This is a genomic window from Nonomuraea ferruginea (assembly GCF_039540635.1).
GTDB lineage: Bacteria > Actinomycetota > Actinomycetes > Streptosporangiales > Streptosporangiaceae > Nonomuraea > Nonomuraea ferruginea.
This window is the reverse complement of the sequence record NZ_BAABFD010000014.1, coordinates 112752-227301: the sequence shown is the minus strand read 5'-3', so window position 1 is coordinate 227301 and position 114550 is coordinate 112752. Positions and strand designations below refer to the sequence as shown.

The 114550-nt window shown below is 72.3% G+C and carries 106 protein-coding genes (1 of these 106 running past the window's edge); 50 read left to right on the top strand and 56 right to left on the bottom strand.

From position 1 onward, the window contains the following. The 4 genes from ABD999_RS26430 to ABD999_RS26415 all read left to right on the top strand — a co-directional run. Positions 1-480: the end of an urease accessory UreF family protein gene (locus ABD999_RS26430; RefSeq protein ID WP_271277785.1), read on the top strand. 570 nt of this gene lie to the left of the window's left edge; the window shows 480 of its 1050 coding nt (coding positions 571-1050); its start codon lies off the left edge, out of view; its stop codon occupies positions 478-480. 16 nt (positions 481-496) lie between these two features. Next, a complete protein-coding gene (ureG, locus tag ABD999_RS26425) occupies positions 497-1159 on the top strand; it encodes an urease accessory protein UreG (RefSeq protein WP_148033440.1) in 663 nt (220 codons plus the stop codon). Positions 1160-1499: 340 nt separating this feature from the next. Further along, entirely contained in the window at positions 1500-2237 is a 738-nt protein-coding gene (locus ABD999_RS26420; protein ID WP_271277786.1) for an urease accessory protein UreD, read from the top strand. Between the two features lie 278 nt (positions 2238-2515). Then, a complete protein-coding gene (locus tag ABD999_RS26415) occupies positions 2516-2965 on the top strand; it encodes a hypothetical protein (RefSeq protein WP_271277787.1) in 450 nt (149 codons plus the stop codon). Positions 2966-2984: 19 nt separating this feature from the next. Here the strand turns inward: ABD999_RS26415 and ABD999_RS26410 are convergent, their stop codons facing one another. Next, positions 2985-3431 carry a hypothetical protein gene (locus ABD999_RS26410; RefSeq protein ID WP_219549195.1) on the bottom strand — a complete coding sequence of 149 codons (447 nt, stop codon included), beginning with the start codon at positions 3429-3431 and terminating at the stop codon, positions 2985-2987. A gap of 117 nt (positions 3432-3548) precedes the next feature. Between ABD999_RS26410 and ABD999_RS26405 the strand changes: the two genes are divergently transcribed. The 4 genes from ABD999_RS26405 to ABD999_RS26390 all read left to right on the top strand — a co-directional run bounded on the left by ABD999_RS26405 (position 3549) and on the right by ABD999_RS26390 (position 8258). Beyond that, a complete protein-coding gene (locus ABD999_RS26405) occupies positions 3549-4520 on the top strand; it encodes a VOC family protein (protein ID WP_271277788.1) in 972 nt (323 codons plus the stop codon). A 30-nt stretch (positions 4521-4550) separates the two neighbouring features. After that, entirely contained in the window at positions 4551-6104 is a 1554-nt protein-coding gene (locus tag ABD999_RS26400) for a class I adenylate-forming enzyme family protein (RefSeq protein ID WP_271277789.1), read from the top strand. 105 nt (positions 6105-6209) lie between these two features. Then, a complete protein-coding gene (locus tag ABD999_RS26395; protein ID WP_271277790.1) occupies positions 6210-7445 on the top strand; it encodes a DUF4437 domain-containing protein in 1236 nt (411 codons plus the stop codon). Positions 7446-7523: 78 nt separating this feature from the next. After that, positions 7524-8258 carry a hypothetical protein gene (locus tag ABD999_RS26390; protein ID WP_271277791.1) on the top strand — a complete coding sequence of 245 codons (735 nt, stop codon included), beginning with the start codon at positions 7524-7526 and terminating at the stop codon, positions 8256-8258. A gap of 73 nt (positions 8259-8331) precedes the next feature. On the opposite strand, the gene ABD999_RS26385 is transcribed toward ABD999_RS26390, so the two are convergent. From ABD999_RS26385 to ABD999_RS26360, 6 genes are all read right to left on the bottom strand, one after another. Next, the gene (locus ABD999_RS26385) at positions 8332-9066 is read right to left on the bottom strand and encodes an ABC transporter ATP-binding protein (RefSeq protein ID WP_271280143.1); all 735 of its coding nucleotides are present in this window, start codon (positions 9064-9066) and stop codon (positions 8332-8334) included. Continuing rightward, positions 9063-10943, bottom strand: a complete 1881-nt coding sequence (locus ABD999_RS26380) for a branched-chain amino acid ABC transporter ATP-binding protein/permease (protein WP_271280144.1) — start codon at positions 10941-10943, stop codon at positions 9063-9065. The genes ABD999_RS26385 and ABD999_RS26380 overlap by 4 nt, the downstream gene beginning before the upstream one ends. After that, positions 10943-11812 carry a branched-chain amino acid ABC transporter permease gene (locus tag ABD999_RS26375; protein ID WP_219549186.1) on the bottom strand — a complete coding sequence of 290 codons (870 nt, stop codon included), beginning with the start codon at positions 11810-11812 and terminating at the stop codon, positions 10943-10945. Before ABD999_RS26375 ends, ABD999_RS26380 begins: the two co-directional genes overlap by 1 nt. A gap of 141 nt (positions 11813-11953) precedes the next feature. Then, on the bottom strand, positions 11954-13387 hold the full coding sequence (locus ABD999_RS26370; RefSeq protein ID WP_271280145.1) for a dihydroorotase: 1434 nt from the start codon (positions 13385-13387) through the stop codon (positions 11954-11956). A 30-nt stretch (positions 13388-13417) separates the two neighbouring features. Further along, positions 13418-14248: an IclR family transcriptional regulator gene (locus tag ABD999_RS26365; protein ID WP_148033450.1), complete on the bottom strand. Its 831-nt coding sequence runs from the start codon at positions 14246-14248 to the stop codon at positions 13418-13420. Between the two features lie 29 nt (positions 14249-14277). Beyond that, on the bottom strand, positions 14278-14628 hold the full coding sequence (locus tag ABD999_RS26360) for a ferredoxin reductase domain-containing protein (RefSeq protein ID WP_148033451.1): 351 nt from the start codon (positions 14626-14628) through the stop codon (positions 14278-14280). A gap of 192 nt (positions 14629-14820) precedes the next feature. Between ABD999_RS26360 and ABD999_RS26355 the strand changes: the two genes are divergently transcribed. From ABD999_RS26355 to ABD999_RS26345, 3 genes are read left to right on the top strand one after another with little or no spacing between them, the layout of a single operon-like run. Beyond that, a complete protein-coding gene (locus ABD999_RS26355) occupies positions 14821-16077 on the top strand; it encodes a CaiB/BaiF CoA transferase family protein (protein WP_261808753.1) in 1257 nt (418 codons plus the stop codon). Beyond that, positions 16077-16901: a cyclase family protein gene (locus ABD999_RS26350; protein WP_148033452.1), complete on the top strand. Its 825-nt coding sequence runs from the start codon at positions 16077-16079 to the stop codon at positions 16899-16901. The genes ABD999_RS26355 and ABD999_RS26350 overlap by 1 nt, the downstream gene beginning before the upstream one ends. Continuing rightward, positions 16898-18313, top strand: a complete 1416-nt coding sequence (locus tag ABD999_RS26345) for an MmgE/PrpD family protein (protein WP_271280146.1) — start codon at positions 16898-16900, stop codon at positions 18311-18313. The genes ABD999_RS26350 and ABD999_RS26345 overlap by 4 nt, the downstream gene beginning before the upstream one ends. A 63-nt stretch (positions 18314-18376) precedes the next feature. Here the strand turns inward: ABD999_RS26345 and ABD999_RS26340 are convergent, their stop codons facing one another. The 14 genes from ABD999_RS26340 to ABD999_RS26275 all read right to left on the bottom strand — a co-directional run bounded on the left by ABD999_RS26340 (position 18377) and on the right by ABD999_RS26275 (position 30239). Then, the gene (locus ABD999_RS26340; RefSeq protein WP_271280281.1) at positions 18377-18955 is read right to left on the bottom strand and encodes a cupin domain-containing protein; all 579 of its coding nucleotides are present in this window, start codon (positions 18953-18955) and stop codon (positions 18377-18379) included. Further along, positions 18955-19419 carry a DUF3598 family protein gene (locus ABD999_RS26335; protein ID WP_271280280.1) on the bottom strand — a complete coding sequence of 155 codons (465 nt, stop codon included), beginning with the start codon at positions 19417-19419 and terminating at the stop codon, positions 18955-18957. Before ABD999_RS26335 ends, ABD999_RS26340 begins: the two co-directional genes overlap by 1 nt. Next, complete coding sequence (locus ABD999_RS26330; RefSeq protein ID WP_271280279.1) at positions 19416-20240, bottom strand: HpcH/HpaI aldolase/citrate lyase family protein; 825 nt, start codon at positions 20238-20240, stop codon at positions 19416-19418. The genes ABD999_RS26335 and ABD999_RS26330 overlap by 4 nt, the downstream gene beginning before the upstream one ends. Positions 20241-20245: 5 nt before the next feature. Further along, complete coding sequence (locus ABD999_RS26325) at positions 20246-21406, bottom strand: acyl-CoA dehydrogenase family protein (protein WP_271280278.1); 1161 nt, start codon at positions 21404-21406, stop codon at positions 20246-20248. 2 nt (positions 21407-21408) lie between these two features. Further along, positions 21409-21807, bottom strand: coding sequence for a Zn-ribbon domain-containing OB-fold protein (locus ABD999_RS26320; RefSeq protein WP_271280277.1), 399 nt, complete (start codon positions 21805-21807; stop codon positions 21409-21411). Beyond that, on the bottom strand, positions 21804-22949 hold the full coding sequence (locus tag ABD999_RS26315) for an acetyl-CoA acetyltransferase (RefSeq protein ID WP_271280276.1): 1146 nt from the start codon (positions 22947-22949) through the stop codon (positions 21804-21806). Before ABD999_RS26315 ends, ABD999_RS26320 begins: the two co-directional genes overlap by 4 nt. Further along, the gene (locus tag ABD999_RS26310) at positions 22946-23371 is read right to left on the bottom strand and encodes a MaoC/PaaZ C-terminal domain-containing protein (RefSeq protein ID WP_271280275.1); all 426 of its coding nucleotides are present in this window, start codon (positions 23369-23371) and stop codon (positions 22946-22948) included. Before ABD999_RS26310 ends, ABD999_RS26315 begins: the two co-directional genes overlap by 4 nt. Further along, a complete protein-coding gene (locus tag ABD999_RS26305) occupies positions 23368-23868 on the bottom strand; it encodes an FAS1-like dehydratase domain-containing protein (RefSeq protein ID WP_271280274.1) in 501 nt (166 codons plus the stop codon). Before ABD999_RS26305 ends, ABD999_RS26310 begins: the two co-directional genes overlap by 4 nt. After that, positions 23865-25031, bottom strand: coding sequence for a RidA family protein (locus ABD999_RS26300; protein WP_271280273.1), 1167 nt, complete (start codon positions 25029-25031; stop codon positions 23865-23867). The genes ABD999_RS26305 and ABD999_RS26300 overlap by 4 nt, the downstream gene beginning before the upstream one ends. After that, complete coding sequence (locus tag ABD999_RS26295; RefSeq protein WP_345482931.1) at positions 25028-26554, bottom strand: MmgE/PrpD family protein; 1527 nt, start codon at positions 26552-26554, stop codon at positions 25028-25030. Before ABD999_RS26295 ends, ABD999_RS26300 begins: the two co-directional genes overlap by 4 nt. Further along, complete coding sequence (locus tag ABD999_RS26290; RefSeq protein ID WP_271279313.1) at positions 26551-27837, bottom strand: CaiB/BaiF CoA transferase family protein; 1287 nt, start codon at positions 27835-27837, stop codon at positions 26551-26553. Before ABD999_RS26290 ends, ABD999_RS26295 begins: the two co-directional genes overlap by 4 nt. Next, positions 27834-28880: an LLM class flavin-dependent oxidoreductase gene (locus ABD999_RS26285; protein ID WP_148033463.1), complete on the bottom strand. Its 1047-nt coding sequence runs from the start codon at positions 28878-28880 to the stop codon at positions 27834-27836. The genes ABD999_RS26290 and ABD999_RS26285 overlap by 4 nt, the downstream gene beginning before the upstream one ends. Beyond that, on the bottom strand, positions 28881-29402 hold the full coding sequence (locus ABD999_RS26280) for a MaoC family dehydratase (protein ID WP_219549164.1): 522 nt from the start codon (positions 29400-29402) through the stop codon (positions 28881-28883). It lies immediately after the preceding gene. 99 nt (positions 29403-29501) lie between these two features. Beyond that, a complete protein-coding gene (locus tag ABD999_RS26275) occupies positions 29502-30239 on the bottom strand; it encodes a FadR/GntR family transcriptional regulator (protein WP_148033465.1) in 738 nt (245 codons plus the stop codon). 84 nt (positions 30240-30323) lie between these two features. Between ABD999_RS26275 and ABD999_RS26270 the strand changes: the two genes are divergently transcribed. The 5 genes from ABD999_RS26270 to ABD999_RS26250 are packed head-to-tail and all read left to right on the top strand — an operon-like array spanning position 30324 to position 34396. Then, positions 30324-31340, top strand: a complete 1017-nt coding sequence (locus ABD999_RS26270) for an MDR family NADP-dependent oxidoreductase (RefSeq protein ID WP_187281313.1) — start codon at positions 30324-30326, stop codon at positions 31338-31340. A 50-nt stretch (positions 31341-31390) separates the two neighbouring features. Then, complete coding sequence (locus ABD999_RS26265) at positions 31391-31828, top strand: YybH family protein (protein ID WP_148033467.1); 438 nt, start codon at positions 31391-31393, stop codon at positions 31826-31828. After that, positions 31825-32763: a VOC family protein gene (locus ABD999_RS26260; protein WP_148033468.1), complete on the top strand. Its 939-nt coding sequence runs from the start codon at positions 31825-31827 to the stop codon at positions 32761-32763. Before ABD999_RS26265 ends, ABD999_RS26260 begins: the two co-directional genes overlap by 4 nt. Beyond that, positions 32760-33692 carry a VOC family protein gene (locus ABD999_RS26255; protein ID WP_187281314.1) on the top strand — a complete coding sequence of 311 codons (933 nt, stop codon included), beginning with the start codon at positions 32760-32762 and terminating at the stop codon, positions 33690-33692. Before ABD999_RS26260 ends, ABD999_RS26255 begins: the two co-directional genes overlap by 4 nt. Then, entirely contained in the window at positions 33683-34396 is a 714-nt protein-coding gene (locus tag ABD999_RS26250) for an SDR family oxidoreductase (RefSeq protein ID WP_187281315.1), read from the top strand. Before ABD999_RS26255 ends, ABD999_RS26250 begins: the two co-directional genes overlap by 10 nt. Here ABD999_RS26250 and ABD999_RS26245 read toward each other — a convergent pair whose 3' ends face one another. The 7 genes from ABD999_RS26245 to ABD999_RS26215 form a co-directional block, all read right to left on the bottom strand. After that, complete coding sequence (locus tag ABD999_RS26245) at positions 34397-35080, bottom strand: DUF3108 domain-containing protein (RefSeq protein ID WP_271279314.1); 684 nt, start codon at positions 35078-35080, stop codon at positions 34397-34399. Positions 35081-35111: 31 nt separating this feature from the next. After that, positions 35112-36962 (bottom strand): alpha/beta hydrolase, encoded by a 1851-nt coding sequence (locus tag ABD999_RS26240; RefSeq protein WP_271279315.1) that lies wholly within the window; start codon positions 36960-36962, stop codon positions 35112-35114. Positions 36963-36966: 4 nt separating this feature from the next. Further along, entirely contained in the window at positions 36967-38196 is a 1230-nt protein-coding gene (locus ABD999_RS26235; RefSeq protein ID WP_271279316.1) for an ABC transporter substrate-binding protein, read from the bottom strand. Positions 38197-38231: 35 nt separating this feature from the next. Then, positions 38232-39464, bottom strand: a complete 1233-nt coding sequence (locus ABD999_RS26230) for an ABC transporter substrate-binding protein (RefSeq protein WP_271279317.1) — start codon at positions 39462-39464, stop codon at positions 38232-38234. A 111-nt stretch (positions 39465-39575) separates the two neighbouring features. Beyond that, positions 39576-40541, bottom strand: coding sequence for a VOC family protein (locus tag ABD999_RS26225; protein WP_271279318.1), 966 nt, complete (start codon positions 40539-40541; stop codon positions 39576-39578). After that, positions 40538-42124, bottom strand: coding sequence for an FAD-dependent oxidoreductase (locus ABD999_RS26220; protein ID WP_271279319.1), 1587 nt, complete (start codon positions 42122-42124; stop codon positions 40538-40540). The genes ABD999_RS26225 and ABD999_RS26220 overlap by 4 nt, the downstream gene beginning before the upstream one ends. After that, positions 42124-42942, bottom strand: a complete 819-nt coding sequence (locus ABD999_RS26215) for a VOC family protein (protein ID WP_271279320.1) — start codon at positions 42940-42942, stop codon at positions 42124-42126. The genes ABD999_RS26220 and ABD999_RS26215 overlap by 1 nt, the downstream gene beginning before the upstream one ends. A gap of 185 nt (positions 42943-43127) precedes the next feature. Between ABD999_RS26215 and ABD999_RS26210 the strand changes: the two genes are divergently transcribed. The 4 genes from ABD999_RS26210 to ABD999_RS26195 are packed head-to-tail and all read left to right on the top strand — an operon-like array spanning position 43128 to position 47528. Further along, a complete protein-coding gene (locus ABD999_RS26210) occupies positions 43128-44168 on the top strand; it encodes a nitrilase-related carbon-nitrogen hydrolase (protein ID WP_271279321.1) in 1041 nt (346 codons plus the stop codon). Positions 44169-44177: 9 nt separating this feature from the next. Continuing rightward, a complete protein-coding gene (locus ABD999_RS26205; protein WP_271279322.1) occupies positions 44178-45620 on the top strand; it encodes an aldehyde dehydrogenase family protein in 1443 nt (480 codons plus the stop codon). Next, positions 45617-46075 (top strand): DUF3598 family protein, encoded by a 459-nt coding sequence (locus tag ABD999_RS26200; protein ID WP_271279323.1) that lies wholly within the window; start codon positions 45617-45619, stop codon positions 46073-46075. The genes ABD999_RS26205 and ABD999_RS26200 overlap by 4 nt, the downstream gene beginning before the upstream one ends. A 28-nt stretch (positions 46076-46103) precedes the next feature. Continuing rightward, entirely contained in the window at positions 46104-47528 is a 1425-nt protein-coding gene (locus ABD999_RS26195; RefSeq protein WP_345482930.1) for an FAD-dependent oxidoreductase, read from the top strand. On the opposite strand, the gene era is transcribed toward ABD999_RS26195, so the two are convergent. The 8 genes from era to ABD999_RS26155 all read right to left on the bottom strand — a co-directional run bounded on the left by era (position 47519) and on the right by ABD999_RS26155 (position 53417). Then, positions 47519-48427: a GTPase Era gene (gene era / locus ABD999_RS26190; protein ID WP_271279859.1), complete on the bottom strand. Its 909-nt coding sequence runs from the start codon at positions 48425-48427 to the stop codon at positions 47519-47521. The genes ABD999_RS26195 and era overlap by 10 nt on opposite strands. A gap of 17 nt (positions 48428-48444) precedes the next feature. Further along, positions 48445-48921, bottom strand: coding sequence for an NUDIX domain-containing protein (locus tag ABD999_RS26185; RefSeq protein WP_271279860.1), 477 nt, complete (start codon positions 48919-48921; stop codon positions 48445-48447). A 2-nt stretch (positions 48922-48923) separates the two neighbouring features. Beyond that, complete coding sequence (locus ABD999_RS26180) at positions 48924-49244, bottom strand: cytidine deaminase (protein ID WP_148033482.1); 321 nt, start codon at positions 49242-49244, stop codon at positions 48924-48926. A 10-nt stretch (positions 49245-49254) separates the two neighbouring features. After that, positions 49255-49794, bottom strand: coding sequence for a hypothetical protein (locus tag ABD999_RS26175; RefSeq protein WP_148033483.1), 540 nt, complete (start codon positions 49792-49794; stop codon positions 49255-49257). A 391-nt stretch (positions 49795-50185) separates the two neighbouring features. Continuing rightward, positions 50186-51505 (bottom strand): hemolysin family protein, encoded by a 1320-nt coding sequence (locus ABD999_RS26170; protein ID WP_378525157.1) that lies wholly within the window; start codon positions 51503-51505, stop codon positions 50186-50188. Next, on the bottom strand, positions 51478-51954 hold the full coding sequence (ybeY, locus tag ABD999_RS26165; RefSeq protein ID WP_148033485.1) for an rRNA maturation RNase YbeY: 477 nt from the start codon (positions 51952-51954) through the stop codon (positions 51478-51480). The genes ABD999_RS26170 and ybeY overlap by 28 nt, the downstream gene beginning before the upstream one ends. Then, positions 51951-52979 carry a PhoH family protein gene (locus tag ABD999_RS26160; protein ID WP_148034833.1) on the bottom strand — a complete coding sequence of 343 codons (1029 nt, stop codon included), beginning with the start codon at positions 52977-52979 and terminating at the stop codon, positions 51951-51953. The genes ybeY and ABD999_RS26160 overlap by 4 nt, the downstream gene beginning before the upstream one ends. Before the next feature lie 93 nt (positions 52980-53072). After that, complete coding sequence (locus ABD999_RS26155; protein WP_271279861.1) at positions 53073-53417, bottom strand: histidine triad nucleotide-binding protein; 345 nt, start codon at positions 53415-53417, stop codon at positions 53073-53075. A gap of 302 nt (positions 53418-53719) precedes the next feature. Here ABD999_RS26155 and ABD999_RS26150 point away from each other — a divergent pair, with 302 nt between their 5' ends. Continuing rightward, a complete protein-coding gene (locus ABD999_RS26150; RefSeq protein WP_148034834.1) occupies positions 53720-54232 on the top strand; it encodes a SigE family RNA polymerase sigma factor in 513 nt (170 codons plus the stop codon). Further along, complete coding sequence (locus ABD999_RS26145; RefSeq protein ID WP_271279862.1) at positions 54229-54870, top strand: hypothetical protein; 642 nt, start codon at positions 54229-54231, stop codon at positions 54868-54870. Before ABD999_RS26150 ends, ABD999_RS26145 begins: the two co-directional genes overlap by 4 nt. A gap of 61 nt (positions 54871-54931) precedes the next feature. Here ABD999_RS26145 and ABD999_RS26140 read toward each other — a convergent pair whose 3' ends face one another. After that, a complete protein-coding gene (locus ABD999_RS26140; RefSeq protein WP_271279863.1) occupies positions 54932-55657 on the bottom strand; it encodes a 16S rRNA (uracil(1498)-N(3))-methyltransferase in 726 nt (241 codons plus the stop codon). Positions 55658-55824: 167 nt separating this feature from the next. Here ABD999_RS26140 and ABD999_RS26135 point away from each other — a divergent pair, with 167 nt between their 5' ends. Further along, entirely contained in the window at positions 55825-58563 is a 2739-nt protein-coding gene (locus ABD999_RS26135) for a sensor histidine kinase (RefSeq protein ID WP_271279864.1), read from the top strand. Positions 58564-58590: 27 nt separating this feature from the next. On the opposite strand, the gene dnaJ is transcribed toward ABD999_RS26135, so the two are convergent. Together dnaJ and hrcA are read right to left on the bottom strand one after the other, a co-directional pair. Then, positions 58591-59733: a molecular chaperone DnaJ gene (gene dnaJ, locus ABD999_RS26130; protein ID WP_148033490.1), complete on the bottom strand. Its 1143-nt coding sequence runs from the start codon at positions 59731-59733 to the stop codon at positions 58591-58593. Between the two features lie 11 nt (positions 59734-59744). Next, entirely contained in the window at positions 59745-60764 is a 1020-nt protein-coding gene (gene hrcA, locus ABD999_RS26125) for a heat-inducible transcriptional repressor HrcA (RefSeq protein ID WP_148033491.1), read from the bottom strand. Between the two features lie 446 nt (positions 60765-61210). Between hrcA and ABD999_RS26120 the strand changes: the two genes are divergently transcribed. Genes ABD999_RS26120 through ABD999_RS26110 form a run of 3 tightly spaced genes read left to right on the top strand, consistent with a single transcriptional unit; the run spans position 61211 to position 63266 of the window. Continuing rightward, positions 61211-61771 (top strand): hypothetical protein, encoded by a 561-nt coding sequence (locus tag ABD999_RS26120; protein ID WP_261808756.1) that lies wholly within the window; start codon positions 61211-61213, stop codon positions 61769-61771. A 17-nt stretch (positions 61772-61788) separates the two neighbouring features. Beyond that, complete coding sequence (locus ABD999_RS26115) at positions 61789-62598, top strand: DUF3097 domain-containing protein (protein ID WP_219544117.1); 810 nt, start codon at positions 61789-61791, stop codon at positions 62596-62598. Next, complete coding sequence (locus ABD999_RS26110; protein ID WP_271280100.1) at positions 62595-63266, top strand: DUF4870 domain-containing protein; 672 nt, start codon at positions 62595-62597, stop codon at positions 63264-63266. The genes ABD999_RS26115 and ABD999_RS26110 overlap by 4 nt, the downstream gene beginning before the upstream one ends. On the opposite strand, the gene hemW is transcribed toward ABD999_RS26110, so the two are convergent. Beyond that, positions 63259-64479: a radical SAM family heme chaperone HemW gene (gene hemW, locus ABD999_RS26105; protein ID WP_271280099.1), complete on the bottom strand. Its 1221-nt coding sequence runs from the start codon at positions 64477-64479 to the stop codon at positions 63259-63261. The two genes, ABD999_RS26110 and hemW, sit on opposite strands and share 8 nt — an antisense overlap. 99 nt (positions 64480-64578) lie before the next feature. Between hemW and ABD999_RS26100 the strand changes: the two genes are divergently transcribed. Beyond that, positions 64579-65829: a glycoside hydrolase family 18 protein gene (locus ABD999_RS26100; protein ID WP_271280098.1), complete on the top strand. Its 1251-nt coding sequence runs from the start codon at positions 64579-64581 to the stop codon at positions 65827-65829. Positions 65830-65889: 60 nt separating this feature from the next. On the opposite strand, the gene ABD999_RS26095 is transcribed toward ABD999_RS26100, so the two are convergent. Further along, positions 65890-66522 carry an MOSC domain-containing protein gene (locus ABD999_RS26095; protein WP_271280097.1) on the bottom strand — a complete coding sequence of 211 codons (633 nt, stop codon included), beginning with the start codon at positions 66520-66522 and terminating at the stop codon, positions 65890-65892. 75 nt (positions 66523-66597) lie between these two features. Next, positions 66598-66867 (bottom strand): hypothetical protein, encoded by a 270-nt coding sequence (locus ABD999_RS26090; protein WP_271280096.1) that lies wholly within the window; start codon positions 66865-66867, stop codon positions 66598-66600. A 378-nt stretch (positions 66868-67245) separates the two neighbouring features. Here ABD999_RS26090 and ABD999_RS26085 point away from each other — a divergent pair, with 378 nt between their 5' ends. From ABD999_RS26085 to ABD999_RS26070, 4 genes are all read left to right on the top strand, one after another. Continuing rightward, positions 67246-67947: a hypothetical protein gene (locus ABD999_RS26085; protein ID WP_271280095.1), complete on the top strand. Its 702-nt coding sequence runs from the start codon at positions 67246-67248 to the stop codon at positions 67945-67947. A 439-nt stretch (positions 67948-68386) separates the two neighbouring features. Further along, a complete protein-coding gene (locus ABD999_RS26080; RefSeq protein WP_333485748.1) occupies positions 68387-68698 on the top strand; it encodes an acyl-CoA thioesterase in 312 nt (103 codons plus the stop codon). 42 nt (positions 68699-68740) lie between these two features. Further along, positions 68741-69367 carry a heme ABC exporter ATP-binding protein CcmA gene (gene ccmA, locus ABD999_RS26075; RefSeq protein WP_271280093.1) on the top strand — a complete coding sequence of 209 codons (627 nt, stop codon included), beginning with the start codon at positions 68741-68743 and terminating at the stop codon, positions 69365-69367. 27 nt (positions 69368-69394) lie between these two features. Beyond that, the gene (locus tag ABD999_RS26070; RefSeq protein WP_345482928.1) at positions 69395-71158 is read left to right on the top strand and encodes a DUF6297 family protein; all 1764 of its coding nucleotides are present in this window, start codon (positions 69395-69397) and stop codon (positions 71156-71158) included. A gap of 168 nt (positions 71159-71326) precedes the next feature. Here ABD999_RS26070 and lepA read toward each other — a convergent pair whose 3' ends face one another. Continuing rightward, entirely contained in the window at positions 71327-73156 is a 1830-nt protein-coding gene (gene lepA / locus ABD999_RS26065; protein ID WP_271279644.1) for a translation elongation factor 4, read from the bottom strand. Between the two features lie 58 nt (positions 73157-73214). On the opposite strand from lepA, the gene ABD999_RS26060 reads away from it, so the two are divergent. From ABD999_RS26060 to ABD999_RS26025, 8 genes are all read left to right on the top strand, one after another. Beyond that, positions 73215-74201, top strand: a complete 987-nt coding sequence (locus tag ABD999_RS26060; RefSeq protein ID WP_246639583.1) for a glycoside hydrolase family 18 protein — start codon at positions 73215-73217, stop codon at positions 74199-74201. A 122-nt stretch (positions 74202-74323) separates the two neighbouring features. After that, positions 74324-74596, top strand: coding sequence for a 30S ribosomal protein S20 (gene rpsT, locus ABD999_RS26055; protein ID WP_148033503.1), 273 nt, complete (start codon positions 74324-74326; stop codon positions 74594-74596). Positions 74597-74802: 206 nt separating this feature from the next. After that, positions 74803-77889 carry an FtsX-like permease family protein gene (locus tag ABD999_RS26050; protein WP_271279643.1) on the top strand — a complete coding sequence of 1029 codons (3087 nt, stop codon included), beginning with the start codon at positions 74803-74805 and terminating at the stop codon, positions 77887-77889. Then, positions 77886-80477: an FtsX-like permease family protein gene (locus ABD999_RS26045; RefSeq protein ID WP_148033505.1), complete on the top strand. Its 2592-nt coding sequence runs from the start codon at positions 77886-77888 to the stop codon at positions 80475-80477. Before ABD999_RS26050 ends, ABD999_RS26045 begins: the two co-directional genes overlap by 4 nt. After that, positions 80474-81397: an ABC transporter ATP-binding protein gene (locus ABD999_RS26040; protein ID WP_148033506.1), complete on the top strand. Its 924-nt coding sequence runs from the start codon at positions 80474-80476 to the stop codon at positions 81395-81397. The genes ABD999_RS26045 and ABD999_RS26040 overlap by 4 nt, the downstream gene beginning before the upstream one ends. After that, positions 81387-82085: an ABC transporter ATP-binding protein gene (locus tag ABD999_RS26035; protein ID WP_148033507.1), complete on the top strand. Its 699-nt coding sequence runs from the start codon at positions 81387-81389 to the stop codon at positions 82083-82085. Before ABD999_RS26040 ends, ABD999_RS26035 begins: the two co-directional genes overlap by 11 nt. 72 nt (positions 82086-82157) lie before the next feature. Continuing rightward, positions 82158-83060 carry a hypothetical protein gene (locus tag ABD999_RS26030; protein ID WP_148033508.1) on the top strand — a complete coding sequence of 301 codons (903 nt, stop codon included), beginning with the start codon at positions 82158-82160 and terminating at the stop codon, positions 83058-83060. After that, positions 83057-84097, top strand: coding sequence for a hypothetical protein (locus ABD999_RS26025; RefSeq protein ID WP_271279642.1), 1041 nt, complete (start codon positions 83057-83059; stop codon positions 84095-84097). Before ABD999_RS26030 ends, ABD999_RS26025 begins: the two co-directional genes overlap by 4 nt. On the opposite strand, the gene holA is transcribed toward ABD999_RS26025, so the two are convergent. The 7 genes from holA to ABD999_RS25990 form a co-directional block, all read right to left on the bottom strand. After that, on the bottom strand, positions 84094-85077 hold the full coding sequence (gene holA / locus ABD999_RS26020; protein WP_271279641.1) for a DNA polymerase III subunit delta: 984 nt from the start codon (positions 85075-85077) through the stop codon (positions 84094-84096). The genes ABD999_RS26025 and holA overlap by 4 nt on opposite strands. A gap of 133 nt (positions 85078-85210) precedes the next feature. Next, on the bottom strand, positions 85211-87991 hold the full coding sequence (locus ABD999_RS26015) for a ComEC/Rec2 family competence protein (protein WP_345482925.1): 2781 nt from the start codon (positions 87989-87991) through the stop codon (positions 85211-85213). A gap of 659 nt (positions 87992-88650) precedes the next feature. Continuing rightward, positions 88651-89352: a ComEA family DNA-binding protein gene (locus ABD999_RS26010; RefSeq protein ID WP_271280507.1), complete on the bottom strand. Its 702-nt coding sequence runs from the start codon at positions 89350-89352 to the stop codon at positions 88651-88653. Between the two features lie 385 nt (positions 89353-89737). Beyond that, the gene (locus ABD999_RS26005) at positions 89738-90547 is read right to left on the bottom strand and encodes a DegV family protein (protein WP_345482924.1); all 810 of its coding nucleotides are present in this window, start codon (positions 90545-90547) and stop codon (positions 89738-89740) included. Positions 90548-90560: 13 nt separating this feature from the next. After that, positions 90561-91769 (bottom strand): imidazolonepropionase, encoded by a 1209-nt coding sequence (gene hutI, locus ABD999_RS26000; protein ID WP_345482923.1) that lies wholly within the window; start codon positions 91767-91769, stop codon positions 90561-90563. Positions 91770-92173: 404 nt separating this feature from the next. Next, positions 92174-93586, bottom strand: coding sequence for a GTPase HflX (hflX, locus tag ABD999_RS25995; RefSeq protein ID WP_148033513.1), 1413 nt, complete (start codon positions 93584-93586; stop codon positions 92174-92176). Positions 93587-93669: 83 nt separating this feature from the next. Further along, complete coding sequence (locus ABD999_RS25990) at positions 93670-94374, bottom strand: DUF4097 family beta strand repeat-containing protein (protein ID WP_148033514.1); 705 nt, start codon at positions 94372-94374, stop codon at positions 93670-93672. 146 nt (positions 94375-94520) lie between these two features. Here ABD999_RS25990 and aceB point away from each other — a divergent pair, with 146 nt between their 5' ends. From aceB to ABD999_RS25950, 8 genes are all read left to right on the top strand, one after another. Then, positions 94521-96098, top strand: coding sequence for a malate synthase A (gene aceB, locus ABD999_RS25985; RefSeq protein ID WP_271277933.1), 1578 nt, complete (start codon positions 94521-94523; stop codon positions 96096-96098). 50 nt (positions 96099-96148) lie between these two features. After that, on the top strand, positions 96149-97588 hold the full coding sequence (locus ABD999_RS25980) for an FAD-linked oxidase C-terminal domain-containing protein (protein ID WP_271277934.1): 1440 nt from the start codon (positions 96149-96151) through the stop codon (positions 97586-97588). Continuing rightward, positions 97588-98808, top strand: a complete 1221-nt coding sequence (locus ABD999_RS25975; RefSeq protein ID WP_271277935.1) for an FAD-binding oxidoreductase — start codon at positions 97588-97590, stop codon at positions 98806-98808. Before ABD999_RS25980 ends, ABD999_RS25975 begins: the two co-directional genes overlap by 1 nt. After that, entirely contained in the window at positions 98808-100010 is a 1203-nt protein-coding gene (locus ABD999_RS25970) for a (Fe-S)-binding protein (RefSeq protein WP_148033518.1), read from the top strand. The genes ABD999_RS25975 and ABD999_RS25970 overlap by 1 nt, the downstream gene beginning before the upstream one ends. 2 nt (positions 100011-100012) lie before the next feature. Beyond that, complete coding sequence (locus tag ABD999_RS25965) at positions 100013-100753, top strand: IclR family transcriptional regulator (RefSeq protein ID WP_148034838.1); 741 nt, start codon at positions 100013-100015, stop codon at positions 100751-100753. A gap of 71 nt (positions 100754-100824) precedes the next feature. Continuing rightward, complete coding sequence (locus ABD999_RS25960) at positions 100825-101562, top strand: IclR family transcriptional regulator (RefSeq protein WP_187281325.1); 738 nt, start codon at positions 100825-100827, stop codon at positions 101560-101562. Between the two features lie 3 nt (positions 101563-101565). Beyond that, a complete protein-coding gene (locus tag ABD999_RS25955) occupies positions 101566-101778 on the top strand; it encodes a DUF2277 domain-containing protein (RefSeq protein ID WP_219544141.1) in 213 nt (70 codons plus the stop codon). Positions 101779-101838: 60 nt separating this feature from the next. Continuing rightward, positions 101839-103752 carry a zinc metalloprotease gene (locus tag ABD999_RS25950; RefSeq protein WP_271277936.1) on the top strand — a complete coding sequence of 638 codons (1914 nt, stop codon included), beginning with the start codon at positions 101839-101841 and terminating at the stop codon, positions 103750-103752. On the opposite strand, the gene ABD999_RS25945 is transcribed toward ABD999_RS25950, so the two are convergent. After that, positions 103736-104170: a hypothetical protein gene (locus tag ABD999_RS25945; RefSeq protein WP_148033521.1), complete on the bottom strand. Its 435-nt coding sequence runs from the start codon at positions 104168-104170 to the stop codon at positions 103736-103738. The genes ABD999_RS25950 and ABD999_RS25945 overlap by 17 nt on opposite strands. 94 nt (positions 104171-104264) lie before the next feature. On the opposite strand from ABD999_RS25945, the gene ABD999_RS25940 reads away from it, so the two are divergent. The 3 genes from ABD999_RS25940 to ABD999_RS25930 are packed head-to-tail and all read left to right on the top strand — an operon-like array spanning position 104265 to position 106573. Then, a complete protein-coding gene (locus ABD999_RS25940) occupies positions 104265-104942 on the top strand; it encodes a response regulator transcription factor (protein ID WP_271277937.1) in 678 nt (225 codons plus the stop codon). Continuing rightward, a complete protein-coding gene (locus ABD999_RS25935; RefSeq protein WP_148033523.1) occupies positions 104939-106177 on the top strand; it encodes a sensor histidine kinase in 1239 nt (412 codons plus the stop codon). Before ABD999_RS25940 ends, ABD999_RS25935 begins: the two co-directional genes overlap by 4 nt. 36 nt (positions 106178-106213) lie before the next feature. Beyond that, complete coding sequence (locus tag ABD999_RS25930; RefSeq protein WP_148033524.1) at positions 106214-106573, top strand: PepSY domain-containing protein; 360 nt, start codon at positions 106214-106216, stop codon at positions 106571-106573. A 3-nt stretch (positions 106574-106576) separates the two neighbouring features. On the opposite strand, the gene ABD999_RS25925 is transcribed toward ABD999_RS25930, so the two are convergent. The 5 genes from ABD999_RS25925 to ABD999_RS25905 all read right to left on the bottom strand — a co-directional run bounded on the left by ABD999_RS25925 (position 106577) and on the right by ABD999_RS25905 (position 114515). Then, complete coding sequence (locus ABD999_RS25925; protein WP_271277938.1) at positions 106577-107227, bottom strand: HNH endonuclease family protein; 651 nt, start codon at positions 107225-107227, stop codon at positions 106577-106579. Between the two features lie 88 nt (positions 107228-107315). Beyond that, positions 107316-110663 (bottom strand): 2Fe-2S iron-sulfur cluster-binding protein, encoded by a 3348-nt coding sequence (locus ABD999_RS25920; RefSeq protein ID WP_271277939.1) that lies wholly within the window; start codon positions 110661-110663, stop codon positions 107316-107318. Next, a complete protein-coding gene (locus ABD999_RS25915) occupies positions 110660-110908 on the bottom strand; it encodes a sarcosine oxidase subunit delta (protein WP_271277940.1) in 249 nt (82 codons plus the stop codon). Before ABD999_RS25915 ends, ABD999_RS25920 begins: the two co-directional genes overlap by 4 nt. Further along, complete coding sequence (locus ABD999_RS25910) at positions 110908-112110, bottom strand: sarcosine oxidase subunit beta family protein (RefSeq protein ID WP_271277941.1); 1203 nt, start codon at positions 112108-112110, stop codon at positions 110908-110910. Before ABD999_RS25910 ends, ABD999_RS25915 begins: the two co-directional genes overlap by 1 nt. Then, entirely contained in the window at positions 112107-114515 is a 2409-nt protein-coding gene (locus ABD999_RS25905) for a GcvT family protein (RefSeq protein WP_271277942.1), read from the bottom strand. Before ABD999_RS25905 ends, ABD999_RS25910 begins: the two co-directional genes overlap by 4 nt. Positions 114516-114550: the final 35 nt, after the last annotated feature.

The following is a 114550-nucleotide window of genomic DNA, read 5'->3' as shown; positions in this document are numbered from 1 at the left end:
CCCAAGCCGAACGGGACCGCTCGTCACGAACCGGACGCGACGGGGACTCTCAAGCAGGCCGAGGCCGGGCTTCCTGAACCGCGCGGGATCGGAACTACCCAGCTTTCCAAGGCCGGGCTTCACGAGCGGGGCGGGATCGGGACTCCCGAGCCACCCGAGGCCGGGCTTCACGAGCCGGGCGGGATCGGGACTTTCCTGCCCTCCACGGCGGGGCTTCACGAACCCGGTCGGTTCGGGGCTGCTGAGGTGGACGGGGTGGGGGTCCCTGGGGTGGACGGGTGTGCGTCGATGTGCGCGCCTTCCGTGAGCGCCAGCCAGCCGGCGCGAGGAGGCTGTGGATGTTCCGAGCTGGCCGGATACTCCGCTGATCCGGGGGTGGAGGAGGGCGGATGGGCGGCGCTGGGGGCGCCGTCCGCGCCAGGACTGGACCTGCTGGCCGAGCGGCACGCGCACGCGACGGTCAGGCTTTTCGTCTCATAAGGAGGAACCCCGCGACATGGGCGCCAACCACGACGACCACCATCACGCCCCCGACGGCCACGGCAGGGCGCTGCGGCTCGGGGTCGGCGGTCCCGTCGGCAGCGGCAAGACGGCCCTGGTGGCCGCGCTGTGCCGGGCCCTCGGTCCGTCACTGCAGCTCGGCGTGGTGACCAACGACATCTACACCACGGAGGACGCCGACTTCCTGCGGAGGGCAGGCGTGCTCGACGAAGAGCGCATCGCCGCCGTCGAGACCGGCTGCTGCCCGCACACCGCCATCCGCGACGACATCGCCGCCAACCTGGACGCCGTGGAGACGCTCGAACACCGCTTCGGCCCGCTCGACCTGGTCATCGTGGAGAGCGGCGGTGACAACCTGACGGCGACGTTCAGCCGAGGGCTGGCCGACCGGCAGATCTTCGTCCTGGACGTGTCCGGCGGGGACAAGGTGCCGCGCAAGGGCGGTCCCGGCGTCACCGCGGCCGACCTGCTGGTGGTCAACAAGACGGACCTGGCCCCGATGGTGGGCGCGGACCTGGGCGTCATGGACCGGGACGCGGCGGCGGTGCGCGGCGGCAGGCCGGTGCTGTTCACCTCGGTCAGGCAGGAACCCGCCGTGGCCGAGGTGGCCGCCTGGGTGACGGACCAGGTCAAGTCCTGGCGCCACGAGTACGCCTGACATGCGCGCCAGAGCCGCCATCGCCACGACCCTGGCAGCCAGACCGTCCACCCACCGAGCCACACCGGAACCATCCCACGATCCAGCCTTCGGCTCGGCGGCGGAACCACCTCCTGACCAAACCACCTGCTCGGCCGCGGCGAGACCGTCCCACGACCAACCCACCCCGACAGCGAACCCATCCCACAACCGATTCAGCCTGACGGCGTTCGGAACACCCCACGACCGCCCCTCGACGGTAGTGGGTTCGTCCCACGGCCGAACTGCGGGATCGTACGGTGGGCGGGGCGGGCCGGTGGGGAGTAGGACCGTGATCTCGTTGTTGCGTTCCGATCCTCCGTTGACGTTGCGGCAGACCGGGGAGGCGGCCGTGCATCTGGTCTCCACGGCGGCCGGGCCTCTGGGGGGTGACGACCTGGCGCTCGATCTGGTCGTCGCGGCGGGTACCACGCTGGAGGTGGGGTCGGTGGCGAGCACGCTCGTCCTGCCGGGGCGGGGCGAGTCGTCGATGCTGATCACCGCCGTGGTGGGCGAGGGGGCGACGCTCCGGTTCACGCCGGAGCCGACCGTGCTGGCCACCGGGTGTTCCCATCGCATGTCCGTACGGCTCAAGCTCGCGCCGGGCGCGCGGGTGCTGTGGCGGGAGGAGATCATCTTTGGGCGGTACGGGGAGCGGCCGGGACGCTGCCATACCCGCTTCGACGCCACGGTCGGCGGGCGGCCGCTGCTGAGGCAGGAGTTCACCGTGGGAGAGGAGGCGCTGGACTCCTCCCCCGCCGTCTTCGGCGGCGCCGCCTGCGTGGGCACGACGCTCATCACGGGCCCGGCCGCCCCGCCGGAGGCCCTGGTGGCGGATGGCGTCGCCGTGCTGCCCCTGGCCGGGCCGGGCACGCTGGTGTCCGCGCTGGCCGCCGACGCGGTCGAACTGCGCGCCAGGCTGCGCTGGGGCGAGTCCACCGTGATCAACGGCCCACATCAGGATCAGGCCCCCGAGGAAGGCCGACCACGAAACATCAAAAGACACGACACCCCGGGAGGACCCACGAACACACCCGCCCACGACGCCCAACCGCGGTGACCTCACAAACAGGCCACACCCCAAGAAAGCCCGCCACAAGGACACCCGGGCACGATGCTCCGCAGAGAAGAGCAACCGCGAGCGCACCCGCCGGAGACCACCCGTAGAGACCCCCAAAAAGCCGACCACGAGCGACACCCGCCCGTGACGTCCCATGAGGGCCGGTTGTGGAGATGTTCCGGGGAAGCCCGGGAAGAGGGCGGTCGGGATGGTGCCTGACGGTGACGAGTGGGTGGCGGTGGATGGTGCGGGTGCCCGGTGCGGCTTATCGTGATCGTGTGGCCGAAGCCAGGGCGGGCAGCCGCGGCTACGCGGCGGGGATCACGCTGGCCGGGGCGGTGCTGGCGTTGTGCGCGGTGCTGCCGTGGTCGGGGGTGCGGGCCAGCAGCGCCATCATCGGCGGCGCGATCACCGGCGACACGCGCGGCATCGACGACCTGCTCGGCGTCTACGCCCTGCTCGCCGGGGTGGCGGCGATCGGCTGCGGCATCACCGGGATGCTGGCCCGGCCGAGGCTCGCGGCCGTGGCGGCGGTGCCGGGGGCGCTGGCGATGCTGGCGCTGGTGATGTTCGTGTCCTCCCCGCGCGGCCCGGCCGACCGGGTCTCGCTCGACGTGGGCGAGCTGCTCTCGGTCGAGCCGGTGATCCGCTACGGCTGGTACGCGGCGCTGGCGTCGGCGTTCGCGGTGGTCCTGCTGGCCGTCCTGACGCTGGTCCGCCGCGTGTGAAGCCGCGGGTGACGCCGGTTCAGGCGACCTTGGTCTCGGAGATGATCGTCCGCTTGACGAGGCGGTCGCCGTCCATCCAGTGCCAGGTGCGGCACTTGTGCCTGCCGTCGCGGGACAGCTGGATGAGCTCGTACAGGTAGTTGTCGGGGTCGTCCTTGTACGACCACGTCAGCACGATCGTCAGGTCGTCCACCTGGCTCATCTCGCCGGTGATCCGCTCGGTGTCGAAGTAGGCGATCTCGTTCTCCACGCGCCCGCCGAAGTCGAACACCTCCTGGCGGCCGTCGTCCCAGGTGTAGGTGTTGGTCTGGATGAAGCTGAACGAGCCGTCCTCGGGGATCCTGCAGTACAGGTGGGAGGCGTGCCGGTCGACGATCTTGCCATCGGCGTCGACGTGGATGTACTCCCCACGCCACTCTCCGAGGTGCTTGTCCATGATCGGCATTCCGGGAACTCCTGCGCGCATGATTCCTCCTGGTCACAGCGGCGGTTGACAGGTAGATGGCGGCGAGCTTAGCGTGACAACTAGCCAAAATGGAACACTGTTCCGCAAACAGGAACAGCCTCGCTCCCCGGAGGGCATGTGACCGAGAACGACCGAGAGCCACTGGTCGAGGGGATCACCGCCGCGATCGTCGGCGTCACCGACTTCGGCCCGCACCTCGAACTCTTCCGCGACGTGCTGGGCTACGAGGTGGCCGGCGAGGGCGTGGTGCCCGGGTCGGTCGCCGGCCCGCTGTGGGGGTCGGGCCCCGCGGACGTCGAGGTGATGGCGCTGGCCGCGGCCGGGGCCGGCACCGGGCGGATCCACCTGGTGCGCGTGCCGGAGCCGCTCGCCCCCGCACAGCCGCCGCACAACCTCGACGTCGGCCTGGTCGGCATCGACATGTACGCCCGCGACATCGAGGCCGCGCACGCGGGCTTCGCCGCCTCCGGCCGCGTCTGGACCACCGCGCCGACCACGTACGGCGTCAGCGTCGGGGACCGCGAGGTGCAGGTCACGCAGGGCGTCTGCCCGGCGCCGGACGGCACGGTCGTGGTGTTCGTGCAGCCGGCCGCGGTCCGCGGCACCGAGGCGTGGGCCGCCGACCCCGCGCGCCCCTACACCGAGCTGACCTCCGTCGTCTGCCACGTGCCCGACCCCGACTCCGAGGTCGCGTTCTGGGGCCCTGACGGCCTGGGCATGGCCGTCTGGTACGACGTGGTCTTCTCCGCCCCCGGCTTCGACGAGGTGGCCGGCCTGCCGCCGGGCACCGAGATGCGGCTGGCGTTCCTGGCCGGGGAGAAGACCGCCAGGATCGAGGTCACCAGCGCCGCCACCGAGCACCGCGTGGACCGGCGGGCCACCCAGCGCCCGGCCCGCTCGCTGGGCCACAGCGGCTGGTCGGTGCGGACCCGGGACCTGGAGGCCGCGCTGGAGAGCGTCCGCGCGACCGGCGGCACGGTGACGGCCTCCCCCGCCGAGACCGACGACCCGCTGCACGGGCGCGCCCTGGTGGCCGCCGCCGACACCCCGAACGGCATCGCCGTCACCCTCTGGCAGCCACGCGGCTGACCGTCCCCACTCCGACGTAAGGAAGAGACCATGCCCGTCCTCCGTGGAGGCGCCCCCCTGTCGATCGCGGGCGGGGTGCGCGAGTTCGCCCGCGCCACCCCCTCGGCGACCGCGGTGATCGACGGGGAACGCACCCTCACCTACGCCGCGCTCGACGAGCGCGCCAACCGCCTGGCGTGCGCGCTGCTGGCCCGGGGCCTGACGACCGGCGACCGGGTGGCGGTGCTGCTCGGCAACCGGCTGGAGTACCCCGAGATCGCCGCGGGCGTCGCCAAGGCGGGCCTGGTGATGGTGCCGCTGAACCCGAGGCTCACGGCGGGCGAGGCCCGCTACATCCTGGAGCACTCGGGCAGTCGCGCGATCGTCCTGGACGACGCCTGCGCCGCCACGGTGGGCGACGCGATCGAGGAGCTGCGGCTGACGGCGCTGTCCATCGACGGCGCGCAGGCCGGGCGGCCGTACGAGGAGGAGCTGGCCGCGGCCCGCGCGGCCGATCCCGGGGTGCGGGTGGACGAGCTCGACCCGTTCTGCATCACCTACACCTCCGGCACGACCGGGCGGCCCAAGGGCGTGGTGATCAGTCATCGCAGCCGGTCGCTCACGTTCTACTGCTCGGCACTGGAGTGGGGGCTGGGCGCCGGCCGGGTGTCGGTGGCGGTGGCCCCGATGTACCACGGGGCCGGGTTCGCCTTCGGGTACGCCCCGGTCTACACCGGCGGCACCGTCACCATGCTCCGCAAATGGGACCCGGAGGCGCTGCTGCACCTGGTGGAGCGGGACCGGGCGCGGTCGGTGTTCCTGGTGCCGACCCACGCGCAGATGCTCCGTACGATGGACGACGGCAAGCTCGCCGGCCACGACCTGAGCAGCCTCGACACGCTCTACTTCAACGCCGCCGCGCTGCCCTGGACGCTGAAGCAGTGGGTCATGGAGACGTTCCCCGCGTGCGGCGTGCACGAGCTGTACGGGTCCACGGAGGCCGGCATCGTGACCAACCTGCGCCCGGTGGACCAGCACCGCAAGCCGGGCTCGGTGGGCCACGCCTGGTACATGACGGAGCTGCGGGTGGTGGACCCGTCGGGTGCGCCGGCCAGCCCCGGCCAGCCGGGCGAGCTGTTCAGCCGCTCCCCCTTCCTGATGAACGGCTACCACGACGACCCGGCGGCCACCGCCGCGTGCACGACCGAGGACGGCTTCCTGACCTGCGGCGACATCGTCGTCCGGGACGAGGAGGGCTACGTGCACGTCGTGGACCGCAAGAAGGACATGATCATCTCGGGCGGCCTGAACGTCTACCCACGCGAGATCGAGGACGTGCTGGCCACGCACGGGGCGGTCGCCGAGGCGGCGGTCGTCGGTTCCCCGTCCGAGCGGTGGGGCGAGGAGGTCATGGCCTACGTCGTGCTGCGCCGCGGCGTCGAGGCCGCGCCCGAGAGCCTCTTCCCCGAGCTGGAGGCGCACTGCCGGACGGGCCTGGCGGGCTACAAGGTCCCCAGGCGGTGGCAGGTCGTCACCGAGCTGCCCAGGAACGCGGCCGGCAAGATCGTCAAGCGGGACCTGAAGGCGCAGGCGGGAGCCTCCTAGGCCCTTGACCCGCAATACATCAGACAATTACTCTCGAATCAACTGAAGAAACAACGTTTCGCATACCGGAACAATCGGCTTCACGGTCGGTGGAAGGACAACCAAGTGCGCCCGCATGTCGAGCTGATCCAAGAAGATGACTACGTCTGGCACGGCGCCGAGCTGGTCGGCGGGGAAGGACGGGCCAGCGAGCGACGCCTGTCGGTGGACGAGGAGGACGGCTCCTCGTCGCTGCGGGTCGACTTCCACACCGACTGGGGCCGCGGCCCGGGCATCCACCACGCCAACACCGAGTACTACGTGCTCGAAGGCTCGATGACGTACGGCGGCCGTCAGATCGGCAAGGGCGGATACGTGTACGCGCCGAAGGGCGTGCCGGCCGACGCGATCACGTTCGCCGAGGGCACCCGCATCCTGCACTACCGCGAGTACGGCGACGCCGGCTTCGACGCCGTCGACTCGCTCGCCGCCCCGCGCTGGGCGGACGCCCGCGAGGACGTCATCGTCATCGACAGCGACGCCATGCAGTGGGACGCGGTGCCGAACCCCGGCCCGATGCCCGGCCTGTTCATCAAGTATCTGCACGTCGACCCGGTGACCGGCTTCTACACCCGGCTGGTGCACGCCCAGGAGGGCTGGGCCGACCACCGCCTGGCCCACCACCCGTGCTACGAGGAGGCGTACACCACCCAGGGCCACATGGAGTACAACTTCGGCACCCTGGACCTCGGCACCTACTTCTTCCGCCCGGCGCGGGTCAAGCACGGCCACTTCACCTCGATGGAGGGCGGTGCGACCTGGCTGCTGCGCTCCGACGGCGAGCTGTTCAACTGGTACACCCAGAACGAGTGGGTGCGCTGGGGCGGCGAGGGCATCAACTACGGCCCCGGCGGCGGCGCCATGCGCTGGTCACAGTCCTCCCACGAGCTCGGCGGCGAGTCCCGGCGCAGCGACGAGGACATGGAGATGCTTCGGGCGTCGCTGGAGTACGCGCGCAGCCAGGGCGCCGACGAGGGCGACGTCGTGGAGCACGGCCTCGGCACCGACGCCAGCCTGATCGCCATCGCCAAGGCCCTCGACACCGCCCGGCTGCAGGGCGGCCACGGCGACCACGACCATGACCATGACCACAGTCATGACCACGACCACGGGGTCCCGGAGGCCGACTGGGGCGCGGCCCCGGCCGACCTGGAGCACCCCGACCAGCGCACCGACGAGCACGCGCACAACTGGGGCGCGGGCCGCGTCTGGAAGCAGGGCGACCCCATCCCCGCGCCGATCCTCTCCAGCCTGCCCGTGCGCAGCCGCTCGCGCGGCCGCTGGGACGGCGACGGCATGTAGTCACGCCTGACACCTCATGAATCACCGTGGCCGGGTCCCGAGGGGCCCGGCCACACGCACTCCTACGGAGACTCACTCATGATCCTCGCCGCGCCCATCGAACCGGTTCATGGGCTCAACGCCTACAGTTTGGCGATCTTCCTGCACATCGTCCTGTTCGTGTACTGGCTGGGCAGCGACATCGGCGTCTTCTACTCCAGCCGCTTCATCCTCAAGTCCGACCTGCCCACCCCGGCCCGGTCGGTGGCCGCCAAGATCATGCACGCGGTCGACATGGCGCCGCGCATCTGCCTGGTGCTGTTCCTGCCCAGCGGCGTGACGCTGATGGCGCTCGGGCCGTTCGCCGAGGACTACTTCCCCTGGTGGTTCGTCGTCCTCGTCTGGGTGGCCGCGCTGTGCTGGCTGGTGCTGGTCGTCTACGACTACACCAAGGGCGCCACCGCGCTCGGCCGGATCGTGCAGCGGCTCGACCTGGTCGTCCGGTACGGCCTGGTGGTCGTGCTGGTCGGCATCGGCTCGTACATGATGGTCGTGCCGGAGCCGTTCGGCGTCCAGACGAACCCGAAGTGGCTGGGCGCCAAGCTCGCCGCCTACGGGCTCTGCATCCTCGCCGGCGTGATGATCCGCTGGCGGCTGAAGCCGTTCGGGCCGGCGTTCGGCAAGCTGGTCGCCGAGGGTTCGACGCCGGAGGTCGAAGCCAGGATCCGCACGTCCGTGCAGACGTGCCTGCCGTACGTGTACGCGATCTGGTTCCTGGTGCTCCTGGCGGCCTTCCTCGGCGTCGTCAAGCCCGGCACCACCGCCTTCGGCTGACCGGGACCCGTACAGAACAGAACGTCCGGCACGGGCCTCGCTGGCCCGTGCCGGACGTTCGTCGTCGGGTGTGTCAGGCGGACTCTCGGAGCTGTCCCAGGTAGGCGGCCTGGACGCGGGGGTCGTCGCGCAGCTCGGCCGCGGTGCCCTCCAGCCCCACCGTCCCGTGGTCGAGAACGTAGCCGCGGTCGGCGAGCCGCAGCGCGGTGCTGGCCTGCTGCTCGACGAGCAGGATGGTGAGCCCGCGCTCCTCGTGCAGCCGCTTGAGATAGCCGAACAGCTCGATGACCTTCAGCGGCGCCAGCCCCAGCGACGGCTCGTCCAGCATGAGCAGGCGCGGGTCGCCCATCAGGGCGCGGGCGACCGCGAGCATCTGCGCCTCGCCGCCCGAGAGCGTGCCGGCGAGCTGGGTGCTCCGCTCGGCCAGCCGCGGGAACAGCTCCAGCATCTCCTCACGCCGCCGCTCGGTCTCGGCGCGCTTGCGCCGCACCGGGAAGGCGCCCAGGGTGAGGTTCTCCATGACGGTGTGCTCGGGGAAGATCTGCCGGCCCTCGGGCACGTGGCCGAGCCCGAGGGCGGGCCGCTTCCAGCCGGGCACCTTGGCCAGGTCCTTCCCGGCGAACGTGATCCGCCCCGCCACGAGCTTGAGCAGCCCGGAGACGCACTTCATGGTCGTGGTCTTGCCCGACCCGTTGGGGCCGAGCAGGACGACGAACTCGCCCTCGTCGACGTGCAGGTCGAGCCCGTCGAGGGCGCGCACGCCGCCGTAGGCGGCGCCCAGCCCCGACAGTTCCAGCAGTCTGCTCACGACTCGTCTCCCATGAGGTCCGGGCGGCCGAGATACGCCTCGAGGACCGCCGCCGAGTTGCGCACCCGTTCCGGGTTGCCCTGCTCGATCACCTTGCCGCTCTCCAGGACGGTGATCTCGTCGCAGAGGTTCATCACGAAGTCCACGTTGTGCTCGATCAGCACGACGGCCAGCCCACGCTCGCGCAGCGCCCGGCAGAGCCTGGCCAGGGCGTCCAGCTCGCCGGTCGTCAGGCCGGTGGCGGGCTCGTCCAGGATGAGCACCTTGGGCCGGCTGGCCACCGCGCGGACGACCTCCAGCAGGCGCTTCTGACCGTGCGAAAGGGACGAGGCGAGCCAGTCGGCGCGGGAGGCGAGCCCGGCGAAGGCCAGCAGCTCCAGCGCCTCCTTCCGCTCGACCTCGTCCTGGCGGCGGTAGGACGGCGAGCGGAGCACGGCGCCGAGCCAGCTGTAGGACTCGCGCGTCCGCATGCCGGTGAGCACGTTGTCGAGCACGCTGACCCGCTCGAACAGGTGCGGGACCTGGAAGACCCGGGTGACCCCGGCCCGCGCCACGCCGTGCGCGGTCGCGGCGGCCTCCTCGCCGAACACCTTCACGGTGCCGGCGTCGATCTTGTGATAGCGGGTCAGGCAGGACACCAGCGTGGACTTGCCGGACCCGTTGGGCCCGATGATGCCGTGCACGGTGCCGGGCATGATGCGCACGTCCACGCCGTCGAGCGCGTGCACGCCGCCGAAGTGCTTGACGATGCCGGTGCCTTCCAGCGCGGGCACGTCCGGCTGGGCGTCGCGCAGCTCGGGCACCACGTCGGGCACCTGTTCGGGCAGCTCCTCGTCCCTGGCCTCGGTCACCCGGTCGCGGCCGAAGCGCGAGTTCTTCCAGGTGCCGACGATGCCGCCGGGGATCAGCATCATGGCGGCCAGCAGCAGCAGGCCGAGGACGAGGGTGGTGTAGCGGGCCTGGTCCTTGATCAGCTCGACGATCAGGGCGATGAACCCGACGCCGATGATCGGCCCGGCCAGGGTGGCGCTGCCGCCGAGGAAGAGGCCGACGAAGAAGATGATGCCGTTGTCGAGCAGGCCGACGTCCGGGTTGATGAACCCGAGCTGCAGCGCGTACAGGGCTCCGGACAGGCCCGCCATGCCGCCGCAGATGCCGAACAGCAGGAGCTTGGCCCGGTTCGGCGAGATGCCCATGGCGGAGGCGGTGTCGGAGGACTCGCGCACGGCCATCGAGGCGCGGCCGACGCCGCTGCGCACGAGGTTGCGCTGCACGATGTAGGCCAGGACGAGGAAGCCCAGCACCACGTAATAGAAGACCTCCTTGGGCATGATCTCGCCTCCGGCAGCGGGCGCGATGCCGCTGATGCCGACGATGCCGCCGGTGACCGGCTCCCATTCGCGGCCGACCTCGACCACGATGAGGTTGGCGGCCAGGGTGATCATGCCGAAGTACAGGTACGTGGCCCGCAGGCTGACCGCCAGCACCATGAGGGCGATAACGGTACCGACGGCGGTCGAGGCCACGATGCCGAGCAGCCACGAGCCGCTCGCCTTGACCACGATGTAGCCGGTGGCGTAGCCGCCCGCCAGTTGCAGGCCGCTGTGGAGCATCGACAGCAGCCCGCCGTACCCCATGCACAGGTTGAGGGAGATCGTCAGGATCGCGCTGATGCCGGCCGAGGCGACCAGCCCGTTGTAGTACGAGGCGTTGTAGCTGTAGTAGTCGGTGATGTACGGCCAGGCGAGCAGCACGGCGACGGCCACGATCGTCAGCCCGGCCAGGGCCACGGTGCGCCATCGGTGGTAGCCCGCGGAGTCGAAGAAGGAGCCGCCGCGCCCGCCGGCGCGGGCGGGGGTCGTTTCCACCGTTGCCATCAGTGCGCCTCCATGGGCTTGCCGAAGAGTCCGGACGGGAAGATGACGAGGATCACGGCGAGGGCGGCGAAGACGGCGAAGTTGCCGATGGAGCCGCCGACCAGGCTGCGCACGATCGTGTCGAGCAGGCCGACGATCATGCCGCCGATGAGCGCGCCGCGGGGCGACCCGACGCCGCCGATGACCGCGGCGGTGAAGCCCTTGATGGTGAACACCAGGCCGGCCGCCGGGGCCACGAAGATCACGGGAGCGGCGAGCAGGCCGGCGACGGCGCTGATCACGGCCGCGATGACGAAGGAGAGCACCACGATGCGCTGCACGGGGATGCCCATCAGCACCGAGGTGTCGGAGCTGTGGGCGGTGGCCCGGATCGCCCTGCCGTAGGCGGAGCGGCGCAGGAACTGGTCGTAGAGCCCCATGACGGCCAGCGCGGCGACGATGGTCAGCAGTTCCTGCCACTGGATGGTCATCCCGGCGACCTCGAACCCGCCGGGGATGATCGGGCTGGGTCTCAGGGCGTCGACGTCGAAGTAGCCCAGGTTGAACACCGACTGGAAGATCAGCGCCGCGGCCAGCGTCGCGATGATCCAGGCGTTGCGCGATCCGGACAGCTTGATGGGCAGGGTGATCATGCGTTCCATGAGCACGCCCATGACGCAGGCCAGCACGATGGTCAGGCCGATCGCCGCGGCCCAGCCCAGCTTCTCCAGCGCGACGATCTGGTAGGCCACGGCGGCGCCGAGGATCAGCGCCTCGCCCTGAGCGAAGTTCATGATCCGGGTCGGCTGGAAGACGATCGCCAGGGCGAGTGCGACCAGGGCGTAGATGGAACCGGCGAACAGCCCATCGATGATGGCCTCGGGGCTCATCAGCACCGCTCCTCGGGGGTGTTACGGGTAGTGCCAGAGTCGTTCCACAAAACGAAACAGCGTTTCAACGGAAAAAGCTAGGGGTCGCCCAAGAACCCTGTCAATAGGTCTGATGTTTGAGCGACCCCTGGTCAACGCAGGTCAGTGGCGTGCGTAACGGCCGGTGGGCTCGCCGACGGTCTCGCCGTCGCGGAAGCGCACCTGCCCGCCGACGGCGGTCACGACGGGCCAGCCGGTGAGCTCGACCCCCTCGAACGGGGTGTGGTCCTGGCCCGACAGGCACACCTCGTTGGTGACCGGCTGCGCCAGCTCGGGGTCGACCACGGTCAGGTCGGCGTCGAAGCCGACCATGAGGCTGCCCTTGCGGCCCCACAGGTTGTAGGCGCGGGCCGGGTTGGCCGAGGCCAGCTCGGCGATCCTGGACAGCGACAGGCCGCGCTTGCGGTGCCCCTCGGAGAACAGCACCGGGTAGAGCAGGGCGGTGCCGCCGAAGCCGGGGCGGGCCGGCCAGAGCTGGTCGCCCTTCTCGGCCTCCATGCAGCAGGCGTGGTCGGAGGCCACCCAGTCGATGGTGCCCTCGGCCGCGTGCCGCCACAGCGCCTCGTTGTCGGCCTTGGTGCGGATGGGCGGGTTGACCTTGCCGCCGAGGCTGCCGGTCGCGTCCAGGGTGTCGTGGTCCAGGCACAGGTGGTGCAGGGTCGTCTCGGCGCGCAGGTCGCCGCCGAACGAGCGGCGGGCCAGCGCGACCGCGTCCACGGCCTCCGCGCTCGACAGGTGGAGCAGGTTGAGGTTGGTGCCGGTGTGCGAGGCCAGCGTGGTGGCCTCGCCGATGGCGACCCGCTCGGTCAGCGGCGGGCGGCCCTCGTGGTAGGCGCGCAGCGTCTGCGGGTCCCCGTCGGCCCGTACGCGGTCGATGAAGACCCGCATGAGCTCCGACTGCTCGCAGTGCAGCGACACCGAGAGCCGCTTGTCCGGGTTGGCCTTCTGGACCGCGGTGATCTGCTCCATCAGCAGGTAGAGGTGGCCCAGGTCGTACTCGTCGCCCATGGTGAAGGAGCGCGCGTCGCGGCTGTTGGCCGCCAGGTCGAACCCCTTGTAGAACATGTAGTACTTGAACGACGTGACCCCGTGCTCCTCCACCAGCATGGGGATCTCGGCGATCTGGTCCACCGTCATCGGCGCCAGGTGGAAGGCGTAGTCGGTCCAGGTGCGGCCCGCCACCGCGTTCAGCACCTCGGGGAAGATCTCCTTGTACGGTCCCGTACGGTCGAGGTAGTGAGAGCCGGTGCGGAAGTACGACAGCACCGTGGTGGCGCCGCCGACCAGCGAGGAGCGGGTCTCCTCGAAGGCGTCGAGCGCCAGGTCCCGGTAGATGCCGAGGTGGAAGTGGGCGTCGACGGCGCCGGGGAGCACCACCTTGCCGCGGGCGTCGACCACCTCATCGGCTTCGGCGGCCGGGATGTCGTCGGCCAGGGCGGCGACCTTGCCGTTGGATACCGCCAGGTCTGCGCGGATTTCGCCGTGGTACGGCAGGACGACGGTGCCACCCTTGACGAGAAGGTCGTATCGAGACATGGAGATGGCCGGGCCCGGGGGTACCGGCCGTCACCCCCTTTCGGATGCGTTCCAGCCCATCTGGGCGGACAGTCGTGCGGTTGATTCGAGAAGCCTCGCGACGCATTCCCCGACCTCGGCGCGGAAGCGCTCCACCGGCCCGCAGACGCTGACGACCGCCACCGGCCTGCCGTGGTGGTCGAGGATGGGCGCCGCCACGGAGGCCGCGCCGGACATGCGCTCGGAGAAGGACTGGGCGTAGCCGCCCTCGCGGATCGAGGCCAGCTCCCTGCGGAGCCGGGCCTTGTCGACGATGGTGTTGCCGGTCAGCGGCTCCAGCGCGCCGAGCGACAGGTAGTTCTCCATCTCCTCCTCGGTGAGGAAGGCGAGGAAGGCCTTGGACGAGGCGCCCGCGTGCAGCGGGTGGGCCACGCCGAGGTTCACGCTCATGATGACCTCGCGGGCCGGGGTCACCTGGTCTACGTATATCCGGTAGTTACCGGTGCGGATCGACAGGGTGGCCGTCTCGTCGGTGCGCTGGGAGAGCGTCACCAGCTCCGGCGCGGCGATCCGCCGCACGTCGATCCGGTCGAGATAGGCCAGGCCGAGCCGCATCGCGCCGACGCCGAGCGAGTAGCGCCGGGTCGACTGGTCCAGTTCGATCAGCCCGCGCACGCGCAGCGAGGCGAGGATCCGGTGCACGGCGGCCTTGGACATGCCCAGCGCCTCGGCGATCTCGGTCACGCCCAGTGTGTTCGAGGGGGTCTCGGCGAAGTGCATGAGCACGTCCGCGGCCCGCTCGACGGTGGCGATGGCCTGGCCGGAGTTCTCCCTCGCGGGCGCCTTCCCGCTGGTCGCGGTGCCGGCGTTCTTGGTCGGCATCTGTCCTCCAAGGAAACGATCAGAATCGGCTATCTACCTTGGCGGTGAAAACCGACGCGCGCAGGAAGATCGGTGACAATTCGCGTGTCCAGGAACTCCCACCACTCGTCCTGGCTGACCCGCTGGTTCTCCCAGCCGTCGTCCGCCTTGAGGGTGGACAGCGCCTTGCGGTACTCGCCCCAGGCCGCCTCGTCCTCGAAGGCCGCCCAGTTCTCCAGTGTGTAGACGTCGCCGACGGCGCTGTAGTACCAGCGGACCTCGCTGACCATCGGCAGATCCCGGTAGAACCAGCTTTCCCGGTCTTCCAGCCACTGCCAGAAGCCCTTCATGTCCTGCCGCGCCCGGGAACGCAGTTTCATCCGGTAGACGAGGTAGATCATTGCGAAGAGCTCCAGGTTGGCACTCAGGCGGGGTTGTTCCGCACACAGTAACGCTGTTTCAATATATTGGGAAGACCCGGTGCCGGACGCTGTCCTGCGGCGATTCGCGGCCCCGGGTTCCCGCCGCACCGTGCGGCGACGCGGGCACCGACTGGCCTGACGCACATCCAGCCATCTGAGGAGGCCGATTCCGTGGAGGCAGAGCAGATCGTCCCGAGGGACCGATCAGCGACCGACGACCAGCGCACCGCGCCGCCGGGTCCCCTGGCAGGCCTGGTGGTGGTCGACGCGGCCACCCTGTTCGCGGGCCCCCTGGCGGCGACGATCCTGGGCGACTACGGCGCCGACGTCGTCAAGGTCGAGCACCCCGACCGCGGCGACCCCTCCCGCACCCACGGCGCGAGCAAGGACGGGATCGGCCTGTGGTGGAAGATGCTCGGCCGCAACAAGCGGACCGTGACCGCCAACCTGGGGCGGCCCGAGGGCGCCGACCTGCTCAAACGGCTGCTCGCCCGGGCCGACGTGCTGATCGAGAACTTCCGTCCCGGCACCCTGGAGCGCTGGGGCCTGTCCCCTGACACGCTGCTGGAGCTCAACCCCCGGCTGGTGATCGCCCGGGTGACGGGCTTCGGGCAGCACGGCCCGTACTCCAGGAGGCCCGGGTTCGGCACCCTCGCCGAGTCGATGAGCGGCTTCGCCGCGGTCACCGGCGAGCCGGACGGGCCGCCGACGCTGCCGCCGTTCGGCCTGGCCGACGGCGTGGCGGCGCTGACCTGCGTGAGCGCCGTCACGATGGCGCTGCACCACCGCGACAGCCCCGGCGGCACCGGCCGCGGCCAGGTCGTCGACCTGGCCATCATCGAGCCGCTGGTCACCCTGCTCGGCCCGCAGCCCATGGTGTGGGACCAGCTCGGCCGGGTCCAGCCGCGCACCGGCAACCGCTCGGTCAACAACGCGCCGCGCAACACCTACCAGACCAGGGACGGCCGCTGGGTGGCGATCTCCACCTCGGCGAACTCCATCGCCGAGCGGGTCATGCGCCTGGTCGGGCACCCCGAGGTGATCGACGAGCCGTGGTTCGCCTCCGGGGCCGAGCGCGCGGAGCACGCCGACCTGCTCGACGCGTACGTCGGCGGCTGGATCGCCGAGCGCGACCTGGACGAGGTGGTGCGCGAGTTCGAGGCGGCCCAGGCGGCGGTCGCCCCCATCTACGACATCCGCGACGTGTTCGCGGACCCGCAGTACCAGGCCCTCGACACGATCACCACGGTCGACGACGAGGACCTCGGGCCGCTGCGGATGCAGAACGTGCTCTTCCGCCTCTCGGCGACGCCCGGCTCCATCCGCTGGAGCGGCCGCGCCAGGGGCGCCGACAACGACGACGTGTGGGGCGGGCTCGGCGTGAGCGCCGAGGATCTGGCCGCCCTGCGAGACAAGGGGATCGTGTGATGACCGAGACGAGCACGCTGCCGACGCTCTGGGAGCGCCTCGACGGTGCCAGGATCGTCGACCTCGCGCAGCCCATGCGAACGGGCATGCCGCAGTCACCGAGCCATCCGCGGTTCCGGATGGTCATCGAGCGCCGGCACGGCGACATGGTGCGCGAGGACGGCGGCTCGGCCGCCAACGAGGTGATCCTGACCGGCGGCCACGTGGGCACCCACGTCGACGCGCTCGGCCACGTCTCACAGGACGGCTACCTGTACGGCGGCGTCGAGGCCGCCGGGGTCCAGTCGCACCAGGGCCTGTCCCGGCTGGGCATCGACGCCTTCCCCCCGTACGTGGGACGCGGGGTGCTGCTCGACGTGGCCGCCCTGCACGGCGCCGACGTGCTCCCGCCCGGCTACGAGGTGACCCGCGCCGACCTGGAGGCCGCGCGGGACCGGGCCGGCGTGCGGATCCGGCCCGGCGACGCGGTGCTCATCGGCACCGGCTGGTCGCGTGAGTGGGACCGGCCCGGCCGGTTCATCGGCGAGGAGGGCGGCGTGCCGGGCCCCGGTCCGGACGCGGCCCGCTGGCTGGCCGAGCAGGGCGTGCGGGTGGCCGGCGGCGAGACCGTCGCCTTCGAGCAGATTCAGGCGGGCCGCGGCCACTCCGTGCTGCCCGTGCACCGGATCCTCCTGGTCGAGTCAGGGGTGAACATCGTGGAGACGATGCGGCTCACCGAGCTGCGGGAGCTGGGCGTGCCCGAGTTCCTGCTCGTGCTCAACCCGCTGCCGGTCGTCGGCGCCACCGGCGCACCGGTCCGGCCGCTCGCGGTGCTGGCGTCATGACGATCGTCTCCGCTCTCGCCGAGTTCGCCGCGGCCGCCCGTGACGGGCTGCCCGAGCCCGTCATGGCCGACGTCACGGGCCGGGTGCTCGACACGTTCGGCAACTGCCTGGCCGCCCAGGAGCTGACCGGCCCGCAGGAGCCGCACGAGGCGGTGCGGCGGCTGGCCGGGCGGTGGGGCGGCGCCGGCGAGTGCTCCGTGCTCGGCCACGCGCTCGCGCTGCCCGCCCCCTCGGCCGCCCTGGTCAACGGCACGCTCGCGCACGCGCTCGATTTCGACGACACCCACCTGCCGTCGGTGCTCCACCCGTCCGCCTCGGTCGTGCCCGCCGCGCTGGCGGTCGCGGAGTCGGTACGGGCGAGCGGCGCGGCCCTGTGCCAGGCCATCGCGGTCGGCGACGAGATCACCAACCGGCTCGGCATGGCCTCCTACCTGCCCGAACTGCGCAACTCGCTCTTCTTCGAGAAGGGCTGGCACGCCACCTCCATCTGCGGCACGGTCGGCGCGGCCGCCGCCTCGGCCCTGCTCATGGGGCTGGACGCAGCAGGCATCGCGGACGCCATGGGCATCGCCGCCAGCATGGGCGCCGGGGTCATCGAGGCCAACCGCACCGGCGGCACCGTCAAGCGCGTCCACTGCGGCTGGGCGGCGCACTCCGGCGTGGTGGCCGCCGCCATGGCGGCCGAAGGGGTGACCGGGCCGCCGACGGTCTTCGAAGGACGTTTCGGCTTCTTCCAGGCGTTCCTCGACGGGCGCTACGACGCCGAAGCGATCACCGCCGGGCTCGGGGAGGATTGGGAGCTGCTGCGCACGGTCTACAAGCCGTACCCGTCCAACCACTTCACCCACCCGGGCATCGACGCCGCACTCGCGCTGCGCGCCGAAGGGCTGCGTCCCGAGGACGTGGACGAGATCGAGCTCGGCGTGGCCGCGGCCCCGCTGCGCACGATCGGGGAGCCGTACGAGGAGAAGATCCGCCCGCGCACCCCGTACCACGCGAAGTTCTCCGGCCCCTACACCGTGGCCAGCGCGCTGGTCGGCGGCGGCGGGCTGGGCCTGCACCTGGACGACTTCACCGAGACAGCGTTCCGCGACGAGCGCCGGCTGGCGCTGGCCGCGCGGGTCCGGGTGGTGGCCGACGAGCAGTGCTCGGAGGAGTTCCCGCGGGCGTTCTCGGCCGTGCTGCGGGTGCGCACCCGCGACGGGCGGCGGCTGGAGCACCGCGTCCACAGCTCACGCGGCGGCCCCGAGCACCCGCTCAGCATCGACGAGCTGGAGCGCAAGTACGCCCTCAACGCCGCACGCGTCCTGTCCCCCGAGGCGGTCACGACCCTCGCCAAGGAGGTCCGCGGCCTGGCCACCCGCGCAGACGTCACGGGCCTCCTGGAACCCGCGCTGATGACGACCCCGTGAGCACCCGCGCAGGGTGGCGCCCACGCCACCCTGCGCGCCCGCGGTGGCCCCGCCTCCCGGGGGTCAGGCGGTGGGCCAGAAGCGGGTGAGGAGAGGGCCGGGGAGGTCCGGGACGCCGGAGCCGTACGTCCAGGTGCGGGCCGTGAGGGAGAGCACCTCCACCTCGCCGCCCGACACGAGATCCCGCGGCTCCGGGACGCCGGACGCGGAGCCGCGGGCGCGGATGACGTCGTCCTCCACCCGCAGCGCCTCGGCGACGGGCCCGTGGACCACCCGCGGCGCGGGCCCGTCCGGCAGGCCGTCCTTCCAGGCGGGCGGGCCGGAGAACCAGGCGACGGCCAGGCAGCCGCCGGGGCCCGCGACGCTCGCCGTACGGGGCGTGGACGGCGGGAGATAGGCGTAGGTCCCGGCGGGGAAGTCTGTGCCGCTGACCGAGATCAGGCCGTCCAGCACCACGAACTCCTCCGCGCACGGGTAGTGCCCGGTGTCCGGCCTGCTCCAGCCGGCGGGGAAGCGGACCAGCGACACCGACGCCTCGCCGGCCGCGTGCAACCGCACCAGCCGGACGGGTCCCGAGCTCGCGGGCATGACGACCTCCCGCCAGTCGAGGCCGGGACCGTCGAGGTCGACCACACGCGTCATCAGTGCCACACCTCCGCCGTCGCGCCGGGCACCCGGCGTTCCTCGATCACCGTGACGCCTTCGAGCCGGCCGTCACGGAAGCGCTGCCAGAGCCGCGCCTTGTAGTCGTCGTCCGCGAAGGTGATCAGCTCGACCACCTCGGTCCCCGGGTCGGCGGTCCACCGGTACGGGAACACCAGGAAGCGCCCCTCCACCAGCACCGCCCGCCCCTCGAACGACGGGTCGTCGAAGCGCAGCTCGCCGCTCTCGAAGCGGGCGCGGAAGTCCAGCACCTCGGGGTCGTGGCCGGGCCTCCGGTAGACGATCCGCTCGTACCAGCGGTCTCCCTCCAGACGGGTCTCCTGGCGCGACGCGTACGTGTCCCGCACCTCCCCCGCCGGGGACAGGTGCGTATAGCTGCCCTCCCAGACCCCGGTGACAGCGGCGAGCCGCTCCCGCAGCCCGCACGGAACGGCCGCGGTCATCGGGCCATGCCGAGGACGCGGCGGGCCTGGCGGACCACGGCCTCGTCGACCATCCGCCCGGCCGAGTCGAGCAGCACGCCCGACCCGCTCGCCTCGAACCGCTCGACCAGGTCCCTGGCCCAGGCGACCCGCTCGGCCGACGGGGTGAACACCTCGTTGACGACCGCGATCTGGGCCGGGTGGATGCAGGCGCGGCCCGCGTACCCGAGCCGGGCGATCGCCTCCGTGGACGCCCGCAGGGCATCGAGGTCGCGGAAGTCGGTGGACACCGGCCCGACCGGCGGGGAGATCCCCGCGGCGGCCGACGCGAACACGACCTGGGAACGGGCCCAGAGCAGCTCCCGCTCGTCCGGCCCGGTGGTGACGCCGGTGTCGGCGCGCAGGTCGGCCTCGCCCACCTGCAGACGGGCCACCCGGGGCCCGCGCGCGATCTCCAGCGCCTGGAAGATCGCCGAGGCGGACTCCAGCAGCGGCACCACCGGCACGCCGTCCGCGCCCAGCGCGGTGAGCAGGGTGTCGAGCTCGGCCAGCTCGGCGGCGCTCTCGACCTTGGCCACGACCAGCCCGGCCAGCGACGGCGCGGTGGCCACGGCGCGGACGTCCGCCTCGCGCAGCGGGCCGGGGTTCACCCGGACCCACAGCTCCACCGGCCCGGGATCGGTCTCCCGCAGCCAGCCGGCCACCGCCTCCCTGGCCGCGTCCTTGCCCGCGGGCGGGACGGCGTCCTCCAGGTCGACGATGAGCGCGTCCGCGCCCCTGCCGAGCGCCTTGCCCAGCTTGTCCGGCGCGTCGCCCGGCACGTACAGGTGGGATCGGGCCATGCCGCTCACCCGACCTTGACGTCGCCGCGCGACAGCGACCTGGCCACCACCGTGCGCAGCACGTCGTTGGTGCCCTCGCCGATGCTCATCAGCACCGAGTCACGGTAGAGCCGCTCGACCTCGTACTCGGTGGAGTAGCCGTACCCGCCGTGGACCTTGAGCGAGCTGATCGCCGACTCCAGCGCGACCTCCGAGCAGAAGATCTTCGCCATGCCGGTCTGCGCGTCCGCGCGGCCCTTCCTGACCTGGTCGGCGGCCCAGTACGCCATGAGCCTTGCCGCCTGCAGCGTGGTGGCCAGGGAGGCGAGCTGGATCTGCACGGCCTGGAAGTCGCCGATCGGCTGCCCGAACGCCCTGCGCTGGCGGGAGTAGGCCAGGGCCTCGTCGTAGGCGCGCTGGGCGATGCCGACGGAGCGGGCGGCGATGTTGACCCGGCCCCACTCCAGGGCGGACAGCGCCTGCTGCATGCCGCGCCCCTCGACCCCGCCGAGCAGGTTCGAGGCCGGGACGCGCACGTCGTCGAGCACGATCTCGCACGACTCGGTGCCCTTGTAGCCGAGCTTCGGGATGTCCTTGGTGACCTGGTAGCCGGGGGTGTCCGCCTCGACGAGCAGGACGCTCATGCCCTTGTGCGCGGGCGTGGTGGCCGGGTCGGTCTTGACGAGCACCGGCAGCGGGTCGGCGTAGCGGGCGTTGGTGATCCACGTCTTGGTGCCGCTGACCACGTAGTGGTCGCCCTCGCGCCGCGCGGTGGTGCGGATGCCCTGGAGGTCGGTGCCGGCGTCCGGCTCGGTCAGGCCGATGCCGGTGCGGCGCTCGCCGGTGGCCAGCCCGGGCAGGTAGCGCCGCTTCTGGTCGTCGGTGCCGTGCATGGCGATCATGCGGCAGGCCAGGGAGTGGCTGCCGAGGATGCCGGCCACGCCCATCCAGCCGCGCGAGATCTCCTCGAAGACCAGCGCGAACGACACCGGGTCCAGGTCGAGGCCGCCGTACTCCTCGGGGACGGTGATGCCGAACAGGCCCAGCTCCTTGAACCCGTCGACGATCTCCGTCGGGTACCGGCCGGAGTGCTCCCAGTCGCGCGCGACGGGCACGATCTCCTTGTCGACGAACGCGCGCAGCAGGGCGCGGAAGTCCCGCTGCTCCTCGTTCAGCTCGAAGTCCATGACTACCTCTCGTGCCTTTCAAAGGGGACGAACACCGGCAGGGCGCGCCCGTCGGGCAGCGGGCGCCAGTCCAGCCGGAGCGGGTCGCCGATCCCGACCGCGCCGGGCTCGTCGGTGACCACGTTGGACAGCAGCAGCACGCCTTCGGCCAGCCGCACCCTGGCGACGACGTACGGGGGCGTGAAGCCGGGCATCGCCCGCTGGACCACGGTGCAGGCGTCGACCGCGGCCTCGCCGGAGGCGTCGAGCCAGCCCAGGCCCTCGGTGGCGCCGCAGGCGGTGCAGAGCGCCCTGGGCGGGTGCTGGGCGTGCCCGCAGGAGCAGCGCTGCACGAGCAGCCGCCGTTCGCGGGTGGCCTCCCACCAGGGCAGGGTGACCTCGTCGGGTTCTGGCGCGTTCACCGGTCCACCCCCAGGAGGACGGTCGCGTGCGTGGACAGGATGCCGCCGGTGCCGTGGGCGAGCGCGACCTCCGCGCCGGGCACCTGCCGCTGGCCGCACTCGCCGCGCAGCTGGCGGACGGCCTCGACGAGCAGCAGCACCCCGTACTGGCCGGGGTGGCAGTACGACAGGCCGCCGCCCGAGGTGTCGAGCGGGAAGTCGCCGCCCGGGCGGATGCGCCCGCCGGCGATCCAGTCGAGCGCCTCGCCCCGGCCGCAGAACCCGAGCGCCTCCAGGGTGAGCACGACCGTGATGGTGAACGAGTCGTACACCTCGGCCACGTCCACGTCGGCCGGGGTGAGCCCGGCGCGGGCGAACGCGTCGCGGCCCGCCTCGACGGCGCCGGTCACGGTCAGGTCGTCGACGGCGGTCATCGACGTGTTCGTGGTGCGCTCGCCGTAGCCGAGCACGCGGACCGGCGGTCTGCGCAGGTCGCGGGCCCGCTCCAGCGAGGTGAGCACGATCGCGCCGCCGCCGTCGGTCACCAGGCAGCAGCCGGCCGAGGTGAGCGGCGTGGACACCATGGGCGCGGCGAGCACCTCGGCGGCGCTGAGCGGCCCGGCCCCGTGCCGGTAGGCGGCCGGGTTGAGCAGCGCCCACTCGCGGGCCGCGACCGCGACCTCGGCGAGCTGCTCGCGGGTGCCGCCGTAGCGGTGCAGGTACTGCTGGGCGGCCATGGCGTAGTACGAGATCGGGTACAGCGGCCCGTAGGGCGTCTCGAACTGCGCCTCGGGCGTGTGCGTCTCCACCACGCCGCCGAGCGACCTGGACCGCGCCGAGCGCTGGTTGGACGCGAACGAGACGACGACGGTGGAGCACTGGCCGGCCTCGATGGCCTGGACCGCGCGGGCGACGTACATCTCGAACGCCGACCCGCCCGCGAAGGTGGAGTCGGTCCAGGACGGGCGCAGCCCGAGATACTCGGCGAGCTGGGTGGCCGAGAACCGGGACACCCCGGTGGTGGCCACGCCGTCCACGTCGGCGAGGGTGAGCCCGGCGTCGGCCAGGGCCCTGGTCACCGCCTGGGCCTGCAGCCCGAGTATCGACCTGCCGGTGACGCCGAGGTCGCTCTCGGCGGCGCCGGCGATGGCGACGGCGGTCATGAGGCCTCCTCGCCGAGCACGATCTCGGCTCCGGCCGGCTCGACCGCCACCCGCTCCGGCAGGTCGCCGTCGATGATGAGCACCCGCTGCTCGACCTGGACGACGCCGCCCTCGACGGCGGTCACCCGGCCGACGCAGCGGACGGTCTCGCCGGCGAAGACGAGGTTCTTGAACCGGAAGTGCAGGCGGCGCACGAACGCGCGCGGCCCGAGCCAGTCCTGCACCTGCTCGGCCAGGAGCGCGCCGAACACCTGCCCGTCCACGACCGGCGCCGGCAGCCCGCGCGGCGCCAGGTAGTCGGGGTCGTAGTGGAGCCGGTGCCAGTCCCAGGTGGCCCCGGCGTAGGCGACCATGGCGCGCAGGTCGATGGTCCGCTCCAGCGGCGGCACCTCCGCGCCGGGTGTGACCCGTGGTGCTGTCACCGGTCCTCCTTCCGCGCGACGTAGATGATGGTCTCCTCGTTGGTGCAGAGCAGGTCGCCGTCCTGGTTGGTGTAGGTGGCGACGGAGGAGACGACGAGCATGTCCTGCCCGCCTGACGTGCGGCGCTCGGTCGCGCCCTCCAGCCGCCAGGTGGCGGTGATCACGTCGTCCGGGCGGACGTGCCGGTGGAAGGTGTACGTGTTGCCGCCGCGCACCTTCCTGCTGCCCGGGATGTCGATGTGCCAGTCGTGGCCCGCGTACCCGTCGGCGTCGGGCGGCACGTCGGCGTACTGGTTGGTCTCGCAGATCAGCGTCGGCGGCGCGACGACGCCCGGGAGCCCGTGCTCGCGGGCGTAGGCGTCGTCGGTGTAGAGCGGGTTGTCGTCGCCGACGGCCTTGGCGAAGTAGCGGATGGCGGCGCGGCCCAGCTCCTCCGGCGCGGTGTAGGTGACCTCCGTGCCGATCCTGGCGCGGAGTTCGTCGCTCAGCAGGCTCATGGCAGCACCGCCGTGGGGAAGACCTCCAGCAGGAACTCCGGCCGCAGCAGGCCGGCGCAGAGCGCGCCGGTGGAGGCCGGCCACGGCTCGCGCAGCCGCTCCTTGCGCACGCCCGCCACGCCCCGGTAGCCGGCCAGCCCGTCCGGGCAGACGAACTCGATCGTGGAGATCAGGTGCTCGGGCCCGGCCCCGGCGGCGGCCAGCACCTGCCCGATCGCGTCGTAGGTGACCTCGGCCTGGGCGACCACGTCGCCGGGGTGCAGGACCTCCTGCGTCTCCATGTCGAGCGAGGCGAAGCCGCTCATCCACAGCATGCCGCCGGCCTTGACGCCGGGCGTGTAGGTGAGCGTGTCGTAGCGGGACCAGCCGGGGTTGACGGCCTCCAGCGGGTGGCGCGAGGCGGTGACCTCCAGCGCGACGAGCACGCCAGGCCGGTGCAGCTCGCTCATCAGGATGCCGCCCGCGCCCGGGTAGACGCCCGCGCCGCCGAGCCGCTCCTTGCGCGCCCGGTGGGTGCGCCGGTAGACGTCGCGGGTGGCGGGGGTGCTGTAGTCGTACGTGGTCACGGCGGCGTCGAGCGACAGCCCGGCGCCGCGCAGCAGCCGGTCGGCCTTGTCCAGGCAGTAGGCGTACTGGCCGACCAGGTCGCCCTCGTGCACCACCGCGCCGTGCTCGTCGACGGGCAGCAGGGTCGGCAGGAACACGGCGCCGTCGGCCGTCTCGGCCACCCCGCCCTCGGAGACGGCCTTGGGCCCGCCGGGGCTCGCGTGCACCTCGATCTCGATGAACGCCGCCGGGCGCAGCAGCCGCTCGACGATCACCGTGCTGACGGCGGGCCGGTGCTCGCCGAAGACCTCCTGCCGGATGGCCTCGGCCTCCGGGTAGTGGTCGAGGCCGTGGACGGTGACGTTCTCGGTGATCTTGGTGACGTCCTGGAAGGTGAGTCCCGCGGCCTCCAGGATCCTCTCGATCTTCGCGTACGCGGTCCTGGTCTGGTCGGTCATGCCGCCCCTGACCACCATGCGGCCGCTCTCCGGGTCGTGCTCGCTGGCCGAGTGGCCGGACAGCCAGGCGTCGGCGCCGTGCGTGAGGCCGAGCGAGAAGGAGTACCCCTCGTAGCGGAACCAGGGGAAGTGGTCGGGACGGATGGCGTTGAGTGTCATGCGTTCTCCTCCGGGGCCGCGAGCCGGTCGGCGAGCGCGGCGATGGCGGTCAGGTCGGGCTCGGCGGCCAGCGCGCGGATCCGGCGGGCCAGCTCGTCCGCCTCCGGTGACGGCCCGCCCGCGTTGGCGGTGAACTTCGCGAGCAGCGCGGCCTCGCTCAGCGGGTTGCCCGGGCCACCGGCGCTGCTCGGCACCCTGCCCTCGACCTCCCGCCCGCCGGCCAGCCGCAACCGCACGTGGCCGGGCGCGTCGGCGGCGACGCCGGGGAACGGGGTGACCTCGGTTCGGACCCGGGCCGCGAGCGCGGCGACGTCGTGTCGGCGCAGCCTGCCGGGCTCGTACGTGCCGAGCGTCACCTCACCGTCCAGCAGCAGCGCGGCCACACTCCAGGGCAGCGAGAACTTCGCGTCGTACGGGGTGCGCGGCGCGACCTTGCGGTCGGCGGGCTCGCACACGATGGAGGCACTGTCCGGATGCACATACGCGATCACCTCGACCACCTCCTCACCGAGCCGGGCCGCGCGGGTTTCCCCGCCGGGCCGGTCCCCACGGGCCTCGTCGCCAGGCCGGGCCGCACGAGCCTCCTCACCAGGCCGCGGCGGGCGGGTCTCCCCGTCGTGCGAGGTCGTACGCGGCTGGGCGGTCTTGTCGCCCAGAGTTGCTTCGCGGAGGGCGTCGGCGGCGGCGTCCAGGGTGGCGTGCATGAGCTGGCAGGCCGGGTACGGCTTGACGGTGATGCGGGTGGTCTCCCACGTCTCGCCCAGGCCGTCGGTGATGCGGGCGATGTCCGCGGGGCGGGCGGCCAGGGCCGCGTAGAGGCCGTGCGGGCCCTCGATCACGGTGTCGGGACCGCTGGCGCCGGCCGCCGCGAGCCGGGCGGCCAGGATGCCGGACGCCGAGGCCAGGCCGGGGTGCAGCTGCTTGGTGGACGCGCCGGTCGACAGGAACTCCAGCAGGCCCCCCGCCTGACTGCCGGCGATGCCCAGCGCGTCCACGGCGGTGGCGGGGTCGAGGCGCATCAGCCGGGCCGCCACGACGGCGGCGGCCAGCACGCCGCACGCCATGGTGGCGTGCAGGCCGCGGGCGTGGAAGGCGTGCGGCGCGGCGGCGCCGAGCCGGCACACGGTCTCGTACCCGGCGATGGCGGCGGCGAGCGTCTCGGCGCCGCTCGCGCCGGTCTGCTCACCGACGGCGAGCGCGGCGGGCAGCACCGCGGCGGTCGCGTGCACCAGCCCGCCCGCGTGCGTGTCGTCGAAGTCGAGCGCGTGCACGAGCGTCCCGGTGGCCAGCGCCGCCGCCACCGCCGAACCGCGCCCCCCGGTCCCGGGAATCCCCGACTCGGGCGGCCCCCCGAGCCCGCGGGCGACGGCGATCGCGGGCGCCGCCGCCCCGGCCCGGCCGCCCGCGACGGCGGTGCCGAACCCGTCGAGCAGATGCCTGCACGCGGCCTCCCGCACCTCCTCGGGCGCGCCCGCCGGCCCGGGCCCGAGCGCCCAGGCCACGAGAGTACGCGCGACGGTCACGACCCCACCGCCCCCACACCCTCCGAAGCCCCACCACCGGAGGCAGCCGCCCCGCCGCCGGAAGCCGGCGTGGTGTCGCCGTCGGGAAGCGGGCCGAAGGCGCCGGCGTCGGTGAGGGTGCTGATCCGGGTGTCGTCGTAGCCGAGGAGGTCGCGGACGACGTGGCCGAAGTCCTCGTTGCGGCGGGGCGCGCGGCGGTAGGCGGGACGGTCGGCGCCGACCCGGACCGGGGAGGCGACCTGGCGGACGGTGCCCCAGTGCGGGTGCTCGGTCTCCACCAGGAGGTCGCGGGCGAGGGTGTGCTCCTCCTTCATGGCGGCGGGCACGTCGTTGATCGGGCCGCACGGGATGGAGGCGGCGTAGAGCGGCTTCAGCCACTCGTCGACCGTGCGCCGCCGGAAGATCTCCTCCAGCAGGGGCAGCAGCACGTCCTTGTTGCGCCGCCGGTCGGCGAAGGTGGCGAAGCGCGGGTCGCCGGCCCACTCGGGGTGACCGATCACCACGGCGAGCCGCTGCCAGAACTTCTCCTTGGCGCAGCCGACCACCAGCCACCCGTCGGCCGCCTCGAACGCCTGGAACGGCACCAGCGACGGGTGCGCCGAGTGACGGGTGCGCTCGGGGACGAACCCGGCGTTGAGGTGCCAGACCGCCGGGTAGGTCAGCAGCCCTATGGCGGTGTCGTACAGGCTGACGTCGCAGTCCATGCCGACCCCGTCCCTGCGGGCCGCGTGCAGGCCGGCCAGCAGCGAGATGGCCGCCACGAACCCGCCGGAGTAGTCGACCATCGAAAGGCCGGACTTGGTCGGCGGCCCCTCCGGGTCGCCGGTGAGGTCCATCCACCCGGCCAGGCCCTGGAGCACGTAGTCGTAGCCCGGCTCCTTGCTGCGCGGCCCGGTCATGCCGAAGCCGGTCAGCGAGCAGCACACGATGGCCGGGTTGAGGTGCTTGAGGTCGTCGTAGGTGATGCCGATCTTGGCCGGCACGTCGCCGCGCAGGTTGCTGTAGACGGCGTCGCTGACCTTGACGAGGTCCTCGAAGACCGCGCGGCCCTCCGGGCTGGACAGGTCCAGGGAGAGGCTGCGCTTGTTGCGGTTGAAGGTCTCGAAGAACAGCGAGTCCTCGCCCTCGGCGTACGGGGGCACGTAGCGGCCGACGTCGCCGCCGGCCCTCGGGTCCTCGATCTTGATCACCTCGGCGCCCAGGTCGGCCAGGTGCACGCTGCCGAACGGGCCCGCGCCGTACTGCTCGACGGCGATGATCCGGACGTCTTCCAGCGGTCTCACGCTCGTCCTCCCGTGATGTCGGCGATGAGGCGGATGATGGATCGCTGCGCCGCCCTGGTCTCGGCGGCCGGCAGGCCGTGCGTGGGCGGGGTCAGCTTGACGGAGCCGGCGAGGCCCTCGTAGGCGGCGATCCGCTCCCGTACCTCGTCGTGGGTGCCGGCGAGGGTGAGAGCGTCCACCATGCGGTCGGTCACCACGTCCCCGAGATGGTCGGCGCCGCGCCCGCCGCGGAAGGCCTCGATCACGGCCTCCTGCTCGGCGGCCAGGTCGTGGAAGGCGAAGAAGTCCGCGTAGCTGCGCACGCTCGCGTAGAAGCCGACCAGGCCGGCGGCGCGGCGGCGGGCCAGCTTCGGGTCGTCGTCGACCGAGCAGGCGGCGGAGACGACGAGGTCGAGGTCGCCGCGCCCCTTGCCGCGCTCATCGACGTGGGCCTTGGCGAGCCCGGCCTCGATCTCCGGCAGGATGCGCTCGGCCAGGTAGGAGGGCGAGCACAGCTCGTGGGAGATCCAGCCGTCGCCGATCTCGGCGGCGAGCCTGGTCATCGCCGGGCCGACGGCCGCCAGGTAGATCGGGATCCGGGTGCGGACGACCGGGAAGGGGCGCTGGTAGCCGACGATCCGCATCGGCTCGTGCTCGCCTTCGAGCACCATCGGCTCGCCGGTGCCGCAGTGCTCCCAGAAGTGGCGCAGGTAGCGGACGGTCTCGCGCAGGTGGCCGACCGGCTTGCCCCAGCGGGCGTTGTGCCAGTCCTCGTTGAGCCGCTTGACCCCGGAGCCGAGCCCGAGCACGAACCGGCCGCCGGACAGCTCGTCCAGGTCGAGCGCCTCCAGCGCGGTCACCATCGGGCTGCGGGTGAACGCCAGCGCGATCGCGGTGCCGACCCGGGCAGTGCCGGTGGCCTGGGCGAGCGCCGCGGCCGACACGGTCGCGCTGCGGTGCAGCTCGGGCACCCACACGACCTCCGCGCCCGCCTCCTCGGCGGCGCGGGCGGCGGCGGCCTGCTCCTCCAGGGTCTCGCCCCACGGGCCGTAGGTGATGCGCACTCAGTCCTCCAGGGCGAGCGGCTGTTCCGCTGTCGGGAACAGGCCCTCGATCTGCTCGGCGCCGCGCCGGTAGACGTAGAAGGTCCGCTTGAACGAGCAGACCTCCTTGCCGTCCTGGTTGAGCGTCCTGGTCTTCACGGTGACGATGCCGGCGTGCGGGCGGCTGCCCGACTCGCGCTTCTCCAGCACGATCGACTCGCTCCACAGCGTGTCGCCCGCGAACACCGGGTGGGTCATCCGGATGTCGGTCCAGCCCAGGTTGGCGAAGGCGTTCTGGGTGAGGTCGGTGACGCTCTGCCCGACGGCGATGGCCACCGTGAAGGTGGAGACCACGAGGGGCTTGCCGAACTCCGACTTCGCCGCGTACTCCGCGTTGAAGTGCATCTGGTTGGTGTTCATCGTGAGGAGCGTGAACCAGGTGTTGTCCGCCTCGGAGACGGTCCTGCCGAGTGGATGCTGATACACGTCCCCGACTTCGAAGTCCTCGAAGTACCGGCCCTGCCAGCCCGGTTTGACACTCATGACGTTTCCTCGCTCTGGCCTCACGCTGACAGCCAGAGCCTAAACGTCAGACCATTCGAGGGTCAAGGCGGTGTTCCGCTCTACGCAACGACGTTTCGTCTAGTCGCCGTTCTGGCGGCGCTCCCTGTCGATGCGCGTGTAGGTCTCGCGCAGATGCTCCAGATGCTCGCGCTGAGCCCTCTCGGCGGCCTCGCGGTCGCCGGACTCGACGGCCCCGAAGATCTCCCGGTGGTCGCGGTCGACCCGCTCGAAGAAGTCGGACGCCGCCTCGTCGCGGGCGAACCTGCTCTCCAGCACGCCGAACACGGGCGCGGTCACGGCGGTCAGCAGCGGGTTGCCCGCCGCGGCGAGCAGCACCTCGTGGAAGCCCCGGTTGGCGGCGAACCCGCGCCCCCGGTCGCGGCGCGGCTTGACCAGGGACCGCCGCAGGGCCTCCAGCTGCTCGGGGGACCTGCGCTCGGCGGCCAGCCCGGCGGCGGGCACCTCCAGCAGGCACCGGACCTCCAGCAGGTTGGCCACCGAGCCGGCGTCGGTGAACAGCGCGAAGCTGGAGCGCAGGTAGTGCTTGATGTGCTCGGGGTCGGGATGGACCACGAAACTGCCCCCGGCCACCCCCCTGCGGGTGACCAGCAGGCCCTCGCTGGAGAGGACGCGCAGCGCCTCGCGCACCGTGCTGCGGCTCACGCCGTACATGGCGCACAGCTCCGGCTCCACCGGGAGCCGGTCGCCGGGCTTCAACTGGCCGGCGAGAATCTGCTCCCTCAGCCGGCTCGCCAGGTCCTGGTACGCCGGAGCAGCGGCGCGGTCGGTCGGCACGGCCACAGCGTAACCCGCCATGCGGGATCACCACGACTCCGGATTCCCTCTAGCGAAACGGTGTTTCAACATGAAACCCTGATGCTCCACGTGAAGGGAGCCCCCATGACCAGCACCAGCCCACCCCCGGAGAGCGTGCGCAGGATCGTCCTGGCCCGCCGGCCGGAAGGAGTGCCCGCCGAGGAGGACTTCCGGCTGGAGACCGTGCCGGTGACCTCGCCCGGCCCCGGCGAGGTGCTGGTCCGGGCCGTCCACCTGTCGCTCGACCCGTGGGTCCGCGGCGCCATGACCGGCCGCAACCTGGGCCACCCGCCGATCCACCCGGGTGACCTGGTGCCCGGCAGGGCCGTCGCGCGGGTGGTGGGCACCGGCGAGTGGGTGGTGGCCGAGACCGGCTGGCAGGAGTACGCCACGGTGCCCGCGGAGTCGCTCCGTCCGGTCGCCGTGCCGCCCGGCGTCCCCCGTACGGCCGTGCTCGGGGCGCTCGGCACGCCCGGACTCACCGCGTACGCCGCGATCACCCGGCTGATCCGGCCGGCGGTCGGCGACACCGTCGTCGTCTCCTCGGCCACCGGAGCCGTCGGCGGCGTGGCCGGGCAGCTCGCCCGCCTCGCGGGCGCGCGCACGGTGGCGATCGTCGGCGGGCCGGCCAAGTGCGAGCTGGCCACGGACTTCTTCGGCTACGCGGCGGCCGTCGACCGGCATGACCCCGGCTGGGCCGACGCGCTCGCGGAGGCCTGCCCCGACGGCGTCGACGGCTACCTGCACATGGCGGGCGGCGAGGTGCTGCGCGGGGTGGCGGACCGGCTCGCCCCGCACGCCCGGGTGGCGCTCGCCGGCCTGCCCGACCACGCGAACGAGGCGGGCGAGACGGTCCTGCCCGCCGGGGCGGTCATGCGGGCGCGGGCGTCCGTGCACGGGCTGGTCGTGTACGACCACTTCGACCTGCGCCCGCGGTTCGCCGACCGGGTGGGGAAGCTGCTCACCGAGGGGCGGCTCCGCTTCCTGGAGGACGAGCACCACGGCCTGGAGTCCACGCCCGCCGCCTTCATCCGGCTCATGTCGGGCCTGAACACCGGCAAGGCCGTGGTGCACCTTGACCGGGATACATCAGACAATTAGGGTCTTCGAAACACCGTTCCGAGTAGCGGAATGATCGGGGAGGCGGATCCATGAGAACACCGGTCGGCACGGCGGAGGCCATGCTCACCTCCGTCATCGAGCGGCGGCTGGAGGGCGTCCTCGACACCTTCTCCCCCGCCGACGACGCGTACGTCTTCGTCGAGGGTCCCCGCTGGACCACGCACGGCGGCGACCGGATCAAGGCCGGCTGGGAGGCCTACTTCAAGGCGCCCATCCGGATCCACGGCTTCCGCTGGGTGGAGGGCCCGTTCTGCTGGGAGGCCGACACACTGGCCCAGGTCGCGGGCGTCATCGACTACGACATCGAGGGCGACGGCAAGCAGGGCAGGCTCCGGATGCGGATGACCTGGCTGGTGCGCCGCGAGGACGACACCTGGCGCATCGTGCACGAGCACGGCTCGCAGCCGCTGGCCGACCCCTACGGCGCCGGCGACTGGTGGCCGGAGGGCGAGAACCCGCTGCGATGAGCGACGTCCCGCTGGTGGAGGAGCTGGCCTGCGTCTGGATCGAGGTTCCCGGCCTCGACGCCACGGAGGAGCGCCTGCGGAGCGTCCTCGGTCTCGAATCCCGCGCGAGCGGCACACTCGCCGCGGAGGCCGGGCTCGGCGGATGGGCCGGGCGGCCGTGGGCGCTGCTGGGACCGCCCGGCTTCCCGTACGGGATGGTCTGCCTGGTCGAGGGCGAGGCGCGGCCGGTCACGCGGGCGCTGCCGCGCGGCTGGGACTCGGTGGAGCTGGTCGTCGAGGACGTCGACGCGGCCGCCGGGCGGCTGGCCGGCTGGCCCGGCGTCCGGCCCGTGGCCGAGCCGTTCACCACCGACCTGTCGGAGCTGGGCAGCAACGTGCACCGCTCCGGCGTGTGGCGGATGCCCTGGGGCACCCACCTGATCCTGACCACCGGCCTCACCGAGCCGCAGGGCCGCAGCTTCCCCAGCGCCCGCCGGGGCACCGGCCCGGTCTTCGAGGTGCACCTGCGCACCGACGACCACGACACGGCGCGGCGGCTGTACGGCGGGAGCCTCGGCATGCCCGCGCTGATGGCCGCCGACTTCACCGAAGGCCCGCTGCACCGCGCCTGGGGCATCCCCGGCGGCACCCCGGTCAGCATGAGCCTGCTCAAGAGCGGCCGCGAGGGCACCGGCCGGGGCGCGATCGAGCTGCAGGGCCACCCGGCCGCGAACCTCGACCCGGCAGGGCTGCCCGGCGGCACCGGCCTGGTCAGCTACGCCTGCGCCGACCTGGACGCGGCGCACGCCGCCGTGCTGGCGGGCGGGCACCGCGCCACCGACCCGGCCGTGCCGGGGACCGGGCCGCTGGCCGGGCGCCGGTCGTTCGTGGCGTACGGGTCCGAAGGAGAGCGGGTGCACCTCGTGGCGCACCGGGAGGAAGGGAACACCCCGTGATCAGCGAACTGCGGGTGACGACCGTCGCCGTGTCCGACCTGGATCGCTCCCGCGCCTTCTACGCGGACACCTTCGGGTACGTCCCGCACGCCGAGGCGGAGGTGCGCGGCCCCGCCGCCGAGGCCGCCTGGCAGATGCCGGCCGGGCTCACCGGCAGGGCCGTGGTCATGGGGCCGGAGGGGGCGACGACCGGGCTGCTGCGCCTGGTCCAGTTCGCCGCCCCCGGCCGCCCGTACTGGGGGGAGTACGCCCGCCCGCAGGACTACGGCCACTACGCGCTCAACATCAGGGTCGACGACCTCCACGCCGCCGTGGCACGGCTGGTGGCGGCGGGCGGCCGGCAGAAGTCGCAGCCGACCCGCTGGACCGTGATGGAGGACCTGTCCGCCTGGGACTCGCTCTCCTACGATCCGGACGGCGTCGTGCTCGACGTGTTCCAGCTGGAGCCGGGGCCGACCAGCCCGCTCGCCGGGTACGACGGCCGGCCGAGCGAGCTGCAGACCGTCGCGATCCACGTGAGCGACGCCCGCCGCGCCGCCGCGTTCTACACCGCGCTCGGCTACGAGGTGCTGTACGACAAGCTGATCGAGAACATGGAGTCGTTCTTCCGCCTGCCGCCGGGCACCGGGCTGCACAACATCAACCTGTTCATGCCGGGCGGCACGGTCAACGGCCGGGTGGAGATCGCCCAGTACGTCGGGTTCCCCGGCAGGCAGCAGCGCGACGCGGCCGTGCCGCCCAACCTGGGCATCCTGTCGGCCTCCCTGGAGACGGACGACCTGGCGGCCACGTCCGCGCTGGTCACGGGCCTCGGCGCGGAGCCCGTCTGCCCGCCCGTCGAGGTGGACCTGCCGCCGTACGGTTCCGCGCTCGTCCAGTCCTTCTTCGGGCCGGACGGCGAGGTCCTGGAGTTCTACCAGTGCGGGTGAGACGGGTCGCGCTGGTCACCGGCGCGGGAAGCGGGCTCGGCCGGGCCGTGGCCCTGGCCCTGGGCGCCGACGGCTACGCCGTGGTCTGCGCCGGGCGGCGGGCCGGTCGGGTGGCCGAGACGGCCGGGGAGATCCGGTCCGCGGGCGGCGAGGCCGTCGGCGTGCCGCTCGACGTGACCGTGACCGAGCGGGTGGACGCCGCGGTCGCCGGGGTGGTCGCCTCGTACGGGCGGCTCGACGTGCTGGTCAACAACGCGGGCGTCTTCCGCAAGGCCGAGATCGTGGACCTGGACGACGAGGCGTGGCGGGAGACCGTCGACGCGAACCTGACCGGCGCCTTCCTGTGCGCCCGCGCCGCCGCCCGGCAGATGACCGGCCAGGAGCCGGTGGCGGGCGAGCGCGGCCACATCGTCAACGTCAACTCCGGCGCGGGCCTGCGCGGCTACCCGACGGGGGCGGCGTACTCGGCCTCCAAGTTCGGCCTGCTCGGCCTGTCCGACACCCTCCGGCAGGAGCTGGCGGGCCGCCACGTGAAGGTGACCGACCTGGTGGTGGCGGCCATGGTCAAGAGCGAGCTGTCGAGCCGGGCCGATCCTGACCGGCTGGAGGCGTCCGTGGTGGGCGACCTGGTGCGCGACCTGCTCCGCCTGCGCGGCGCGGCCGTGGTCACCCGGCTCGACCTGGGACAGCTCCCGGCCTCCTGATCACCCGCCGTCGCGCAGCTCCACCAGCTCGTAGGAGGAGGACAGGCGGTCGGAGCGGAGGCGGATCAGCAGCCAGTCCCCGTCCGTGCTCGTCCACAGGTGTTCCTCGGCCCCGCCGTCGCTGGTCAGCAGGAAGTGCCGGGTGGGGAAGGTGCCGGCGGGCACGGTGATCGTCTCCTCGCCGACCAGGGTGGCGGTGAGGTCGCCCAGTTCGTCCGCGTACGGCCCGGTCGCCCCGTTGGGGCGGGGCGAGGAGCGGAACCCGCCCGTCAGCGGCTGCGGGCCGCCGGCGGCGAGGTCGTACGCAGGGACGATCCAGGCGTCGCAGCACACCGCGTGCGGCACGAAGAACGGCGGCGGCCCGGTCAGCGGGACCCGCTGCGACACCCTGCCCTCGTCCCTGAGCAGCAGCTCCGACTCCAGGGTGTCCTCGCCGAAGACGAACCATCCCTCGCCCAGGAACGCGCCGCCCACCCGGTGGCTGACGAAGGACCGCAGCGGCCGGAACCCGGCGGACGCGGTGTGCACGACGTCCCGCTCGATGTCCGTGTCGAACATGCGGCAGTGGGCGCGCAGCGTGCGGGTGCCGTCCTCGGCGGCGGTGAGCGTCCACTCCTCGCGGCCGCGCACCCCCACCCCGTCACCCACGTAATGGATCACTCCGTGCCGGTAGCGGCTGCTCACGGTGCACTCTCCTCTCGCGGACGCCGCCGGCTCACCCGGCCACGTCCTCCAGGGCTTTCAACAGGGAGGCGACGCCGCCCGTCCCGTCGTGGCCGGGCACCGCGCGCACGGCCCCGGCCGTGAACGGATCCCAGACCGGGTCGGCGGCGACCACCGGCACCGGCGGCTCGCCGGGCCACGCGGCGGCGTCCCTGAAGGCGGCGGCGTAGGTCCGCCAGGACCTTGCGAGGTCGAGCGTCCTGCCGTGCAGCTCGGCCAGGTCCGGCCGGCCGCCGGGCAGTTCGGGCAGGCCCGTCCCCAGCCCGCCGTCCCGCACCAGGTGCCAGGCCCGCAGCAGGTGCGTGCCGTGCTCGTCGGGCACCAGGTCAGGGGTGCGCGCGCGTGCTTCGCTCTCGGTCAGCACGGCCGGGTCAGGCAGTCCGCCCAGCGCCAGCGCCCGCACCCGCCCGTTGCCCAGCCGAGCGACAGCGACGGCCACCACCGCACCAGCTCCGATCCCATAGATATCAACGCCGTCGACCCCGAGCGCGTCGAGAGCGTCCCCGACAGCCAGAACGATCTCGTCACGCAGCCCGGATCCGGCTTCAGCGGCCAGGTAGGATCCGCCGGTCCCCGCCCGGCCGCCGCGCGGGCCTGATCCAGGCCCAGCCGCCAGATCCGAGCCACCAGTTCCCGGCAGATCATCGCGCGGGCCGGATCCAAGCCTGGCCGCCGGGCCTGACCCGCCGGTCCCCGGCAGGCCGTCGCGCGGGCCTGATCCGGGCCAGGCGGCCAGGTCCGAGTCGCCGGTTCCCGGGAGGTCGAGGGCGAAGGCCGGGCGGTGGCGGCCTACCTCGGCGAGCAGGTCCGTGACGGCTCGACCGGAGGCGGGGGCCGGGGGCAGGATCACCAACGGCCGCCCTGACCCGTCGGCCGGTCCGACCGCCCTTACGAGCAACTGCCCAAGCCGGGTCGGCACGTACCGACGGCTCACGCCTTCTACGCGCCCGACCGTACTGGGCGGGACCGCACCAGACGAGGCTGCGCGTGATGATCCCGCGCCGGATGGGGCCGCACAGGACGACGACGCAGCGCCGGTTGGTGCGTGGGATGTCGCGTGGGTGTGGATGCGGGACGCCAGTGCCGGGGTGCCGGAGGCGGAAGTTTCCAGCTGCAGCCGGTGTGCGGGAAGGCGTGCCAGGTGGGCGTGGAGGGGGTCGGCGGGGGATGCCAGGACGAGGGTGGGGACGGTCAGGCGGGCGAGCAGCGGGACCGGGTCGCAGGTGAAGGCCGCGCGGTAGGCCAGCGGGTAGTTCGCCCCCGCCTCCAGCAGCCCCGTGGTCACCTCGTGCAGGTACGAGGCCGGCGGCGGGACGGCGGTCAGCCGGGAGGCGGCGCGCTCGTCGTACCAGGGCCAGTACAGGAACATGTTCCGCACCTGGTGCCACGCCGCCACCAGATGGCCGCCGTCGCTCCGCGGCTCCACCGGCGGCAGGTAATGGGCGAGCTGGTCGGCCCGCTCCTCGGGAGTGGACACCCCGACCCCGTCGAGGACGAGCGAGACCACCAGCTCCGGCCGCGCGGCCGCGAGTGACAGGGCGATCTTGGCCCCCGTGTGCGTCCCGTACAGATGGACCCGTTCCAGCCCGAGCGCGGTCAGCGTCTCGCCGAGGGCCGCGCCGTAGCCGGCCATGTCCGGGTCCGGCGCCGGGAGCGGGTCGGAGCCGCCGTGCCCCGGCGTGTCGAGCGCGTACACCGTGAACGAGCGGGCCAGCTCGGCGGCCAGCTCGCGCAGCGGCCGCCAGTCGCCGGGAGAGGCGTGGAGAAGGACGACCGGCAGGCCGCGCCCGGCGCGGGCGTAGTGGACCTGCCGGCCGTTCACCGTGACGAAACGGCGCTCCATCCGGTCACTTGCCGATTTCGACCGTGTGCCAGCCGTCGGCGTCCTTCTTCCACTGGTAGACGTGGATGTCGTCGATGCCAAAGAACTCGTGCTTGTCCGGGCTGATGGAGTTGCCGGAAGGCGTCTCCTGGTCGGAGATCTCGATCGAGTCGAGCGTGGCCGCGACCTTGTCCGGGTCGATCGACTGGGCCTGCTCGGCGGCCTTGGCGTAGGCGAGCACGCAGTCCGCGGCGATCTCGGCCGCCTTGGGCGACTCGGCGCCGGTCTTCGGGCCGGTGTTCTTGCCGAACCGCTTCTCGATCTCCTCGATGTGCGTGCGGTAACCGGGCTTCCAGGTGTCGCGGCCTTCCTTGCCCGGGTACGGGTAGTAGGTGGCGCTGAAGATCGCGCCGTCCGCGGCGTCGCCGGCCGCCTCGACGAAGGAGATGTTGCGGGCGCCGGAGCCGCCGACGATGAGCCCCTTGTAGCCGGTCTCGCCGGCGGCGGCCATGGTCTTGGCGCCGCCGGCCGAGTTGGAGATCCAGATCGCGCCGGCGTCCTTGAGGTTCTCGACGTACGCGCGGTGCGACTGGTCGTCGTTGCGGGTCTCCTGGAAGCCCGCGAAGGTGAGCCCGGCGGCCTCGGCCTGCTTCTGGATCTCGGCCGCGGTGCCCTTGCCCGCGTCGTCCCCCTCGTACACGATGCCGACGGACGTGATGCCCTCGGCCTTCAGGTGCTCGACGATCTTCTGTACGTCCAGGGAGACGGGGTCCTGGGCCCGGTAGCCGTACTTGACCGAGGTGAAGTCGCCGGTGGCGACCATCGGCTGGCAGTTGATCTTCTTGGCGTTCTCCAGGACGGGCTTGGCGGCGTTGTAGAACGCCGACAGCGCCGGGCCGATCACCAGCCCCACGCTGTCGTCACCGGCGAACTCGTTGGCCGCCTGCACACCCTTGGCCGGGTCGAGCGCGGTGTCGCGGACGACCAGTTCGAGCTTGGCGCCGCCGACGCCACCCTCGGCGTTGAGCCGGTCGATCTCGACCCTGACCGAGTTCTCCATGGAGATGCCCGCGACGGCGAACGCGCCCGTCACCGGGCCGATGAGCCCGACCTTCACGACCGGCATGCCGGCGCTCCAGCCGCTGCCGGAGGCCGCCTGCTCGACTCCGGCTCGTTCTTCCTTGCTCGCGCAGGCGGTGAGCAGCAGGGTGGCGCTCGCCAGCGCCAGCAGCTTGCGACCAGTGGTGACCGTCATCACGGGGGTCTTCCTCTCAGGGGCTTTCAGGTGACTCAGGACTGAGGTGTGACGTCGGTGACGAACCAGCCGTCGGCGTCCTTGTCCCACTGGTAAACGTGAATGTCTTCCATGTGGTAGAACTCGTGGTCCGCCGGCTTGATCGTGTTGCCGGAGGCGGTCTCGGTGTCGGGGATGTTCAGCTGCTCCATGGCGGTGGCGAGCTTGTCCGCGTCGAGCGACTTGGCGCTCTCGGCCGCCGCGGCGAAGGCGACGATGCAGTCTCCGGCGATGGCCGTGCCCTTGGGCATCTTGGCCCCCGACTTCGGCCCCTCGACCACTCCGTACTTCTTCTCGACGGCTTCCACGTGGGCGCGGTAGCCGGGCTTCCAGGTGGCGCGGTCGCGGATGTTGAACTCTACGTTGCCCGCGGCGAAGACCGAGCCGACGGCCATGTCCTGGGCGGCGTCGAGGAAGGAGACGTTCTGCAGCCCTGAGGTGCCGGCCATCACGCCCTTGTAGCCCGACTCGGCAGCGGCGGCCATCGTCTTGGCGCCGCTGGCGTTGCTGGAGACGATGATCGCGCCGGCGTCCTTGAGCGCGTCGACGTAGGGCCGATGGGACTGGTCGTCGTTACGGGTCTCCTGGTAGCCCTTGTACTCGACGCCGTACTTGGGGCCGTACTCCTTGAGGTAACCGTCCATGGCCTTGCCGGTGTCGTCGGCCTCGTAGACCAGCCCGACCGAGCTGACGCCCTTGGCCTTGAGGTACTCCACCAGCTTCTCGACGCTCAGGTTGTTGGGGTCCTGCGAGCGGAAGCCGTACTTCAGCGAGCCGAAGTCGCCGGTGCCGACGCCCGGCTGGCAGTTGAGCTTGCTGTTGGTCTCGAAGATGTTCTTGGACGCGTTGTAGAAGGCCGACAGCGAGGGCCCGACCACGAAGTGCACCTGGCTGTCGCCGACCAGCTCGTTGCTGGCCTGCACCGCCTTGGCCGGGTCGAGCGCGGTGTCGCGGACGACGAGCTCCAGCTTGGCTCCCCCGACGCCGCCGGCCTCGTTGACGCGGTCCATCTCCACCCTGATGGAGTTCTCCTGGAGGATGCCCAGGATCGCGTACGCGCCGGTCATCGGGGCGATGAGCCCGATCTTTATGGTGTCGGCGCCCGCGCTCCAGCCGGCGTTTCCCGTTTCGCCGGCGGACTGGGCGCGCTCTTCCTTGCTCGCACAGCCGGTGAGCACCAGCGCGCTGACGGCAGCCGCAGAGATCCAGCGAAGTCCGGTCCCACGCATGTGCCACCTCCTTGTTCTCATGCCCCCGAGCCAGTAATTCCAATGTGCGGAACAGCGTTACACGGAGCCTAGAAATGCGGCTGTCCCGATGTCAACGGATACGTCTGATGTTTAACGATCCGAAACATGTCGCGGCTGCCACAGCTCCACGTGGACGCCGTTGGGCGTCTCCACCATGGCCAGCCGCGATGTGCCGTGCAGCGGTGTGGTCGCGGCGAACGGCCGGCATCGGACCCGCCCTCCGGCGCCGGCGGCGCGGGCCACGGCCTCATCCAGATCGTCCGTACGCGCGGACCAGGCGGTGTGCCCGAGCCCGCGAGCGGGCCGCTGAGCGGAACGCCGATCCACTCCGGGCCGGTCGGCCCGGATCATCTCGATACGGGTCGTGCCGCCGTCCGGGCCCGCCAGGAAAGCCAGCCTGAGCCGGGTGCCCGGCGGCAGGTCGGCCATCGTGTCCAGGCCCGGCGCGGCGAACGTCACGTCGTACCCGGCGGACATGCCGAGCGCGGCCCAGAAACGCAGCTCCGCCTCGAAGTCGGGCACGTGGCAGACCACGGAGGTCAGCTCCGTGTGCCGCCGTTCCGGGTCCGCCAGCCACGCGGCCGTGGGACGCGGGCCGGCCGGCTCGACGAACACCACGGGGACTCCGCCGGGCCCGAGGCAGTAACCCTCCACGACCTGGACGGTCCGCTCCCCCACGGGCACGTCGTACGCCTGCGGTGGGCTGATCCACGGATGGCCCGCCGCCCGCAGCCGCTCGTACGAGGCCGCGATGTCACGGGTGTAGAGGTTGATGCCGGCCACGCCCAGGTCCAGCGTGTGCGGGTGGACGGCGGGCGCCGCCGGGTCGTTCACCTTGAGCAGGTGGATGCGGCCGGTGGCGGCGCCCGCCGCGGCCAGCGAGCGCACCTCCACGTCGCCGGCGCCCTCTCCCCACAGCCGGTTCGCGTCGGCGGCCGCGACCACGCCCTCGGCCGCCACCGCGTACCCCAGCTCGCCGCAGTAGAAGTCCAGGTGCGGCCCGAAGTCGGCGACGCCGAGCACCGCCGCCGTGATGCTCCCGATCGGCTCGCTCATCGGCCCGCCCCCAGCCTGGCGCCCAGCTCGCGGCCGAGCGTCATCGCCGGTGTCACGCTCATGCCGCCGACGTAGTTGTCCCCGGCGAACACGTTGTTGCCGAGGATCTCCCCGACCGCGTAGAGCCCGGGGAGGGGTGCGCCGGATTCGGTCAGCACCTCCAGGTCCTCGTTCACGCGCAGCCCGTCGCGGCTGAGGATGGAGGCCCCGACCGTGGTGATCCCGTAGAACGGCGCCCGCTCGATCGGCGCCGGCAGCGTGGTGCGGCCGAAGTCGTCGTCGCGGCCGGCCCGCACCGCGGCGTTGTACCTCTCCACGGTGGCCGCCAGGCCCCCGGGCGCGACGCCGAGCTTCGCGGCCAGCTCCTCCAGGGTGTCGGCGACGGCGATCCACCGGCCGCGCTCCAGCTCGGCCAGCATCCGCTCGCGGGTCCAGTCGCCGGCGCCGTTGCGGATCAGCGGCTCGGCCGTCTCGGCGATCGCCCGGTCCCAGACGACGTGCATGGCGATCCGCGGCTGTTCCAGCAGCGCCCGCTCGCGGTGCTCCGGGCTGGTGCCGTCCTCCGCGACGAACCGCTCGCCGCGGTCGTTCACCCATATCTCGTACGGGGTCCGGTACGCGGGCGCGACCTCGATGAACGCCTCACGGTAGTCGACCGCGAAACCCTCCTGACCCGGGTCCGGGATCAGCCCCATCACGGGGATGAAGTAACCGTCGCGGCTCACCTGCGCGCCGAGCCCCATCGCCAGCTCCAGGCCGTCACCGGTGGCATGCGGCAGACAGCCGATCAGCGCACTCTCGCAGCCGTCCGGCAGAAAGCGATTACGCAGGCCGGGGTTGGCGTCATAGCCGCCGGTGGCCAGCACGACCGCGCCCCCGTGCGCGACGAGCTCACCGCCGGCACCGCCTACAGCGGTCGCGGCAGGCGCGCCGGGCGCGCCGGGCGCGGTGGTCGCGGTGGTCGCGCCGCCTGCGGTGGTCGCGGTGATGCCGGTGACGTGGCCGGCGGCGTCGACGATCGCGCCGGTGAGGCGGGTGTTCAGCAGCAGCCGTACGCGGCCGGCCTCGATCTGTTCTTCCAGCCGCCGCTTCAGCGGCTTCACCACCGACAGGCCGCTCTTGACGCCCCAGTACGTGCGCGGCACCGAGTACACCTCGTGCCCGTGCACCAGGCCAGGGGTGTCGGGATGGAAGTCGAAGCCCTGGCCGTCGAGCCAGTCGACGGTCTCGCCCTGCGCCTTGACCGACTTCCAGGCCAGCTTCTCGTCCACCTTGCCGTGGGAGAGGCGCAGTACGTCCTCGAAGTGGCGCTCGGGGCTGTCGTCGATGCCGCGCTCGCGCTGGCGGCGGGTCCCGGCCCCGCTGAACTCGCCGTTGGCGATGTGCAGCATCCCGCCGATCCGGTTCTGCTTCTCCAGCACCAGCACGCTCGCACCCGCGGCGGCGGCCTCGATGGCCGTGCACATCCCGGCCCCGCCCGCACCGATCACGATGACGTCGTAACGCCCCAGATCCTCGGCGTTCTCCGCACCGTTCGCGCCGGCGTTCCCCGCGCCGTTCGCGCCACCGTTCCCCGCGCTCATCACGCGCCTCCGGTCAGCTGGATCTCCAGCCCAGCGGGACCGCGCAGGAGCAGCTCGCCCAGCCGCTCGCCGCCGTGACGCTCCAGCTCCGCGGCCATGGCCACCGGGTCGTCCGCGGCGAACACCACCCGCCGCAGGCCGAGCGGCCGGTCCGACAGGTCGGCCGCGTCGACGCCGGTGAAGGACATGATCTCCAGTCGGGCCGGAGCCTGGTCGGCGGAGACCAGGAACGACAGCCGCAGGCTCGCGTCCGCCGGCATGCCGGTCATCCGGTCGAACGGCGGGCCGCTCATCTCCCCGTCGAACAGCACCTTGAGCCCGCCGCCCGCGGTGAAGAAGGCCAGCGCGGCGTCGTGGTCCCGCGGCACGATGACGGCGGTGTGCAGCTCGCCGTGCAGACGGCCGGGGTCGCGCTCCAGCGCGGGGCTGGGCCGGTGACCGGCGCCCGCCTGCGGCAGCGTCCACCACACGCCGTCCGCGCCCAGGGCCACGGCCTCGGTCAGGGACGCGGCTCCGTACGGGTAGGTCACGATCTCCCTGGACCTGCCGCCCGCCTCGTCGATCAGCCGGGTGGTGCGCGCCAGGTCACGCGAGTACATGCCGAGCAGGCGGGGGCCGACGTCCCAGAGCTGGGGGTCGGGCGCGTCCGCGCCGGGCACGAGGCGGATCCGGCCGGTGTCCACGCCCTCGACGCCGAGCAGCGCCTCCTTCCCGTCGTCCGCCAGCACGTCGAGCCCGAAGGCTCTGGCATGGAAGGCGGCCGACGCTCCGACATCCCTGCAGGCGATGACCGCCTCGACGATCGCTCCCAGCGACAAGCCGCACCTCCGCAGATCCAGACTGTTCCGTCCCTCGAAACGGTGTTTCAAACTAAGGCGGGATGTCGCTGACTGTCAATGATGTCGCAGGTTGGACGGTTCCCTCCTCTTGCGCGGCGCGCTTCCTATAGTCCAACCTGTAGAAACCAGAAACGCCGTTTCATGGAGTGGAACAGGAGCATCGGGTGTCCCAGGATCCGCCCGCGACCGCGTACCGTGCTGTCGCCCTGCAGACCGCCTGTCATGCCGTCAACCGCGCCGAGAGCGCGGCCGCCGCCCGCGACCAGATACGGGCCGCCGTCGACCGCGTGCACGAGCAGGTCACCGCGACCAAGCGGTTCGTCGGCCCCGGCGTGCGGCTGGTCGTCCTGCCGGAGTACCTGCTGACCGGCCACCCCATCGGGGAGCCGTTCCAGGAGTGGTGCGACCGCGCCGCCCTGGCGCCCGGTGGCCCCGAGTACGCCCGGCTCGCGGACGTCGCCAGGGACGCGGGCGTCTTCCTGTGCGTCAACGGCTACGAGACGGACGAGCACTTCCCGGGCGTCTACTTCCAGGCGTCGGTCGTCTTCGACCCGGCGGGCGATACCGTGCTCCGCTACCGGCGGCTCAACTCGATGTACGCCGTGACCCCGCACGACATCCTGGACCGCTACCTGGCCGTCTACGGCGAGGACGCGCTCTTCCCCGTCGCCAGGACCGAGATCGGCACGCTCGCCGCGATCGCCTCAGAGGAGATCCTCTTCCCCGAGGTGGCCCGCTGCCTGGCCATGCGCGGCGCCGAGGTGTTCCTGCACAGCTCGTCGGAGGTGTGCAGCGCGCTGCTCTCGCCGAAGAACGTGGCCAAGCTGGCCCGCGCCGTGGAGAACGGCGCGTACGTGGTCTCCGCCAACACCGGCGGCCTGTACGGCACCGGCATGCCCGCGGCCTCCGGCGACGGCGGCAGCCAGATCGTCGACCACCGCGGCCTCGTGCTGGCCAAGGCCGGTCAGGGCGAGACGATGGCCGCCAACGCGGAGATCGACCTGGCCGCGCTGCGCCGGGCCCGCAGGACCCCGGAGATGATGAACCTGCTCCCCCGCCAGCGGTTCGAGCTCTACGCGGCCAGCTACGCCCGCACCTCCTTCTACCCGCCCGACACGGTGCGGCCCGGCGAGACCGGGCGAGAGCACTTCGTGACCACCCAGCGTGCCGTCATCGAACGGCTGGCCGGCGACGGCCTCATCTGAGGAGGCGACATGCCCAGGGAGATCCACGTCCGGAACCCCCGCACCGGCACCCCGGACCACACCATCGTCGCCGCGGGCGACGACGAGATCATCGCCGCCGCGGGCGCGCTGCGCGCCCGCCAGAGCGCGTGGGCCGCCCAGCCGGTCGAGCGGCGCGCCGAGGCGCTGCGCGCGTTCGGCGACGCGGTCGCCCGGCACCGCGACGAGCTGGTCGCCCGGCTGGAGACCGACACGGGACGCCGCTGGGTCTCGCAGCTGGAGGTCGACTCGGTGCTGACCAGCATCGAGCGCACCTGCCGGTACGCCGAAGCCGCCTTCGCCCCGGAGGATCCGGCCCCCACCGCCGACCCCGACGTGCACGTCACCGGCGACCTGGTGCCGTACCCGGTCGTCGCGGTGATCTCGCCGTGGAACTTCCCGTTCCAGCTCGCTCTCATCGACGCGGTGCCCGCCCTGCTGGCCGGGTCGGCGGTGCTGCTGAAGCCGAGCGAGGTGACGCCGCGCTTCATCCCCGTGCTGCGCGCGTGCGTGGCCGAGGTCGAGGAGCTGGCGGGCGTCCTCACCGTGGTGGAGGGCGACGGCGCCACCGGCGCCACCATGGTCGCGGTGGCCGACGCGGTGTGCTTCACCGGCAGCGTGCGCACCGGCCGAGCGGTGGGCCGTGCGGCCGCCGAGCACTTCATCCCCGCCTTCCTTGAGCTGGGCGGCAAGGACCCGGCGATCGTCACCGCCTCGGCCGACCTGGACGCCGCCTCCTCCGCCATCCTGTGGGGCTCGACGATCAACTCCGGCCACTCCTGCATGTCCATCGAGCGGGTGTACGTGGACCACGCGGTGGTCGAGGAGTTCACCGAGGCGCTGGTGGCCAAGGCCGAACAGGTCGAGCTCGCGTACCCGGACATCGGCGACGGCCAGATCGGGCCGATCATCAGCGACGCCCAGGTGGACGTCATCCGCGAGCAGCTGGAGGAGGCCGTCGCCAAGGGCGCCGTGATCCGGACCGGCGGCACGATCCAGTATCTCGGCGGCGGCGCCTACCTGCGGCCCACCGTGCTGACCGGCGTCGACCACTCCATGCGGGTGATGCGCGAGGAGACGTTCGGCCCGATCATCCCGATCATGCCCTTCGACGGCGAGGACGAGGCCGTCACGCTCGCCAACGACACCGAGTTCGGGCTGAGCGCGGCCGTCTTCGCCGCCACCGCCGAACAGGCCGCGCCGGTCGCGCACCGGCTGGAGGCCGGCGCGGTCAGCGTCAACGACGTCTGCCTGACCGGCATGTTCCCCGAAGCGGAGAAGAACTCCTTCAAGTCGTCCGGGCTCGGCGCGTCCCGCATGGGGCCGCCGTCCGTGCGGCGCTTCCTCCGCCGCCGCGCCCTGCTCATGCGGGGCAGCGCCGGCATCCGCCCCTGGTACTACGACGGCACCCCCACCCAGACGGAGGAACGATGACCATCGCCGACATCCTGCGCGACATGTCCGGAGTGTGGGAGGGCACCTACACCGTGCTCGCCCCCGACGGCACCGTGCTGGAGCGCTACCCCAGCCGTCAGGAAGGCCGGATGGAAGGCACCGACTGGACCGAGAAGGTCGTCTACCTGCGCGAGGGCGCCGAACCGGCGGTGCGGCACTACCGCGCGATCGTCGACGGCGACTCGGTCCAGTTCGTCGACACCGAGATGTGGGGCACCACCGCCCGCGCCGGCGACCAGGCCATCGTGTTCACCTTCGGCTGGAACGACCGCCCGCAGGAGCGCATCGTCGAGATGTCGATGCCCACCGGCGACTATCGCACCCGCCTGTGGCAGCACTTCGAGGACGGCGCGCTGAGCCGCCTCACCGTCATCGAGGAGCGCCGCGTCCCCGGCGCCGAGCCCGAACGCTGGTACGTGCCGGCCGGCGCCTGACCGTACCCGAATCTCAGGAGAATCACTGGTGGAACTGGACTACGACCTCGTGGTGGTGGGCGCGGGCACCGCGGGCATCCCGTGCGCGGCGGAGGCCGCGCACGGCGGCGCCCGGGTGCTCCTGGTGGAGAAGGACCACCGCGTCGGCGGCACGCTGCACATCTCCGGCGGCCACATGGCGGCCGCGGGGACGCGGCGGCAGGCCGAGCGCGGCATCGCCGACTCCGTCGAGGCGCACCTGGCCGACATCCGCCGCATCAGCGGCGGCACCGTCCGCGAGGACCTCGTCCGCACCGTGGTGGAGAACGCCGCCGAGACCGTCGACTGGCTCGACGGTCTCGGCTTCCGCTTCGCGCCGGAGACGCCGCGCGTCATCTACGGGCACGAGCCGTACACGACCGCGCGCACCTACTACGGCGTGGACGAGGCGGTGTCGATCCTGGAGGTGTACGAGCGGGTGCTCGCCGACGCCACCGCCACCGGCCGCCTGGAGCTGTGGAAGAACGCCCCCGTGATCGAGCTGCTGACGGGCGGCGACGGCCGCGTCACCGGCGTCACCGTCCTGCGCGACGGCCAGGACGTACGGGTGAGCGCCCGCCACGTGGTGCTGGCCACCGGCGGGTTCGCCGCGGAGCCGGAGCTGTTCCTGGAGCTGGAGGGCGCGCCGCTGGTGTCGGCCGCCCACCCGACCTCCACCGGCGACGGCATCCTGCTGGCCAGGGAGCTCGACGCGGGCATCCAGGGCACCGGCTCGTTCCTGCCGAGCTTCGGCGGCCTGCCCCACCCCACCACCCCAGGCAAGGCCAACTGGTCCGACCGGCAGCTGCTCGTCGCCGCCGAGCGCCCGCCCGTCGAGATCTACGTGGACAGGACCGGGCGCCGCTGGGTGGCCGAGGACGAGCCGTCCATCGACACCAAGGAGCGCGCGCTCACCCGCATCCCGGACATGACGTTCTGGACCGTGTTCGACGACGCGATGCTGGAGTCGACCCGGTCGGGCCGCCCGCTCGTGGTCGGCTGGACGCCCGAGGAGCTGCGCGCCCAGGCCGGGGTGCGCGAGGGCGTGCACCGCGCCGCCACGCTGGAGGAGCTGGCCGCACAGACCGGCATCGACGCCGAAGGGCTGGTCGCCACCGCGGCCCGCTACAACGAGGCGGTGGCCGCCGGGTCCGACCCCGACTTCGGCCGCCTCCACCTGCCGCTGCCGCTGGCCGAGGCGCCCTTCTACGCGATCCGCAACCACGCCATCTCGCTGGTGACGTTCGCCGGGCTGGACATCGACGACGGCTTCAGAGTGCGCCGGGCCGACGGCGAGCCCATCACCGGCCTCTACGCCATCGGCGAGGTCATCGGCGCCGCCGCCACCTGCGGGCAGAGCTTCTGCTCCGGCATGCTCGTCACCCCAGCGATCACCTTCGGCCGGCTGCTCGGCCGCCGCCTGGCTCAGTCGTAGAAGCCGAGCCTGCGCAGCTGCTTGGGGTCGCGCTGCCAGTCCTTGGCCACGCTGATGCGCAGATCGAGGTAGACGCGGGTGCCGAGCAGCGCCTCGATCTGCTTGCGGGCGTTGGTGCCGACCTCGCGCAGCCGCTCGCCCTTGCGGCCGATGACGATGGCCTTCTGCGACGGCCGCTCGACGAACATGTGGGCGTAGATGTCGAGCAGGTCGTCGCGGTCGGCCCTGGGCAGCATCTCGTCGACCACGACCGCGATCGAGTGGGGCAGCTCGTCGCGCACGCCCTCCAGCGCCGCCTCCCGGATCAGCTCGCCGACCAGCACCTGCTCCGGCTCGTCGGTCAACCGGCCGTCCTCGTACAGCGGCGGCGACTCGGGCAGGTGGCGCACCAGCACGTCGGCCAGCACGTCGAGCTGCTCGCCCGACTGCGCCGACACCGGCACCACGTCGGCGAACTCCTCGATCTCCGACACCGCGAGCAACTGCTTGGCGATCTGCTCCTTGCTCGCCAGGTCGCACTTGGTGACCACGGCGATCACCGGCGTCTTCTTGACCGCCGCGAGCTTGCCCGCGATGAACCGGTCGCCCTTGCCGATCGGCTCGTTGGCCGGCACGCAGAACCCGATCACGTCGACCTCGGTCAGCGTCGACAGGACCAGGCTGTCGAGCCGCTCGCCGAGGAGGGTGCGCGGGCGGTGGAGCCCCGGCGTGTCGACGATGACGAGCTGCGCGTCGGGGCGGTGTACGATGCCCCTGATCACCCGCCTGGTCGTCTGCGGCTTCGACGAGGTGATCGCCACCTTCGTGCCGACCAGGGCGTTCATGAGCGTGGACTTGCCGACGTTCGGCCTCCCCACGAAGCAGGCGAATCCGGCGCGATGGCTGTCTGGCGAGGTCACATAGTGATTCTCGCCCATCAGGAGGCCTGCGCGCGCCACCAGGCGAACACCTCGGGCATCACCAGCGGTGTCCACGACGTCGTCGGCAGCCCGCCCAGCTCGTCCTCCCGGACCCACCTGGCTTCGCTGATCTCGTCGTCGTCGGGGGTGGGCGTGCCCGACACGAGCGCGCACCCGTACACCGCGATCATGTAAGCGCACTCGTGGCCGTTCGGATAGCGCACCCGGAACTCCGGCCCGCCGTAGACGCCGATCAGGCCGCGCACCCGCACGTGGATCCCGAGCTCCTCGCGCAGCTCGCGGCGCACGGCCGCCTCCGGGCGTTCGTCGGGGTCCACGGCGCCGCCCGGCGCCGCCCACAGGTCCACGTCGCCGTGGCGGGCCAGCAGCAGCCGGCCCTCGTCGTCGAACACGCAGCCGCAGACCGACGGCATCATCAGCAGGTCGGGCCCCAGCTTGGCGCGCACCTCCGCGAGGTAGGGCGACATCGGCATGCTCAGCCCCGCAGCGCGCCGTCGGGGCCGGCCACCAGGATGGCCGTCACGCCCAGCTCCGCCGCCACGGCCCGGTCGTCGTCGGACGGCCCGTCGCCGCCGGTGACCAGCGCCACCGCCTCCAGCGAGCGGGCGCCGCTCGAGACCGCCGTCGCCACCGCCACCTGCACGGCGGACAGCCGCAGCGCCGCCAGCGTCACGTCGGTGGCCGCGTACGTGCGGCCGGTCTCGTCGCGCACGGCCGCGCCCTCGGCGGAGCCGTTGCGGGCCCGCGACGCCCGCGCCAAAGTAATGATCTTGCTGTCTTCAGGATCGAGTGTCACGAGGACAAGGTTAGGGGCTGGCCATCCGCATCACGGCGTCGAGGAGCTGACGGGTGCGCTGCGGCTCCACCTCGGCCATGCTCGTGTGCACCAGCGAGACCAGCATGTCCCCCGAACGGGCCAGCACCACGTCCAGCGCGTACGGGTAGCCGTTCAGCCGGCCGCGCAGCTCGCCCGACACCGCCTCGTCCCCCACGTCCGCCACCGGCACCAGCGTGGCAGTCAGGTGGGTGCCGCCTTTGGCACGCACCTCCCGGCACGCCCTCAGCGACCCCGCCAGCGCGGCCATGTGCTCGTCGGCCGCACCGGCGTACCTGGCCAGCCCCACCCCGACCTGCTCGCCCAGCTCGTCGCCCTGGTAGCTGGCCGCGGCCTGCGCGGTCAGCCCCCGCTCCGGCGCCCGGCCACCGGCCGCGTCGAGCACGGCCCGGCAGTTGCGGTCGGCCGGCGTGAACGGCGCCCGCCACGCCTGCTCCGAGCGCGGTGAGAAACCGTCGGGCAGCCGTGGCTCCTTGCTGAGGATCTCCTTCATGTGGGCAAGCGCGCGCACGTCGAGCCCCTCTGTGCCTCCGCAGGCCGCAAGAGCGCCGGCCAGGAGCCCACAGACGATGATCCGGGTTCCGCGTTTCATGATTCCCCCCGGTGCCCAGCCTCCCCGAGCAGCGAAAACGGCAATCCACCGGAGTTACCAATAAACGATCAAACGCTAAAAGGGTGCCCTCGCCCGGTTATCCGGACGAGAGCACCCTTTACGCCGAACAACGTCCGACCGGCTAGCTGGCCAGAACGTTGTCGTCCCCCCAGGAGCGCCCTGCCGCGTGAACCCCCCTGCGGCGGGGCGCTTCCCCCTCCGGCACCCACCGCACAGGGTGCCGGGAAACAGACTCGCGGACCCCGCTTGCAACTCGCTTGACGACCGCTTGCCGCGAACCGGGCAGAGGTCACTCCTGCTCCGCCGCGGCCGGCACCGCGTCGTCCTGATCGGCCCGGACCCGCCGCACCACCACCGTGCTGATCCGGTTGCGCCGGCCGGCCAGGCTCTCCGCGGTCAGCTCAAGCCCCGCCACCTCAGCCCTCGACCCCGCGATCGGCACCCGCCCCAGCGCGTGCGCGAGCAGGCCACCGACCGTCTCCACGTCGTCGACCTCGATCTCGGCGTCGAACAGCTCGCCCAGCTCGTCGACCGGCATCCGCGCCGTCACCCGCACCCCGCCGTCGGGCATCGGCTCCACCCGCGGCGCCTCCTGGTCGTACTCGTCGGTGATCTCCCCGACGATCTCCTCCAGCACGTCCTCGATCGTGACCAGACCCGCGGTGCCGCCGTACTCGTCGATCACGATGGCCAGATGCGTCTGCCTCGCCTGCATCTCACGCAGCAACTGGTCGATCGGCTTGCTCTCCGGCACGTACGTCGCCGGCCGCATGATCGACTCGACCGTCTCCTTCTCGCCGTCACCGCCCGACTCGTGCACCCGGCGGGTGATGTCCTTGAGATAGGCGATGCCGATCACGTCGTCCTCGTTCTCGCCCACCACCGGGACCCGCGAGAAACCGCTCCGCAACGCCAGCGACAGCGCCTGCCTGAGCGTCTTGCCCCGCTCGATGTAGACCATGTCGGTGCGCGGCACCATCACCTCACGCACCAGCGTGTCGCCCAGCTCGAAGACCGAGTGGATCATCTCCCGCTCGTCGGGCTCGATCACCCGGCGCTCCTCGGCCAGGTCGACCAGGTCACGCAGCTCGGCCTCCGAGGTGAACGGACCGTCGCGGAACCCCTTGCCCGGGGTCAGCGCGTTGCCCAGCAGGATGAGCAGCTTCGGCAGGGGGCCGAAGATCTTCGTCAGCCCGTACACGATCGGCGCCCCCGCGAGCGCGATGGGCTCGGCGTGCTGACGGCCCAGCGTGCGCGGCATCACGCCCACGATCACGTAACTCACCAGGATCATCACCGCGGCCGCGGAGAAGTAGGCCCAGCCCTGATCGTCCATCAGATCGATGAACAGCAACGTCGCGATCACCGTCGCGACCAGCTCACAGCTCAGCCGCAGCAGGAGCAGCAGGTTCAGATAGCGCGGCGCGTCCGTGACGATGGCGTGCAGCCGCTGAGCGCCACGCCTGCCGTCGCGCACGGCCTCCTCGGCGCGGACCCGTGAGATCCGCGTCAGCGCCGTCTCCGTGCTGGCGATCAGGCCACCGACCACAACGAGGACGATGGCCAACGGCAACCAGGCGTTCACCGCGAGCTGCGCACCTCCCGCCACCCTTCGAGCAACCGCGCCTGAAGACCGAACATCTCCTTGTGCTCCTCAGGCTCCGCATGATCGTAACCGAGCAGATGCAGGATGCCATGGGTGCAGAGCAACTCGATCTCGTCCTGAGCGCTGTGCCCGGCCTCCTCCGCCTGCCGCGCCGCCACCTGGGGGCACAGCACCACGTCACCCAGCAGCGCCGGATCGGCCGGCCCCTCGGACTCGCCCCTGGCGCCGCCGCCGGGCCGCAGCTCGTCCATCGGGAAGGCGAGCACGTCCGTCGGGCCGGGCTCGCCCATCCACTTCTCGTGCAGCTCGGCCATCACGTTCTCGTCGACGACCACGAGCGACAGCTCGGCCAGCGGGTTGATGCCCATCTCGGACAGCACGTGGGTGGACAGCGCGACGAGCGACTCCTCGTCGACGCCCACCCCGGACTCGTTGTTGATCTCGATGCTCATCGTCGCTTACCCCGCTGCTGAATCGGTTCGGGAGTGCGCAGGGCGTCATAGCGGCCGTAGGCGTCGACGATCTCGCTCACCAGCTTGTGACGCACCACGTCGGCGCTCGTCAGCTGCGAGAAGTGGATGTCGTCGATGCCGTCGAGGATCTCCTGCACCACCCGCAGACCGCTCACCGTGCCCGCCGGCAGGTCGACCTGCGTCACGTCACCGGTCACCACGATCTTGCTGTTGAACCCGAGCCTCGTCAGGAACATCTTCATCTGCTCGGCCGACGAGTTCTGCGCCTCATCAAGGATGATGAATGCGTCGTTAAGGGTCCTACCGCGCATATACGCGAGGGGCGCCACCTCGATCGTGCCCGCCGCCATCAGCTTGGGGATCGAGTCGGGGTCGACCATGTCGTGCAGCGCGTCGTACAGCGGCCGGAGGTAGGGGTCGATCTTCTCGTACAGCGTGCCGGGCAGGAAGCCGAGCCGTTCGCCGGCCTCGACCGCCGGGCGGGTGAGGATGATGCGGTTGACCCGCTTCTCCTGGAGCGCCCGGACCGCCTTGGCCATCGCCAGGTAGGTCTTGCCGGTGCCGGCGGGGCCGATGCCGAACACGACCGTGTGCTTGTCGATGGCGTCGACGTAGCGCTTCTGGTTGGCCGTCTTGGGGCGGATGGTGCGCCCGCGCGAGGACAGGATGTCGAGCGACAGCACTTCGGCCGGGCGCTCGGAGGTCATCCGGAGCATGGCGATGCTCCGCTCGACGGCGTCGGGTGTGAGGTCGCCGCCGCTGCGCAGCACTTCGACCAGCTCCTCGAAGAGCCGGACGACAGTGCCGCTCTCGTCGGGGCTGCCGGTGACGGTGATCTCATTGCCGCGGACGTGGATGTCGGCCTTGAAGGCGCCCTCGATGACGCGTAGCAGCTCGTCGCGGGAGCCCAGGAGGCTGACCATGGGGTACTCGTCCGGAATCAGCACCTTGGCTTGTGTGCGCGTTGGAGGTGCCGTGCGTCGGGATTCGTGTAGTTCGGACATGGGCAGGCCAGCGTGGCCTGATGCCTCCCGGTCTCGAGGGCTTATCTTCTTCACCCATCGTATCCGGGGGCGGAACGTTTCCTCGCGGCAATATCAGCCGGGCGGCCATGTCAGGTTGCGGCCGCCCAGAACGTGCGCGTGCACGTGGAAGACGGTCTGCCCGGCGCCGGGTCCGGTGTTGAACACGACCCGGTAGCCCTCGTCGGCCACGCCTTCCTGGACGGCGACCGCGTGCGCGGCCTTGAGCACCTCGTCGGCCAGCCCCTGGTCGGCGCGGGCCAGCGCGGCGGCGTCTGCGTGGTGCTCCTTGGGGATGACGAGGACGTGGGTGGGGGCCTGCGGGTTGATGTCGCGGAACGCGAGCGCCCCGTCGTTCTCGTAGACGATCTCGGCCTGGATCTCCTTGGCCACGATCTTGCAGAACAGGCAGTCTGTCATCCGATCACCTTACCGATAGGGGTGGCTCTCCTGTCCGTAAGCCTCGACGACCCTGACCTGCTGCTCGGCATGTACGCTGATCAGCGTTGCGAATCGGTGACCGGATCCGTCGTGGCACCCGAAGATCCCCGCGGTTAGGGTGTCAGTGCACCATCGCAGCGAACGATTCAGCCTCGGGCGAGACCACCTGGCGAGGACACAACTGGGTCATGCCCCCAAAGGAACCGGAAGAACGTAAACCGTCAGGGAAGGCCGCGCGTCCCACTGATGTGACCACCGAAACCCTCCTGGTCGACAGATCCATGGGGGCGGTGCCGGTCGGGTGGGACGCCGACATGGCCGTGACCGCGCTTTACAGTGCGCATTTTCGGTCATTAGTTCGTCTCGCCGTGTTGCTGGTGCGCGACATGGCAACCGCGGAGGAAGTCGTGCAGGATGCGTTCGTCGCCATCCACGGCGCCTGGCGCAGGTTGCGTGACCCCGACAAGGCGCTCGCCTACCTACGGCAGTCCGTCGTCAACAGGTCCCGGTCCGTGCTGCGCCATCGGGCGGTCGTGGAGAAGTACGCCCCCAAGGGCCTGCCCGACGCGCCGAGCGCGGAGCACGGCGCCATCGGCGAGTTCGAACGGTCCGCGGTCATCGAGGCGTTGCGGGCGCTACCGTCTCGCCAGAGGGAGGCACTGGTCCTTCGTTACTACGGTGATCTGTCCGAAGCCGAGATCGCCCACGCCATGGGCATCAGCAAGGGGGCGGTGAAGAGCCACACGGCACGTGGCATGGCCGCCCTGCGTTCCGTCCTGGAGAAGATGTCATGACCCAGCCCCCCGACGAGTACGGCGAGGTCCTGCGCCGTGCCCTCCGTGCGGAGGCGGACGCGGTCGTGCCCTCGCCGGACGGGCTCGACGTCATCCGTACGAAGATCGAGCGGCGCGGCGCGCGCAACCTCTTCTGGTGGCGGGCCGGGGCGGCGGCAGCGAGCGCGGTGCTGGTGGCGGGCACGATCGTGATGGTGGTGCCCGACCTGCGCCAGCGTGTTGTCGAGGCGCCCTATCTCGAGGTGCGCACCACCTCCAGCGCCACCCCGCCGGCGAAGTCCTCGACCAGCCGGCCCGCCTCGCCCAAGTCGACCGTACGGGAGAGCGAGCCTCTGGTCGTGCCGCCGCCGACGTCGTCCGAGCCGCCGCAGAAGCAGGAGCCCCGCCCGTCGGAGACGGCCCGCTCGACCGCCAAGCCGACGCCCACCCCCACGCCGACCCCCTGCCCGTCGACGGCCGACCAGGCGGAGCAGCCGGCCGACTGCCCTGAGGCCGACGATCCGCCGACGCCTTCGCCGTCCGAGCCGGAAGCGTCGCCCACGCCGACGCCCTGCCCGGACGAGGAGTGCTCGACGCTGGACCCGGTGCCGACCATCTCGGACATGCCCAGCCCTCTGATCAGCGCGAACACGTCGTGACTCCCCTTCCCTGACCGCCGCGCACTCCCCCACCCACCCGCGTCACCGGCCCTCCCGGGTGTCACCAGCGTCCTGTACGGGTGAGCAGGACCGCCGCGGCGGCCACCCCCGCGGTCGAGGTGCGCAGCACCGTCGGCCCCAGCAGCACCGGCGTGGCCCCCGCCGCCAGGAACTCCGCCAGTTCAGGCTCCGACACCCCGCCCTCGGGCCCGACCACGACGACGATGTCACCGTCGTCCGGGAGCGCCACCCGCGACAGCGGCGCCGCGGCCTCCTCGTGCAGCACCAGCCCCAGCGCCGCCCCGGCCAGCAGCTTCACCACTCCGGCCGTCGAGACCGGCTCGGTCACCTCGGGCAGATGGAAGCGCCGGGCCTGCTTGCCCGCCTCGCGGGCCGTCGACCGCCAGCGCTGCAGCGCCTTGGCCACCTTGTCGCCCTTCCACTGGGTGATGCTCCGCGAGGCCTGCCAGGGAACGATCACGTCGACACCGGCCTCGGTCATCATCTCGACCGCCAGCTCGCCCCTGTCACCCTTCGGCAGCCCTTGCACGACGACCAGTCTCGGCCTGGGCGGCGCGACCTCGTACCTGCCCCGGACCTCCACCCGCAGCGAGTCCTTGAGCACCTCGCGCACCACGCACTCGGCCACCGACCCCGCCCCGTCGGTGAGATCCACCCGCTCCCCGGGCCGCAACCGCCTGACGGTGGCCGCGTGACGCCCTTCGGGGCCGCCGAGCACCAGCTCGGGGCCGTCGAGCTCGCCCGTCAGGAACACCGGAACCGTCACCAGCCACCTCGGATTCTCCACGTTACGCAACCACACGAACACCCTGCGCAATATCGTGTCCCGTGCAGCCTTCCTGAGATCACTCTACGAGGGGGTCGATGGCCGTCTCTCCCGCTCGCCAACGCGCGCCAGAACCGGGCGGTGTCCGAGAGCACGTGTCGCGGCCGATGCGCGTCAGGACGCGTCTCGTGCTCGTGCTGGCCGTGCCCACACTCCTGCTGATCACCGGGATGGCCGCGGAGGCGGCGGCCCGCCTGCACGCCCGCGCCGACGCCGACGCCACGGCCCGGCACGTGACACTGGTGCTCGCCGTCCAGGATCTCGTCCACGCGCTCCAGCGCGAACGTGCCCTCCTCGCGGCGCTGCTCGCCGGCGAGCCGCGCGTCAGGCCCGATCTCGTCCCCGCCCGCCACGCCACCGACCACGCCCGTTCGGCCCTCTCCCACCTGCTCGCCACCGCCCCTCCCACCGCGTACGGACCAGTACGCGACGCGCTCGCCCGCCTCCCCACCCTCGACCGCCCTCGCACCGGCACCCCGGCCCTCGCCCTGTCCCCCGACGCCCCCGCCACTCCCGGCGGCCCCCTTTCCCGCACCCGGCAGGCGACTCCCACACCGACCGCGCCCCTGGTGGGCCCTTACGGCGCGCTCGTGAGCCCAGGAGCCGCCACCCTGACCACAACCACCGATGGCGTCGCGCCGCCCACGTGGGACATGACCGCTGATGGCGCCGCGAACCCCACCCTCGACAGGACCGCCGAAGGTGCCTCAGACCCCGCCGTGACCCCTACTCAGGACGCGGTGGCCGGTACCGAAGGGACGGGGGTCGCCGGCGTGACTTCCACCCAGGGTTTGACCGGCGAGGCCGAAGGCGTCGGTGCCGAGATCGGTGCGTCCGTTGGTCGGAGGGCGCCGGTGGACAGGGGGCCGAAGGTGCGGCAGGACGTCTTCGAGGCGTTCACCGATGTGATCACGGAGTTGGCCGACGGGTCGTTCGGCACGGAGGTCGGCCGGTCAGACCCGTCGCTGCTGAGACGGTTGCAGGCGCTGGAGGCCATCAGCCGGGCCAAGGAGGCGGCCGCACGGCAACGGGCGGTGGTCACGGCGGCCTTCGCGACGGGCGCGTTCACCCAGGGCGAGTACATCACCTTCCTGGAGGCCCGCGCCTCCATGACCGACGCCCTGGACCGGTACCGCCGAACCGCCGGCCCTCAAGGCGTGGCCGCGCTGGAGCGGACGCAGCGGGGCGCTCCGGCGGCCAGGACGGCGCGGCTGGAACGCCGGGCCATCGCCGCCTCCCCCGGCACGCCCCTGACGGTCCGCACGCGTACCTGGCTCTCGGCCGGCGACGCCTACGCCGACGCCCTGCGCGCCGTGCAGCACGCGGCCGGACGCGAAGTACATGTCCTGGCGACGGCGGCCCGCGAACGCCACACCCGGCACCTGACCTGGCTGGCCGGTCTGGGTGCCGCGTTCCTGCTGGTCATGGGGGCACTGGGGGCGCTCATGGCACGTTCGATCACGCGTCCCCTCCGCAGGCTCACCGGCGAGGCCACCGCCCTGGCGCGCCACATCGCCACCCTGGAGGCAGCGGAGACGCCCCGCCTCGCCGTCCCCGGCACGCCCCCGTCCGACCTCCACGCCCCAGGGACTCGCCCCGCCCACCTGTGGCGCGCCTACGACGCCTCTTTCCCTCTGCCGTCCGCACGCCTTCCAAGCCTCGGAAATGCCTCGTACGGGAGAGAAACCCGCAGAGCCGGGACTCCAGGCCAGCCGGCGAGCCGCCCGACCTCGGACGCGCGCCAGGACCACTCGCGCGAAGTCCCAGGCCTCTCATTCCGCGTCAAACACCCACTCAGCGACAGAACCCACTCGCTTCCCAGCAAGCACCCCCTCAGGGTCGAGCCCACACACGAGAACACAACCCGGGACAAGCACCCTCTGGAGGTCGCGCCACCGTACGAAAGCACATCCCGCGACAAGCACCTCCAGGGAGGCGAGCCTCCGTACGAGAGCACGTTCCGCCTCGGTGAGGATCCCGCGCAGGGGACCGCTTCGGGCTTCGGGGGCGCCTCCTCAGGCGGGGAGGTCTCGGACAAGGTCGGCGGGGCGATCCGGAGCGGGGAAACCGCTGGGGAGTTCGCGCGGCTGGCAGGGGCGCTGGGTGACATGCATGAGGCGGCGGTGCGGATCGCGGCCGGGCGGGCGGCGATCCGGCGGGACGCGGCGGCGTCGCTGGGCGAGCTGGGGACGCGGCACCGGGATCTGGTGCACCGGCAGCTGACGTTCATCAGCGTGCTGCAGCGCGACGAGTCGGACCCCGCCGTGCTGGCCAGGCTGTGCGAGCTGGACCGCGTGACCAGCCGTCTGCGCAGGAACGCCGAGAGCCTGCTGGTCCTGACCGGCACGCGGGGGCAGCGGCGCTCGTCGGAACCGGTGCCGGTGGACGAGGTGCTCCGGTCGGTGCTGGCCGAGGTCGAGGAGCACCACCGGGTGGCGCTGCGGGTGGTGGGCCGGGCGCACGTGCGGGGGCCGGTGGTGGCGGAGGTGGCGCACATGCTGGCCGAGCTGATGGAGAACGCGCTGGGCTATTCGCCACCCGAGTCGGAGGTGGACGTGGTGTCACGGGCCGCCGAGGGTGAGTGCCGCGTCACCATCTCCGACTACGGCATGGGCATGACGGCCGGGGAGCTGGCCGCGGCCAACGCCCGGCTGCGGGGCGAGCAGAGCTTCCTGGTGGCGCCGACCCGCTGCCTGGGCCACCACGTGGTGGGCAGGCTGGCCGAGCGGCTGGGCGTGCGGGTGTCGCTGCACCCGTCGCCCGGCCGCGGCGTCACGGCACAGGTGACCCTCCCGGAGGAGCTCCTGGCCGTGCAGCCCGCGGAGGCGGTCAACGGGTCCCGGTGACCGGCCGCCCGCCGCCGCGTCCCGTCGTCAGCGGCCGTTGAAGGCGTCGCGGAGACGGGAGAAGAAACCCTGCTGGCCGGGCGCGAACTTGCCCGGCGGCCGCTCCTCGCCGCGCAGCTTGGCCAGCTCGCGCAGCAGCTCCTCCTGCGGGGGGTCGAGGCGGGACGGGGTCTCCACGTTCACGTGGATGAGCAGGTCGCCGCGGCCGGTCTCGTTGAGGCGCTGCACGCCGCGGCCGTACATGGTGATGACCTGACCCGACTGCGTGCCGGGGCGGACGTCGATCTCCTCGGCGCCGTCGAGGGTCTCGACGGTGAGCACGGTGCCGAGCGCGGCGGCCGTCATCGGGATCTGGACGGTGCAGTGGAGGTCGTCGCCGCGCCGCTCGAAGATCTCGTGGGAGCGCTCGACGATCTCCAGGAAGAGGTCGCCGGGCGGGCCGCCGCCGGGGCCGATCTCGCCCTCGCCGGCGAGCTGGATGTGGGTGCCGTCCTCGACGCCCGCGGGGATGCGGACCTTGATCGTGCGGCGGGTGCGGACCCGGCCGTCGCCCGAGCACTCCTGGCACGGGTGGCGGATGATGCTGCCGAAGCCACCGCACTGCGGGCACGGCCGCGTGGTCATGACCTGCCCGAGGAAGGACCGGGTGACCTGGGAGATCTCGCCGCGGCCGTTGCACATGTCGCAGGTGTCGGGGTGGGTGCCGGGCGCCGCGCCGACGCCCTGGCACACCTCGCACAGCACGGCCGTGTCGACCTGGAGCTCCCGGGTGGTGCCGAACGCGGTCTCGCGCAGGTCGAGCTCGACCCGGATCGTCGCGTTGCGGCCGCGGCGGGCGCGCGAGCGCGGGCCGCGGGCGCCGCCCGTGGCGGTGCCGAAGAACGCGTCCATGATGTCGCTGAACGGGAAGCCGGCGCCGAAGCCGCCGCCCGGCGCACCCGCCCCGGCGCCGCCGAACGGGTCGCCGCCCAGGTCGTACATCTGGCGCTTGTTCGGATCGGAGAGCACCTCGTAGGCCTGCGTGATCTCCTTGAACCGCTCCTGCGTGGCGGGGTCAGGGTTCACGTCGGGGTGCAGCTCGCGGGCCAGCCGGCGGTAGGCCTTCTTGATCTCGTCCTGACTGGCGTCACGGCGCACCCCGAGGGCGGCGTAATAGTCGCTGTTTGCCACTTATCGACCTCTTAAGATGCAGCCAGAATCTGGCTGACGTAGCGTGCCACCGCGCGCACGGCGCCCATCGTCACGGGGTAGTCCATCCTGGTGGGGCCCAGAACGCCGAGCCGGGCCAGTTGGTTGTCGCCTTGACCGTATCCCGTCGCGACGATGGACGTGCCCCGCAGTCCGGTGTAGGCGTTCTCCGATCCGATGCGCACGGTGAGGGCGGAAGGTGTGTCTGAGGAAGTCTCGCCGAGCAGGCGCATGAGCACCACCTGCTCTTCCAGCGCTTCGAGCACCTCGCGCAGGCCGACGCTGAGGTCGGCGCCGGCGAGGTTGGCCGCCCCGGCGAACACGATCTTCTCGTCGTGCCGTTCGACGAGCGTCTCCAGCAGGACGGACAGGATCGTGGCCATCGCCGGCCGCTCGTCGACCGGCAGCCGCTCGGGCAGGTCCGAGACCAGCTCGGGCACGCTGCTCAGGCCGCAGCCGTCGAGGCAGTCGTTGAGCACCCCGCGCATGTGGGCGATGCGGTGCTCCTCCACCACCTCGGGCAGCTCGACCATGCGCTGCTCGACGCGGCCCATGTTGGTGATCAGCACCAGCATGACGCGGCGGTCGTGGAGCGGCACCAGCTCGACGTGGCGCACGGTCGAGCGGTTGAGCGTCGGGTACTGCACGACGGCGACCTGGCGGGTGAGCTGCGCGAGCAGCCGCACCGTGCGCATCACCACGTCGTCGAGGTCGACCGCTCCCGCCAGGAACGTCTCGATGGCCCGGCGCTCGGCCCCCGACAGGGGCTTGACCTGGGAGAGCCTGTCGACGAACAGGCGATAGCCCTTGTCCGTCGGCACGCGCCCGGCGCTGGTGTGGGGCTGGGCGATGTAGCCCTGCTCCTCCAGCGCCGCCATGTCGTTTCTCACGGTCGCCGGCGACACCTTCAGATTGTGACGCTCGGCGAGCGCCTTGGAGCCCACCGGTTCGTTGGTCGAAACGTAGTCTTCGACAATGGCGCGTAGCACCGCGAGCTTCCGATCGTCGAGCACGTGCGCACCTCCTACCGCCGCTTTCAGGGAAACGCCAGACCTAGCACTCTGTGTTCCCGAGTGCCAAGTGTACGGGTCTCGCTCACAGGGTGCGATAACACCGTTGTCCCCGCTGCTGGCACGCGTGAACGACAAGCATCACAATTGCCGACATGAACGACAATCCACCCCAGCGGCCTGTTGATCCGCCTTCAGGGCAGGATCCTCCTTTTGGTCAGCCTTATCCCCAGGGTGAACCTTCCCCGTACGCGCCGCCACCCCCACATTCCGGCCCGAACCCGTACGGATCTCAACCCCCCGGCCCCTACGGGCCCCCGCCCCAAGCGGGTCCCGGGCCGTACGGCGGGAGTCCGTACGGTCAGCAGCAGCCCGGCTACGGGTACGGGCAGCAGCCGCAGTTCGGCGGGCCGCAGTACGGGCCGCCGGGAGCACCCTACGGACGCCAGGTGGACCCGAAGGAGCTCCGCCCGCGGCTGCGGTGGATCGCGGTCGCGTGGGGCGTGGCCGTCGCGTGCGTCGTGGCGGGCGTGGTCCTGTTCGTCACCGGCATCGTGAACACCGTCGAGGACATCGCCCCGTCCACGACGTTCGCCGCCGGCGAGACGGTCACGGTCTCGCTCGACCCCGACGACCGACCGTCCGTCTACGTCTCCACCGACGCCCGGGTGAACTACCGCTGCGAGATCTCCGGCGGGCCCGGCCAGGCGCGGCTCGTCAACGCGCCGGGCTCGCAGACGGTGACGGCCGGCAGCCGGACGTGGGAGCAGATCCTGCTGGTCAACGCGCCCGCCGCGGGCGAGTACCAGCTCACCTGCGTCATCCAGGAACAGGGTGACGTGCTGTTCGGCGTGGGCAGGGACGCGCTCTCGGCGGCCGGCGGCATCGTGGGAGGACTGGCGGCGCTGCTGCTCATCCCCGGCGTGGGCGTGCTCGGCGCGATCATCGTGACGGTGGTCGTCCTGATGCGGCGGAGCGGCCATCGCAAGCGCCTCGCGACGGCCGGGTGATTTGCTACGGTCCCCGTGTGTACGACGGCGATGTTCTAGCGGGAAACTGGCGGCGTCCCGGCAAAGGGAAGATCCCCCAAGTGGCCGCCGAACCGGACCTGGTCGTGGAGGACGCCGACAGCGGCTTCTGCGGCGCGGTGGTGGCCTGCGACAAGGAGGCGGTGACGCTGGAGGACCGCTTCGGCAAGCGGCGGCTGTTCCCGCTGGCGCCCGCCGCTTTCCTGCTGGAAGGGCGGGTCGTGACGCTGGTGCGACCGCAGGCCGCCGCGCCCCAGGGTCACAGGCGCAGCGCCTCGGGGTCGATCGCGGTCGAGGGGCTGCGGGCCAGGGTCGCGAGGGAGAGCCGCATCTACGTCGAAGGCGTGCACGACGCGGCGCTGGTGGAGAAGATCTGGGGTCACGACCTGCGGGTCGAGGGCGTGGTCGTGGAGTACCTGGAAGGCGTCGACGACCTGCCCGCGATCGTCGGCGAGTTCGGCCCCGAGCCGGGGCGCAGGCTGGGAGTGCTGGTCGACCACCTGGTGCCGGGTTCCAAGGAGAGCCGCATCGCGGCCCAGGTGACCTCGCCGCACGTCCTCGTGGTGGGCCACCCGTACGTCGACATCTGGCAGGCGGTCAAGCCGTCCGCTCTGGGCATCCGGGCCTGGCCCGAGGTGCCGCGCGGGGTTCCGTGGAAGGAGGGCGTGATCGCCGCCCTGGGCTGGCGGATGGAGCCGGCCGACGCGTGGCGGCGCATTCTGGGCGCCGTCTCGACCTACGCCGACCTGGAGCCGGAACTGCTCGGCCGGGTCGAGGAACTGATCGACTTCGTTACGGAGGCATCGTGAGCCAGGATCCGCACCCACCGCCGTCCGACGAGGACGCGACCCGCCGCATCCCCACCGACAACCCCCCGCAGGGCTACGGCCCGCAACCCGGCTCCGAGCCCGGGTACAGGTACGGCCAGCAGCCCGGTTCCGAGCCCGGCTACGGGTACGGACAACAGCCCGGCCACGGCTACGGACAGCAGCCCGGGTACGGGTATGGGCAGCAACCTGGCCACGGGTACGGACAGCAACCTGGTTACGGCTACGGGCAGCAGCCACAGCCGCCGTACGGTCACCAGCAGCCTCCGTACGGTTACGCCGCCCCCCACCGGCAGCAACCGCACGTCCCCGGCAGGTACGGCCCGCGCCCGGGCACCGACGACACCACCATGGCCATGGTCTCCCACCTGCTGGGCCTGCTGGTCTCCTGGGTCGGCCCGCTGATCGTCTACCTGATGAAGAAGGACGAGTCCCCGTACGTCAGGGACCAGTCGGCGGAGGCGCTGAACTTCCAGATCACCATGTTCATCGGCTTCATCGTCGCCGCCCTCTTCTCGATCATCCTGATCGGCCTCCTGCTGCTGCCGATCGTCTGGATCATCGCGCTGATCTTCCAGATCCAGGCCGCCATCGCGGCGCAGCGGGGCCAGAACTACCGCTACCCGATCAACATCCGCCTCATCACGTGAGCAGGTCGCGGACCAGCGCGTCCGCCAGCAGCCGGCCGCGCAGGGTGAGCACCATGCGCCCGGCCTTGAACGCCTCCGGCTCCAGCAGCCCGCCGGCCAGCGCCGCGGCGACCTTGGGGCGCGCGCCGGGCGCCACGTCGGCCAGCGGGTAGCCGGAGTCGAGCCGCAGCTCCAGCATGAGCCGCTCGGTCTCGCGGTCCTCGGCGGCGAGCTCCTCGCGCGCGTGCGCGGGCGAGTGGCCGGCGGCCAGGCGCTGGGCGTACGGGGCCGGATGCTTGACGTTCCACCACCGGGTGCCGCCGACGTGGCTGTGGGCGCCGGGACCGACGGCCCACCAGTCGCCGCCGGTCCAGTAGAGGAGGTTGTGGCGGCAGCGGGCGGCGTCGCCGGTGGCCCAGTTGGACACCTCGTACCAGCGGAGCCCGGCCTCGCCGAGCATCTCGTCGGCGATGAGGTAGCGGTCGGCGGCCACGTCGTCGTCCGGCATCGGCAGCTCGCCGCGCCGGATCCGGGCGGCGAGACGGGTGCCGTCCTCGACGATGAGGGAGTAGGCCGAGACGTGGTCGGGCCCGGCCTCGACGGCGGCGGCCAGGGAGGCGCGCCAGTCGTCGTCGGTCTCGCCGGGAGTGCTGTAGATCAGGTCGAGGTTGACGTGCTCGAACCCGGCCTTCCTGGCCTCCAGCACGGCCTGGCCGGCCCTGCCTGGGGTGTGTTGCCGGTCGAGCACCCGCAGGACGTGCTCGCGGGCGCTCTGCATGCCGAAGCTGACCCGGGTGAAACCGCGCTCGCGCAGCTCTTCGAGGTAGCGCGGGTCGACGGACTCGGGGTTGGCCTCGGTCGTCACCTCGGCGCCTGGCGCGAGGCCGAACTCGGCGTCGATGGCCGCGAGGATCCTGCCCAGGTCGCGGGCGGGAAGCAGGGTCGGGGTGCCGCCGCCGAAGAACACCGTCTCGACCGGCAGCCGGGTCTCGCCGAGCACCCGCCGCGCGAGCCGTACCTCCGCTATCGCGGTGTCGGCGTAGTCGCCGTGTGAGGCGCCAGGGCCGAGCTCAGCGGCGGTGTAGGTGTTGAAGTCGCAGTAGCCGCAGCGCGTCACGCAGAACGGGACGTGCACGTAGAAGCCGAACGGCCGCTCGCCGAGGCCGCGCAGCGCGCTCTCGGGCAGCTCGCCGGAGGCGGGCGCGGGATCTCCGTCAGGCAGCGTGGAAGGCACGTCTCCAGTCTGCCCGGTCCCATTGACTGCCCGATCCAGGAGATCTACGATCCGGGACAACTTATAGGAAAGTTTCCTATAAGTCAGGAGGCGCACCCCGTGAAGAAGAGCATCCTCATCGCCCTCTCCGTCTTACTGTCCCTGACCGTGACCGCGCTGCCCGCCGAGGCCGGAGGCGACCGTTTCAAGCGGGTCGCGTACTTCGTCCAGTGGGGCGTCTACGGGCGCGACTACCACGTCAAGGACGTCGACACCAGCGGCGCCGCAGCCAAGCTCACCCACGTCAACTACGCCTTCGGCTTCGTCGACGCCGCCGGTGACTGCTACTCCCCCGACCCGTGGGCCGACTGGCAGCGGCCGGTGCCGGCCGAGCAGAGCGTGGACGGCGTCGCCGACGCGCCCGGCCAGGCCCTGAACGGCAACCTCAACCAGCTCCGCAAGCTCAAGGCCAAGCACCCCCGGCTGAAGGCGCTCATCTCGCTGGGCGGCTGGACCGGCTCGAAGCACTTCTCCGACGCCGTGCTCACTCCCGAGTCGCGCGCCAGGCTGGCCGCCTCCTGCATCGACCTGTGGCTGCGCGGCAACCTGCCCGGCCTGGAGCCCGGCGCGGGCGCGGGCGTGTTCGACGGCATCGACCTCGACTGGGAGTGGCCGGGCTCGTCCGGCGCCGAGGGCAACGTGATCAGGCCGGAGGACAGGCGGAACTTCACCCTGTTCCTGGAGGAACTGCGCGCCCAGCTCGACGCGTACTCCAGCGACGCCGAGCTGAGCGCCTTCCTCCCCGCCGCCGCCGCGAAGATCGACGCCGGTTTCGAGGTGCGGCGGGTGTTCGACCTGCTCGACTTCGCCACCGTCCAGGGCTACGACCTGCGCGGCAACTGGGAGCTCCGGACGGGCCACCAGGGCAACCTGTTCACCGACGGGCGCGACCCGAACGAGGTCCGCTACAGCGTCGACCAGACCGTCCGCGACTACCTGCGGCGCGGCGCCCCGGCCCGCAAGCTCGTGATCGGCGTCCCCGCGTACGGGCAGGGCTGGACCGGCGTCACCGGCGGCGGGAAGGGCCTCTACAAGGCGGCCACCGGCCCCGCCCCCGGCAAGTGGGCCGCCGGCGTCGAGGACTACAAGGACCTCGTGACCAAGCCGGGCAAGCGCCACCGCGACCTGCTCACGGGCACGCTCTGGATGTACGACGGCAACGAGTTCTGGTCGTACGACGACCCGGCGGTGATGCTGCAGAAGGCCGCGTACATCAGGCTCAAGGGGCTGGGCGGCGCCATGCTGTGGTCCATCGACCAGGACGACTCCCGCGCCTCGCTCACCACGGCGCTGCACAAGGTCCTGAGGTGACCTCCCCGCGTTGATCCCCCGCGTGGGCGCGCTCGCGCCCACGCGGGAGGTCCCGCGAAGCTACGAGGGCACGCCCAGGACGCGCTCGGCCACCCGGTCCCATCGCTCGTCGTATCCGGGGACCTCCAGGATGCGGCGCAGGAGCTTCTCGTCGCCGTGGTAGGCCAGGAAGGACTCGGCCACGGTCACGCTCGCCGCCGGCCGGTGGAGCACCTCCACCTCGTCGCCCACGCCCAGCTCGCCCAGCTCCAGCACCCTGAGGTACGCGCCGGGCCGGGCGGCCTCGGTGAAGCGCTTGACCCAGCGGGGCTCGTCCAGCCAGTTGCGGAAGACCACGCACGGAACCCGCGGGGCCGCCACCTCCAGGAGCGTGCTGCCGATCCGCCAGCGCTCCCCGATCAGCGCGCCGTTGACGTCCAGCCCCGAGGTCGTGAGGTTCTCGCCGAACCTGCCGTCACGCAGCTCGCGGCCCAGCTCCCGCTCCCACCAGTCGTAGTCTTCCCTGGCGTAGGCGTAGACGGCCTGGCCGGGGGATCCGTGGCTGGGTTTGTCGGCGCGCTCGTCACCGGCCAGGCCGTTGGCCAGGACCGCCACCCGGTGGGTCACCGGCCGCTTGTCGATGGCCGTGCGCTTCAGCTTCCCGGCCCAGTCAGCGTCGACAGCTTGCCCGATATTTACCGATATAACACGCATACGGGGGACGGTATCGGAGCCTCCTTGCCTTGAGCGATGAAGTACCAGGCCAGACAGGTGACCATCTCCGCCACGTCAGGCCCGGTCGTCGGCGAGGTCTAACAAGGTTTCCAGGGCGGCCTGGCGCGCCTCCTCCACGGACGCGCCCCGCTCCCCGAAGCACTCGGCCGCCACGTCGAGCAGCGCCGTCACCACGGCGGCGTCGGGATAGGGCACGTCGACCACGACCTTGCCGTCATCGCCCAGCACCGCCGGCCTCATGTGGGCCCGCAGCAACCGCCGCGTCTCCTCCGCCACGGCGACCCCCAGCACAGCGGCACGCTCCATGCGCTCAGCAGCCATCATCTCACCCTCCAGTCGCACAGGTGTTCGGATGCCCAGGCTAACGGGACCCACCGACAAAACCCCGGCCTCCCGGCGGATGCCCGAGAAGCGGGTCACTTCTGAACCGCGCGCCGAAGGTGATCGTCTCAGGGGCATGAGAAGAAGCTGGGCCGCGGCCTCGGCACTGGTGCTCGCCGCGTGCGGCGGCACGGGGGTTGACCAAGCGGGCAGGACCACGCCGACGACCGCGCCTCCAGGGGCCACATCGGCCACCCGACCACCGCGACCAGCCTGGCCACGTGACCAGCCCCGCCACACCGACCACCGCGACCAGCGCGACCAGCGCGGCCACCGCAACCAGCCCCAGCCACAACGACCACCACGACGAGCCTGGCCACTGTGAGCAGCCAGGCCACCACTGCCACGGCCACGGCCGACCGACCCGCCGCTGAACCGGCCGCTCCCGGCCGTCCTGTCGCGCAGTGGCTGCGGGTGGGCGGGCTGGCCGCACCCGGCCTCGGCGCCGTCCGCCCTCCGACGCTGGTGGTCTACGCCGACGGCCGGGCCATCGCCGGCGCGGCCCACGAGCTCCACCTGCCGCCCGCCGAGGTGGAAGCCCTGGTCAAGGCCCTGGATCAGGAGCTGGCCGGGCAACCCGCCACCGCCTCGCCCCGGCCCGGCTCGCCGACGTTCCACGACGCGCCCACGACGATCCTCGGCGTGGACGGCGGCGACGGGATGCGGGAGGTGCACGTGCCGTACCTGGAGCACGCCGCGACCCGCTACGACGCCGCGCTCGTCACCGCCCGCGACCGTCTCTCCCATCTCGCGGGCCGCGTCACCGCGCGGGGCCGGGCCTACTCCACCGATCGCGTACGTCTGTCCGCCGAGCGGCTCGCCTCCCCCGGGACGACCGCGGAACCCCTGCCGGAGGGCGTACCCCTGCCACCCGATACGACCTCGGCCCGGAAGGACTACAAGGGCCACAAGGCGACTGCCATCACCCGGCTGATACCGGGCGACGGATCATGGCACGTCTACCGCCTGCCGACCGGCGGGCATCTCGCGCTGTCGTGGCGCTACCTGCTCCCCCACGAGTGAGAGAACCCGTCGACTTCGAAAGCGTCGCCCGATTCGCCAGGCAATCGCTAGCAATCGATGGAGAGCGTGGACACACAGCGGCTGCAGGCTGGGCTGCGCCTGGTCGCACGCGGCCAGGAAGAGGTCGCGGCGGCGCTCGGCGAGCACGACCCGGCGAGCGAGGACGAGCGGACGGCCCGGGTGATCCAGGAGTGGGGGTTGCCGCGGGCTCACCCAGGAGGCCTCAGAGCTTTTCCAGCGCCACGGGTTCGCCCCCCAGATCACCGAGGGCTGGACACGCGGCGACTGGGTCGAGATCGGCGACGACGGCCTGCGCTACCTCACCGGCAAGTCGCACCGCTGGCTGGAGGAACGGCGACGAGCTTCTCCGTACGCAGCTACGAGATCGACGCGCAGGGCCACCTCGACAACGCAGTACGGCGACCACGCCCGCTGAGAGCTGCTGCGCGCGGCCGGGATCGGGGCGGACGACCTGCGGAGCGGCGTCGGCCCCGTCACGCTGGAGAACACCATCCGCTACCTCCGCTCGGGCGACGAAGTGGACGTGACGTGCGCGTTCGAGTGGAGTGAGGGCAGGACCTTCCGGGTGCGGCAGGAGTTCCCGCGCCCCGCCGGAGAGCTGGCCGCCGAGCTGACGGGCGTCGGCGGGCTGCTCGACCTGCGCGCGGCGGCTGCTCGACCTGCGCGCGCGACGGCTGGTCGACGATCCGAAGGCCCGCCGGCGGCCTCACCCGAGCTGCTGGGTCTCTGACCGGATGCCCCGGACACGCGCGACGATGGCTAGGCTCGGGATGTGGACGACAAGATCATCAAGGTTCGCGGCGTCACGGTCGAGCTAGAAGGCGTTCCCGTGCTGCGAGACCTGAGCCTGGCGGTCGCGCGCGGCGAGGTGGTGGCCGTCGTCGGCCCCAACGGGTCGGGGAAGTCGACGCTGCTGCGCTCCCTGGCCGGGCTGGTGCCGGTGTCCGCCGGATCGGTCGAGGTGTTCGGCGCGCCCCCGGTCGACGGGCCCGCCTTCTGGCGCCGGGTGGCATGGGCGGCCGACGAACCGGCGTGGTACCCGGGGTTGACCACGCGCGAGCACCTGGAGCTGATGCGGGCCGTCCACGGCGAACCCCGGCTGGAGGTCGAGGCGGCGCTGGAGCTGTTCGGGCTGTCCGCGCGGGCCGACGCGCCTCCGCTCAACCTGTCCACCGGCCAGCGCCAGCGCCTCGCCCTGGCCGCCGCCCTGATCAGACCCAGCGAGCTCCTCCTGCTCGACGAGCCCGAGCGCGGCCTCGACGCCGCCTTCCGCGAGCGGCTCGGCGCCCTTCTCGCCGGCTACGCCGCCGCCGGCGGCACCGTCGTGGCGGCCACCCACGACGCCGCCCTCGCCACCGGCGCCCGCCAGGTCTTCCCGGGCAACCAGCTCACCTCCTGACCGCCGTCCGATCATCGAGAAGGAACCATGAACGACGCCACCGACGCCCGCCTCGCACGCGCGTTCGTCCGCTCACGGCAGCGCCGGCCGGTCAGCCTGCTCGACCGCTACGTCTCCGTCTTCATGCTGGCCATCGCCGTGGCCGTCTTCGGCAACCCGGTGACCACGGCCGTGACGGGGCTCGCCGGGCAGGTGGACGCGGCCCGGATGGGGCCGGGGGTGGCGCTGGTGATGCTGGCGCTGGCCGGATTCCTGGCCCTGGGACGGGCGGCGGGCCCGGTGGTGCTGCCGGCCGCCGACGCCTCGTGGCTGCTGCTGTCGGGCGTCGGCCGCCGAGGGCTGCTCGGGCGGCCCGTCCGGATCCTCGCGGTGATCACGCTCGCGGCCGGGGCGCTGTTCGGGCTGGCGTTGCTCACCGCGCTGGGGGCTCCCGACCAGCTCGTCTGGCGGCTGCTCGCGGCGGTGGTGCTGGGGATGTCGGCGAGCGCCGGCGGGATGGCCCTGGCCGTACTCGGCCAGGGATCGCAGGCGTGGCAGACCTGGTCGACGGTCGCGCTGGTGGCGGTGCTGGCGGTGGCGGTGGCCGCGGCCATCGGACCGGCGCGCGAACCGCTCGCCGCCGTCGCCGCCGCGCCGGCGCAGGCCCTCGGAGCCGCCGCGGCGGGCGCGCTGGCGGCGGCCGCCCTTCTGGTACGTCATGCGTGGACGGCGCTCGACCGGATACCGGCGGGCACGTTGATGGGCGCGGCGACGAGGGCACGCCATCTGACCACGGCGGCGACGCACCTGGATCCCGGCGCGCTCACCTGGGCGGCCGAGGACGACCACTGGCGGGGCAGGCGGCTGCGTTCCCGGCGCTGGCCGTCGCTGCCGGCCCCGCTCGCGCTGGCCTGGCAGGACTGGCGCCGGGTGGCGCGCCGCCCCGGCCGCCTGGCCCTGATGGCGGCCACCACCACCCTCCCCGCCCTCCTCACCCAAGCCACCGGCGCCGCCCCCACCAACCTTGGCCGCGGATCAGCCGCAGAAAGCCTCACGGGGATGCCGGACGCAGGAAGTCTCGCAAGCACCGCAGGCGGGCAGAGCGCAGAAAACCTCGCGGGGATCGCAGGCGGGCCAACCGCAGAGAACCTCACGGGCATCGCAAGCGGGCCAACCGCAGAGAACCTCACGGGCATCGCAAGCGGGCCAACCGCAGAGAACCTCACGGGCATCGCAAGCGGGGCCGTTGCCGGTGGTGGGGGGCCGATGGAGGGGGTCGGTGCGCTGGTGGGCGGGCTGGCGCCGGCCGCGTTGCTCATCGGCGGGGCGCTGGCCGTGGCGGCGAGCGCGGTGGCCGGGGCGCGGCGGGACGCCGACAATCCGGCGCTGGCCAGGCTGGCCGCCGTCGGCACGCGCGCGGCCCTGCTGGCCCGCGCGCTGCTGCCGGCGCTGCTCGCCGCCGCCTGGATGGCCGCCGCGCTCGGCTGGCTGGCGGCGGCCGGGGCCGTCGCGGGCCCCTGGTGGGCGTTCGGACCACTGGCCGCGCCCGCCCTGGCGGCGGGCGCGCTCCGGATGGCCCGCAGGCCGCCCGTGGACCACTCGCTGCCGCTGATCGACACCCCGGCGGGCGCCATCCCGACGGGCCCGGTGTTCTGGGCGGCCACCGGCCCGGACCTGGCCCTGCTGGGCAGCCTCCCGACGCTCGCCGCGCTGGTCACACAGCCCGCGGACCCGTCTGGCTACCTGGCCGCCCAAGCCGTCACCGGCCTGGGCGCGCTCGCCGCGTACGCGTACCGGCAGAAGGCTCGATAAGCGCCGACCCGCTGTCGGCCGCGCCTACGCGTACCGGCAGAAAGCTCGATAAGCGCCGTCCCGCTGCCGGCCGCGCGTTCGCCGCGTACACGTACCGGCAGAAGGCTCGCTGAGCGCCGTCCCACTGCCGGTCCGCGCGTACGCGTACCGGCAGAAGCGGTAGAGCCCTTACTTCTTTGGCTTGTCGGAGCCGGAGTCGGTCGACAGCGCGGCCACGAACGCCTCCTGCGGCACCTCGACCCGGCCGACCATCTTCATCCGCTTCTTGCCTTCCTTCTGCTTCTCCAGCAGCTTGCGCTTACGGGAAATGTCGCCGCCGTAGCACTTGGCCAGGACGTCCTTGCGGATGGCGCGGATGTTCTCGCGAGCGATGACCCGGGCCCCGATCGCGGCCTGGATCGGCACCTCGAACTGCTGCCTGGGGATCAGCTCGCGCAGCTTCTTGGCCATCTCGGTGCCGTACGCGTAGGCCTTCTCGCGGTGCACGATGGCGCTGAAGGCGTCGACCGGCTCGCCCTGCAGCAGGATGTCGACCTTGACCAGGTCGGCCTCCTGCTCCCCGGCCGGCTCGTAGTCGAGCGAGGCGTAGCCGCGGGTGCGCGACTTGAGCTGGTCGAAGAAGTCGAAGATGATCTCGCCGAGCGGCAGCGTGTAGCGGATCTCGACGCGGTCTTCCGAGAGGTAGTCCATGCCGAGGAGGTTGCCGCGCCGCCCCTGGCAGATCTCCATGATCGCGCCGATGAACTCGGACGGGGCCAGGATCGTCGACTTGGTCACCGGCTCGAAGACCTGCGCGATCTTGCCGCCGGTGGGGAACTCCGACGGGTTGGTGACGGTCAGCTCGCTGCCGTCTTCCATGATCACGCGGTAGATGACGTTGGGCGCGGTCGAGATCAGCGACAGCCCGAACTCGCGCTCCAGCCGCTCGCGCACGATCTCCATGTGGAGCAGCCCGAGGAACCCGACGCGGAAGCCGAACCCGAGCGCCGCCGACGTCTCCGGCTCGTAGACCAGCGCCGCGTCGTTGAGCTGCAGCTTGTCGAGCGCCTCGCGCAGCTCTGGGTACTCGTCGCCGTCGATCGGGTAGAGGCCGGAGAACACCATGGGCTTGGGGTGCTCGTAACCGGCGAGCATCTCTCCGGCGGACTTGACCGCGGAGGTGACGGTGTCGCCGACGCGCGACTGCCGCACGTCCTTGACCCCGGTGATCAGGTAGCCCACCTCGCCGACGCCCAGCCCCAGCTCGGCCGGGCGCGGCTCGGGCGAGATGACGCCGATCTCCAGCGTCTCGTGGGTGGCGGCGGTCGACATCATGAGGATGCGCTCGCGCTTGCCCAGGTGGCCGTCGACCACCCGCACGTACGTGACGACGCCGCGGTAGGTGTCGTAGACCGAGTCGAAGATGAGCGCCCGGGCGGCCGCGTCGGCCCGGCCGACCGGGGCCGGCACCTCCCGCACCACGTGGTCGAGCAGCTCGCGCACGCCCTCGCCGGTCTTGCCCGACACGCGCAGCACGTCGGACGGGTCGCAGCCGATCAGGCCCGCCAGCTCCTCGGCGAACTTCTCCGGCTGCGCCGCTGGCAGGTCGATCTTGTTGAGCACCGGGATGATGTGCAGGTCGGCGTTCATGGCCAGGTAGAGGTTGGCCAGGGTCTGCGCCTCGATGCCCTGGGCGGCGTCGACCAGCAGGATCGCGCCCTCGCACGCCTGCAGCGACCGGGACACCTCGTAGGTGAAGTCGACGTGACCCGGTGTGTCGATCATGTTGAGGACGTGGCCGTCATACGGCAGCCGGACGGCCTGGGACTTGATCGTGATGCCGCGCTCTCGCTCGATGTCCATCCTGTCGAGGTATTGAGCGCGCATGGAGCGGTCGTCGACCACCCCCGTGATCTGCAGCATCCGGTCGGCAAGCGTGGACTTGCCATGGTCGATATGCGCGATGATGCAGAAGTTGCGGATCAACGCGGGGTCTGTCTGGCCAGGCTGAGTGCGCACCGAAGTCCGTTCCGACAGGTTTGAGGTCAAGCGTCTTTCATGGTGACATGCCCGGGTGATGTCCCGAACCGTCATCCGCCGCGGCCTGCGCCTGATCGCGCTCGCCTCGGTCGTCATGGTCGCGCTGATCGGCGTCTTAGCCGCCGCGTTCCGGCTCCAGTTTACCGGGGCTCCGGCCGGGTGGGCGATGAGCACCGGCAACGACGCCCTCTGGCTGGGCCACATGTGGGTCGACGGCCGCCGCGACGAGCAGGACGTGCGCGTCCTCGCCGAGCGCCTGCGCACCACCGGCGTCAAGGATCTGTACGTGCACTCCGGTCCCTTCGAGCTGGACGGGAGGCTCGACCCGGCCAAGTATCCGAACGCCTCACAGTTCGTCCAGTGGGCGAAACGGCATATGCCGGGCGTGCGCGTCTCCGCGTGGCTCGGACAGAAGGTCAAGAACGGCCTGGACCTGGACGATCCCGCCGCCCGCCGGAACGTGCTCGACGGCGTCGCGGCCGTCATGAAGGCCGGGTACGACGGCGTCCACTACAACTTCGAGCCGCTCGGCGACGGCGACACCGACTTCCTCGTCCTGCTGGACGAGACCAGGCGGCACGCGTCCCTGGTGTCCACCTCGACCCCGCAGATCGAGCCGTACCCGCTCATGCGGATCGGCACGAGGGCCGTCATGGGCCACGACAAGTACTGGTCGCCCGGATACTTCCAGGAGGTCGTGTCCCGGGTCGACCAGGTCGCGGTCATGACGTACGACTCCGGCCTGCCGCTGGAGTCGCTGTACGGCGGACACGTGGTGCGGCAGGCGGAGCTGGCCCTGGACCTGGTGCCCGAGTCGAAGTCCCTGTTCGTCGGCGCCCCCGCCTACCACGACCACGGCGTCCCGTGGAGCGACGCGGCGGAGAGCGTCGCCGTGGCCGGCCAGGGCGCCAAGCTGGCGCTGTCGGAGCACGGCCCGCGCGAGCGGTTCGGGCTGGCCCTGTACGTGGACTTCGCGGCGACCGAGGAGGACTGGCGGGAGTACGAGGAAAACTGGTTATCCTGAAACCGGGCGTTGATTTGAGCGGCCACCTGAGTTATTGGTAGCCTGAGCAACTGCGTGTGGCGCGCCCTCTCTCGAGCCCGCGCGCTTCATCCACCACCTTTAGACTTCACCGAGGCTTCTTCGTGGCGAACATCAAGTCCCAGATCAAGCGCAACAAGCAGAACGAGAAGGCTCGCCTGCGCAACAAGGCTGTCAAGTCCTCTCTCAAGACCGCGGTCCGCAAGTTCCGCGAGGCCGCCGAGCAGGGCGACGTCGAGCAGGCCGCGGCGCTGCAGCAGGTGGCCGCCCGTCAGCTCGACAAGGCCGCCAGCAAGGGCGTCATCCACAAGAACCAGGCCGCCAACCGCAAGTCGGCGATCGCCAAGCAGGCCGCCGCGCTCGCCGCGGCCAAGTAGGCGCCGGTCCGGCCATAGGAGCGCCGCACTCCCTCACGGGGTGCGGCGTTTTCTGCTGCTCGGGCACAGTCTCAAGAGCAATGTCACAGTTTCAATATCACATACGCGTCGCCGGGCCGTATCTTCTCCGTCACCGTTGACATCGCGCTCTTGCCCTCGGTGACGCCCTCCCCAATCCTCCTGAGGAGCGGATGTTGGGGGGTCGGATGCGGGGGCCGTTGGTCGTCAAGCGCGCGTTCAGCGAGCCGCTCCTGCTGTTGGCCGCCTTCGGGTCCATCCTGCTGGCCACCACCACGCTCGTCGCGCTGACCATGTACGCCTCCTCCATCGCCGAGGCGGGCGTGCGCCGGACGATGGAGACCGCGCCGCTGCGCCAGGTGGCGGTGACGGTGAGCGCCCCGGTGACGGGCGAGACGTTCCCGCGGCTCGACGCGGCGGTGCGCGGCCGGGTGACCGAGTCGCTCGGCGGCACGCCCGCCGCGTTCTCGACGAGCTTCCACTCCGACTCGTACACGATGCCGGGCCAGGAGCGCCGCGAGGTGCCGGAGCTGCTGCGGTTCGGCAGCTACGACGGTCTCGACGGGTATGCCCGGCTGGTGTCCGGCACGTGGCCGGAGCCCGCGGAGGACGGCGCCGTCGAGGCGGCGATCCCGCTGTCCGCGGCGTCGGCCTCCGGGTTGGAGAGCGGGCAGGAGATCACCGTGCGCGGCCGGCTCGACGGCAGGCCGGTGACGGTCCGGGTCACCGGCGTCTTCCAGCTCGCCGACCCGTACGGAGACCGCTGGGCCGGCGAGCAGTTGCTCAGCCGCGGCGTCGAGCACGGCGAGTTCACCACGTACGGGCCGTTGATGGTGCCGCGCGAGACGTTCCTGGCCCGCTTCGCCACCAACGTCGGCACGACCTGGACCGCCGTCCCCGACCTGAGCGCGATCACCCCGGAACGCCTGCGTCCGCTGGCCGCGGGCGTGAGCGGCCTGGCCGAGTCGCTCAAGGCGGACGGCTGCCCGAGTTGCACGGCCGTCACCCGCCTTCCCGGCATGCTGACCCAGCTCGACACCGCCTCGCTGGTGGCCCGCTCCACGATGCTGATCCCGGTGCTGCAGTTGCTGCTGCTCGCCGCGTACGCGCTGATGCTGACCGCCCGGCTGCTGGCCGACCACCGGCGGATGGAGGTGGCGCTGCTGCGCTCGCGAGGCGCCGGCACGCTGCGACTGGTGGCGCTGGCGGGCGGCGAGGCGCTGCTGGTGGCGGTGCCGTGCGCGGTGGCGGCGCCGCTGCTGGGGCCGCCGCTGCTGGCCGCGGTCAACGCGCTGCCGTGGATCGCGGCCAGCGGGGTGCGCCTGGCGCCGGCGGCGGACGCGGGCACGTTCCTGGTCTCGTCCGGCGTGGCCCTGGCCGCCGCCGTGCTGCTCACGCTGCCCGCCCTGGCGGGCGCGCGCCGCACCTACGTCGAGGAGCAGACCGCGCGCGGGCGCGGCGCGGGACGCGGCCTGATCGAGCGGGCGGGCGCGGACCTGGCGCTGCTCGCGGTGGCGGCGCTGGCGATCTGGCAGCTCCGGCACTACGGCTCGCCCGTCACCGGCACCTCCGGCGGAGGGCTGGGCATCGATCCGCTCATCGTCTCCGGGCCCGCGCTGGCGCTGCTCACCGGCGGCATGCTCGGCCTGCGGCTGGTGCCGCGCGTGTCCCGGCTGGCCGAGCGGATCACCGCCCGGCGGCCGGGGCTGGCGCCCGCGCTCGGCGCCTGGCAGGTGAGCCGGCGTCCGCTCCGCTACGCGGGTCCCGCGCTGCTGCTCACGATGGCGATCGCGATCGGCATCGTGTCCATGGCCACCGCCGCCACCTGGCGGGGCTCCCAGCTCGACCAGGCGCGCCACCAGGCCGGCGCGGACCTGCGGCTGTCCGGCCCGCCGGACTCGCCCGAGCTGGGGTCGTCCGGGCGGGGCAGCGCGTTCGCGGCGCTGCCTGGCGTGACCGCCGCCTCGCCCGCCTTCCGCGGCCAGGTGGAGGTGGGCGGCGAAGGGGCCGTCCTGCTCGCCCTGGACGCCGCCGAGCTGGAGGCGCTCTTCCGGCTCCGCCCCGACCTGTCGGCGCGGCCCGTCGCCGGCATGAGCCGCGCGCTGGCCGCGAACCGGCCCGCGGACGGGGGACTCGAACTGCCCGGCCGGCCCTCTGCTCTCGCCGTCGAGGCGCGGATGGACCGCATCCTGCCACTGCGTGTCCGCGTCTCCGACTCTCTCGGCGTGTGGCGCGACCTGCCGCTGACCGCCGCCGGGAACGGCCGGCTGAGCGCTGATCTCAAGGGGCTGGCCGGGCGTAGTGGTGAGATCGCCTACCCGCTGGCGGTGCGCGGTTTCACCGCCGGCGCCCCGGCGGAGGGCACGACGGTCGTCACGCTGTCCGGCTTGAGCGCCGACGGGCGGCCGGTCGGCGCGCCCGAGGTGCGGCTGGAGGTGACGGGCGAGCGGCCGGTCGCGGCCGGGTTCGCCCCGGTCCGGGAGCGGCTCCCGCTGCCGGTCGTGCTCACCGCCGACCTCGCCGCCGCGAACAAGCTGGCGGCGGGACAGACCGGCCGGATCAACCTGGACCGCGAGGTCGTCGACGTCACCGTGGCCGGGGTCGTCGAGCGGATGCCCACCACGGAGCCCGACCAGCCGGCCCTGCTCGCCGACTGGGGGACCCTGCAAGCGCACGGCCTGGCCACCGGGCAGCAGCCCAGGCCCGCCACCGAGTGGTGGCTGGCCGTCGAGGGCGGCGACACCGCGCCGGCCGCGCGGGAGTTGCGCGGCCACCCCGAGTGGGACGTCACCGTGACCGACCAGCGCGAGCTGGCCGCCGGGCTGCGCGACGACCCGCTGGCCAGCGGGCTGCAGGGGGCGCTCATCCTGGGCTTCCTGTCCGCGCTGGTGTTCGCCGCGCTCGGCTTCCTGGTGAACGCGGCCGTGGCCGCCCGCGAGCGGATGGCCGAGTTCACGATCCTGCGCGCGCTCGGCGTCAGCTCCCGGCAGGTGTTCGGGCTGCTGGCGGTCGAGCAGGCGTTCGTCATCGTGCTCTCGCTGGTGGCCGGCACGGCGCTGGCCGTCGTGGTGGGCGGCCTGGTGGTGCCGCACATCGTGCTGACCGGGCAGGCGTCGGCGGTCACGCCCGAGGTGCTGCTCGACATCCCGTGGGGAGCGACCGCGGCCCTGCTGGCCGGGGTGGCGGCCGTGCTGTTCGCGATCGTGGCCGTCCTGGCGCGCAACCTGCGCCGCCAGGGCCTCGGCCGGGTGCTGCGCATCGGGGAGGACCAGTGAGGGTGCTGCGGCTCGCCCGGACGCACCGGGGCGCGGTGGCCGTGCTCGCGCTGCTCGTGCTGAGCGCGTGCGTGCTCGTGGCGGGGCTGCCGCGTACCATGCAGGCCGCCTTCGACGGCGCGCTGCGCCAGTCGCTGGCCGCCGCGCCCGCCTACCAGCGGGACGTGGCCGTGGAGCTGCGCTCGTCGGGTCCGGAGAGCGACCTGCGCGAGCCGGCGCAGTTCGCCTCGTACGGGGAGCAGTACCGGGACCTGGTGCCGGAGCCGCTGAGCGACCTGCTCGACGGCACAGGACACGCCAGCGCCAAGACGTACGACACGCCGGTGAACGGTTCCGGCGGTCGCACGTACCTCAATCTCGGCTGGCTGTCCGACGGCGAGCGGCGGGTGGAGTGGGCCGAGGGCCGGGCTCCCGGGAGCGTCGGCACGACGCGGTGGCAGGGGCAGACGGTGCCGCTGTACGAGGTGGGGGTGTCGGCGGAGGCCCGCGACATGATGGGGCTGAAGGTCGGCGACCTGAAGATCCTCGGCGAGAGCGACTTCGCGGCCGTGAAGGTCGTCGGCGTCTTCCGCGCCCGTGACGCGGGTGACGACTACTGGTCGCACAACGGTGAGATCCTGCACGTCACGCGGCTGCAACCGCCGGGCTCGCTCGACTACGAGCACTACACCACCGCGCTGATCGCCGACGCCGGGCTGGCCCGGCTGAGCGGCGCGGACCGGAATCTGTCCTACCGCTGGGTCCTGCCGGTGGACGCCGCCAGGACCGGGGCGCGTCAGGTGGACGAGCTGGACGCGGCCGTCACGGAGTTCGAGCGGGTGCTGAAGGTGCGGCCCGGCCTGGTGTCCGGCACCGTCGTCTCCACGGGGCTGCCCGGGCTGCTGGACGGGTTCCGCGCCGCGCTGGCGACCGCGCAGACCGTGATGTTCCTGGTGCTCGGCGGGTTGCTCGTAGTGGCGCTCGGCGTGATCCTGCTGGCCGTGCGGCTCCTCGTCGACCGGATGGACCGGGCGCTGTCGCTGACGCGGGCGCGCGGCGGTTCGCTGCGGCAGGTGGCGGGGACCGGCGCCGTGCTGGTCGCCGCCGTGGTCGGGCCGGCCGCCGCCGCCGGGTACGCGCTCTCGTACCTCTTCCCCGGGCCGGTGCCGCCGGTCGTGCACGCCGGGCCCGTCGCGGTGGCGGTGGCGGCGGTGGCGTTCGCCGCCGCGCGGATCGCCGTCGCCCACCGGGCGCCGCTGCACGAGCGGCGTGAGGACGTGGTGGCGGCCCGGCCGTCCGCCCGGCGGATCACGCTGGAACTGCTGGTCGTCGGGCTCGCTCTGGCGGGCGCCTACCTGCTGCGCACCCGGGGCACGGCCGCCGGAGGGCTGGACCCGTTCCTGCTGGTGGTGCCGCTCGCGCTCACGCTGGCCGCGGCGCTGATCACCATGCGCTGCTACCCGTACCCGCTGCGCCTGCTGGTCAGGGCCGCCGCCGGGGGCCGGACCGCGGTGGCCTTCCTGGGGCTGACGCGGGCGGCCAGGACGGGCTCGTCCGGCGTGCTGCCGGTGCTGATCCTGCTGCCCGCGCTGGGCGTGTCGGTGTTCGCCTCGGTGATCTCCGGCAGCGTGGCGAGCACGCAGCGGCTGGCCTCGTGGCAGGCCGTCGGGGCGCCGGTCAAGATCACCTCCGATCGGGAGCTCACCGCCGGGGAGGTCGAGCGGGTGCGTCAGGTGCCCGGCGTGGCCCGGGTCGTGCCGGTACAGCTCGCCGACGTGCAGGTCGGCCACACGGCGGAGCGGGCCGAGGTGATCGCCGTCGACCTGGCCGGGTGGCGGGAGCTGGTGGCGGGCGCTCCGGTCAGCCTGCCCGCGCCGCCCGCGGCCGATTCCGGCATCCCCGCGCTGGTGTCGCACGAGCTGCGCGGGCGCGGCACGTTCGAGATCGGCTGGCAGTCGCGGCTGACGATCACCACCAGGGACGTGGTCACCGCGGTGCCGGGCTTCTTCACCGAGGGCAAGTTCATCGTCCTGCCGTTCGACGTGAACCCGCGGCCGGTGGTCAACGCGCTGCTCGTCTCCGGCGCCGCCGACCGGGCCGCGCTGGCGCGGGCCGTGCCGGACGCCCGGGTGGAGACGCAGGCGGCGACGCTGGCCGCCATCCAGGCCGACCCGATGACCGGCACCGTCAGCGCCACGCTGCTCGTGGTGACGGTGGCGCTCGCCGGGTACGCGCTGGTCGCGGTCCTCATCACGCTGGTGATCGGCGCCGCCGACCGGGCCAGGGCGCTGTCGCTGCTGCGCACCCTGGGACTGTCCGACCGCCAGGCGCGGCGGCTCACCGTGCTGGAGATCCTGCCGATGGTCCTGGTCACCGCGCTGGTCGGGCTCGGCCTCGGGCTGGGTCTGCCGGCCGCGCTCGGTCCCGGCATCGACCTGTCCGCCTACGCCGGCGGGCTGGCCGTCGGCGGCTACGATCTCGACCTGACCACCCCGGCCGCGCTGGCCGCCGGGCTCGCCGTCGTCGCCGTGCTCGGCGCGTACGCGCACGCCGCCATCAGCCGACGCCGCGACGTGAGCGCCGTCCTGAGAGTGGGAGACCTGTCTTGAACCCGACATTGTCCGAGCTGGAGGCGGAGGCCGGCCGGGAGAAGGCCGCTTTCGGAGGTGACGCGCACATCGTCTGCGACAACCTCGTACGCATCTACAAGACCGAGGGCGTCGAGGTGGTCGCGCTCCAGGGCCTCGACCTGGTCGTGGAGAAGGGCGAACTGCTCGCCATCGTGGGCGCGTCCGGGTCCGGCAAGTCGACGCTGCTCAACGTGCTGTCCGGGCTGGACGTGCCGACCGCCGGGGTGGCACGGGTCGCCGGGATGGACCTGCTGGCGATGACCGCCAAGGACCGGCTGCGCTACCGGCGCGAGGTCGTCGGGTTCATCTGGCAGCAGACCGCGCGCAACCTGCTGCCCTACCTGACGGGGCGGGAGAACGTCGAGCTGCCCATGGTGCTCGCGGGCCGGCGGCGCGGCGAACGGGCGGCCGAGCTGCTCGACCTGATGGGCGTGAGCCACTGCGCCGGCCGCAAGCCGCCGGAGATGTCAGGCGGCGAGCAGCAGCGGGTCGCCATCGCCGTCGCGCTCGCCAACGCGCCGCAGCTCATCCTCGCCGACGAGCCGACCGGCGAGCTCGACAGCGAGACGTCCGAGGAGGTGTTCGGCGCGCTGCGCAGGGCCAACCGCGAACTGGGCGTCACCGTGGTCGTCGTCACCCACGACCCGCTCGTGTCCGAGCAGGTCGACCGCACGATCGGCATCCGCGACGGGCGCACCAGCAGCGAGACGCTGCGCCGCGAGGGCGCCGAGGGGCAGATCGTCGCCGAGGAGTACGCGGTGCTCGACCGGGTGGGACGGCTCCAGCTGCCCCGCGACTTCACGAACGCGCTCGACATGGAACGCCGTGTCCGCCTGGAACTGGAGAGCGACCACATCGGGGTGTGGCCGGTACGGGAGGAGCCCGCCGATGAGCGGTGAGCCGTTGGTCGTGGTCGAAGGGCTGCGCAAGGTCTACCGGACGGGGCCGGAGGAGGTCGTGGCGCTGCGGGAGGTGTCGTTCGAGGCCTACCCGGGCGAGCTGATCGCCGTCCGGGGGCGGTCGGGGTCCGGCAAGACGACGCTGCTCAACCAGGTGGGCGGGCTGGACCGGCCCGACGCCGGGCGGGTGGTGGTGGCCGGGCAGGAGGTCACGGCGCTGCCCGAGGACGCGCTGCTGGCGCTGCGCCGGGACGTGATCGGGTTCGTGTTCCAGTCGTTCGGGCTGATCCCCGTGCTGTCGGCGGCCGAGAACGTGGGCGTGCCGATGCGGCTGGCCCGCACCCCGGTCGAGGAGCGGGAGAAGCGGGTCCGCACCCTCCTCGCCCTCGTCGGGCTGGACAAGCACGCCAACCAGCGCCCGTACGAGCTGTCGGGCGGTCAGCGGCAGCGGGTGGCCATCGCCCGGTCGCTGGCCAACCGGCCGCGCCTGCTGGTGGCCGACGAGCCGACCGGACAGCTCGACTCGCAGACGGGACGGCAGATCATGGAACTGCTGCGCGCCCTGGTCCGCAGCGAGGGCGTCACCGCCCTGGTCGCCACGCACGACCCGAACCTGATCACGCTGGCCGACCGGGTGCTGGAGATCAGCGACGGCACGCTGCGGGAGGCCGCGCTCCAGGAATCCTGACCCGGCGGCGGGCCCGCGTGGGTCGCCGGTGGGACCCTGGCCGGGTCGCCGTGTGCGGAGTTCAATGGGAGCGTGGTTGACGACCGCGATCCCACCGGACGACCGCTGTCGGCCCTGCCCGTCCCCCCACATGAGGAGCCGCCCCCGCCGCCCCCGTGGAAGCCCGCCGAGGAACAGGTCGTCGAGGCGTTCTCAGAGGTGCGCCGCCATCCGCGTGCCGTTCTGTGGCGCGCCGCGGTGGTGGCCGTCCCGGCTCTCCTCGCACAGTCGCTGCTGGCGCGCGTCATCGAGCGGCCGGCGATCTGGCACGAGTACACGTTCCTGTGGACACGGTTCGCCGACGCGCTGAGCGCGATCGCGATCCTCGCGGTGAACAGCGCCGCGATCGTCGTGCTCAGCGGTCTGCTGGCGCCCACGGTCATCGGCGCGAACTCCCCGCCGGGCACGTGGCGCGGCCTGGCCCGGCTGTGCGGGCTGACCTTCCTGCTGACTTCCCTGGGACTGGCGATGTACGCGCTCTTCCCGGTCGCCGCCGAGCGGGACATACCGGTGTCCGGCTTCCCGGGCGCCGGGCCGCTGTTCTTCCTGGCCGCCCTCTTCGTGGTCGCCGCCGTGGAGATCCGGTTCGCCTTCGCCGCGCCCGGCGTCACGGTGAAAGGGCTGGGCGGCCGGCAGGCCGTCAAACTGTCCCGGCGGCTGACCCGCGGCCAGTTCTTCAAGATTCTCTCCGCCCGCTGCGTGCTGCGGGCGCTTCTCGAAGGCTTCGGCGGGATCCTCGGCGCGGCCGTGCTGTTGCGCGCCACGGGCGACGACCCGGCCGGCGGTCTCGGGCCGGCCGAGTGGACCGTGCTCATCGCCGTCAAGTGGGCCATGCTCACCTGCGTCCTCGCGACCGCGTCGATGCTCGCCGTGGTGCAGTTCGCCGACCAGGACAAGCGGCTGAGCCGCGAGGACGCCACCGGGGAGCCGTCGTGACGGCCGCCGTCCACCCGCCACCGCCGCTCGCGCCCCGGAACATCCTGGAGATCTGGGCGACCGCCGTCCTGCTGCTGCGCCGCCATCCGCTCCCGTTCGTCGGGTCCGCGCTCGTCCTCACCCTCGCGGGCGACCTGGTCCTGTGGGCGTGGAGCGCGCTGGTCACCCCGCTGACGACCTCCGGCGCCACGCGGGAACAACTCGTCCAGTTGTCGGTGCTGTCGCTCCTGCTCGGCCAGGCCGTCGTCCTGGCGGTCTTCGCACTGACCGGGGCTCTGCAGGCGGTCCTCGTGGTTCAGGCGCTCACCGGGGAACCGGTGACCATCCGCACGGCGCTCCGCCTGCTGGCCCGCAGGATACGGCCGGTGCTCGGGGTGACCGCGCTGCTGACCGTGGTGCCGCAGCTGGTGGTCCTCGGGCTGATCGCGGCGCTCGGAGCCTTTTTCTGGTACGGGCTTCGCCCTCTGGCCGACGGGGACGCTCCCGCGGACCCGGCGGTGGTTTCCGAGGTCCTGTCCCTGCTGCCGTACACCTGGCAGATCACCACGCTGCCGCTGCTGGTCTGGCTGATGATGGCGCTGGCTCTGCTGTTCGCGCCGGTCACGGCCGCGCTGGAGCCGCTCCGCCTCGGTGGCGCGCTGCGTCGCTCCGCCCTCCTGGTGGGCAACAACCTGCCGCGGGTCCTGGGGATGCTCCTGCTCGAACTCCTCGCCACGGTGGCGCTCGTGGTGACCTTCCTCCTGCCGATCTGGCTCACCGCCGTGCTCGCACTGGCGCTGCTTCTCGGCCAGGTCCCGGCGACACCCGGGTGGGTGGACGTGGTGACGTACGTGCCGACGACTGTGGCCACCGCCGCCTACTACGCCTGGCTGGTGGCCGTCCTCGTCCTGCTCTACGTCGACGTACGGGTACGCAAGGAAGGGCTCGCGGCGGACCTGCGGGAACGTAGCACGGCGGGACGTGACCAGGCCGAGGACCTGCGGGAACGCCGCGCGACCGGACGTGACCAGGCCGAGGACCGCCCGGAGGTTCCCTAACGGCCGGTGCGGCTGGCCACGATGACCTGGACGGTGTGCTCCAAGGCGTAGGCGGGGTCGGCGCCCGCACCCTTGACCTGCTCGTCGGCGTCGGCCACGGCCTGCATGGCGCGCGAGAGCCCTTCCGGTCCCCACCCCTTGACCTGTTTCCTGACCCGTTCGATCTTCCACGGCGGCATGCCCAGGTGGCTCGCCAGCTGCCCGCCCCGCAGGTTGCGCGGCGCCCCGGCGATCTTGGCGATGGACCGCAGCCCGCCCGCCAGCGCGCTCACCAGCAGCACGGGCGCGACACCCGTGCTCAAAGCCCACCGCAACTGCTCCAGGGCCTCGCCGAGCCGCCCCTCGACGGCCGAGTCCGCGACGTTGAACCCGGTCACCTCGGCGCGCCCCCTGTGGTAGCGCGCCACCGCCGCCGGAGTGATCGTCTTGTCCTCCGTGTCGAACATCAGCTGGTTGCACGCGGCGGCCAGCTCCCGCAGGTCGTTGCCCACCGCCTCCAGCAGCGCCTGGGCGGCCTCCCCCGAGATGCCCCGCCCGGCCCGTCTGAACTCGCCCTTGACGAACTCCAGCCGCTCCCCCGCCTTGGTCACCTTGGTGACGGTGACCACCTCGGCCCCGGCCTTCTTCACCCCGTCGACCAGCGCCTTGCCCTTGACCCCGCCGGGATGCGCCAGCACGAGCACCACGTCGTCGGACGGCCGCTTGGCGTAGGCGACGACCTCCGCGATCACGTCCTTGCCCAGGTCGTGCGCGGACCTGATGACCACGACGGTCCGGTCTCCGAACAGCGAAGGCGACGTCAACTGCGTCAGCTCCCCCGCCGTCACCTTCGACCCGACGAGATCGTGCACCTCGGCCCCGGCATCCATGGCCCGCGCCGCCACGACCACCTGGCTTACGGCCCGCTCCGCCAGCAACTCCTCGTCCCCGACGACCAAGGTCACAGGTGCCGGATCGCTTCCCGCCATGTCGAGCAGCATCCCACGCCCTCCCCCCATCCCAAAACGCAGAGACACCAACCCACCCCGGCCACACCCGTGGGAGCGGTCGGTGGTCGGTTCCGTCCGGCCATACCCGTGGGAGCGACCGGTGGTCGGTTCCGCTCTGGGGCGGTCAGCGTCCGCGCGATACCACCGCGAGGGCTCCTTCCTGGTCGACGATCGCGACATCGCCCGACTTGTCCGTACGGTAGACGCGGGCGCCCATACGGTTCAGCAGGCTGAGGGTGGACGGGGCGGGGTGGCCGTAGCCGTTGCCGGCTCCCACGCTGACCAGTGCCGCACGGGCCTGAACCGCCGCGAAGAAGGCCGGGACCTGCCGAGGCGATCCGTGATGCGGGACCTTGAAGATGTCGGCCCTCGGCAGGGAGTCACGCAGGAGCCGGTGCTGGGCCTCCGACTCGATGTCGCCGCTCAGCAACGCCGACCCCGCGCGCCAGCGGACGTGCAGGACGATGCTCGCGTTGTTGGCGGCACTGCCCTCCCCCGGCCCGTCCGCCGCCGCTGACTCGGGCGCGAGCACGGTCAACTCGGACGGGCCGAGCCGCCACCGGGTGCCCGGCTGCGCGGTGTGCTCGGGGATGCGGCGGCGGGCCAGGCCGGCGCTGAGACGGGCGCTCTGCGGCGCGGACGCGCGGTGCGGGCTGGTGATGACCGCTCCCACCCGCCGATCACGCTGCACGCCCGCCAGGCCGTTGACGTGGTCGCCGTGCGGGTGCGTGAGGATCACCAGGGGCACGTCCCGAACGCCGAGCCTGCGCAGGCACCGGTCCATGACGGCCGGGTCGGGGCCGGCGTCGACGACCACACCTTGGCCGGGACCGGCCGCGATGACCAGCCCGTCGCCCTGGCCGACGTCGCACATCACCATCAGCCATCCTCTGGGCGGCCAGGGCGCGGCGATCGGCCTGATCACGAGCACCGCGATCAGCACCCCGGCCGCGACGGCCAGCATGACGGCCCGCCCCGCCCGCCGTCTCAGCAGCACCACCGCCACGCCGGCGGCGACCGCCAGCAACCCGAGCCCCGCGATCCCCTGCGGCCAGGGCACGCTGGCCAGCGGGATGCCGACCGCCCACCGGGAGACCACGATGATCCAGCCGACCGCGTACCCGGCCGGAACCACCAGCGCCTGCGCCGCCTCCGGCCAGAACGGCGCGATCAGCGCCGCCACGAACCCCAGCAAGGTCGCGGGCGCCACAGCCGGCCCCGCCAGCAGGTTGGCCGGCACCGCCACCAGGCTGATCTGACCCGACATGAGCACCAGCACCGGGGTGACGGCAGCCTGCGCCGCAGCGGTCACCACCACCGCCTCCGCCGCCCACCGAGGCCACCGCACCCGGCGCCGCCCCACCGCCCGTCGTTCCACCACAGACCGCGGACAGGAGTCACCGGGACGCGCCAACCCCACCGCCCCCGTTGCCCCACCCACCCCAAAACCAGAACCGGCCCCAGGCTCGAACCCCCTCAACCCAGGACCCCGACTCGCCGCAGCAGAGAACTCCCCCGCCCCCGCCTCTCCGCCCACTCCAGAACCGGGACGCGCCCCAGGCGCGGAGCCCTTCGCCCCCGCTTCCCGACCCACCCCACAACCGGGACGCGCCCCAGACGCGAAGCCCTCCAGCCTCACGCGGGCACTTCCACCCCCACCCACTCCAGGACCAGGACTAGCCGCAGCCGAGAAGTCCCCCAACGCCGCCTCCCGACCCGCCCCAGAACCGGAACGCGCCGCAGACGTGAAGCCCTTCGACTCCGCCTCCCGACCCACCCCACAACCGGGACGCGCCCCTGAACCGGGATGCGCCAGACGCATGGAGTCTTCCGGCTCCGGGGCTGGGCACGCTTTCCTGCCCGAGCCGGAGACGGGACGGGCCACAGGCGCGTGGACCGCTGAGCCTGGGGCGGTGGGAGGGGGATGTGCGGTGGGGTCGCCGGTGAGGCGGGTGCGCCAGCGAGGGGCCAGGAGGAGGATGCCGGCTGTGGCCGTCACCGAGAGGGCGAAGCCGTAGGAGCGGGCCAGGTCGGGGACGAACAGGATGAGCAGCAGGACGGCGGCGGACAGTGCGGCGACGCCGTCCTTGGCCCGGCCGGTGCCCAGGGCCAGGGCGGCCACCAGACCCATCAGGAGGGCGCGCAGGACGCTGGGGGACGGCCGGGCCACGATGGCGAAGGCGATCATGGCCAGGGCGGCGAAGGCGGCTCTGGGGGCGAGGGGCAACCCGGCCAGCCGGCAGAGGGCGAGGGCGGCACTCGCGACGATCGCCAGGTTGGCGCCGCTGACAGCGTTGAGGTGGCTCAGGCCCGCTTCCCTGAGATCCTCGTCGACCTGGGGGTCCAGCCGCGAGACGTCGCCGACCACCAGAGCCGGGAGGAGGCCACGCTGGTCAGGCGGGAGGACGCCGGCCGCCTCGCGCAGGCCGCTGCGGAACTCGCCTGCCACCGTGTGGACGGGCGAAGGGGGCGTGAGGATCTCGGGCGGGTCTCGTACCAGGAGGATGGCGGCGACGAGGCCGGGCGAGGTGGGCTCGGCGAGGCGGCCCCTGACGTGGAGACGCTGGCTCGGGAGGAGCGGTCGCCATTCCGCGCCGTTGGCGAAGACCACGATCGGGGTGTGGACGGAGATGCGGCGGGTGCCGGTGCGGAGGATCTCCAGGTTGGCCTCGACGACGATGCTGTCCCGCTGGAACAGGCCAGGCTTGGGGCGCCTGACCTTGGGATCGTCGGTGAGGGTGATCTCGGCGGTGATGGACGCGCCCTCGGCGGCCAGCTCGGCGACGGGGCCGGTGGTGACGGCGTGCAGGCGGAGCGCGATCGAACCGCTGGTGGCTGCGACGCTGATCAGCACCGCGACCATGGTGTTGCGGCGGGCCGTGCCCCGCGCGAACCGCCAGGCCACCGGCGAGCCAGCCGTTGCGAGAAGGCACGTGAGGACGGCGACCTGGACGGGGCAGCCGAGGAGAACGAGAGCGGTGGCCCACGCGGCGGCCGCCGGGATCACGAGCGGCCAGAAGTGGCCCCCGCCCCTCTCACCACGGCTCGACGCACCGCCGCAGCCCGCCGCCCCGCCACCTTCGCTGCCACCGAACCAATCCCCACCGATCTTCCCGACCCTGAACCTCGCCCCACCAAGCTTCCTGACCCCGAACCTCGCCGCACCGGGCTTCCCGAGGCCGGATCTTCCGCCACCAGACCTCCCGACGCCGAACCTTCCATCACCGATCCTTCCGACGCCGGATCTTCCACCACCGAACTCCCCCAGAGTGGACTTCCTGCGGCCGAACATCCGGCCACCGAACTTTCCGACGGCGGGCTTCCTTCGGTCGAACTTCGCGCCACCGAACGCCCCGCCACTGAACCTCCCGACGCTGGACTTCTCGCCGCCGCCCCTCGCGCCGCCGAACCTTCCGCCGTCGAACGTCCCGACGGTGGACTTCCCGCCGCTGAATGCGGGCCTGCGGCTTTCGCCGCCCTCCGCTCTGCCGCTGCCGGGTGCGGCGTCGACACGATCGTTGGGGGTCTGGGTGGTGGTGGCTGAGGGACGGATCGGGATCGGCATCAGATGCGAACCTTCGGCTTGATCTCCTCGAACCGCCGGGTACCGATGCCGCTGACCTCGCGAAGTTGGTCGACGCTGGTGAAGCCGCCGTGGCTGGTGCGGAAGTCGACGATGCGGGAGGCCAGGACCTCGCCCACGCCGGGGAGTTGTTCGAGCTGGTCCAGGGTGGCGGCGTTGAGGTCGATGACGGCGGCTTCGGGTGCGGCGGCGGAGCCCGGCTCAGCCGCTGGGGCGCCGACCATGATCTGCTCACCGTCGACGAGGCGTCTGGCCAGGTTGAGAGTGCCCAGAGGGGCGCCTCGGCGGATGCCTCCGGCGGCGGTGATCGCGTCCTGCACGCGGGAGCCGGTAGGCAGGGGGTAGACGCCCGGCTCACGGACTTTTCCGGCGACGTGGACGGTCACCTTGGTCGTCGGGGTGGTGGCGGGCGTCGCGCTGGCAAGCGGAGCCGGGTCAGGCAAGGGCTCGGGGACAGGCTGGGCGCGCCAGAGGAGGAAACCCGCCACCAGGACCGCCGCGGCGCCGAGGGCCAGCAGGACACGCAGGCCGGGCCGACCGGGGTCCAGGGCGGGAGCGGCGGCCCGGAAGGCCTGGAAGGACTCGGGCACCCCGGCGGAGAACGGGGCACCCTCGGAACCGGTGAGAGAACGGAGCCGGGACTCGGCGATGGTCCGCTCGGACGTCGAATCTTGGGCGCGCACGGCCGGAAAGGTACGGGGCAGCCCGGTGCCCGACACGTCCCGAACGAGGTTCTGTGGACAACGACGCCTTGTTCACAGGCCCTACGGCGAGCCCAGCGAACGAAGACACCCGGTACGGCAGCCGACCGAGGGGTTCCCGAAAGGCCGCGTCCGGGACATCAAGCTAGGGACGGCACCGGAGCCCCGGGGTCACGAAAAGCCGCACCCAAGACGACAGGCTGGGCGCGGTACCAGCGCCCCAGGCTCCTAAAAAGGCGCGCTCGAGACGTCAAGCTAGGCACAGTGCCAACCCCCCGTGTTCCCGAAAAGCCTTGGACCCCCCGGTCCCGCGCGAACCGCCCCGTCGCGACAGGCCCTCCCCAGCCACCGCTGCGACCACCCCCGGCTACGACGTCGGAGAGATCGTGATGCCCAGCATGCCCGGCCCCACGTGGACCCCGATCACCGCGCCCACCTCCACCACCCGGATCCCCGCCGGCCCGCGCACCCGCTTCGCCAGGTTGGCGGCGAGGGACTCGGCGCGGTCCGGGGCGGCCAGGTGCTGGACGGCGATCTCGACCGGCTCGTCGCCCGCCTCCTCCACCGCCAGGTCCTCCAGGCGCGTGAGGGCGCGGGCCGAGGTGCGGACCTTCTCCAGCAGGGCGATGCGCCCGTCCGTCAGGTGCAGCAGAGGCTTGATCATGAGGGCCGAGCCCAGCAGCGAGGCCGCCGCGCCGATCCGGCCGCCACGGCGCATGTGGTCCAGCGTGTCGACGTAGAAGAAGGTCCGCGTGCGGGCGGCGCACCGGGTGGCCGCAGCCGCCACCGACTCCAGGGACTCCCCCGCCTCGGCGGCGCGGGCCGCCGCCAGGACGGGGAAGCCGACGCCCATCCCGATCGAGCGGCTGTCCACGACCGTGACCGGCAGCGGCGCCTCGCGTGCCGCCGTCCTGGCCGCCTCCACCGTGCCGGACAGGTCTCCCGACAGGTGGATGGACACGGCGCTCGCCGCGCCCTGCGCGGCGAGCGCGGCGTAGCAGGACGCGAAGCGCTCCGGCGCGGGCCGCGAAGTGGTTGCTGTGGCGAAATTTCCGGCGAACTCGGGCTCATCCCAGGACTGATCACCGGAAATCACCTGTACGGGGACAACAGCGACGCCCGGCACCTCAGGCAAGTAAGCGGTGGAATCCGTGACTACGGCGACAGCGGGCGGCATACCCCGACTTTAACTACTGAACCGGCGTCCCACCCCGCCAAACGCGGCGCGGCTTGAGGCCGAAGGACCAGGCGAAGGCGCCCTCGTGGTCGGCGTCCCACTGGACGATGTCGGCGAGGCGTCCCGGCTGCAGCACCCCTCGGTCGGGAGCGCCGAGAACGGTCGCGCCGCCCAGCGTCGCCGCGCGCAGCGCGTCGTTGACGCTCATCCCGAACGCCGACACCGCCATCGCGATGACCAGCGACATCGAGGTGATGCCGCAGTAGCCGGGGTTGTGGTCGCTGCCGAGCGCGATCTGCACGCCGTGCTTGATCATCTGGCGGACCGGCGGCAGGTGGCCGCGCTGGAGGGCGGTGGCGGGGCAGACGACGGCGGGCACCCCGTAGCGGGACATGATCGCGATGTCCTCTTCGGACATGTGGTGCAGGCCGTCGGCGGAGGCGCAGCCGAGCTCGGCGGCGAGCTGCACGGCGCCGCGGCGGCTGAAGAGGCCGGCGTGGATGCGCGGCAGCAGGCCGACGTTGCGGCCCGAGGCGAGCACCCAGCGGGACTCCTCGGTGGTGAAGTGGCCCTCGTCGCAGTAGACGTCGACGCTGTCGGCGCCGGCCGCGGCCGCGTCGGCGCACCAGGCGCCCACGGCCTCGACGTATTCACGCTGGCGGCCGAAGTATTCGGGAGGCACGACGTGCGCCGCGAGGAAGGTGACGTGCACCCGCGGCATCATCGGCTCCTTCTCCAGCTCGCGCAGGAGCCGCACGTCGGCCAGCTCGCCGTCGCGGGTGAGGTGGTAGCCGGTCTTGGCCTCGACGGTGGTGGTGCCGTTGAGCAGCCAGCCGCGCAGCCGCTCGCGCACGCCGTTGCAGAGCGTCCACGGGTCGGTGCCGCGCGTCACGGTGACGGTCGAGCCCACGCCGCCGCCCGCGGCGGTGATCGACGCGGAGGTCGAGCCGCCGGTGCGGATGGCCAGCTCGGCGTAGCGGTTGCCGACGTAGACGGGGTGGGTGTGGGCGTCGATGAGGCCTGGGGTGACGAGCGCGCCGCTCAGGTTTTCGACGTGGTCGACGTCGACGATGTCGTCGACGACGCCGGGGACGCTCTGCGGCAGGTCAGGCGCCCGGCCGACCCACGCGATGCGGTCGTTGTGCACGAGGATGGCGGCGTTGCTGAGGACCTCGTTGCCGGTCCACAGGCGGCCGATGTTGGTCAGCAACCGAACGGTCACCGCATCACCGCCCCACGCGGGAGCAGCACGCAGCGCACGGCCTCCGCCGCGCCCACTGAGTCCGCTCCGGGTCCGGACGACATGGGGGTCTCCTGCTCTCATCCGCAATGCTGTAGCGGTGACCGTATCGCTGGACTCATGATCCGGCGATTTCAGTTCAGTTACGTTATTTCACAAGCGGGCTTGCTGTACAGGGTTATCCGGAAGAAAGCCCACTCATCCCAGACGCCACACCCTCAACCACAGGCCCCCGCGTGCTCCATCGTGCGCAGCAGCCGTCATCCCTTAACCCGTGTCATTAAGCCGAAAGGCTCGGCTAATCCTAGCAATCCCAGCGTTGCGGGACCACTGCCGCGTTTGGGCAGCCCTGGCCACTTTGTGACCAGAGCTGCCCTCGCGTGCCGTTAAGAGACTCGTTCGACCGGCTTGCCTACGCGCATCAGCTCCTGGTAGAGGCTCGGCAGCACGCGGGCGTGCAGGATGGTGCCCTCCTCGACGTGGTCCACCGAGAGCACCTCGCCCTCCTTGTGGGCCCGCGAGATCAGGTCGCCCCGGTCGTACGGGACGAGCAGCGCGACCTCGTGGTCGAGCCGCGGCAGGCTGCGCTCGATGAGGGCCAGCAGCTCGGGGATGCCGGCGCCGGTGCGGGCGGACACCACGACGCTGTCGCGCTCGCGTCGCGTCAGGCGGTCGAGCACCTCCTGGTCGGCCGCGTCGGCCTTGTTGATCACCACGATCTCCGGCAGGTCGGACGCGCCCTCGATGGTCCCGAAGACCTCGCGCACGGCGGCGAGCTGGCCCTCGGGGTCGGGGTGCGAGCCGTCGACCACGTGGAGGATCAGGTCGGCGTCGCCGACCTCCTCCAGCGTCGACCGGAACGCCTCGACGAGCTGGGTCGGCAGGTGGCGGACGAACCCGACGGTGTCGGCGATCGTGAACAGCCTGCCCTCGGGCGTGCGCGAGCGGCGCACGGTCGGGTCGAGGGTGGCGAACAGCGCGTCCTCCACCAGCACGCCCGCTCCGGTGATCCGGTTGAGCAGCGAGGACTTGCCCGCGTTGGTGTAGCCGGCGATGGCGACCGCGGGCACCTCGCGCTGCTGGCGGCGCTGGCGCATGGTGTCGCGGGAGGTGGACATGCCCTTGATCTGGCGGCGCAGCTTGGACATCCGCTCGCGGATGCGGCGGCGGTCCAGCTCGATCTTGGTCTCACCGGGACCGCGTCCGCCGATGCCGATGCCGCCGGCCGCCCGGCCGCCGACCTGGCGGGACAGGTTGCCGCCCCAGCCGCGCAGGCGCGGCAGGAGGTACTGGAGCTGGGCGAGCTCGACCTGGGCCTTGCCCTCCCGGCTCTTCGCGTGCTGGGCGAAGATGTCGAGGATCAGCGCCGTACGGTCGATCACCTTCACCTTGACGATGTCTTCGAGCTGGCGGAGCTGGCCAGGGCTCAGTTCGCCGTCGCAGATCACCGTGTCGGCGCCGGTCGACTCGACCACGTCACGCAGCTCCAGCGCCTTGCCGGAGCCGATGTAGGTGGAGGGGTCGGCGAACTTGCGGCGCTGGATCAGGCCTTCGAGGACCTGGGAACCCGCGGTCTCGGCCAGGAGCTTCAGCTCCTGGAGCGAGTTCTCCGCGTCCTCGACCGTGCCCGAGGTCCAGACCCCGACCAGGACGACCCGCTCGAGTCGCAGCTGCCGGTACTCGACCTCGGAAATGTCTTGAAGTTCAGTGGAGAGGCCTGCGACGCGCCGTAGCGCCTGGCGCTCCTCGAGGTCCATCTCGCCGGTCTCGTACTCTTCGATCGCGGGGTTTTCGTGCATTCGTGTCATCTCTAATAGGAAACGTCTGGACACCTCGGTGTCTTCCCCGATCGTGGCACGACATCCTCACCGCCAACACCTGATTATTGCGGCAACACGCTGACGTCGCCCGATCCGGCGCTGACCTTGATCTTGCGAGGCGCGTTCTGCTCGTCGCGGACCGAGACGGTGGCGTCGCCGCTGCCGACGTCGGTGCTCACGTCGTAGCCCTCGTCGGGGACGCGCAGGATGACGCTGCCCGAGCCCGTCTCCACCTCGGCGCTGTCCGGCGCGGCCGCGTACTCGAGCTCGATGTCGCCCGAGCCCAGCTCGGCGACGACCGTCTTGCCCGTCAGGCCGGAGGCGTCGACCGTGCCGGAGCCGGAGCTCACGGTGAGCGGCCCCGACAGCGCCCTGAGCGTGATGTCGCCGGAGCCGGCCTCGGTGGTGACCTGGAGGCCCTTCGGCACCTCGATCTTGTAGTTGACGCCGCAGTTGCCGGCGACCAGCCTCGGGCAGTCGTACTTGATCACAAGCGTGTCGCCGTTGACCGTGTGCTCGGTCGTCGGCTTCTCGCCGCGCCACTGGATGGTCTCGTCGACCTTCACCGTGCGGCGGTCGGTCTCGGTGATCTCGGTGTCGCCGGAGCCGTTGTGCACCTCCAGCTTCGTGACCTTCTCCGCGACCTCGTACGACACGGAGTCCTGCTCGGTGGGCCCGGCGATGCCCGTCAGGCCGCATCCCGTCAGACCGCCGGTCAGCAACGCGGCCGAGGCCAGGAGGCCACCCGCGATCACAAGTCTCTTCATGCCCCCGATCCTTCCGCGCGTGGCACCCCCACGCATCGGGGATGCCCCCGAAGGCACCCCCGGCTTTGACCCTCGGAACCCGGATGGCGTAGCTTCCCTTCCATAATCCAGAAGCAGTTTTCCACGAAGCGGAAAGAGATCGCACCATGGAGATCACCGGCCCGATGCTCGACCGGTTCGACGAGGTCCTCACGCCCGAGGCGCTGTCGTTCCTGACGACACTGCAGCGGGAGTTCGGCGCCAGGCGGCTGGAGCTGCTGGAGGCCCGCCAGGCCAGGCAGCGGGAGCTGGCGGCGGGCGGCACGCTCGACTTCCTGCCGGAGACCAAGGAGATCAGGGAGGGCGACTGGCGGGTCGCGCCGCCCGCGCCCGGCCTGGAGGACCGGCGGGTCGAGATCACCGGGCCGGTCGACCGCAAGATGACCATCAACGCCCTCAACTCGGGCGCCAAGGTGTGGCTGGCCGACTTCGAGGACGCCAACTCCCCGCTCTGGGAGAACTGCGTGCTCGGCCAGCTCAACCTGCGCGAGGCGCTCGACCGTACGATCGACTTCGAGTCCGGCGGCAAGGCCTACGCGCTCCGTCCCGACGAGGAGCTGGCCACGATCGTGGTGCGGCCGCGCGGCTGGCACCTGGACGAGAAGCACGCGCTGGTCGACGGCGACCCGGTGTCGGCGTCGCTGTTCGACTTCGGCCTCTACTTCTTCCACTGCGCGAAGCGGCAGCTCGACAGGGGCAGCGGCCCTTACTTCTACCTGCCGAAGATGGAGTCCCACCTGGAGGCGCGGCTGTGGAACGACGTGTTCACCCGCGCCCAGGAGCTGCTGGGCGTCCCGCACGGCACGATCAGGGCGACCGTGCTCATCGAGACCTACCCGGCCGCGTTCGAGATGGAGGAGATCCTCTACGAGCTGCGCGACCACTCGGCGGGGCTCAACGCGGGCCGCTGGGACTACCTGTTCAGCGTGATCAAGAGCTTCCGCACCCGGGGCCGCGAGTTCCTGCTGCCCGAGCGCAACGCGGTGACGATGACCGCCCCGTTCATGCGCGCGTACACCGAGCTGCTGGTGCGCACCTGCCACAAGCGGGGCGCGCACGCGATCGGCGGCATGGCGGCGTTCATCCCGTCGCGGCGTGACCCGGAGGTCAACGCGGTCGCGCTGGAGAAGGTCCGCGCCGACAAGACGCGCGAGTCGGGCGACGGCTTCGACGGCTCCTGGGTGGCGCACCCCGACCTGGTGCCGATCTGCCGCGAGGTCTTCGACGGCGTGCTCGGCGACCGCCCCAACCAGCTCGACCGGCTGCGTGAGGACGTCACCGTCACGGCCGCTGACCTGCTGGCCGTCTCCGAGACGCCGGGCGACATCACCGAGGCGGGGCTGCGCAACAACGTGGACGTGGCGCTGCGCTACCTGGCCGCGTGGATGGGCGGGCTGGGCGCGGTGGCGATCCACAACCTGATGGAGGACGCGGCCACGGCCGAGATCTCCCGCTCCCAGATCTGGCAGTGGATCCACAACGACATCACCCTCGCCGACACCGGGGCCCAGGTCACCAAGGAGCTGGTCGAGCGGATCATCGGCGAGGAGCTGGAGAAGATCGCGGCCGAGCCGGGTTACGACGAGAAGCTGTTCGGGCAGGCGACGGAGCTGTTCAAGGAGGTCGCCCTGGACGACGACTTCGCCGATTTCCTGACGCTTCCGGCATACGCCCGAATGCCGTAGATGCCGCCATATATTTGCACTATAGGGAGGCCGAGTTCGCTGGAGGCGCCATGCTGGACACGCTGACGGCGGCGCTGCGCGAGGTGCTGCCCGCCGACGCGGTGATAACGGACCCCGTCCGGCTGCGTACCTACGAGTGTGACGGTCTCACCTATCACCGGGCCACGCCGGGCGTGGTCGTGCTCCCCGACACCGCCGAGCAGGTGGCGTCCGTGGTCAGGCTGTGCAACGAGTTCGCGGTGCCCTTCGTGGCCCGCGGCTCGGGCACGGGCCTGTCGGGCGGCGCGCTGCCCCGCGAGGACGGGGTGCTCGTCGTCACCTCCAGGATGCGCCGCGTCCTGGAGGTCGACCTGCCGAACCGCCGGGCGGTCGTCGAGCCGGGGGTCACCAACCTGGCGATCACCGAGGCGGTGCGCGACCGGGGCTACTACTACGCGCCCGACCCGTCCAGCCAGCAGATCTGCTCGATCGGCGGCAACGTGGCGGAGAACTCCGGCGGCGCCCACTGCCTCAAGTACGGCTTCACCGTCAACCACGTCGAGGCCTGCGAGATCGTCACCCCCGACGGTGACCTGGTGACGCTGGACCGGATGGACCCCGGCTACGACCTGCTGGGCGCGTTCATCGGCTCGGAGGGCACCCTCGGCATCGCCACGAAGATCACGGTACGGCTGAGCCGCGCGCCCGAGTCGGTCACCACCGTGCTGGCCGCCTTCGAGAACATCGAGCAGGGCGGCCGGGCGGTGTCGGCCATCATCGGGGCCGGCATCGTGCCCGCGGCGATCGAGATGATGGACGCCCTGGCCATCGAGGCCGCCGAGGCGGCGGTGGCCTGCGACTACCCGCGTGGCGCGGGCGCCGTGCTGATCGTCGAGCTGGACGGACCGTCGGCCGAGGTCGAGCTCCAGTTCGCGCGGCTCAAGGAGATCTGCGCGGGCGCGTTCGAGCTGCGGGTGGCGGCGAGTCAGGAGGAGCGGGCGGCGATCTGGAAGGGCCGCAAGTCGGCGTTCGCCGCCGTCGGCCGGATCAGCCCGGCCTACATCGTGCAGGACGGCGTGGTGCCGCGCACCGCGCTGCCGCGCGTGCTGGCCGAGATCGACCGGCTGTCGGCCGAGCACCGCATCAGGGTGGCGAACGTGTTCCACGCCGGCGACGGCAACCTGCACCCGCTGGTGCTGTTCGACGACACTGAGCCGGGTGCCGGCGAGCGGGCGGAGACGGTGTCGGGCGCGATCCTGGACCTGTGCATCGAACACGGCGGCTCCATCACCGGCGAGCACGGGGTAGGCGTCGACAAGGCGAGATACATGCCGCGCATGTTCACCGACGACGACCTCGACACCATGCAGCTCGTACGGTGCGCGTTCGACCCCCGGGGCCTGTCGAACCCCGGCAAGGTGTTCCCCACGCCGCGGCTGTGCGGCGAGGTGCCCGGGGTGCGCAAGGGCGTGCACCCGCTGGTGGAGTCCGGGAAGGCGGAGCAGTTCTGATGCTCTCAGAGGATCTGACCGGGGTGACGGTCAGGGAGGCCGGGCCGGAAGACGCCGTGTGCGGGGTGACGCCGCGCTGGGTGGCGCTGCCCGAGACGGTCGAGGAGGTGTCGGCCCTGATGCGCGCCTGCGCGGACCGCGACCTCGCGGTCGTGCCCGCGGGCGGCGGCACCAAGCTGCACTGGGGCCCGCCGCCGGAGCGGCTGGACGTGCTGCTCGACCTGTGCTGCATGAACGAGATCGTCGAGCACGCGGTCGGCGATCTGGTGGTGCGCGCCCAGGCCGGAGTGACCATGGACGCGCTCGCGGCGGCGCTCGCCGGCAGCGGCCAGGAGCTCGCTCTCGACGTTCCGTTCACCGAAGGCACCACGATCGGTGGTACGCTCGCCGCCGCGGTCGCGGGGCCGCGCGCCTTCCGCTATGGCACGGCCCGCGACCTGCTTATCGGCATCACCGTCGTGCTGCCCGACGGCACCGTCGCGCGCTCGGGCGGCAAGGTCGTCAAGAACGTCGCCGGTTATGACCTGGGCAAACTGTTCACCGGCTCGTTCGGCACGCTGGGTGTGATCGCCGAGGCCACCTTCCGGCTCCACCCGCTGCCCGCCGACCGGCGCTGGATCGTGGCGGTGATCGAACCTCCCCAGGTGTCGGAGCGCGGGCCGTGCCAGGTGAGCGAGCTGGCCGCGATGCTGGCCGCCGCCCAGGAGGAGCCGAGCGCCGTCGAGCTCGACTGGCCGCACGGGCAGGGGCCGATCTGGATGACCGTGCTCGTCGAGGGCGCGGCGGCGGAGGAGCGGGCCCGGGCGCTGGCGGAGCGGATGGGCGAGCCGGTGACCGGGGTGCGCGACGAGCCGCCGCCGCAGTGGGGGCTGATCGCCGACGACGACCTGCTGGCCGAGGTGCGCTTCCCGCCGGCCGCGCTGACCGAGGTGCTCGACGCGGTGCACTACAGCGGCTTCTCGCTGCGCGGGTCCGCGGTGACCGGCCGGATCTGGCTGGAGCTGTGGGGCGAGGAGGACGAGGAGAAGGTCTCCGGCGCGGTGGACGCGCTGCGCGACCGGCTGGAGCCCTGCGGGGCCCGGCTCGTCGTGCACGCGACCCCGTACGAGAGCGTCCAGCGGTGGGGGCGCGTGGGCGCGCTGCCGCTGATGCGGCGGGTGAAGGAACGGTTCGACCCGGGGCGAAGGATGTCTCCCGGCCGGTTCGTGGGAGGCATCTGATGGACCCCGACCTGATCGGCGACTGCGTGCACTGCGGGTTCTGCCTGCCGACGTGCCCCACGTACGTGCTGTGGGGCGAGGAGATGGACTCCCCGCGCGGTCGCATCCACCTGATGAAACAGCACGTGGAGGGCACTCCGGTGACGCCGGAGATGGCCGGCCACTTCGACGCCTGCCTGGGGTGCATGGCGTGCGTGACCGCCTGCCCTTCCGGGGTCCGCTACGACCGGCTGATCGAGCAGACCAGGGCCGAGGTGGAGCGGGCGCACGAGCGCGACCCCCAGGAACGGGCGGTGCGCGGCCTGGTGTTCGGGCTGTTCCCGTATCCGCGCAGGCTGCGGCTGACGCGGCCCGGCACGGGGCTGGTCCGGCGGCTGGCGCCGTTCCTGGAACGGGCGCATCCGAGCCTGGGCGCGATGGCGGCGCTGGCGCCCGAGGTGCGGCGGCGGCAGCGGCTGCCCCGGCTGGTGCGGGCCAGAGGTCCGCGGCGGGCCGTGGTCGGCATGCTGACCGGGTGCGTGCAGGGCGAGTTCTTCCCGCAGGTCAACGCGGCCACCGCGCGGGTGCTCGCGCTGGAGGGCTGCGACGTGCTGATTCCCGCGGGGCAGGGCTGCTGCGGCGCGCTGAGCGTGCACGCCGGGCGCGAGGACCAGGCCAGGCGGCTGGCCCGCCGCACGGTCCGCGCCTTCCGCAGGGCGGGCGTCGAGGTCGTGGTGGTCAACGCCGCCGGGTGCGGCTCGTCCATGAAGGAGTACGGGGAGCTGCTCGGCGAGGAGCCGGGCTTCCGGGTGATGGACCTGTCGGAGTTCCTGGTCGAGCTGGGCCCGGCGGCCGAGCGGCGCCCGCTGCCGCTGACCGTGGCCTACCACGACGCGTGTCACCTGGCGCACGCCCAGGGCGTCCGGTCGCAGCCGCGCGAGCTGCTGCGCGGCATCCCCGGACTGGACCTGCGCGAGGTGCCCGACTCGGCGATCTGCTGCGGCTCGGCCGGCACCTACAACATCTTCCAGCCCGAGGCGGCCCGCGACCTCGGCGACCTCAAGGCCAAGGCCGTCGGCTCCACCGGGGCCGGGCTGCTGGTGTCGGCCAACCCCGGCTGCACCATGCAGATCGCCGCCGCGATGCGCCGCCAGGGAGCGGAGATCAAGGTGGCGCACACCGCCGAGGTGCTGGACGCGTCGCTGCGCGGGGTCTCCCTGTGAGCGTGCAGTCGGTCGAGCGGGCGCTCGACGTGCTGGAGGCGCTGGCCGAGCAGGGTGGTGAGGCGAGCCTGTCGGAGATCGCCGCCCGCACCGGGCTGCCGTACGGGACCATCCACCGGCTGCTGCAGACCCTGCTGTCGCGTGGCTACGTGCGCCAGGAGTCCGACCGCCGCTACGCGCTGGGCGGCGGGCTGGTGCGGCTCGGCGGCGTGGCCGAGGGCATGGTCGGCGTGTGGGCGCAGCCCCACCTGACGCGGATGGTGGAGCTGTCGGGCGAGACGGCCAACCTGGCGGTGCTCGAAGGCGACTTCATCGTCTACGTGGCGCAGGTGCCGTCGCCGCGCAGGCTGCGGATGTTCGCCGAGGTCGGCAGGAGGGTGCTGCCGCACAGCACGGCGGTGGGCAAGGTGCTGCTGGCGTGGCGGGCCGCCCACGACGCGGTCACGCTGCTGGAGCGCACCGGCATGCCGCGGCGGACGCCCAACACGATCACCGCCACCGGCCCCATGCTGGCCGAGTTCGACGTGGTGCGCGACCGCGGCTACGCGCTCGACCTGGGCGAGGAGGAGCTGGGCGTGCACTGCCTTGCCGTGCCGGTGCGCGACGGCGACCGGGTGGTGGCGGCCATGTCGGTGTCGGGCCCGGCCGAGCGGATCGACGCCCTGGACCGCGACGAGCTGGCCCGCGGCATGCTGAAGATCGCCGACGCGTTCGGCGCGGAGCTGAGCCCGGCCGCCGGATAGCGCCATGGAAGCCCTGTTTTCGTCAGGGTGACGACGACTCTCGGCGCTCGGACGGACTAAGCTGTTGCGCTATGAGCAACAGCTCCGTGCAATCCGTCGACCGCGCCATCGCCATCCTGGAGATCCTGGCCCGCGAGGGCGCCACCCGCGTGACGGACCTCGCCTCGGAGCTGGAGGTGCACAAATCCACCGCGTCCCGGCTGCTCGGCGCCCTGGAGCAGGGCGGGCTGGTGGAGCAGACCGGCGATCGGGGCCGCTACCGGCTCGGCGTCGGCGTGGTCCGGCTCGCCGGGGCCGCCACCGCCCAGCTCGACCTGGCCAGGGAGAGCAGGCCGGTCTGCATGCGGCTGGCCGAGGAGGTCGGCGAGACCGTCAACATCGCGGTGGCCCGCGACGGCGACGTGGTCAACATCAGCCAGGTGCGCGGCCCGTCCGCGATCAGCGGGCAGAGCTGGGCCGGCGCCCGCACTCCCCCGCACGCCACCTCCAGCGGCAAGGTGCTGCTGGCGTTCGGCGCGCTGGCCGTGCCGGACGAGCTGCGCCGGTTCACCCCGCTGACCATCACCGACCGGCGGCAGCTCGGGCTGGAGGAGATCGTCCGGCGCGGCTGGGCGGCCGCGGTGGAGGAGCTGGAGCCGGGGCTCAACGCGGTCGCGGCGCCGGTCAGGAACATCGACGGCGCGGTCGTGGCCGCCGTGAGCGCGTCCGGGCCGTCTTTCCGCCTGACCCCGCAGCGGCTGCCTGAGGTGGGCGAGTCCGTGGCCGAGGGCGCGCGGGAGATAAGCCGGCGGCTCGGCTATTACGGTTGAAGCATGTGCCGAAGCATCAAGACCCTGCGCCCCCCGTACACCGAGGACGTCACCGAGGACGACGTGCGGGCGGCGGCGCTGCAGTACGTCAGGAAGATCTCCGGCTTCCGCGCCCCGGCCCCGCACAACGCCGAGGCGTTCGACCGCGCGGTCGAGACGATCACCCGGGCCTCCGAGGAGCTGCTGAGCTCGCTGCGAGTTCGCGGATCCCGTTGACACGCCCGCCCGTCGGGAGAAGTGTCCGCGTTGTAACCCCACCGACTCCAGGGGGCGATCATGATCAGCGGGCTTTACCAGGGGCATGACGGTGACTCGACGCTGGTGCTCCGCGTCGACGTCGACGGGCCCCGGCCGACGGGCCGGGTGAGCGGCGACCTGTTCGCCGCCTCGGGCGCGACCGTCACCTACGACGGGTCCTTCGTGCTGCACGCCCCCGTCGTCACGGCGGAGGGTGACGAGACGCGGGCCGAGGGGCGGGGGGAGTTCACCTTCGCCACGCCGGCCCGTGACGTGCGCGTCACGATCATCGGCGACGGCGGCACCGCGCGCGTCGCCGGGCGCGACTACCCCGTCCGGTTCACCTCGCGCCACTTCCGTGAGGTCGTGCTGGAGCAGGATTCGGTGGCAGGAGCCGTGCCGTTCGTCTCGTACCACACCGGCAGGCTGCGGGGGCCCGACGGGTCGCCTGCGCGGGAGCTGAACGTGGTGGAGGCCTGGGCGGAGGCGGGCGTCGGGATGACCGTGACCGAGCCGGGCGTGATCCCGGTCGACGGCTCCGGCGCCGACCTGGCCTGGGACGACGCCGAGCTGCACCACGCGATGACCCAGCAGTTCAGTCGGTTCGGCGACGCTCCGGCCTGGCGGGTGTGGCTGCTGGTGGCCAGCCGGCACGTGGGCGGCTACCGGGGCATCATGTTCGACTACGACGACGCCCACCAGCGGCAGGGCGCCGCCGTGTTCCACGACGCGATCAAGGGCGACTCGCCGGAGGCGCAGCGGGCCCAGTTACGGACGTACGTGCACGAGCTCGGGCACGCCTTCAACCTGCTGCACTCCTGGCAGAAGAACCTCGCCACGCCGCCCCAGCCGCTCGGCCCGCACGGCGGCTTCGGCGATCTGTCCTGGATGAACTACGTGCAGAACTACCGGCCGGGCGGCGAGGAGGGCTACTGGGCGGCGTTCCCGTTCCAGTTCACCGACACGGAGCTGGTGCACGTGCGCCACGGCTTCTTCCGCGACGTCGCCATGGGCGCCAACGCGTTCGGCGCGGGCGCCGCCGAGGTGGCCCCGTTCGAGCAGCCGATCGAGGACCACTCGGGTCTGGCGCTGGAGCTGCGGGCCAAGGACCCGTTCGGGTTCGGCGAGCCGGTGGTGGTCGAGCTCAAGCTCTCCTGTACGGGCGAGCCGCGCGTCACCCACGGCCACCTCCACCCCGACACCGAGTTCACCCAGGTCACGATCACCCAGCCGAGCGGCAGGACCGTGCTCTACCGGCCGATGATGCGCCACTGCGTCGACCGCTCGCCCGAGATCAGGCTCGACGCCGGCAACCCGGCCATGTACCGCAGCGCCTACATCGGCCACGGCCGCGACGGCCACTACTTCCAGCAGCCCGGCGAGTACCGGGTGCGCGCCCAGTACATCGCCGCCGACGGCTCGCACGTGGTCTCCCCGCCCTGCCTGGTACGGGTGCGCTACCCGGCCACCGACGACGACCACCGGGTGGCCGAGCTGATGCTGGGCGAGGACCAGGGCAAGCTGTTCTCGCTGCTCGGCTCCGACTCGCCGGCGCTGCGCCCGGGCAACGAGGCGCTGGACGAGATGATCGACCGGTTCGGGCAGCACCCGCTGTCCGTCTACGCCCGGATGGTGAAGGGGCTCAACGCCGAGCGGGAGTTCAAGACCATCACCGCCGGCAAGCGGCTGCGGATCCGGCCGCCCGACCCGAAGCAGGGCATCGAGCAGCTCGCCAGGGTCGCCGGGGCGGGCACGATCGACAACATCACGCTCAACATGGTGATGCGCCGCTGGGCCAGGGCGGAGGCGCGGCAGGGCGACCTGCCCAAGGCCAGGGCGGTGCTCGACAAGATGGTCGCGACCTTCCAGGCCAAGGGGGTCAACCCCATCATCATGGGCCAGATCAGGAAGCAGGCCGAGCTGACCTCGCAGGCGCTCAGTCTGGAAGCTTGACCGGTCGGCCGCCCGCGCAGCCCACCTTGACCTCGACCTCCTCGGCGTCGTCGTCCGGCTCGAACTCCACCTTGGCCTCGGTGTCGGGGCCGGGCTCGACGCCGTCGACCGAGTAGCCCTGGGCGGGGCTCCACGAGCGCAGCGTCACCTTGCCGCCCGCGCAGGAGGCGATGACGGTGCCGCCCGCGGTGCGGATCACCTCGTTCTCCAGGGGCGCCTGGGTGGGGGTCCGCGCGGGGCTCTGGGACGGGCGCTGGATGGTGGCGGTCACCCTGGTCAGGGCGGCACGGGCCTCCTCCTGCGTCATCACCTGGCCGGACGTGCCGGTCAGCGCGCCGCCGAGCAGGCCGAGCACCGCCACGGCCGCGCCGGTCGCGGCGACCGCGGCGGCGGCCCAGGCCAGGACGAGTCGCTTCACCCTCGTCACCTTTCCCCTCGTACGGCTAAGCGCGGGTTAAGACAGCCCTAAGACGGCGGCTCGTACCTCTGTTTACCGTCTACCGTTTCACCATATGGCTGACATCCTGCTGATTGAGGACGACGTGACGATCCGCACGGCGCTGAGCCGCGGGCTGCGGGATCTCGGCCACGCCGTCGCCTCCTCCCCCACCGCGCTCGACGGCCTGCGGCTGGCCGTGCAGGACCGGCCCGACCTGATCGTGCTCGACCTGGGGCTGCCCGACCTCGACGGCGCCGAGCTGTTGCGGATGCTGCGGGCGGTGAGCAAGGTGCCGGTCATCGTGGCGACCGCCCGCGACGGCGACGCCGAGATGGTGCCTGTGCTGGACGCGGGCGCGGACGACTACGTGGTCAAGCCGTACAGCGCGACGCAGCTCGACGCCCGGATCAGGGCGGTGCTGCGGCGGGCCGGCGACCCGGCGCCGACGCCGCTCCAGGTCGGCGCGCTGCGCGTGGACCCGCGCGCCCGGCTGGCCGAGCTGGACGGTGCGGCGCTGGACCTGACGCCGCGCGAGTTCGACGTGCTGCACTACCTGGCGGCGCGCGCGGGCGAGGTCGTCACCAAGCGGGAGCTGCTGACCGAGGTGTGGCAGCTCCCGTACGGCGGCGCCGACAAGACCGTGGACGTGCACCTGTCGTGGCTGCGCAGGAAACTCGGCGAGACCGCCTCCGAACCCCGTTACCTGCACACGGTGCGCGGCGTCGGGGTGAAGCTGGTCGAGCCGTCGTGAGGCGCTGGCTGGCGCTGCTGGTGGCGGCCACCACGTCGCTGGTGCTGATCGCGCTGCTGGTGCCGATGGCGCTGCTGATCCGTTCGGTGGCGGAGAACGGCGCGATGAGCCGCGCCACCGCCGCCGCCGAGTCGGTGGCCGTCTCGGTCGGCACGGCGGACCTGCCGCTGGCGGTCGAGCGCGTGGAGTGGCCCGTGACCGTGTTCCTGCCCGGCGGGCGCGTGATCGGCGAGGAGGCCCGGCGCACCGACGCGGTGGAGCTGGCGGCGACCGGCCGCAGCGTCACCGCCGAGTGCGACGACGGCAGGGAGGTGCTCGTCGCGGTGCAGTCGCCGGAGGGCACCGTGGTCATCAGGTCGTTCGTGAGCGACGCCGAGCTGATGCGCGGCGTCCGCGAGGCGTGGACGGCCCTGCTCGTGCTGGGGCTGGCGCTGGTCGTGCTGGGCATCGCGCTGGCCGACCGGCTGGCCAGGGCCATGACCGGGCCGATCGACGGGCTGGCCCGGGTGTCGCACCGGCTGGCCGGCGGCGACCTGGACGCGCGGGCGGAGCCGGGAGGGCCGACGGAGGTGCGGGCGGTCGCGCTGGCGCTGAACCACTTGGCCGGCCGCATCGGCGACCTGCTGGCGGCCGAGCGCGAGTCGGTGGCCGACCTGTCGCACCGCCTGCGTACGCCTCTGACGGGACTCAGGCTGGACGTGGAGTCGCTGCGCGACCCCGAGGAGGCGGCGCGCGTGGGCGCCCGCGTGGACGCGCTGGAGCGCGCCGTCAGCGCGGTCATCACCGACGCCCGCCGCCGCTCGGCCGGGCGCGAGTCCTGCGACGCCACCGCCGTGGTGCGGGAGCGGGTGCGCTTCTGGTCGGTGCTCGCCGAGGACCAGGGGCGCGAGGTGGACGTCGCCCTGCCCGGCGGCGAGCTGCCCGTCGCGGCCGGCGCCGAGTCGCTGGCGGCGTGCGTGGACGCGCTGCTGGGCAACGTTTTCGCGCACACCCCCGAAGGGGCGTCCTTCTCGGTACGGCTCGCGCCGCATCCGAAGGGAGCCGAGCTCGTGGTCAGCGACACGGGCCCCGGATTCGACCCCGCCCTGCTCGCCCGGGGCAACAGCGGCGGCGGCTCGACCGGTCTCGGCCTGGACATCGCCCGCCGCACCGCCGAGTCCAGCGGCGGCGGCCTGGCCGTGTCGCCCGTGCCGTCCGGCGGCGCGCGGGTTGAAGTGACGTTAGGGCGGCCTTAGCGCGGCATTACCGGCGACCGGGGTTTTCTTGAAGGCATGCAGACCACTACGAAAATCATCGTCGCCAGCGCCGCCGCCATGGCCCTCGTGGCCGGCGGCTCCGCCGCCTTCGCCGCCTCCCAGGACTCCCTCGAAGGCCCCGCCTCCCAGAGCGTCGCCCAGACCGCCCCTCAGGTGACCGCCCAGCAGGCCATCGAGCTCGCCCTGAAGGAGGTGCCGGGCTCGTGGGTGTCGGAGGTCGACTTCGACGGCCGCGGCAAGAAGACGGACGTCTGGGAGGTCAAGACGATCAAGGGTGACGTCGAGCACGAGCTCGACATCGACGCCGCGTCGGGCAAGCTGCTCAAGCAGGAGACCGAGCGGGCCGACGACGATGACGACAGCGACGACGACTGACGCTCAGCACGAGTCGAGGATGCCGTCCATGGCGTCCTTCTCGGCCTTCGTCACCCAGAGCTCGTACTTGGCCTTGACGTCGATCTGACGGGCGATGTACGCGCAGCGGTAGGACCGGCGCGGCGGCAGCCATGTCGCCGCGTCGGAGTCGCTCTTCTGGCTGTTGAGCGGGCCGTCGACGGCGAGCAGGTTGAGCGGGTCGTTGGCGAACTCCTTGCGCTTGGTGTCCGACCACTGCTGGGCGCCCTTCTGCCAGGCGTCGGAGAGCGGGATCAGGTGGTCGATCTGGACCTTGCTGCTGGTGTCCTGGCCGCGCTCGAAGCTGATCGTCTCGCCGCCGTACGGGTCCTTCAGGACGCCGGTGAGGACGATGCAGTCGTGGGTGCCCTCCTTGAAGGTCTCGTCGGTCAGGTCGCGCTTGAGAATGTCGTTGCGGGTGTCGCAGCCGTTGCGGTCGACGTCCGCCCAGGCGGGGCCGAACTTGTCGCGGTCGAACCCGGTCTTCGGCGCCCGCCCCTTGACGGCCAGCTTCTCCAGCTTGCCGCGCGCGTCCTTGACGTCTACGTCGGACGAGGATGTGCCGCCGTCCTCCGCCTGCTGTCCCAGTTGTGCTTCCAGCTCCCCGCACCCGGTGAGCATCACTACGGCGGCCAAACCCGCCAAGACCGCCCGAACACGCACTGCGACTCCCAGACTCGGCTACCGATCGTCTAGGTATATCAATTTCCTCTTTGCCCGCGCTTTACCCCTCCAAGGCATCAATCAGCCACTCTCCGAGATAGTTCGCGTACGAGGAGCGAACGAAAATCCGGTACGAGTCGCCGTACCTCTGGAGGATCACCGGCGCCTTGCCGAGGACCGTCTGCGCGTGGCCGGTGAACACCCCCGGGTGCAGGTCGATCGGGCAACCGGTGATCAGGACGTCCAGCGCCCCCGGGCCTGTGAGCTCGATGACCGTCCGCTGACCCGAGACGTCCACCCACCCCGCCCCCGGCTCACCCTCCCCGACCACCAACCACCACTCCGGCCCCAACCGCATGCCCGTCCCCGGATCCTCCCCACGCACCTCCCACATCGGCACGAACGGCACCTCCCGCACGCGCACCCGCCCACCACCCACCGCCGCGAACCGCTCCTTGAACCCCGCAGCCGGACTCTCCGCCCACATCCACAAACCCCCACCCAAAGCCACCCCCTCACCCGACCTGCCGGTGCCCCCGGACGACACCATCCCTGATGAGGAGGGAGTGACCTCCGACGACACCACCCCTCGCGGTGAGGAGGGTCCGACCTCGGATGGCACCACCCCTCCAGACGAGCCGGGAGTGACCTCGGACGACACCGCCCCCTGAGGTGAGGCGGGGGTGATCTCGGACGGGACTGCTTGGGGCGGGGGGTTTTGGGGGGTGGGGTTGCCGTCGCGGCGGAGGTTTTCGGGGTCGTAGAAGATCGGGGAGACCACCCGCACGGGGGTCTCCGTGTCGCCCGAGATGGCCGTCAGCCGGTCGCCGGGCGAGACGTTCCTGGCGAGCGCGAGGCTGATGGCGCGGCCGAGCGGGACGCTCGGGTAGCTGGAGGTGACGTGTCCGAGCATGACCCCGTCGGCGACGAGCTGGGCGCCCTCCTCCACAAAAGCCGACGGATCCTCCGTCAGCAGGCCCACCAGCCGCTTGCGGTCCGTCCGGGAGGTGTCCGGCCGCGCGTGGGAGCGCTTGCCGACGAAGTCCGGTTTGCGCCCGGAGACGATCCACGACATGCCGAGGTCCTGCGGGGTGACCGTGCCGTCGGTGTCCTGGCCGACGATCGGGAACCCCTTCTCGGCCCGCAGCACGTGCATGGTCTCGGTCCCGTACGGAACGGCGCCGAGGCCCAGCACCGCCTCCCAGAGCGCCCGCCCGTGGTGCCAGGGCACGTTCACCTCGTACGCGAGCTCGCCCGAGAAGCTGATCCTGAAGACCCGGCCGGGCACGCCGAGCACGGCGGCCTCGGTGTGGCGCATGAACGCCAGGCCGAGCGCCTCGGGGGCGACGGCGGCGATGACCGTCCCGGCCAGCGGGCCGGCCACGGCGACGGTGGCCCAGTGGTCGGTGACCGAGGTGAACCGCACGTCCAGGGACGGCCACTCGGTCTGGTGCCACTCCTCCAGCCAGTCGAGCACGGCGGCGGCGTTGCCGGTGGTGGTGGTCATCAGGTAGTGGTGCTCGCCCAGCCGGGTGGTGGTGCCGTCGTCGAACACCATGCCGTCGGCGGTGCACATCAGCCCGTAGCGGCAGGCGCCGACGGCGAGCGTGGAGTACATGTTGGTGTAGATCCGGTCCAGGAACGCGCCCGCGTCCGCGCCCCGGATGTCGATCTTGCCCAGGGTGGAGGCGTCCATCGCGGCCACGGCGGTGCGGGCGGCCTCGCACTCGCGCCGCACGGCCTCGCGCATGGTCTCGCCGCCGAGCGGGAAGTACCAGGGCCGCTTCCACTGGCCGACGTCCTCGAACACCGCGCCCCTGGCGATGTGCGCGCGGTGCATGGCGGTGGTCCTGGCGGGGTCGGACAGCGCTCCCCGGTCGCGGCCGGCCAGGGTGGCGAACGACACGGGCGTGTACGGGGGACGGAACGTGGTGACGCCGACCTGGCCGGGGGCGGCGCCGAGCAGCTCGGACAGCACGCCGACGACCAGGGCGCCGGAGGTCTTGCCCTGGTCGGCGCCGGTGCTCGCGGTGGTGAACCGTTTGACGTGCTCGACCGAGCGCATCCCGGCCCCGGTGGCCCTGGCCACGTCGGCGACGGTGACGTCCCGCTGGAGGTCCACGAACGCCGTGGGATCGGGGTCCAGCTCACCCCAGTACGCGGCGGGCGGCCGTAGAGCCTCCTCGTCCGAAACCGGCACCCTGAACCCGGCGGCGACAGGTCCGTGAGCCTCGGCGCCCGCCCGGTAGCCGTCCTCGATGGCCTGCGCTGTGCCGTACAGCCCGCGGCAGGCCCCCGCGGGGCTCACGGCCTGCGCGGGCTCGCCGGGCACGAACGCGCGCAGGGTCTCGTCGAACCGCAGCCTGCCCTGTGACTGGCTGAACAGGTGCACGGCCGGGTTCCAGCCGCCCGCCACGGCCAGCAGGTCGGCCTCCACGCGCCGGTCGCCGATCAGGACGGCCGCGAGCGTCCCGTCGTCCCCGGCCACGGTGCCGGTGACGCGCCCTGCCAGGGCGCCGGAGAGACCCTCCGGGCGGGGGTCCACGACGGCGGCGATCTCCACCCCGGCCGCCGCCAGGTCGCGGGCGGCCTCGTACCCGGAGTCCGCGCACGCGTACACGACCGCGCGGGCGCCGGGACGTACCCCGTATCGGTTGGCGTACGTGCGCGCGGCGGCGGCGAGCATGACGCCGGGCAGGTCGTTGCCGGGGAACGGCAGGGACCGCTCGTGCGCGCCGGTGGCCAGCACGACGCGGCCCGCGCGGAAGTGCCACAGCCGCTCGCCGCGCGGGCGGCGCTCGACGGCGACCACGTAGCCGTGGTCGTAGAAGCCGGTCGCGGTGGTCCTGGTGAGGACCCGCACCTCGGGCAGCGCGGCCAGGCGCGACTCGGCGGCGGCCACCCAGCCGAGCGCGGGCGCGCCGTCGAGCAGGACGCGGCTGCCCAGCAGGTCGCCGCCGAGCCTCGGCTGGTCGTCGACCAGGATGACCCGCAGGCCGGACTCCCCGGCGGCGAGCGCGGCGGCCAGCCCGGCGGGGCCGCCGCCCACGACGAGCACCTCGCAGTGCAGGTAGCCCTTGTCGTGGCGGCGATCGTCCACGGCGCCGGGGTCGAGCCGGCCCTTGCCGCGCAGGCTCCACGCCTCCAGGCCCGCGTGCAGCTCGACCGTGGTGGCGGCCAGCATCGGGTCGGCGCCGACCCGTACCAGCGCGTTCGGCTCCTCCGGCCCGGCGGTGAAGATCCCGCGCGGCCGGCCCAGGTTCACGCTGTGCCCGGCCACGCGCACGCCCGAGGCCAGCAGCGCGGAGGCGAGCGTGTCGCCGGGGTGGCCGTGCATCTGCCGTCCGTCGAAGCGGAAGGGCAGCGTGACGGAGCGGTCGATCAGACCGCCGGACGGCAGACGGCTCATGGCGCCTTCCGGATCTCGTGGGTGACGGTGTGCCGTTCGACGGTGAACCAGGTGCGGCAGCCGAGCCCGTGGAACCAGCGCTCGCGGAGCCAGCCCCTGGGGTTGTCGCGCATGAACACGTACTCGGCCCACTCGGCGTCGGACAGCTCGCCGGGCGCCTCCGGGTAGGCGATCCCGGCCTGACCGCCGTAGTGGAACTCGTTCTCGTCGCGGGGGCCGCAGAACGGGCAGTCGATGAGCATCATCAGTGCGCCACCGCCGCCGCGCCGTGCTCGTCGATGAGCGCCCCGCTGGTGAACCGGTCGAGCGCGAACGGCCCGGCCAGCGGATGGGGTTCGCCCTCGGCGATCGTGTGCGCGTAGACCCAGCCGGAGCCCGGCGTGGCCTTGAAGCCGCCGGTCCCCCAGCCCGCGTTGACGTACAGGCCCTGGACGGGGGTGCGGCCGATGATCGGGGAGGCGTCCGGCGACACGTCCACGATGCCCGCCCAGGTGCGCAGCACCCGGGCCCTGGCGAAGATCGGGAACAGCTCCAGCGCCGCCGCCATCTGCGCCTCGACGACGTGGAAGGCGCCGCGCTGGCCGTAGGAGTTGTACGCGTCGATGCCCGCGCCCATCACCAGCTCCCCCTTGTGCGCCTGGCTGACGTACACGTGCACGGCGTTCGACATGACCACGCAGTCGAGCACCGGCTCCAGCAGCTCCGACACCAGCGCCTGCAGCGGGTGCGACTGCAGCGGCAGCCGGATCCCGGCCCTGGCCGCGAGCACGGAGGTGTGCCCGGCGGCGGCGAGCGCGACCTTCCCGGCGGCGATCCGGCCGCGCGTGGTCTCGACGGCCAGCACTCTGCCGCGCTCGATCGCGAAGCCGGTGACCTCGCAGCCCTGGATGAGGTCGATGCCGTACGCGTCGGCCCGGCGGGCCAGCGCCCAGGCCACGTGGTCGTGCTTGGCGATGCCGCCGCGCCGCTGGAGCGTGCCGCCCAGGACGGGGTAGCGGGCCCGGCTCGACACGTTGACGATCGGGCAGAACTTCCCGACCTCGTCGGCGTCGAGCCATTCGGCGTCCACGCCGTTGAGCCGGTTGGCGTTCACCCGCCGCCTGGCCTCGCGCACGTCGCCGAGGTTGTGCGCGAGGTTGAGCACGCCGCGCTGGCTGAACTGCAGGTCGTAGTCGAGCTCGTCGCTCAGCCCCTCCCACAGCTTCAGCGAGTGCTCGTAGATGGCGGCGCTCTCGTCCCACAGGTAGTTGGAGCGGATGATCGTGGTGTTGCGCGCCATGTTGCCGCCCGCGAGCCAGCCCTTCTCCAGGACGGCCACGTTCGTGATGCCGTGGTTGCGCGCCAGGTAGTAGGCGGTGGCCAGGCCGTGGCCGCCGCCGCCGACGATGACGACGTCGTAGGCGGGTTTCGGATCGGGGTCGCGCCAGAGGAAGTCGGGATGGGTCACCGTCGGATCTTCTCCATCTTCGGGTCGAACAACGGCTCGGCGGCGACCTCGGCGGGCACGCGCCGGCCGAAGTACGTGACGTCCACCTGGGTGCCGGGCTCGGCCAGCTCGGCGGGCAGCCAGGCGTAGGCGATCGGCGCCCGTATCGTGTGGCCGTGCGCGGCGCTGGTGACGTACCCGACGGTGCGGCCCTGGTGCCTGACCGGCTCCTTGCCCATGACGACCTCGGCGGTCAGCAGCGGCACCAGCTTGCGGGTGACGTCCGTGGACAGCGCGTCGCGGCCGACGAAGTCCTTGCCGGTCTTGACCGCGAACCCCAGCCCCGCCTCGTACGGGTCGTGCTCGGGTGTCATGTCGACCCCCCACAGCCGGTAGCCCTTCTCCAGGCGGAGGCTGTTGAACGCGGCCCGCCCGCCGGCGACCGGCAGGCCGGTCGCCCACAGCGTGTCCCACAGCTTGAGCCCGAGGTCGGCGGTGGTGTAGAGCTCCCAGCCCAGCTCGCCCACGTACGAGACGCGCATCGCGGTCACCGGCACGTGGCCGACGTAACCGGTCTTGCAGGTGAAGTAGCGGAAGCCCTCGTGGGACATGTCCAGGTCGGTGAGCGGCTGCACCAGCTCCCTGGCGCGCGGCCCCCACACGCCGACGCAGCAGGTGCCGGGCGTGATGTCGCGCACGTACACGCCGCCGGGCGCGTGGCGGGTGATCCAGTCGAGGTCCAGGTTGCCGTTGGCGCCGATCTGGAACCGGTCCTCCTCGATCCTGGCCACGGTGAGGTCGGAGCGGATGCCGCCGCCGGTGTCCAGCAGGAGCGTGTACGTGACCGAGCCGGGCTTCTTGTCCACGTCGTTGGTGGTCAGCCGCTGCAGGAACGCCGCCGCCTTCGAGCCGCCGACCTCGATCCGCTTGAGCGGGGTCATGTCGTAGAGCGCGACGCTCTCGCGGGTGGCGTGCGACTCGGCCGCGGCGATCGGCGACCAGTAGCGGCCCGCCCACGCGTCCCGGCGGCCGAGAAAAGCCTCGTCGCCGGGGAGGTCGTCCAGCAGCGGCCGGTTGGCCTCGAACCAGTGCGGCCGCTCCCAGCCCGCGCCCTCCAGGAAGAAGCCGCCCAGCTCGCGCTGCCGGATGTGGAACGGGCTGGTGCGCATCGGCCGCGGCGACTCCATCGGCTGCAGCGGGTGGATGACGTCGTACACCTCGACGAAGTTCCGCGCGCCGCGCTCGGCGACGAAGGCCGGGGAGAGCTGGACCGGCTCGAACCGGCTCAGCTCGCACTCGTGCAGGTCGGTCGCGGACACGCCGTCCACCAGCAGCTCGGCCACCGCCCTGGCGACCCCGGCCGAGTGCGTCACCCAGACGGCCTCGGCCAGCCAGAACCCCTCCAGGTGCGGCGCCTCGCCGATCAGCGGGAAGCCGTCGGGGGTGAAGGAGAAGACGCCGTTGATGCCGTCCTCGTACGTGGTCCCGGCCAGCGTCGGCAGCAGCTCGCACGCGTCCCGCCAGGCGGGGTCGAAGTCCTCACCGGTGAACGCCTGCACCGACGGCATCGTGGTGCCCTTGGGGCCGATCTCGTGCTGGGCGACGGGCATCGGGCGGTGGGCGTACGAACCGACGCCGACGCGGTCGCCGTGGTGCCGGAAGTAGAGGTCGCGGTCCTGGTGGCGGAGGATCGGCCCGGTGCCCGGGCTGCCGGCCAGCGGGCCCGATCTGGCGTACTGGTGGGCCAGCGGCTGCAGCGGCACGGTCAGCCCGGCCAGCTCGCCGATCGACGGCCCCCAGAACCCGGCCGCGCACACCACCACGTCCGCCTCGATGACCCGGTGCTCGACGACCCCGTGCTCGTCGTCGGACTCGACCGCCACGCCGGTGACCCGGCCGCCGTGCTGCTCGACGCCCACCACCGTGTGCCCGCCCAGGAACCGCGCGCCGCGCTCCGACGCCCGCCGCGCCTGCGTCTCGCAGCAGCGGACGGCGACGGCCAGCCCGTCGGACGGCACGTGGAAGCCGCCGAGCACCTTGCCCGGGTCGAGCAGCGGCCACAGCTCGGCGCAGGCGGCGGGGTCGACCAGGCGGCTCTCCACACCCCAGGACTCGGCCCAGCCGTGCTTACGGTGAAGGTCCTGCCAGCGTTCCTCGGTGGTCGCCACCTCCAGACCGCCGACCTGCTCGAAACAGCCCAGCTCGGTGTACTTGCGCACGGTGTACGAGGCGAACTCGGTCATGGTCTTGGACGGGTTCGTCTGGAAGACCAGGCCCGGCGCGTGGGAGCTGGAGCCGCCGGTGGCGGGGAGCGGCCCCCGGTCGACGACCGTGACGTCGGTCCATCCGCGTGCGGTCAGCTCGTCGGCCAGGGCACAGCCCACGATGCCGGCTCCTATGATCACCAATCGAGGCCGGCTCGTCATGCACCCTCCGGTTGTTCCTTAATACGCAACACGTA

Bases quoted from the DNA above. Each gene is read 5' to 3' on its own strand.
- ureG (WP_148033440.1), top strand. From the start codon at position 497: ATGGGCGCCAACCACGACGACCACCATCACGCCCCCGACGGCCACGGC.
- ABD999_RS26410 (WP_219549195.1), bottom strand. From the start codon at position 3,431: ATGCGCGCAGGAGTTCCCGGAATGCCGATCATGGACAAGCACCTCGGA.
- ABD999_RS26400 (WP_271277789.1), top strand. From the start codon at position 4,551: ATGCCCGTCCTCCGTGGAGGCGCCCCCCTGTCGATCGCGGGCGGGGTG.
- ABD999_RS26390 (WP_271277791.1), top strand. From the start codon at position 7,524: ATGATCCTCGCCGCGCCCATCGAACCGGTTCATGGGCTCAACGCCTAC.
- ABD999_RS26380 (WP_271280144.1), bottom strand. From the start codon at position 10,943: ATGGCAACGGTGGAAACGACCCCCGCCCGCGCCGGCGGGCGCGGCGGC.
- ABD999_RS26375 (WP_219549186.1), bottom strand. From the start codon at position 11,812: ATGAGCCCCGAGGCCATCATCGATGGGCTGTTCGCCGGTTCCATCTAC.
- ABD999_RS26370 (WP_271280145.1), bottom strand. From the start codon at position 13,387: ATGTCTCGATACGACCTTCTCGTCAAGGGTGGCACCGTCGTCCTGCCG.
- ABD999_RS26365 (WP_148033450.1), bottom strand. From the start codon at position 14,248: ATGCCGACCAAGAACGCCGGCACCGCGACCAGCGGGAAGGCGCCCGCG.
- ABD999_RS26360 (WP_148033451.1), bottom strand. From the start codon at position 14,628: ATGATCTACCTCGTCTACCGGATGAAACTGCGTTCCCGGGCGCGGCAG.
- ABD999_RS26350 (WP_148033452.1), top strand. From the start codon at position 16,077: ATGACCGAGACGAGCACGCTGCCGACGCTCTGGGAGCGCCTCGACGGT.
- ABD999_RS26345 (WP_271280146.1), top strand. From the start codon at position 16,898: ATGACGATCGTCTCCGCTCTCGCCGAGTTCGCCGCGGCCGCCCGTGAC.
- ABD999_RS26340 (WP_271280281.1), bottom strand. From the start codon at position 18,955: ATGACGCGTGTGGTCGACCTCGACGGTCCCGGCCTCGACTGGCGGGAG.
- ABD999_RS26335 (WP_271280280.1), bottom strand. From the start codon at position 19,419: ATGACCGCGGCCGTTCCGTGCGGGCTGCGGGAGCGGCTCGCCGCTGTC.
- ABD999_RS26330 (WP_271280279.1), bottom strand. From the start codon at position 20,240: ATGGCCCGATCCCACCTGTACGTGCCGGGCGACGCGCCGGACAAGCTG.
- ABD999_RS26325 (WP_271280278.1), bottom strand. From the start codon at position 21,406: ATGGACTTCGAGCTGAACGAGGAGCAGCGGGACTTCCGCGCCCTGCTG.
- ABD999_RS26315 (WP_271280276.1), bottom strand. From the start codon at position 22,949: ATGACCGCCGTCGCCATCGCCGGCGCCGCCGAGAGCGACCTCGGCGTC.
- ABD999_RS26305 (WP_271280274.1), bottom strand. From the start codon at position 23,868: ATGAGCCTGCTGAGCGACGAACTCCGCGCCAGGATCGGCACGGAGGTC.
- ABD999_RS26300 (WP_271280273.1), bottom strand. From the start codon at position 25,031: ATGACACTCAACGCCATCCGTCCCGACCACTTCCCCTGGTTCCGCTAC.
- ABD999_RS26280 (WP_219549164.1), bottom strand. From the start codon at position 29,402: ATGAGTGTCAAACCGGGCTGGCAGGGCCGGTACTTCGAGGACTTCGAA.
- ABD999_RS26275 (WP_148033465.1), bottom strand. From the start codon at position 30,239: ATGGCGGGTTACGCTGTGGCCGTGCCGACCGACCGCGCCGCTGCTCCG.
- ABD999_RS26270 (WP_187281313.1), top strand. From the start codon at position 30,324: ATGACCAGCACCAGCCCACCCCCGGAGAGCGTGCGCAGGATCGTCCTG.
- ABD999_RS26265 (WP_148033467.1), top strand. From the start codon at position 31,391: ATGAGAACACCGGTCGGCACGGCGGAGGCCATGCTCACCTCCGTCATC.
- ABD999_RS26260 (WP_148033468.1), top strand. From the start codon at position 31,825: ATGAGCGACGTCCCGCTGGTGGAGGAGCTGGCCTGCGTCTGGATCGAG.
- ABD999_RS26240 (WP_271279315.1), bottom strand. From the start codon at position 36,962: ATGGAGCGCCGTTTCGTCACGGTGAACGGCCGGCAGGTCCACTACGCC.
- ABD999_RS26235 (WP_271279316.1), bottom strand. From the start codon at position 38,196: ATGACGGTCACCACTGGTCGCAAGCTGCTGGCGCTGGCGAGCGCCACC.
- ABD999_RS26230 (WP_271279317.1), bottom strand. From the start codon at position 39,464: ATGCGTGGGACCGGACTTCGCTGGATCTCTGCGGCTGCCGTCAGCGCG.
- ABD999_RS26225 (WP_271279318.1), bottom strand. From the start codon at position 40,541: ATGAGCGAGCCGATCGGGAGCATCACGGCGGCGGTGCTCGGCGTCGCC.
- ABD999_RS26220 (WP_271279319.1), bottom strand. From the start codon at position 42,124: ATGAGCGCGGGGAACGGTGGCGCGAACGGCGCGGGGAACGCCGGCGCG.
- ABD999_RS26205 (WP_271279322.1), top strand. From the start codon at position 44,178: ATGCCCAGGGAGATCCACGTCCGGAACCCCCGCACCGGCACCCCGGAC.
- ABD999_RS26200 (WP_271279323.1), top strand. From the start codon at position 45,617: ATGACCATCGCCGACATCCTGCGCGACATGTCCGGAGTGTGGGAGGGC.
- ABD999_RS26185 (WP_271279860.1), bottom strand. From the start codon at position 48,921: ATGCCGATGTCGCCCTACCTCGCGGAGGTGCGCGCCAAGCTGGGGCCC.
- ybeY (WP_148033485.1), bottom strand. From the start codon at position 51,954: ATGAGCATCGAGATCAACAACGAGTCCGGGGTGGGCGTCGACGAGGAG.
- ABD999_RS26160 (WP_148034833.1), bottom strand. From the start codon at position 52,979: ATGTCCGAACTACACGAATCCCGACGCACGGCACCTCCAACGCGCACA.
- ABD999_RS26155 (WP_271279861.1), bottom strand. From the start codon at position 53,417: ATGACAGACTGCCTGTTCTGCAAGATCGTGGCCAAGGAGATCCAGGCC.
- ABD999_RS26150 (WP_148034834.1), top strand. From the start codon at position 53,720: ATGGGGGCGGTGCCGGTCGGGTGGGACGCCGACATGGCCGTGACCGCG.
- ABD999_RS26145 (WP_271279862.1), top strand. From the start codon at position 54,229: ATGACCCAGCCCCCCGACGAGTACGGCGAGGTCCTGCGCCGTGCCCTC.
- ABD999_RS26135 (WP_271279864.1), top strand. From the start codon at position 55,825: ATGCGCGTCAGGACGCGTCTCGTGCTCGTGCTGGCCGTGCCCACACTC.
- ABD999_RS26095 (WP_271280097.1), bottom strand. From the start codon at position 66,522: ATGCGTGTTATATCGGTAAATATCGGGCAAGCTGTCGACGCTGACTGG.
- ABD999_RS26090 (WP_271280096.1), bottom strand. From the start codon at position 66,867: ATGATGGCTGCTGAGCGCATGGAGCGTGCCGCTGTGCTGGGGGTCGCC.
- ABD999_RS26070 (WP_345482928.1), top strand. From the start codon at position 69,395: ATGAACGACGCCACCGACGCCCGCCTCGCACGCGCGTTCGTCCGCTCA.
- ABD999_RS26060 (WP_246639583.1), top strand. From the start codon at position 73,215: ATGTCCCGAACCGTCATCCGCCGCGGCCTGCGCCTGATCGCGCTCGCC.
- ABD999_RS26050 (WP_271279643.1), top strand. From the start codon at position 74,803: ATGCGGGGGCCGTTGGTCGTCAAGCGCGCGTTCAGCGAGCCGCTCCTG.
- ABD999_RS26035 (WP_148033507.1), top strand. From the start codon at position 81,387: ATGAGCGGTGAGCCGTTGGTCGTGGTCGAAGGGCTGCGCAAGGTCTAC.
- holA (WP_271279641.1), bottom strand. From the start codon at position 85,077: ATGCTGCTCGACATGGCGGGAAGCGATCCGGCACCTGTGACCTTGGTC.
- ABD999_RS26005 (WP_345482924.1), bottom strand. From the start codon at position 90,547: ATGCCGCCCGCTGTCGCCGTAGTCACGGATTCCACCGCTTACTTGCCT.
- hflX (WP_148033513.1), bottom strand. From the start codon at position 93,586: ATGCACGAAAACCCCGCGATCGAAGAGTACGAGACCGGCGAGATGGAC.
- ABD999_RS25990 (WP_148033514.1), bottom strand. From the start codon at position 94,374: ATGAAGAGACTTGTGATCGCGGGTGGCCTCCTGGCCTCGGCCGCGTTG.
- aceB (WP_271277933.1), top strand. From the start codon at position 94,521: ATGGAGATCACCGGCCCGATGCTCGACCGGTTCGACGAGGTCCTCACG.
- ABD999_RS25980 (WP_271277934.1), top strand. From the start codon at position 96,149: ATGCTGGACACGCTGACGGCGGCGCTGCGCGAGGTGCTGCCCGCCGAC.
- ABD999_RS25975 (WP_271277935.1), top strand. From the start codon at position 97,588: ATGCTCTCAGAGGATCTGACCGGGGTGACGGTCAGGGAGGCCGGGCCG.
- ABD999_RS25970 (WP_148033518.1), top strand. From the start codon at position 98,808: ATGGACCCCGACCTGATCGGCGACTGCGTGCACTGCGGGTTCTGCCTG.
- ABD999_RS25960 (WP_187281325.1), top strand. From the start codon at position 100,825: ATGAGCAACAGCTCCGTGCAATCCGTCGACCGCGCCATCGCCATCCTG.
- ABD999_RS25955 (WP_219544141.1), top strand. From the start codon at position 101,566: ATGTGCCGAAGCATCAAGACCCTGCGCCCCCCGTACACCGAGGACGTC.
- ABD999_RS25950 (WP_271277936.1), top strand. From the start codon at position 101,839: ATGATCAGCGGGCTTTACCAGGGGCATGACGGTGACTCGACGCTGGTG.
- ABD999_RS25940 (WP_271277937.1), top strand. From the start codon at position 104,265: ATGGCTGACATCCTGCTGATTGAGGACGACGTGACGATCCGCACGGCG.
- ABD999_RS25930 (WP_148033524.1), top strand. From the start codon at position 106,214: ATGCAGACCACTACGAAAATCATCGTCGCCAGCGCCGCCGCCATGGCC.
- ABD999_RS25920 (WP_271277939.1), bottom strand. From the start codon at position 110,663: ATGAGCCGTCTGCCGTCCGGCGGTCTGATCGACCGCTCCGTCACGCTG.
- ABD999_RS25915 (WP_271277940.1), bottom strand. From the start codon at position 110,908: ATGATGCTCATCGACTGCCCGTTCTGCGGCCCCCGCGACGAGAACGAG.
- ABD999_RS25905 (WP_271277942.1), bottom strand. From the start codon at position 114,515: ATGACGAGCCGGCCTCGATTGGTGATCATAGGAGCCGGCATCGTGGGC.